At 34.2% G+C, this 115,343-nt stretch carries 92 protein-coding genes and 2 riboswitches (2 of these 94 running past the window's edge); of the genes, 55 read left to right on the top strand and 37 right to left on the bottom strand.

All coding sequences use genetic code 11. The annotated features are described in order from the left end of the window. The 5 genes from mrdA to purH form a co-directional block, all read right to left on the bottom strand. On the bottom strand, positions 1–918 hold the 5' portion of the coding sequence (mrdA, locus tag B0A64_RS01825) for a penicillin-binding protein 2 (RefSeq protein WP_089477824.1). 1,035 nt of this gene lie to the left of the window's left edge; only the first 918 of its 1,953 coding nucleotides appear in the window; the start codon lies at positions 916–918; its stop codon lies off the left edge, out of view. After that, the gene (locus tag B0A64_RS01830; protein WP_089477825.1) at positions 915–1,421 is read right to left on the bottom strand and encodes a rod shape-determining protein MreD; all 507 of its coding nucleotides are present in this window, start codon (positions 1,419–1,421) and stop codon (positions 915–917) included. The genes mrdA and B0A64_RS01830 overlap by 4 nt, the downstream gene beginning before the upstream one ends. After that, positions 1,414–2,238 (bottom strand): rod shape-determining protein MreC, encoded by an 825-nt coding sequence (gene mreC, locus B0A64_RS01835; protein WP_089477826.1) that lies wholly within the window; start codon positions 2,236–2,238, stop codon positions 1,414–1,416. The genes B0A64_RS01830 and mreC overlap by 8 nt, the downstream gene beginning before the upstream one ends. A gap of 107 nt (positions 2,239–2,345) precedes the next feature. After that, positions 2,346–3,374 (bottom strand): rod shape-determining protein, encoded by a 1,029-nt coding sequence (locus tag B0A64_RS01840; RefSeq protein WP_007804822.1) that lies wholly within the window; start codon positions 3,372–3,374, stop codon positions 2,346–2,348. Positions 3,375–3,428: 54 nt separating this feature from the next. Beyond that, entirely contained in the window at positions 3,429–4,955 is a 1,527-nt protein-coding gene (purH, locus tag B0A64_RS01845; protein WP_089477827.1) for a bifunctional phosphoribosylaminoimidazolecarboxamide formyltransferase/IMP cyclohydrolase, read from the bottom strand. A gap of 165 nt (positions 4,956–5,120) precedes the next feature. Here purH and B0A64_RS01850 point away from each other — a divergent pair, with 165 nt between their 5' ends. Continuing rightward, entirely contained in the window at positions 5,121–6,368 is a 1,248-nt protein-coding gene (locus B0A64_RS01850) for an ABC transporter permease (protein WP_089477828.1), read from the top strand. Between the two features lie 94 nt (positions 6,369–6,462). Further along, on the top strand, positions 6,463–7,509 hold the full coding sequence (locus B0A64_RS01855) for an NAD(P)-dependent alcohol dehydrogenase (protein WP_089477829.1): 1,047 nt from the start codon (positions 6,463–6,465) through the stop codon (positions 7,507–7,509). Between the two features lie 218 nt (positions 7,510–7,727). Here the strand turns inward: B0A64_RS01855 and B0A64_RS01860 are convergent, their stop codons facing one another. Beyond that, positions 7,728–8,129 (bottom strand): helix-turn-helix domain-containing protein, encoded by a 402-nt coding sequence (locus tag B0A64_RS01860; RefSeq protein ID WP_089477830.1) that lies wholly within the window; start codon positions 8,127–8,129, stop codon positions 7,728–7,730. Positions 8,130–8,333: 204 nt separating this feature from the next. Between B0A64_RS01860 and B0A64_RS25045 the strand changes: the two genes are divergently transcribed. Continuing rightward, complete coding sequence (locus tag B0A64_RS25045; RefSeq protein WP_165769739.1) at positions 8,334–8,471, top strand: hypothetical protein; 138 nt, start codon at positions 8,334–8,336, stop codon at positions 8,469–8,471. Positions 8,472–8,670: 199 nt separating this feature from the next. Here B0A64_RS25045 and accD read toward each other — a convergent pair whose 3' ends face one another. The 3 genes from accD to tamL all read right to left on the bottom strand — a co-directional run bounded on the left by accD (position 8,671) and on the right by tamL (position 13,335). Continuing rightward, positions 8,671–9,525 (bottom strand): acetyl-CoA carboxylase, carboxyltransferase subunit beta, encoded by an 855-nt coding sequence (accD, locus tag B0A64_RS01865; RefSeq protein ID WP_089477831.1) that lies wholly within the window; start codon positions 9,523–9,525, stop codon positions 8,671–8,673. 110 nt (positions 9,526–9,635) lie between these two features. After that, the gene (gene fbaA / locus B0A64_RS01870; protein ID WP_089477832.1) at positions 9,636–10,703 is read right to left on the bottom strand and encodes a class II fructose-bisphosphate aldolase; all 1,068 of its coding nucleotides are present in this window, start codon (positions 10,701–10,703) and stop codon (positions 9,636–9,638) included. A 58-nt stretch (positions 10,704–10,761) separates the two neighbouring features. Continuing rightward, the gene (tamL, locus tag B0A64_RS01875; protein WP_089477833.1) at positions 10,762–13,335 is read right to left on the bottom strand and encodes a translocation and assembly module lipoprotein TamL; all 2,574 of its coding nucleotides are present in this window, start codon (positions 13,333–13,335) and stop codon (positions 10,762–10,764) included. A gap of 37 nt (positions 13,336–13,372) precedes the next feature. On the opposite strand from tamL, the gene B0A64_RS01880 reads away from it, so the two are divergent. Next, positions 13,373–14,101, top strand: coding sequence for a TrmH family RNA methyltransferase (locus B0A64_RS01880; protein WP_089477834.1), 729 nt, complete (start codon positions 13,373–13,375; stop codon positions 14,099–14,101). 9 nt (positions 14,102–14,110) lie between these two features. On the opposite strand, the gene porT is transcribed toward B0A64_RS01880, so the two are convergent. The 4 genes from porT to B0A64_RS01900 all read right to left on the bottom strand — a co-directional run bounded on the left by porT (position 14,111) and on the right by B0A64_RS01900 (position 16,983). Further along, entirely contained in the window at positions 14,111–14,821 is a 711-nt protein-coding gene (porT, locus tag B0A64_RS01885) for a type IX secretion/gliding motility protein PorT/SprT (RefSeq protein WP_089477835.1), read from the bottom strand. 1 nt (position 14,822) lies between these two features. Continuing rightward, positions 14,823–15,554: a bifunctional demethylmenaquinone methyltransferase/2-methoxy-6-polyprenyl-1,4-benzoquinol methylase UbiE gene (gene ubiE, locus B0A64_RS01890; protein WP_089477836.1), complete on the bottom strand. Its 732-nt coding sequence runs from the start codon at positions 15,552–15,554 to the stop codon at positions 14,823–14,825. Positions 15,555–16,143: 589 nt separating this feature from the next. Next, positions 16,144–16,626, bottom strand: a complete 483-nt coding sequence (locus tag B0A64_RS01895; RefSeq protein ID WP_089477837.1) for a dihydrofolate reductase — start codon at positions 16,624–16,626, stop codon at positions 16,144–16,146. A 12-nt stretch (positions 16,627–16,638) separates the two neighbouring features. Beyond that, positions 16,639–16,983 carry a 2TM domain-containing protein gene (locus B0A64_RS01900; protein ID WP_089477838.1) on the bottom strand — a complete coding sequence of 115 codons (345 nt, stop codon included), beginning with the start codon at positions 16,981–16,983 and terminating at the stop codon, positions 16,639–16,641. 237 nt (positions 16,984–17,220) lie between these two features. On the opposite strand from B0A64_RS01900, the gene B0A64_RS01905 reads away from it, so the two are divergent. Continuing rightward, positions 17,221–17,517 (top strand): isoamylase early set domain-containing protein, encoded by a 297-nt coding sequence (locus B0A64_RS01905; protein ID WP_089477839.1) that lies wholly within the window; start codon positions 17,221–17,223, stop codon positions 17,515–17,517. A 38-nt stretch (positions 17,518–17,555) separates the two neighbouring features. Here the strand turns inward: B0A64_RS01905 and B0A64_RS01910 are convergent, their stop codons facing one another. From B0A64_RS01910 to B0A64_RS01925, 4 genes are all read right to left on the bottom strand, one after another. Further along, a complete protein-coding gene (locus tag B0A64_RS01910) occupies positions 17,556–18,407 on the bottom strand; it encodes a thymidylate synthase (protein ID WP_089477840.1) in 852 nt (283 codons plus the stop codon). Positions 18,408–18,492: 85 nt separating this feature from the next. Beyond that, positions 18,493–19,116: a bifunctional nuclease family protein gene (locus B0A64_RS01915; protein WP_089477841.1), complete on the bottom strand. Its 624-nt coding sequence runs from the start codon at positions 19,114–19,116 to the stop codon at positions 18,493–18,495. A 165-nt stretch (positions 19,117–19,281) separates the two neighbouring features. Further along, entirely contained in the window at positions 19,282–20,250 is a 969-nt protein-coding gene (locus tag B0A64_RS01920) for an electron transfer flavoprotein subunit alpha/FixB family protein (RefSeq protein ID WP_089477942.1), read from the bottom strand. A 107-nt stretch (positions 20,251–20,357) separates the two neighbouring features. Continuing rightward, positions 20,358–21,104 (bottom strand): electron transfer flavoprotein subunit beta/FixA family protein, encoded by a 747-nt coding sequence (locus B0A64_RS01925; RefSeq protein ID WP_089477842.1) that lies wholly within the window; start codon positions 21,102–21,104, stop codon positions 20,358–20,360. 491 nt (positions 21,105–21,595) lie between these two features. On the opposite strand from B0A64_RS01925, the gene B0A64_RS01930 reads away from it, so the two are divergent. The 5 genes from B0A64_RS01930 (at position 21,596) to B0A64_RS01950 (ending at position 29,772) form a co-directional block, all read left to right on the top strand. Next, complete coding sequence (locus B0A64_RS01930; protein ID WP_089477843.1) at positions 21,596–22,573, top strand: pyruvate dehydrogenase complex E1 component subunit beta; 978 nt, start codon at positions 21,596–21,598, stop codon at positions 22,571–22,573. A 67-nt stretch (positions 22,574–22,640) separates the two neighbouring features. Next, on the top strand, positions 22,641–25,142 hold the full coding sequence (locus B0A64_RS01935; RefSeq protein ID WP_089477844.1) for a DUF5686 and carboxypeptidase-like regulatory domain-containing protein: 2,502 nt from the start codon (positions 22,641–22,643) through the stop codon (positions 25,140–25,142). A 49-nt stretch (positions 25,143–25,191) separates the two neighbouring features. Next, entirely contained in the window at positions 25,192–26,244 is a 1,053-nt protein-coding gene (locus B0A64_RS01940) for an acyltransferase (protein ID WP_089477845.1), read from the top strand. A 333-nt stretch (positions 26,245–26,577) separates the two neighbouring features. Further along, complete coding sequence (locus tag B0A64_RS01945) at positions 26,578–27,108, top strand: inorganic diphosphatase (RefSeq protein ID WP_089477846.1); 531 nt, start codon at positions 26,578–26,580, stop codon at positions 27,106–27,108. A gap of 114 nt (positions 27,109–27,222) precedes the next feature. Continuing rightward, positions 27,223–29,772, top strand: coding sequence for a sodium-translocating pyrophosphatase (locus B0A64_RS01950; protein WP_089477847.1), 2,550 nt, complete (start codon positions 27,223–27,225; stop codon positions 29,770–29,772). Between the two features lie 112 nt (positions 29,773–29,884). Here the strand turns inward: B0A64_RS01950 and B0A64_RS01955 are convergent, their stop codons facing one another. Together B0A64_RS01955 and B0A64_RS01960 are read right to left on the bottom strand one after the other, a co-directional pair. Beyond that, positions 29,885–30,499, bottom strand: coding sequence for a deoxynucleoside kinase (locus B0A64_RS01955; protein WP_029271825.1), 615 nt, complete (start codon positions 30,497–30,499; stop codon positions 29,885–29,887). After that, positions 30,499–31,314 (bottom strand): hypothetical protein, encoded by an 816-nt coding sequence (locus tag B0A64_RS01960; RefSeq protein WP_089477848.1) that lies wholly within the window; start codon positions 31,312–31,314, stop codon positions 30,499–30,501. Before B0A64_RS01960 ends, B0A64_RS01955 begins: the two co-directional genes overlap by 1 nt. A gap of 222 nt (positions 31,315–31,536) precedes the next feature. Between B0A64_RS01960 and B0A64_RS01965 the strand changes: the two genes are divergently transcribed. From B0A64_RS01965 to B0A64_RS01975, 3 genes are all read left to right on the top strand, one after another. Beyond that, positions 31,537–32,442, top strand: coding sequence for a GLPGLI family protein (locus B0A64_RS01965; RefSeq protein WP_089477943.1), 906 nt, complete (start codon positions 31,537–31,539; stop codon positions 32,440–32,442). A 42-nt stretch (positions 32,443–32,484) separates the two neighbouring features. Further along, positions 32,485–35,172 carry a carboxypeptidase-like regulatory domain-containing protein gene (locus tag B0A64_RS01970; RefSeq protein WP_089477849.1) on the top strand — a complete coding sequence of 896 codons (2,688 nt, stop codon included), beginning with the start codon at positions 32,485–32,487 and terminating at the stop codon, positions 35,170–35,172. Between the two features lie 92 nt (positions 35,173–35,264). Beyond that, a complete protein-coding gene (locus B0A64_RS01975; protein WP_089477850.1) occupies positions 35,265–37,505 on the top strand; it encodes a hypothetical protein in 2,241 nt (746 codons plus the stop codon). 38 nt (positions 37,506–37,543) lie between these two features. On the opposite strand, the gene B0A64_RS01980 is transcribed toward B0A64_RS01975, so the two are convergent. Further along, a complete protein-coding gene (locus B0A64_RS01980; RefSeq protein WP_089477851.1) occupies positions 37,544–39,322 on the bottom strand; it encodes a DUF4153 domain-containing protein in 1,779 nt (592 codons plus the stop codon). 180 nt (positions 39,323–39,502) lie between these two features. Here B0A64_RS01980 and B0A64_RS01985 point away from each other — a divergent pair, with 180 nt between their 5' ends. Next, positions 39,503–40,969: a M28 family metallopeptidase gene (locus B0A64_RS01985; protein ID WP_089477852.1), complete on the top strand. Its 1,467-nt coding sequence runs from the start codon at positions 39,503–39,505 to the stop codon at positions 40,967–40,969. A 385-nt stretch (positions 40,970–41,354) separates the two neighbouring features. Here the strand turns inward: B0A64_RS01985 and metK are convergent, their stop codons facing one another. Next, positions 41,355–42,605, bottom strand: a complete 1,251-nt coding sequence (gene metK / locus B0A64_RS01990; protein ID WP_089477853.1) for a methionine adenosyltransferase — start codon at positions 42,603–42,605, stop codon at positions 41,355–41,357. A 529-nt stretch (positions 42,606–43,134) separates the two neighbouring features. Here metK and B0A64_RS01995 point away from each other — a divergent pair. The 11 genes from B0A64_RS01995 (at position 43,135) to B0A64_RS02045 (ending at position 56,865) form a co-directional block, all read left to right on the top strand. Then, the gene (locus tag B0A64_RS01995) at positions 43,135–45,981 is read left to right on the top strand and encodes a TonB-dependent receptor plug domain-containing protein (protein WP_089477854.1); all 2,847 of its coding nucleotides are present in this window, start codon (positions 43,135–43,137) and stop codon (positions 45,979–45,981) included. Between the two features lie 487 nt (positions 45,982–46,468). Then, positions 46,469–46,666 (top strand): hypothetical protein, encoded by a 198-nt coding sequence (locus B0A64_RS02000; protein WP_089477855.1) that lies wholly within the window; start codon positions 46,469–46,471, stop codon positions 46,664–46,666. 56 nt (positions 46,667–46,722) lie between these two features. Then, positions 46,723–48,027 (top strand): O-acetylhomoserine aminocarboxypropyltransferase/cysteine synthase family protein, encoded by a 1,305-nt coding sequence (locus tag B0A64_RS02005; RefSeq protein ID WP_089477856.1) that lies wholly within the window; start codon positions 46,723–46,725, stop codon positions 48,025–48,027. A gap of 156 nt (positions 48,028–48,183) precedes the next feature. Beyond that, positions 48,184–49,272, top strand: a complete 1,089-nt coding sequence (locus B0A64_RS02010; protein WP_089477857.1) for a homoserine dehydrogenase family protein — start codon at positions 48,184–48,186, stop codon at positions 49,270–49,272. 616 nt (positions 49,273–49,888) lie between these two features. Further along, positions 49,889–50,092 (top strand): hypothetical protein, encoded by a 204-nt coding sequence (locus B0A64_RS02015; protein WP_089477858.1) that lies wholly within the window; start codon positions 49,889–49,891, stop codon positions 50,090–50,092. A 188-nt stretch (positions 50,093–50,280) separates the two neighbouring features. Continuing rightward, a riboswitch (SAM riboswitch) is annotated at positions 50,281–50,389 on the top strand. A 78-nt stretch (positions 50,390–50,467) separates the two neighbouring features. Further along, positions 50,468–51,451, top strand: coding sequence for an alpha/beta fold hydrolase (locus tag B0A64_RS02020; RefSeq protein WP_244285324.1), 984 nt, complete (start codon positions 50,468–50,470; stop codon positions 51,449–51,451). Position 51,452: 1 nt separating this feature from the next. Continuing rightward, complete coding sequence (gene thrA, locus B0A64_RS02025; RefSeq protein ID WP_089477860.1) at positions 51,453–53,867, top strand: bifunctional aspartate kinase/homoserine dehydrogenase I; 2,415 nt, start codon at positions 51,453–51,455, stop codon at positions 53,865–53,867. A 71-nt stretch (positions 53,868–53,938) separates the two neighbouring features. Next, positions 53,939–54,364, top strand: coding sequence for an OsmC family protein (locus B0A64_RS02030; protein WP_089477861.1), 426 nt, complete (start codon positions 53,939–53,941; stop codon positions 54,362–54,364). Positions 54,365–54,501: 137 nt separating this feature from the next. Beyond that, on the top strand, positions 54,502–55,674 hold the full coding sequence (locus tag B0A64_RS02035; RefSeq protein ID WP_089477944.1) for a trans-sulfuration enzyme family protein: 1,173 nt from the start codon (positions 54,502–54,504) through the stop codon (positions 55,672–55,674). A 347-nt stretch (positions 55,675–56,021) separates the two neighbouring features. Further along, positions 56,022–56,312, top strand: a complete 291-nt coding sequence (locus tag B0A64_RS25470) for an RDD family protein (RefSeq protein ID WP_244285325.1) — start codon at positions 56,022–56,024, stop codon at positions 56,310–56,312. 142 nt (positions 56,313–56,454) lie between these two features. Then, positions 56,455–56,865 carry an RrF2 family transcriptional regulator gene (locus B0A64_RS02045; protein ID WP_089477862.1) on the top strand — a complete coding sequence of 137 codons (411 nt, stop codon included), beginning with the start codon at positions 56,455–56,457 and terminating at the stop codon, positions 56,863–56,865. A 72-nt stretch (positions 56,866–56,937) separates the two neighbouring features. On the opposite strand, the gene B0A64_RS02050 is transcribed toward B0A64_RS02045, so the two are convergent. Further along, positions 56,938–57,720, bottom strand: a complete 783-nt coding sequence (locus tag B0A64_RS02050) for a sulfite exporter TauE/SafE family protein (protein ID WP_089477863.1) — start codon at positions 57,718–57,720, stop codon at positions 56,938–56,940. 312 nt (positions 57,721–58,032) lie between these two features. Here B0A64_RS02050 and B0A64_RS02055 point away from each other — a divergent pair, with 312 nt between their 5' ends. The 18 genes from B0A64_RS02055 to B0A64_RS02140 all read left to right on the top strand — a co-directional run bounded on the left by B0A64_RS02055 (position 58,033) and on the right by B0A64_RS02140 (position 79,252). Then, positions 58,033–58,935 (top strand): sulfite exporter TauE/SafE family protein, encoded by a 903-nt coding sequence (locus B0A64_RS02055; RefSeq protein ID WP_089477864.1) that lies wholly within the window; start codon positions 58,033–58,035, stop codon positions 58,933–58,935. Between the two features lie 29 nt (positions 58,936–58,964). Then, complete coding sequence (locus B0A64_RS02060; protein ID WP_089477865.1) at positions 58,965–59,672, top strand: phosphoadenylyl-sulfate reductase; 708 nt, start codon at positions 58,965–58,967, stop codon at positions 59,670–59,672. A gap of 334 nt (positions 59,673–60,006) precedes the next feature. Then, complete coding sequence (gene cysD / locus B0A64_RS02065; protein WP_089477866.1) at positions 60,007–60,912, top strand: sulfate adenylyltransferase subunit CysD; 906 nt, start codon at positions 60,007–60,009, stop codon at positions 60,910–60,912. A gap of 146 nt (positions 60,913–61,058) precedes the next feature. Next, positions 61,059–62,303, top strand: a complete 1,245-nt coding sequence (locus B0A64_RS02070) for a sulfate adenylyltransferase subunit 1 (protein ID WP_089477867.1) — start codon at positions 61,059–61,061, stop codon at positions 62,301–62,303. Positions 62,304–62,385: 82 nt separating this feature from the next. Then, entirely contained in the window at positions 62,386–64,476 is a 2,091-nt protein-coding gene (locus B0A64_RS02075; RefSeq protein WP_089477868.1) for a nitrite/sulfite reductase, read from the top strand. Then, positions 64,469–65,245, top strand: coding sequence for a uroporphyrinogen-III C-methyltransferase (cobA, locus tag B0A64_RS02080; protein ID WP_089477869.1), 777 nt, complete (start codon positions 64,469–64,471; stop codon positions 65,243–65,245). Before B0A64_RS02075 ends, cobA begins: the two co-directional genes overlap by 8 nt. 192 nt (positions 65,246–65,437) lie before the next feature. Then, a complete protein-coding gene (locus B0A64_RS02085) occupies positions 65,438–66,019 on the top strand; it encodes a precorrin-2 dehydrogenase/sirohydrochlorin ferrochelatase family protein (RefSeq protein WP_089477870.1) in 582 nt (193 codons plus the stop codon). 213 nt (positions 66,020–66,232) lie between these two features. Then, positions 66,233–67,285: an NAD(P)/FAD-dependent oxidoreductase gene (locus tag B0A64_RS02090; RefSeq protein WP_089477871.1), complete on the top strand. Its 1,053-nt coding sequence runs from the start codon at positions 66,233–66,235 to the stop codon at positions 67,283–67,285. Positions 67,286–67,581: 296 nt separating this feature from the next. Further along, positions 67,582–67,740, top strand: a complete 159-nt coding sequence (locus B0A64_RS02095; RefSeq protein WP_244285326.1) for a hypothetical protein — start codon at positions 67,582–67,584, stop codon at positions 67,738–67,740. 108 nt (positions 67,741–67,848) lie between these two features. Then, positions 67,849–68,130 (top strand): TfoX/Sxy family protein, encoded by a 282-nt coding sequence (locus B0A64_RS02100; protein ID WP_244285327.1) that lies wholly within the window; start codon positions 67,849–67,851, stop codon positions 68,128–68,130. Positions 68,131–68,457: 327 nt separating this feature from the next. Beyond that, positions 68,458–68,571, top strand: a riboswitch (SAM riboswitch). Between the two features lie 368 nt (positions 68,572–68,939). After that, the gene (locus B0A64_RS02105; RefSeq protein WP_089477873.1) at positions 68,940–69,944 is read left to right on the top strand and encodes a homocysteine S-methyltransferase family protein; all 1,005 of its coding nucleotides are present in this window, start codon (positions 68,940–68,942) and stop codon (positions 69,942–69,944) included. Positions 69,945–70,050: 106 nt separating this feature from the next. After that, a complete protein-coding gene (locus tag B0A64_RS02110) occupies positions 70,051–71,211 on the top strand; it encodes a leucine-rich repeat domain-containing protein (RefSeq protein ID WP_089477874.1) in 1,161 nt (386 codons plus the stop codon). Between the two features lie 224 nt (positions 71,212–71,435). Continuing rightward, positions 71,436–74,153 (top strand): methionine synthase, encoded by a 2,718-nt coding sequence (metH, locus tag B0A64_RS02115; protein WP_262495523.1) that lies wholly within the window; start codon positions 71,436–71,438, stop codon positions 74,151–74,153. 3 nt (positions 74,154–74,156) lie between these two features. After that, a complete protein-coding gene (locus B0A64_RS02120; RefSeq protein WP_089477945.1) occupies positions 74,157–74,369 on the top strand; it encodes a four helix bundle protein in 213 nt (70 codons plus the stop codon). 62 nt (positions 74,370–74,431) lie between these two features. Continuing rightward, the gene (gene metF, locus B0A64_RS02125) at positions 74,432–75,388 is read left to right on the top strand and encodes a methylenetetrahydrofolate reductase [NAD(P)H] (RefSeq protein ID WP_089477876.1); all 957 of its coding nucleotides are present in this window, start codon (positions 74,432–74,434) and stop codon (positions 75,386–75,388) included. Between the two features lie 135 nt (positions 75,389–75,523). Beyond that, entirely contained in the window at positions 75,524–76,177 is a 654-nt protein-coding gene (locus tag B0A64_RS02130; protein WP_089477877.1) for a class I SAM-dependent methyltransferase, read from the top strand. A 335-nt stretch (positions 76,178–76,512) separates the two neighbouring features. Continuing rightward, entirely contained in the window at positions 76,513–77,736 is a 1,224-nt protein-coding gene (locus B0A64_RS02135; protein ID WP_089477878.1) for a dicarboxylate/amino acid:cation symporter, read from the top strand. 106 nt (positions 77,737–77,842) lie between these two features. Further along, positions 77,843–79,252, top strand: coding sequence for a pyridoxal phosphate-dependent decarboxylase family protein (locus B0A64_RS02140; protein ID WP_089477879.1), 1,410 nt, complete (start codon positions 77,843–77,845; stop codon positions 79,250–79,252). A 116-nt stretch (positions 79,253–79,368) separates the two neighbouring features. On the opposite strand, the gene B0A64_RS02145 is transcribed toward B0A64_RS02140, so the two are convergent. Beyond that, positions 79,369–81,492: an outer membrane beta-barrel family protein gene (locus tag B0A64_RS02145; RefSeq protein ID WP_089477880.1), complete on the bottom strand. Its 2,124-nt coding sequence runs from the start codon at positions 81,490–81,492 to the stop codon at positions 79,369–79,371. Between the two features lie 490 nt (positions 81,493–81,982). Continuing rightward, a complete protein-coding gene (gldA, locus tag B0A64_RS02150) occupies positions 81,983–82,879 on the bottom strand; it encodes a gliding motility-associated ABC transporter ATP-binding subunit GldA (protein ID WP_089477881.1) in 897 nt (298 codons plus the stop codon). Positions 82,880–83,024: 145 nt separating this feature from the next. On the opposite strand from gldA, the gene B0A64_RS02155 reads away from it, so the two are divergent. After that, positions 83,025–83,606: an outer membrane beta-barrel protein gene (locus B0A64_RS02155; RefSeq protein ID WP_089477882.1), complete on the top strand. Its 582-nt coding sequence runs from the start codon at positions 83,025–83,027 to the stop codon at positions 83,604–83,606. 105 nt (positions 83,607–83,711) lie between these two features. Here B0A64_RS02155 and B0A64_RS02160 read toward each other — a convergent pair whose 3' ends face one another. From B0A64_RS02160 to metE, 6 genes are all read right to left on the bottom strand, one after another. Further along, the gene (locus tag B0A64_RS02160) at positions 83,712–84,335 is read right to left on the bottom strand and encodes a hypothetical protein (RefSeq protein WP_089477883.1); all 624 of its coding nucleotides are present in this window, start codon (positions 84,333–84,335) and stop codon (positions 83,712–83,714) included. Between the two features lie 68 nt (positions 84,336–84,403). Next, positions 84,404–85,108 (bottom strand): toxin-antitoxin system YwqK family antitoxin, encoded by a 705-nt coding sequence (locus B0A64_RS02165; protein WP_089477884.1) that lies wholly within the window; start codon positions 85,106–85,108, stop codon positions 84,404–84,406. A gap of 112 nt (positions 85,109–85,220) precedes the next feature. Beyond that, positions 85,221–86,048, bottom strand: coding sequence for a toxin-antitoxin system YwqK family antitoxin (locus B0A64_RS02170; RefSeq protein ID WP_165769740.1), 828 nt, complete (start codon positions 86,046–86,048; stop codon positions 85,221–85,223). Then, entirely contained in the window at positions 85,987–86,715 is a 729-nt protein-coding gene (locus tag B0A64_RS02175; protein ID WP_089477886.1) for a hypothetical protein, read from the bottom strand. The genes B0A64_RS02170 and B0A64_RS02175 overlap by 62 nt, the downstream gene beginning before the upstream one ends. A gap of 159 nt (positions 86,716–86,874) precedes the next feature. Then, on the bottom strand, positions 86,875–87,279 hold the full coding sequence (locus tag B0A64_RS02180; protein WP_089477887.1) for a helix-turn-helix domain-containing protein: 405 nt from the start codon (positions 87,277–87,279) through the stop codon (positions 86,875–86,877). 480 nt (positions 87,280–87,759) lie between these two features. Then, on the bottom strand, positions 87,760–90,066 hold the full coding sequence (metE, locus tag B0A64_RS02185) for a 5-methyltetrahydropteroyltriglutamate--homocysteine S-methyltransferase (RefSeq protein WP_089477888.1): 2,307 nt from the start codon (positions 90,064–90,066) through the stop codon (positions 87,760–87,762). A 157-nt stretch (positions 90,067–90,223) separates the two neighbouring features. On the opposite strand from metE, the gene B0A64_RS02190 reads away from it, so the two are divergent. The 5 genes from B0A64_RS02190 (at position 90,224) to B0A64_RS02210 (ending at position 96,682) form a co-directional block, all read left to right on the top strand. Further along, the gene (locus B0A64_RS02190; protein ID WP_089477889.1) at positions 90,224–90,685 is read left to right on the top strand and encodes an Lrp/AsnC family transcriptional regulator; all 462 of its coding nucleotides are present in this window, start codon (positions 90,224–90,226) and stop codon (positions 90,683–90,685) included. 113 nt (positions 90,686–90,798) lie between these two features. After that, entirely contained in the window at positions 90,799–91,977 is a 1,179-nt protein-coding gene (locus B0A64_RS02195; protein ID WP_089477890.1) for an L-lactate MFS transporter, read from the top strand. 99 nt (positions 91,978–92,076) lie between these two features. Next, complete coding sequence (pflB, locus tag B0A64_RS02200; RefSeq protein WP_089477891.1) at positions 92,077–94,311, top strand: formate C-acetyltransferase; 2,235 nt, start codon at positions 92,077–92,079, stop codon at positions 94,309–94,311. 82 nt (positions 94,312–94,393) lie between these two features. Next, the gene (gene pflA / locus B0A64_RS02205; RefSeq protein WP_089477946.1) at positions 94,394–95,176 is read left to right on the top strand and encodes a pyruvate formate-lyase-activating protein; all 783 of its coding nucleotides are present in this window, start codon (positions 94,394–94,396) and stop codon (positions 95,174–95,176) included. Between the two features lie 159 nt (positions 95,177–95,335). Next, on the top strand, positions 95,336–96,682 hold the full coding sequence (locus tag B0A64_RS02210; RefSeq protein WP_089477892.1) for a deoxyguanosinetriphosphate triphosphohydrolase: 1,347 nt from the start codon (positions 95,336–95,338) through the stop codon (positions 96,680–96,682). Between the two features lie 91 nt (positions 96,683–96,773). Here the strand turns inward: B0A64_RS02210 and B0A64_RS02215 are convergent, their stop codons facing one another. Both B0A64_RS02215 and B0A64_RS02220 read right to left on the bottom strand, forming a co-directional pair. Continuing rightward, complete coding sequence (locus B0A64_RS02215) at positions 96,774–97,775, bottom strand: DUF3078 domain-containing protein (RefSeq protein ID WP_089477893.1); 1,002 nt, start codon at positions 97,773–97,775, stop codon at positions 96,774–96,776. 34 nt (positions 97,776–97,809) lie between these two features. Then, the gene (locus B0A64_RS02220; protein WP_089477894.1) at positions 97,810–99,597 is read right to left on the bottom strand and encodes a 1-deoxy-D-xylulose-5-phosphate synthase; all 1,788 of its coding nucleotides are present in this window, start codon (positions 99,595–99,597) and stop codon (positions 97,810–97,812) included. A 184-nt stretch (positions 99,598–99,781) separates the two neighbouring features. On the opposite strand from B0A64_RS02220, the gene B0A64_RS02225 reads away from it, so the two are divergent. Next, positions 99,782–100,882, top strand: a complete 1,101-nt coding sequence (locus tag B0A64_RS02225) for a Fic family protein (RefSeq protein ID WP_089477895.1) — start codon at positions 99,782–99,784, stop codon at positions 100,880–100,882. 92 nt (positions 100,883–100,974) lie between these two features. Continuing rightward, positions 100,975–101,418 carry a nucleoside deaminase gene (locus B0A64_RS02230; RefSeq protein WP_089477896.1) on the top strand — a complete coding sequence of 148 codons (444 nt, stop codon included), beginning with the start codon at positions 100,975–100,977 and terminating at the stop codon, positions 101,416–101,418. Between the two features lie 32 nt (positions 101,419–101,450). Here the strand turns inward: B0A64_RS02230 and B0A64_RS02235 are convergent, their stop codons facing one another. Next, positions 101,451–102,197 (bottom strand): zeta toxin family protein, encoded by a 747-nt coding sequence (locus B0A64_RS02235; protein ID WP_089477897.1) that lies wholly within the window; start codon positions 102,195–102,197, stop codon positions 101,451–101,453. Further along, positions 102,181–102,426 (bottom strand): hypothetical protein, encoded by a 246-nt coding sequence (locus B0A64_RS02240; RefSeq protein WP_089477898.1) that lies wholly within the window; start codon positions 102,424–102,426, stop codon positions 102,181–102,183. The genes B0A64_RS02235 and B0A64_RS02240 overlap by 17 nt, the downstream gene beginning before the upstream one ends. 223 nt (positions 102,427–102,649) lie before the next feature. Here B0A64_RS02240 and B0A64_RS02245 point away from each other — a divergent pair, with 223 nt between their 5' ends. Both B0A64_RS02245 and pbpC read left to right on the top strand, forming a co-directional pair. Then, on the top strand, positions 102,650–108,328 hold the full coding sequence (locus B0A64_RS02245; protein ID WP_089477899.1) for an alpha-2-macroglobulin family protein: 5,679 nt from the start codon (positions 102,650–102,652) through the stop codon (positions 108,326–108,328). 127 nt (positions 108,329–108,455) lie between these two features. Beyond that, entirely contained in the window at positions 108,456–110,831 is a 2,376-nt protein-coding gene (gene pbpC / locus B0A64_RS02250; protein WP_089477900.1) for a penicillin-binding protein 1C, read from the top strand. On the opposite strand, the gene B0A64_RS02255 is transcribed toward pbpC, so the two are convergent. The 3 genes from B0A64_RS02255 to B0A64_RS02265 form a co-directional block, all read right to left on the bottom strand. Next, positions 110,832–111,632, bottom strand: coding sequence for a hypothetical protein (locus B0A64_RS02255; RefSeq protein ID WP_089477901.1), 801 nt, complete (start codon positions 111,630–111,632; stop codon positions 110,832–110,834). A 202-nt stretch (positions 111,633–111,834) separates the two neighbouring features. Further along, the gene (locus B0A64_RS02260; RefSeq protein ID WP_089477902.1) at positions 111,835–113,379 is read right to left on the bottom strand and encodes an Rne/Rng family ribonuclease; all 1,545 of its coding nucleotides are present in this window, start codon (positions 113,377–113,379) and stop codon (positions 111,835–111,837) included. A 398-nt stretch (positions 113,380–113,777) separates the two neighbouring features. Further along, positions 113,778–114,068 (bottom strand): HU family DNA-binding protein, encoded by a 291-nt coding sequence (locus B0A64_RS02265; protein WP_007805026.1) that lies wholly within the window; start codon positions 114,066–114,068, stop codon positions 113,778–113,780. Positions 114,069–114,209: 141 nt separating this feature from the next. Here B0A64_RS02265 and mutY point away from each other — a divergent pair, with 141 nt between their 5' ends. After that, a complete protein-coding gene (mutY, locus tag B0A64_RS02270; RefSeq protein WP_089477903.1) occupies positions 114,210–115,256 on the top strand; it encodes an A/G-specific adenine glycosylase in 1,047 nt (348 codons plus the stop codon). Positions 115,257–115,300: 44 nt separating this feature from the next. Then, a protein-coding gene (locus B0A64_RS02275; protein ID WP_089477904.1) for a single-stranded DNA-binding protein crosses the window boundary here: on the top strand, positions 115,301–115,343 show its beginning. The gene runs 398 nt beyond the window's last position; 43 of the gene's 441 nt are visible here — the first part of the coding sequence; it begins with the start codon at positions 115,301–115,303; the stop codon falls past the right edge of the window.

A 115,343-nucleotide genomic window follows, 5' to 3' on the forward strand; every position in this document is an offset into this window, starting at 1 on the left:
CGGAGGATATTCTGCCAGAAGTCCTCTGTCGTATAAAGGTTTTGCAATCGAATCATGATATAGTAACGTGTAGTTTTTAGACCTTTGTCTTCCAACCAGAATGCCCGGATCATAAGATGGCGCAGTAACTAATGCCAGAATCTCACCGGATTTAGGTTCGATGGCAACAATTCCACCTCTCTTATTGATCATTAATTCCTCTCCGTATTTCTGAAGATCAGCATCAATGGTCAAATTAATATCTTCTCCTGCAACGGCAATAGTATCATATTTACCGTCTTTATAAGACCCAATTTCTCTGTTGTATTTGTCTTTCTGGATGTATTTTATACCTTTTATTCCGCGTAAAACCTCTTCGTAGCTTTCTTCAACTCCTTGGCGTCCTATTAAATCTCCGCTATTGTAATAAGGGTTTTTTGCAATTAATCGTTCGTTTACCTGAGTGATAAATCCAAATATATTTGCGCCATAATCTACTTCGTAATCACGAAGAGAACGTTTTTGAAAATAAAAACCTTCAAATTTTCTGATTTTTTCCTGAAATGCAGCAAACTCATTTTTATTCAATTGAGATAAAAATACCGAAGGAAGTCTCGGGCTGTATACTTTTGCTTTTGCAATTCTTCTGTTGTACTCTTCTCTGGTAATGTTCAAAAGTGTACAAAATTCACCAATATTAAGGTTTTCTTTGATTTCTCTTGGGATAACCATGATATCATAAGAAGCCTGATTAGACACTAATAATTTGCCATTTCGATCATAGATATAACCTCTTTCCGGATAGTCATACTGTTTCTTTATTGCGTTGTTTTCTGATTTTAATTTAAAAGAATCATCTACAATTTGCAAATAAAATACCCTCATCACCAGCAAAGATGCTGCAATGATAATTAAAGAGGGCAGCAGAACTTTTCTCATCGTTTATTGGGCTTAATAAGGTAAATTATTATAATTGAGGTGATTATTGTAAAGATAGAGCTAAATAAAGTTCGGAGTAAAATATCTCCAATAAATTTAAACTGAAAGGCTTCGAGCACAAATAGTACAATGTGATGCAGTACTACGGATACTAAAATAAAAGAAAATCGTTCCGGAGTTAAGGATTCATTTAACTTAATGGTTTGATATTCATAACTCAGTCCAAAAGAGAATTTAAAGATGTAAGGTCTGTAATAAGCCAGAATTACACAAGCTGTGGCGTGAATTCCTCCTGAATTACAAAACATATCCATTGTTAATCCAAGTAAAAAGCTAGAAAAAATAAGACTTGATCTATTACTGTTTACCGGATACAAAATAATGTATAAGATGTATGGGAAGGGACTTATGTACCCTAAAAAATTCATATTATTGAAAATAACAACCTGAATTGTTAGTAACATAATAAAACGAAAAATATTGACTAACAAAGCGCTATTCATTTTTTTCTTTGTTTTCTAAATTAATAAGTTCTTCTCTGTCCTTACTCTTAATAATATAAACGTGACCCAAATTTGTCATATCGTTAAATAGTTTAACATTTATAACATAATAACTGGTACCTGTTTTAATGTATATTTTGTCGACTGTACCAATATTAATTCCTTCTGGGAAAATTACAGATTGCCCACCGGTAACAATAGTGTCTCCTTTTCTAATCGAAGCAAGTCTAGGGACATCTTCAAGTTGCACAAATCCTGTGTTTTTTCCGTTCCAGGTTAAAGAACCAAAGTGATTTGATTTTTTTATTTTGGCATTAATCTGCGATTTCATGTTCAAAATACTGACAACAGTCGAGTATCTTGGAGATGTATCATCGATAACCCCAACAATTCCTAAACTATTTATAACACCCATGTCTGGTTTTACACCTTCATTTGTTCCTGAATTTAGTGTAATAAAGTTCTCATGTGAGTTGTATGAGTTGTGAATTACTTTTGAAACAATTATATCCGCAGGTTTTACACCTTTTACGCTATCGGCTAAAGGAAGTTTTGTGGTATCTTTTTTATTGAATAATAGACTTTTTAATCTTGCGTTTTCAAGTACAAGTTCGTCATTTTCGGTTCTTAAATTCAAATACTCGTTTACACGATTTATTTTCTCATAAACACCTCCGCTTAAAAAATTAGCAGAACTGATTATTTTACTTCTATGGTAGGAATGCGATTGAATTGTGAGAGCCAACGAAATACCTAAAAGCAGCAAAAACAGCAATCGATTACTGTTTCTTATAATGAAATTAAAAATTTGCTGCATTTCTTGTTTGGTTATTTTGTTTCAGGATATGCTTTTAAGTTTCAAATTTTATAAGAGTCAAATGATTTGAATCTGACTCTTATAAAAACATATTGATTGTTTTAATCTTATTTAATTAAGATGCTTTTGAATTTTGCAATGTTTTTAAGTGCCATTCCTGTTCCACGAACTACAGCTCTTAAAGGATCTTCGGCAATATAAACAGGTAAATCTGTTTTTTGCGAAATACGTTTATCAAGACCTCTTAACATAGATCCACCACCAGCTAAATAGATACCTGTATTGTAGATATCTGCAGCTAATTCAGGAGGAGTCTGAGATAATGTTTCCATTACTGCATCTTCAATACGCTGAATCGATTTGTCTAATGCTTTTGCGATCTCACGGTAAGAAACGTCAACTTGTTTTGGTTTACCCGTAAGTAAATCTCTACCTTGAACTGACATATCTTCCGGAGGGCCATCTAAATCTTCGATAGCAGCTCCAATTTGAATTTTTATTTTTTCAGCAGTACTCTCTCCCACAAAAAGGTTGTGTTGTGTACGCATGTAGTAAACAATATCATTTGTAAAAACGTCACCTGCAATTTTTACAGATTTGTCGCATACAATACCACCTAATGCAATAACGGCAATTTCTGTAGTACCACCTCCAATATCAACAATCATGTTTCCTTTTGGTTGCATGATATCAATACCAATACCAATCGCTGCTGCCATAGGCTCATGAATCAGGTAAACTTCTTTTCCGTTTACTCTTTCACAAGATTCTTTTACAGCTCTCATCTCCACTTCGGTAATACCAGACGGAATACATACTACCATCCTTAAGGCTGGAGTAAACATTCTTTTTTTCAATGCAGGAATACTTTTAATGAACATGTTGATCATTTTTTCAGAAGCATCAAAATCAGCAATTACACCATCTTTCAAAGGCCTTATGGTCTTGATGTTTTCATGCGTTTTACCTTGCATCATATTGGCTTCCTTACCAACAGCAATGATTTTGCCTGATATTCTATCACGTGCTACGATCGACGGACTATCAATAACAACTTTATCATTATGTATGATTAAAGTGTTTGCGGTACCAAGGTCTATCGCAATATCCTCGGTCATGAAATCAAAAAATCCCATAAGTTTTTTAGGGGTTTAAAATGTTATAAATTATTTTGAACAAAGTTAAACAAATTAATGTTTAAAATGACGTGTTCCTGTAAATACCATTGCAAGATTATTTTCGTTGCAATAATTTATGCTTAATTCGTCTTTTATTGAACCTCCTGGCTGAATAACAGCAGTTATTCCTGCTTTTTTAGCTAATTCGACACAATCCGGAAATGGGAAAAATGCATCGCTCGCCATAGAAGCGCCGGTTAAATCAAATCCAAAAGCTTTGGCTTTATCTACAGCTTGTACCAAAGCATCAACTCTTGATGTCTGGCCTGTGCCGGAAGAAATTAATGTTCCGTTTTTTGCAAAAACAATCGTATTTGATTTTGTATTTTTGCAAATTTTAGAAGCAAATATCAAGTCTTCTATTTCCTGAGCGGTTGGCTCAGTAACAGTAACGGTTTTTAAATGCTCTTTAGTATCTGTAATATTATTTCTGTCCTGAATTAACAAACCGTTAAGACATGTTCTCACTTGTCTCGATGGTAATTCAACTTCATTTTGAACTAATATAATTCTGTTTTTCTTTTCTTGCAAAACGGCAATTGCATCATCATCATAACTTGGTGCAATTACTACTTCGCAAAATAATTTATTGATTTCCTGAGCCGTAGCTAAATCAATTTTAGTATTTGCAATCAAAACACCACCAAACGCTGATGTTGGATCGCAAGCCAAAGCTGCTAAATAAGCCTCGCTAATTGTTTTTCTGGAAGCTAAACCACAAGCATTGTTATGTTTTAAAATTGCAAAAGTTGGTCCGTCAGTTTTAAACTCATTGATTAAGTTTACAGCCGCATCAACGTCTAATAAGTTATTGTAGGATAATTCTTTTCCATGAACTTTTTTGAAAATAGCATCAAAATCCCCAAAAAAGAAACCTTTTTGATGTGGGTTTTCGCCATATCTTAAAATCTGACCGTCTGCAATACTTTCTTTGTAGATGGTTTCGTCAGTATTAAAATAATTAAAAATAGCACCATCATAATGAGAGGAAACATGAAATGCCTTTGTAGCAAGCAATCTTCTGTTTTCAAGAGTTGTTGCTCCGTTTTGTTCCGTAATCAAATCAAGAAGCAAGCTGTATTCGTTTACCGAAGCTACAATTACAGTGTCTTTAAAGTTTTTTGCACCGGCACGGATCAATGAAATTCCGCCAATATCAATTTTTTCAATAATATCCTGCTCACTTGCACCAGAAGCAACAGTTTTTTCAAAAGGATACAAATCAACAATTACCAAATCGATCTGAGGGATGTCAAATTCCTTCATTTGTTGAACATCACCTTCGTTATCCTGACGGTTTAAGATTCCGCCAAAAATTTTAGGATGTAAAGTTTTTACCCTTCCACCAAGAATTTCAGGAAATGAAGTGATATCTTCAACCGGAACAACTGGAATTCCAAGGTTTTTAATAAAATCTTCTGTTCCGCCAGTCGAATAAAGAGTAACGTTTTGTTCGTGTAATTTTCTAACGATTGGCTCCAGACCATCTTTCGAAAAAACAGATATTAATGCTGATTGTATTGTTTTAGTTGTGCTCATTGTGTAGTTATGATTTTCAGACTGCAAAAGTAGTTTTTTTAAATATTATTTTAAAGGAAATTAATGTAACATTATGCTAAAAAAATCTACTGATGAGTAAGTTAACTTTTATTAGGTTTTTGATTTTAAATTATTGAATTTTACTTTAATGAAAAATACACATACATGCTTGTTTATCTAAGGTTATTAAAAGAAAGTTTTCGCTTTGCTATAAATGCTTTGCGAAATAATAAGTTACGAACTTTATTGTCTTTATTGGGGGTTACTATTGGTATTTTTTCGATTATTGCCGTATTGGCAGCAGTAGATTCATTAGATCGAAAAATTTCAAAAGATTTGAGTAGCTTAGATAAAAATACGATTTATTTAATGAAGTATTGTTTTGGGCCGTCTGAAATTCCGCAATGGAAAAGAGAGCAGTTCCCAAATGTAAAATATGACGAATACATAAGTTTAAAGAATTCTTTGAATAATACAGATCAGGTAGCCTATCAGCTTTTTGTAAAACATGAAACTTTAAAATACGATTCAAAAACCGTTGGGGATGTTAACATCGTGCCTTCTTCTAACGAAATGGTCGATATCGAAGGATTAACTTTTGATAAAGGAAGGTTTTATAATGAATCCGAATCAAATTCAGGAAGTGCTGTTATTGTTTTAGGATATGATATTGCCGAAGGTCTTTTTGGAACAAGCGATCCTGTTGGAAAAAATATTCGTTTATACGGACAGCGTTTTACTGTTATTGGTGTAATTACCAAACAAGGTGCCGGTTTTTTTGGAGACAGTAATGATACCTCGGTTTATTTGCCAACCAATTTTTTACGCCGTATGTATGGCGACAGCGATTCGATGACGCCGGTTATTGTTTTAAAACCCGTAAAAGGTGTAGATATGGACGCTTATAAAGCCGAAGTAGCTCAAAAACTAAGAGGAATTCGTGGAATGAAAGCAGGAGAAATGGATAATTTTTTCATCAATGTACTTTCAGGTTTTACAGATTTTGTCGATGGAATCTTAGGTAGTTTAAGGTTTGGAGGGATTTTTATAAGTTTCTTTTCTTTTCTGGTAGGCGGTTTTGGAGTTGCAAATATTATGTTTGTTTCCGTAAAAGAACGAACCAATTTAATTGGAATTCAGAAATCTTTAGGAGCAAAAAACCGATTCATATTGTTTCAGTTTTTGTTTGAAGCCGTTATACTTTGTTTAATTGGCGGAATAATTGGTTTGTTGATCGTTTGGTTAATGTCTCTTCTTTTGACTAATCTATTAGATTTTGAGTTTGTTTTAAGTTTTTGGAATGTCGTTATCGGAGCCGGATTATCAATTTTGGTTGGGGTAATTTCAGGAATTTTGCCGGCTATTTCAGCCTCAAAATTAGATCCTGTCGAAGCCATTAGAACCGGAATGTAAAAAAAGTATTACGTAATTAATGTCTTACAAAATAAATTTGCTTTACTATTGAATATTATCGTAATTTTAGTTGCTTAATTAAAAAAATGATAATATGATACCTGTAAAAGCTTATGCAGCCTATGATGCTGAAAATCCATTAAAACCTTACACGTTTGAAAGAAAAGAAGTTGGTGCTCATCAAGTTCAAATAGAAATTTTATACAGTGGTGTATGCCATTCTGATATCCATACCGCAAAAGGCGATTGGGGACCAGTAGATTATCCTTTAGTTCCCGGACATGAAATTGTAGGTCGAATTGTTGCCGTTGGTAGTGAAGTGTCTAAATTTAAAGTTGGAGAATTAGCCGGAGTAGGTTGTTTTGTTGATTCTTGTAGAGTGTGCCCAAGTTGTCAGTCAGGCGAGGAGCAGTTTTGCGACGAAGGAATGACAGGAACTTACAACAGTGTAGAAAGAGGAACTAACATCCCAACTCGTGGCGGATATTCGACCAGTATTATTGTCGATGAGAGTTATACACTTCATGTCTCTGAGAAATTGGATATAAAAGGAGTAGCGCCATTATTATGTGCCGGAATTACAACTTATTCTCCATTACGTTATCTAAAAGTGGGTAAAGGTCATAAAGTTGGCGTTTTAGGACTTGGTGGTTTAGGACACATGGCTGTAAAATTTGCAGTGTCGTTTGGTGCCGAAGTTACCATGCTGAGCCATTCGCCATCAAAAGAAGCTGATGCTAAAAAATTAGGAGCACACAAATTTGCACTTACATCAGACCCTGCTACAATGGAATCTCTGGCTAATAGTTTCGATTTTATCCTGAACACCGTTTCAGCAAAACACGATCATAATGCTTATTTGAATTTGTTGTCTACAAACGGAACCATGATTGTAGTAGGAGCTCCGCCAGCACCTGCAGAAATTCCTGTTTTTACCTTAATCATGAAAAGAAGAAGTATTATTGGTAGTTTGATTGGTGGGATAAAAGAAACTCAGGAAATGCTGGATTACTGTGCAGAGCATAATATTACATCAGATGTTGAAGTAATCGATATGTCGTACATTAATGAGGCTTACGATCGTATGAACAAAAGTGATGTAAAATATCGTTTTGTAATTGATATGGCTTCTTTAAAATAGTTTTTTAAGGTACAGAGGCTCAGAGTTGCAAAGGTTCAGAGTTTTTCTTATGTTGAATTGCCTCCAGCTTTAGCTGGAGACCTAAATTACAGATAAAGATTTAGGCTTTAGCCAAATAATTTTAGAGCATACTTTTTTTAAAATCTATTATATAAAAAAAATCCTGAGAAAATATTTCTCAGGATTTTTTTATTGAAATTAATATATCTTTTTAAGTCTTACTTTTCTTTTAGTAATTTTTCTAAATACTCCACTTTTTCTTTTTCTGCCTGGAGCATACGCTCATAAAGTTCAACCACTTTGTCTAATGGGTTGAAATTGCAATGACTCGGATTGAATATTCCGTTTGTGCCATTGCTAATGCTATTGTCATAAAAATTATTAAAATAACTGATCATATTTTCTTCCGTAAAGTTTTTTATAGCTTCAACACTTACTCCAAGCGCTTTTGCAACTTCTAAAAGCTTTTTATCATCAATTGTCTCGCTGTTCTCTATTGCAGATACAGTTTGTTGGGATATTCCTAAAGCGTCAGCCAGTGCTTCTTGCTTCATGTCTTTAAGTTCACGAATACGGCTAATTTTTCGCCCTATATGATTTGGTTTTGTTGCGGTGCTCATAATTCAAAGATATTTATAATGCTTTAAAGAAAATAGATTTTGGTAAAAAACAAGTAAATTTATGTTTGATACATTTTCTAATAGTTTACTTGGGTATAAAACTATTGTTTATTGTATTAGAAACAAAAATACAATTTTTCAGACAAGTATTAATCAGTTAGGATTGAAATTGCAAGCCAGGAAATATTCCGTAGGAATTAAATATTGGTAGCAACGGAATTTATTTATGTAAGAGTTGAGATTGAAATTGCAAGTCAGGAAAAATTCCGTAGGAATGCAATATTGGTAGCAACGGAATTTATTCCGTTGCGAGATACAACGACAAGTTCAAAAGTTCCGTAGGAACGGTATATATAGTGTTTTAATGATTCAATTTTGGTTTTATAAAAGGAGATGTAATGCTGTTCTCCTCTCACTTAATGTTATTTGAATTATAAATGTGGTTGTTTTTCTTATATTTCAGGACCAGACATATAGATATAAAAAAAATCTCACCTGCAATTAAGCTGATGAGATTTTATATGTTTAAGAAGTTTTAAAACTATCTAATTGTATTGTTTTGAATTAAATCAAGATACAAGTTAATTTTGTCTTTTAGTTCTTTTCTTGGCGTGATAAAGTCTAAGAAACCGTGCTCTAATAAGAACTCAGCAGTTTGAAAACCTTCCGGCAAATCTTTTCCTGTAGTGTCACGAACCACACGAGGACCCGCAAAACCAATCAAAGCACCTGGCTCAGAAATATTAATATCTCCTAACATGGCATATGATGCAGTTGTTCCTCCGGTAGTTGGATCTGTACATAAAGAAATGTACGGTAATCCAGCTTCTGCAAGTTGAGCAAGTTTTACAGATGTTTTAGCTAATTGCATTAATGAATAAGCCGCTTCCATCATACGGGCACCACCTGATTTAGAAATCATAACAAAAGGTAATTTGTTTTTGATTGCGTGATTAATACCTCTGGCGATTTTTTCTCCAACAACAGCTCCCATAGATCCACCAATAAAGGCAAAATCCATACAGCAAATTACAAGTTCTTTGCCTTTAGATTTTCCAACTCCCGTACGCACAGCGTCTTTTAGGTGAGTTTTCTCCATTACATCTTTCAATCTCTCAGCATATTTTTTTGTATCCACAAAATGCAAAGGATCTTTTGATGTCATGTTTTTGTCTAATTCAACAAACTCGTTATTGTCGAACAAAATTTCAAAATAGGTTGCGCTTCCAATTCTAACGTGAAAATCATCTTCCGGACTAACAAATAAGTTTCTGGCTAACTCGTCAGCATCAATAATTTTTCCGGTAGGAGATTTATACCACAATCCTTTCGGAACGTCCATTTTATCTTCAGTCGCAGTTGTAATCCCTTTTTCCTGTCTTTTAAACCAAGCCATTTTTTTTATTTTAGAATGTAGATTTTAAAGTTTAGATTTTTTAATCTGATTCAAAATTTAGATTCCAAGCTTTTTTAGAAGTCTGAAATCTAAAATCAAAAATCTAAAATTTAAAGTGTATTTACGTTATTCAAGTCTGCAAAAGCTTGCTCAAGTCTTGTATTGAATGTTACTTCGCTTTCACGTACCCATCTTCTTGGGTCATAATATTTTTTGTTAGGAACATCAGCACCTTCAGGGTTACCGATTTGAGATTTTAAATAGTCAATGTTTTTAACCATATAATCACGAATTCCTTCAGTATATGCAAATTGTAAATCAGTATCGATATTCATTTTGATAACTCCGTAGCTAATTCCTTCTCTAATTTCTTCAAGTGTAGAACCTGAACCTCCGTGAAAAACGAAATCTACCGGGTTATGTCCAGTGTTGAATTTGTTTTGTACGTAATCCTGAGAATTTTTTAAGATTTTTGGAGTCAATTTTACGTTTCCTGGTTTGTAAACGCCGTGAACGTTTCCAAAAGCAGCAGCAATTGTAAATTTAGGGCTTATTTTAGATAATTCTTCGTAAGCATAAGCTACTTCTTCTGGTTGTGTGTATAATTTTGAGCTATCTACATCAGAGTTGTCAACACCATCTTCTTCACCACCTGTAATACCAAGTTCGATTTCTAATGTCATTCCCATTTTGCTCATTCTGGCCAAATATTCTTTACAGATCTCGATGTTTTCTTCGATTGGCTCCTCAGACAAATCGATCATGTGAGAACTGAATAATGGTTTTCCTGTTTCTGCAAAATGTTTTTCAGAAGCATCTAATAAACCATCAATCCAAGGCAATAATTTTTTTGCACAGTGGTCAGTGTGTAAGATAACAGTTGCACCGTAAGCCTCTGCTAAAGCATGAATGTGTTTTGCTCCGGCGATTCCTCCAGCGATTGCTGATTTTTCTCCTGCATTAGACAATCCTTTTCCAGCGTTAAATTGTGCTCCTCCATTAGAAAATTGAATAATAACTGGCGCATTTAGTTTCGCTGCAGTTTCAAGAACTCCATTGATTGTGCTTGATCCCGTAACATTTACTGCTGGTAAAGCAAAACCTTTTTCTTTTGCATAATTAAAAATCTCCTGTACTTGATCTCCTGTAGCTACTCCCGGTTTAATATTGTGTGCCATTGTAATTTTTTTTAGTTGTTTTTAGTTTTTAGGTTGCAAAAATAAGAATTAATTAGCATTAGAAAGGATAATTTATTCCAAAATTTAAAACCGAGTGCCCAAAATTGTATTCTTTGAACCAACGATCTCCCTTGTCATGTGCTGGATTATAGGTCTTAAAGCCTAAATCTAATCGAATAACAAAAAAGCTTAAATCGTAACGTAAACCGAATCCTGATCCTAAAGCAATTTCAGCTAAATCGTTTAAGTTATTAAATCTTGCCTTTTCATCAGTAACATTATCGAGCACATTCCAGATATTTCCGGCATCTGCAAAGATAGCTCCTTTGACATCACCAAAGATTTTAAATCGAAATTCGGCACTCATTGCAATCTTCATGTTTGCCTCATTAAAATCGTTTGCCGCATTTGTGCTTCCCGGACCTAAAGCATAAGGTTGCCATGCGCGATTGTCGTTAGAACCTCCCGCATAATAACTTCGTGAAAACGGAATATAATCTGAATTCCCAAACGGAACTGCTATACCAAAAAAGCTTCTTACTGCCAATACTTTTTCTTTTCCAAAATCCCAGTGTTTGATATAATCAAATTCGGTTTTTATATATTCAGAATATTCTAAGTTGAAGATCTCATAATTCCCGTTTGCGTTCTCAGGCAGCTTTGCGATATTTGAAAAAGCGGTTAATAAAGTACCCGCAGATTCTATTTTTGTTTTAAATTGATAAAAAGTATTATCGGCAAGATCTTTTTTAGTGGTTTTGGTAAAAGTATAACTCGTTGCCAGGATAAAATCATTTTCAGTCAAACGAACTCTTCTTTCTTCAATACTTTGTACATTTTTATAGTCCGCATCTGTAGAAACTAAATCTGTTTGTCCTTTTAATACATCGTTCGTAAAGCCGGTCGTTCCTTTGGGTATAGTTAGGTTTTTTTCAATTTGTTCCGCTGGAGTTTCTCCCCAGTTGACAAGAGTAGTATTGTGGACCTTTCCTATATTATTTAACTGATTGTAAGAAGAGGTATAGACCTTAAAATAATTATCCGGATTTAAGTTTCGCACAAATTGTGCATTAAGCAGGTCTAGTTTTGCGGTATTACCACGCTTAGGAGACCAGGTGTAAGCAATTCCTCCGGTAAAATTTTCTTTATCCAAACCAATATTTGTTTGCTTAGAGAAACCTCCTGAAACACTTGTAGAAGGAATCATCCTTTTTGGGATAATTTTTTCAGTACCAAAAGGCAATAAGATCCTTGGAAAATTTAATTTCAAATCGACACCATATTCAGATACGTTAAAGAAATTATTATTAGGATTCGCCATATCTTTAGACGAACCAAGATTTAAACGGGTAGAAATTTCAAGAGTTTCGGCTCTGTTGAATACATTTCGGATCGTTTCAGAAATACTTGCTCCAATACCAAAATCCTGAATATTAGAATGTGTTACGTCAAAAGTGGCACCAAAACTATATTTTTTTCGGGGTGTTAAATAAACATTCGCAATTAGCGATTGTGCTGTTGAGTCGCGCTTGTCGACTTCGTATTGAATCGAAGGATAATTAAAAATTTTAAGATTGTTTAAATACCTTGATGAAAGCGTTGTTCTGGTGTCAGAAAAAGTGCTTCCCTTATTGATAAAGATCGCATCAGTAATAGCACGAGGCTTATATTTTAGCTTTTTATAACTGTATAAGTTAAAGTTGTTATAAGTAGTACTATCAGCAATTTTTGTTTTAGCATTTGCAGGCGAATAATCCGTGTAAATATTAACATCACTAATTTTGTACAACTTAAAAGGTTCTGTTCTGCTTGAATCTCTTTCCTGAATATTGTTATTGTTGACAATAAGCGTTACATCGGCTTTGTTCTTTTTACCAATTGTGTCAATATCAAAAGTAACATAAGTAGGTTGGAAAAAATAAGCACCGTGATTTCTGAAATAAGTAGTCAGACGGTTTTTTTCTTCTTCAAAATCAGCCGTTTTATATTGTTTGCCTGATTTTAAAAACGAAGGTTCATTGTTATTCTTATATAATGAATCCAAAGCCGGAGTCATGATATTAGTTTTAATAGAATCCAGCGTATAGGCTGGGCCGGTAGTAATTATGTAATTTATTTTAGCTTTTTTTCTGGCAACACTATCAATGCTGTAATCTGTAGCAACATTAAAATAACCACTGTTAAAATAATAAAATTTTAAACGTAGTAGCGATTTTTTTGTTTTTGCGGTATCGATAACAACAGGTGGTTCTCCCGTATTTTTAAGGAAGTCATTAAGGCCCTTGTTCAAAAAAGATTGTCCAAGGCGATCAACTTGTTTGGCTGATAATAGCTTAGATTGACGCTCATATAAACCAGGGTGTTTTTTAAATTTTGCCTGATAAGTAGAATCCGGATTTAAGTTGGCTAGATTGTATAAGTTTAGGCGTAAACGGTATCCTAACAAAGTACCATTTGGTTTTTGATACATTTGGTTTGAGGCAATTTCATCATTGGTTGCCTTGCCGTTTACAAGAATCGTATTTTTTACAAGAAGGTTTTTTCCATCTGGAACTCTTTTTACAGCGTTACAACCGCAAATAAATATTGCTATTAGAATAAATGCTGTTATTTTTGTGGAATTCTTTTTCAAGTGTTCTTAAATATTTAATTCAAAAGTACATTATTTTATGGTTAGTAAAAACCAAATAAAACTTATCTCAAGTTTACATCAAAAAAAGCAACGTTTTGCTAATCAATTATTTTTTGCCGAAGGAGTAAAAGTAATTCAAGAATTGTTGTTATCCAATTTTGAATTAGAGCATTTGTATACGACTCTAAATGATTTTGAAGAAGTTCAATCTTCCAAACGTACTCTTATTTATGAGCAGGAACTTAAAAAAATTAGTGCGTTATCAACTCCAAATACATGTTTTGCGGTTTTTAAAATCCCATCCGAAAATAAAATAATCAACTCAGGTTTGATTTTAGCTTTGGATGATATTCGTGATCCCGGAAATTTAGGAACGATTTTGCGTTTATGTGACTGGTTTGGTATCAAACAAATTATTTGCTCTAAAGAAACCGTCGATATTTATAATCCAAAAGTAGTTCAGGCAACAATGGGATCTATTGCAAGAGTAAATGTGAATTACGTTGATTTAAAAATGTTTATTGCAGAAACAAATCTTCCTGTTTTTGGGACTTTTATGGATGGCGAGAACATTTATCAATCAAATTTACCTCAAAGCGGAATCATTATTATGGGTAATGAAGCCAATGGTATTTCAGCAGAGATTGAAAAAATGGTAACAAGCCGCCTCACAATTCCCAGATTTGGAGAACTACAAAAAACAGAAAGTTTAAACGTAGCTACCGCAACAGCAATCATTCTTAGTGAATTTAAACGAAATAGTTAGGATTTTGTTTTAATGAAAAGTAAAATTAATTAAAATCGCTCTTGATTTCATAGAATCAATATTGTCTGTCCATGGGCTAGGTCCTTTTGAAGCATTGTCACGAATTAACTCATCAGTAATGCCAAACATTCCTCTGATAGAAGGAGAAAAAATGAAGTATTCAGAGAAAATATCAATCCCAAATCCTAGCTCATAAGCCGCTGTCCAGGGTTTTACCCTGAATTTGCCTTCAAAGTTATCGTCTTTAGATTTAGAATTACTGGATAAATTCAAAGTAGTAGACATTCCGCCTACTAAATAAGGGCGGATATTTCCGGTACGTAAAGAAGAGAATTTTAATAATAAAGGAAAGTGTATATAAGTACTGTTTACTTCTCTTAAAAAGTCTTTTTGCAAAGGCATATTCGAATAATAAAGATCGCGTTTCGAGTAATATAAACCTGGTTCGAAACGTAAATTAATATATTCCTGTAGTCTTAAATCTGCAACAACACCCACATTAAAACCTGTAGTTTTTTTAACCTGAATGTCAGGTCCGGGATTTTTGTAGTCAAATTTAAAATCAAAACTATTAAATCCAAGATAATATCCAAAATACAGACGCTGTTTTTGCCAGTTTTCAAGATTTATAATAGGATCTTTGCTAAACATGCTTTTAGCAAATTGCGAATATCCGTTTGTCGTTAAGACTAATAAAAGTAAGACTACAATTTTTTTCATACTATTTTTTAGATGCAGAATAAATGGTTGCAACACCAAAAGTTTGAGGCATGGCTACAACATCTATAAACCCAATTTTTCTTAAAATATTGTTCAGAGCTTCTCCATAAGGAAAAACAGCAGCAGATTCAGATAAATAACCGTAAGCAGAATTGTCTTTAGAAAACAATTTTCCGATGATTGGAAGTATGTTTTTACTATAAAATTTATAACCCTGTTTATAAGGTGTTTTATCAGGAACCGAAGTTTCAAGAATTACAAATACACCGTTTGGTTTTAAAACTCTTAAAATTTCGGCAAAGCCTTTTTCCAGATTTTCAAAATTTCTAACGCCAAAGCCTACTGTTATAGCATCGAAATAATTGTCTTCGAAAGGTATTTTTTCAGAATCTCCTAAGACTAAATCAATAACATGAGATAGTTTTTTTTCGTCAATTTTCTTTTTTCCAACTTCAAGCATTCCGGCAGAAATATCCAGACCAATTATTTTTTCGGCATTCGTTTGTGTCATCAGGATGGCTAAGTCGCCAGTTCCTGTTGCGATATCAAGAATAATTTTTGGTTTTTTATCCGAAACTATTTTTAATACTTTTTTTCGCCATTTAATGTCAATACCAAATGAAATTACACGATTTAAATTGTCGTAGTTTCCAGAGATGTTATCAAACATTTGGGCAACTTGCTCTTTTTTACCTAAAGAAGAGTCTTTATATGGGGTTATTTTTTCAGACATTTTTTTTATTTACGCAAATATAATACAATCTGACTTAACTGTAATTGAGTTTTTTAATTTGTAAATAATGTTTTGTGTGAAAGCTTCTATTTTCTGACAGCTATTTTATTGAGGTCTATCCCTGAAATCCGGTATCTAAAAAATATCCCCAGAAGTGGGTATTGTGGAGTGCGCATATTATGACCAACTTTGCTGAAGTTAAAAGATAAAATTTTAATGATTGATAGAATATAAAGACTCAATCAAATGAAGACTTTTTTTGCACTGGTAATTTCATTTGTTCTTGTAAGTAGTTTTGAAAGTATTGTTCTTGGGGCCAATACTCTTTTTTAAAGTGCGAAATACGTTCTTAGGATTAAATTTGTTTTTGGAAATTTTAATTTTCTTGCCTTTAATATCTTAGTGGTATTTGTTATTAAAGGCTCTTTTGAGATTCGGTCTCAATTAACATTAAATGTTATTCAGTTATTTCAAATGTTGTCATGACATTTGAGTTTTTTTACCAAAGCTATTGCTCGAATGAGTCAGATCTAAAAAAATCAATCGTTTTAAAAAACATCCTTCACAAGAGGATGTTTTTTTTTATCTTTTATTTTCGAATGTAGGTTTCGTAAGTATAATCGTAAAGATGTTTTTCGTCTTTAAAATTTTCTTCAGATTCTACAAGTTGCCAATCACTTTTGTTAATTACAGGAAAAAAAGCATCTGCTTCAAAAGTATGGTGAACTTTGGTTATTTCTATAATATCTGTAAAAGGTAAGCCCAGATTGTAAATTTCGCCACCGCCAATAATATACGAATCTTCATTTTCAGGACATGCTGCAATTGCTTTTTCGATACTGTCGACTACAATACAGCCTTCCGGATTATAATCTTTTTGACGTGTTATTACAACGTGAACCCTGTTAGGAAGTGGTTTTGGAAAACTTTCAAACGTTTTTCTTCCCATAATAATGTGATGACTTGTAGTAAGCGATTTAAACCTTTTAAAATCATTGGGTAAATGCCAAACTAATTCATTATCCTTCCCGAGCGCATTATTTTCGGCAACAGCCGCTATCATTATAATCATGGTATTCTAAAACTAAATTTTATTTTCGGTATCCTCATTTATTCTGGACTCTAATTGACTAATTCTTTTTTGTTGCAAAGCAACAAGTCTGTCAATTTGTTCTCTTTCCCATTTTTTATTCATGAATCTATCCGTGATATACACCTTTATAAAGTGCAGGATAAAGATAAAGAACCATATCGTGATTGCCCAAATACACCAGTTTTGATCTGTATTAGCGCCAAAACCGAAAAAACGATTAGCAATAAATAAAAATAAACTTCCTAATAGAAAAAGTACAAAATGAAAATATAGTATCTTTTTTTCTCTAAGTCTTCTTCGGGCGTATTCGTATTGTTCGTGCACTTCTTTTTCCATAAGATATAAATGAGGTCATAAAGTTAAAATTTATTTTGTAATCACCCTATTTAGATTGTAGAATATTTCTCCTACAATACACCGATAGTTTGAAATCCAAAATTTTAAGCGGATTTAATTATTGATATAATTAAAAAGATATTCGGTTTATGATATTATCATAAATCGGTTGTGAAGGTATCGAAAGTTTATGTGAATTTGTGTAATTTAGTGTATGAATCTAAAAACTAAATAGTTATGTCTTTAAAGAAACAATTTATTAAAACAAAACCGGTCGTTAAGGTTACTTTTTCTATAGATGCTAAAGAAGCAAGTTCTGCAGCAGTTGTAGGCGATTTTAACAACTGGAATATTGAAGAAGGAACCTTGAGTAAGTTAAAGAATGGCACTTTTAAAGCTACTTATGACTTAGTTAAAGATGCAATTTATGAGTTTAAATACGTAATTGACGGAAGTTATGTCAACGATCCTGAGGCGGATTCGTATAAATGGAATGATTTTGCAGGAAGCGAAAATAGTGTTTTAGTCGTATAAAAAAATCCGCTTAAATTTTAAGCGGATTTTTTTATACCTTATACTGCAACACTTCCTTTTATGCCGGCATGTGGTTCGTAATCTAAAAGAGTAAAATCATTATAGTCAAAATCAAAAATGTTTTTAATCTCAGGATTTAAAATCATTTTTGGTAATGGTTTAGGTTCACGGGTCAATTGCAATTCCAACTGCTCAAAATGATTGTTATAAATGTGCGCATCTCCAAAAGTATGAATAAAATCACCATATTCTAAATCGCAAACCTGAGCAATCATCATGGTCAATAATGCATAAGATGCAATATTAAAGGGAACTCCTAAAAAAATATCAGCACTTCGCTGGTACAATTGACAGGATAATTTTCCTTTAGTTTCTCCTTTTTCAGCATCAGGACTAGTTACGTAAAACTGAAAAAAAGCATGACAAGGAGGTAAAGCTGCTTTGTTATTGGCTACATTCTCTTCAAATGATTTTTTAGTATCCGGCAAAACCGAAGGGTTCCAGGCAGAAACCAGCATTCTTCGACTGTTTGGGTTTGTTTTTAGCTCTGTAATCAATTCAGACATCTGATCGATTTCTTCGCTATTCCAATTACGCCATTGATGTCCGTAAACAGGACCCAGATCGCCATTAGAATCTGCCCATGCATCCCAAATTTTTACCCCGTTTTCCTGAAGATATTTTATATTGGTATCTCCTTTTAAAAACCATAGTAATTCGTAAATTATAGATTTTAAGTGTAATTTTTTGGTTGTAACCATTGGGAAACCTTCACTTAAATCAAAACGCATTTGGTAACCAAAAACACTTTTAGTTCCCGTTCCTGTTCTATCGCCTTTTTGACAACCGTTTTCTAAAACATGTTGTACTAAATCTAAGTATTGTTTCATTGTTTGTTTATTTGTTTAATCGTGGACTTGTTTAACCGTTTGATCGATTTAACGAATAAGCGGTTTAACGATTAACCATTTTAATCTATCTCTTTGAGATTTCGTCTCTGATCTTAGCTGCTTTTTCATAATCTTCCTGAGAAACAGCCTGATCTAAAAGCTCATTTAGTTCTTGCAAACTATGTTTGGCATAAACATCACCGGATTGGTTGCTTTCTTCTTCCTGCCCAAAAGTTTCAGGGTTAGAAAGTACGTCATCAATTTCCTGAGAGCCCTGATCTGTTTCGGCGGTATTTGATTTTAAATAAATTCCCGCTTTGTCTAAAATATTTTTATAAGTAAAAATAGGAGCATTAAAACGCAGCGCCAATGCAATTGCATCAGAAGTTCTGGCATCGATAATTTCTTCGATTTTGTCTCTTTCGCAGATTAGACTTGAATAAAAAACACCGTCGACAAGTTTGTGAATGATAACTTGTTTTACAACAATGTCAAATCTTTCAGCGAAGTTTTTAAATAAATCGTGCGTTAATGGACGCGGAGGTTTTATTTCTTTTTCTAACGCAATAGCGATGGATTGGGCTTCAAAAGCGCCAATAACTATTGGTAATTTTCGTTCGCCATCAACTTCATTCAAAATTAAGGCATAAGCGCCATTTTGAGTTTGACTGTATGAAATTCCTTTTATGGATAATTTTACTAGACTCATATATGTGGGTAAAAAAGGGCAATTATTGCCTCATTTTAATACTTTTTTTGATTGGAAAATAAAGGTGCAATTTTAATCAAAAAATATGGAACAAAAAAGCTACCTAAAACAAAGATACGATTATCTTGTTTTTAGGTAGCTATATTTTTATAGAGAATTTTTAAATTAAGAATGTTGAGCTTTAAAAGCTTTCAGTTTCTCAATTAATTTAGGAACAATTTCAAAAGCATCTCCAACTACACCGTAGTCTGCTACTTTAAAGAAAGGAGCTTCAGGATCGTTATTAATCACTAATTTTACTTTTGAGGAGTTGATACCTGCAATATGCTGGATTGCGCCAGAAATTCCTATTGCAATATATAAATTTGTAGCAACCGGTTTACCTGTTTGTCCAACGTGCTCGCTGTGAGGTCTCCATCCTAAGTCAGAAACCGGTTTAGAGCATGCTGTTGCAGCGCCTAATACTGCGGCCAAATCTTCTACTAATCCCCAGTTTTCAGGACCTTTAAGTCCGCGTCCGCCAGAAACAACAACATCAGCATCAGCAATAGAAACCTTTCCGCTTACTTTTTCTACAGATTCTACTTTTACTCCAAAATCATTGTCTCCAATCGATGGGTTAAAATCTTCTGAAGTTGCAGCTCCTGCACTTTCAAAAATTCCGTAAGAGTTTTTTGCCAATCCAAGAACTTTTACATCTGTATTGATTTCTGTAATGTTGAACGCTTTGTTTGAGAACGCATTTCTTTTAACCTGAAAAGGAGAAGTGCTAATAGGTAATCCAACAACATTTGAAGCAAAACCGGCATTCAAAGCTACTGCAACTAATGATGAAAGGTAAATACTATCTGTAGTCGAAGAAAGTAAAACTACTTTTGTTCCTTCTTTTTCGGCAGCTTGTTTGATAACATCAGCATAAGCTTTAGCAGTAAAACCTGCTAATTTATCGTTGGTTACTTTTAGTACTTTATCAACTCCGTATTTAGATAATTCGCTTACATCGCCAATGTTTACGGTTAAAGCGGTTACGGTAGTTCCTAATGTTTCGGCTACTTTTTTAGCGTAAGAAGCTAATTCAAAAGCAACTTTTTTAAATTTTCCTTCTGCAGATTCTGCATATATTAATATTGACATAATAATTTTAGATTTTAGATTAACGATTTTAGATTTTTGAAATGAATCAAATGTTGATTTTAGATTTAGTATTGCAATCTGCAATCTAAAGTCTAAACTCTACAATCTTAAATAACTTTCGCTTCGTTATGTAATAAATTGATCAACTCATCTAAGTTATCAGCAGAAACTAATTTTACTGCAGATTTTGGAGCTGGTTTTTCAAATTTTACCGCTTTTGTATTTACAGGAGCGTCAACCGGCTCAAGAATAGTAAGCGCTTTTGTTCTTGCAGTCATGATTCCTCTCATGTTTGGGATACGAAGATCTTTTTCTTCAACAAGACCTTTTTGACCACCAATAATTAATGGCAAAGTAGTACTTACAGTTTCTTTTCCACCGTCGATTTCGCGAACAGCTTTTACATTGTTTCCATCGACAGTAATTGCACTACAAGAGTTTAAGAAGTTAGAACCTAAAATTCCTGCAATCATTCCCGGAACCATTCCTCCGTTATAATCAAGAGATTCTTTTCCTGCGATTACAAGATCGTAACCACCATTTTTAATTACTTCGGCAAGTTGTTTTGCAACAAAAAAACCATCAGTAGGATTCGCATTTACACGAATTGCTTCGTTTGCACCAATTGCCAGAGCTTTACGTAAAGTTGGTTCAGTATCAGGACCTCCAACATTTACTACAGTTACAGTAGCACCCTGTTGTTCCTGAAACCAAATTGCACGTGTCAAACCAAATTCGTCATTAGGATTAATTACATATTGTACACCATTGGTATCGAATTCTGAGTCACCATTGGAAAAGTTAATTTTTGAAGTAGTATCAGGCACGTGGCTGATGCAAACTAATATTTTCATAAGTATATATTTTATATTTATAATATGCTTTTACAAATTTAGAAATTAAAATCGGAATAATATACTATGCACGCATAATATTATTTAAAAACTATTACGATTTCGCAGATTATGAAATTTACAAGACATTTGGGGATAAACGAAAGAAGATAATGCATTCATTTAAGCTGATTCTTAGGAATTTTGCAAAGTGATATCCTTAGGAAACTGTTAAATGTTGAGGTAATTTATACTAGTTTTTGAATTGTTACGTTTTAGAGAAAGAATTTTATGGAATCAAAATTAAACAAAAATAGTTCAGTTTGTCCTGCGAGTGCTTTAGGAGCGAAATAAATATCATTATATCGATTTCGTAAATATCACAATAATTTTTAAAAAGTTAAAAGCGCAAAGCCGGAGGAAGTTCATGTGATTTTAAATTCAATTTATGCTTTTAAGTTATTTAAAATAATTATTTTTGCTCTTCAGAAAATTCAACATACAATATAAATATGAGAACAATACAATTTAGAGAGGCCATTTGCGAAGCGATGAGCGAAGAAATGCGTCACGATGAATCCATATATTTAATGGGCGAAGAAGTTGCAGAATACAACGGAGCATATAAAGCTTCAAAAGGAATGCTTGCTGAGTTTGGCGAAAAAAGAGTAATTGATACTCCAATTGCTGAGCTTGGTTTTACAGGAATTGCAGTAGGATCAGCTATGAACGGTTGTCGCCCTATTGTCGAGTACATGACATTCAACTTCTGTTTAGTAGGTATTGATCAAATTATAAATAATGCTGCTAAAATGCGTCAAATGACAGGAGGACAATTTAATGTGCCTATCGTTTTTCGTGGACCAACTGCTTCTGCAGGTCAATTAGGAGCAACTCACTCTCAGGCTCTAGAGAACTGGTTTGCAAATACTCCGGGTCTTAAAGTAGTTGTGCCATCAACTCCTTATGATGCAAAAGGACTTTTGAAAGCTGCTATTCGTGATAACGATCCTGTAATTTTTATGGAATCTGAGCAAATGTATGGTGACAAAGGCGAAGTGCCGGACGGAGAATATACAATTCCGTTAGGAGTTGCTGATGTAAAACGCGAAGGTACAGATGTAACGATTGTTTCTTTTGGTAAAATTATCAAAGAAGCTTTTATTGCTGCCGATGAGTTAGCTAAAGAAGGTATTTCTTGCGAAATTATCGATTTAAGAACCGTTCGTCCAATGGATAAAGACGCGATCTTAAAATCTGTTAAAAAAACAAATCGTTTAGTTATTTTAGAAGAAGCATGGCCATTTGCAAGTATTTCATCTGAAATCACATATATCGTACAAGAACAAGCTTTTGATTTTCTTGATGCGCCAATACAACGTATTACAACTGCAGATACACCTGCACCTTACTCTCCTGTTTTACTAAAAGACTGGTTGCCTAATGCAGCTGATGTAGTAAAAGCAGTAAAGAAAGTACTATACAAATAGTCAATAAAACAATACTTATAAAACTTCATCAGTCATATTAATTGATGAAGTTTTTTTTTGCCAGATTATGAAAAAGATAATTTTACTCAGCCTATTTTTTGTATTTGCATTTGCAAGTATTGCTACTGCACAAACTAAAGTGAGTGGAATCGTTTTGGATAAATCGAACCAGCCTGTTCCCTTTGCAAATGTTGTTTTTAAAGGATCAAATACAGGTATTGTTTCTAATGAAGACGGTCGTTTTTACCTGGAATCACCAACTACTTACACCGCTTTATTAATTACTTCGGCAGGATTTTCAGATAAAGAAGTGCCTTTGGATAAAGCTGTAAATTATGATTTTAAAATCGTTTTAAGCGAAGCCGAAGCACTTAATGAAGTCGTAATTTATACCGGAAAAACATCTAAAAAAAATAATCCGGCATTAGATATATTGAGAAAAATTTGGGAAAGAAAACGTAAAAACGGTTTGTACCAATTCAATCAATATCAAATGCAAAAGTACGAGAAAGTTGAGTTTGATATGAACACAATCGACAGTGCTTTTATGAAAAATAAACTCTTTAAAGGAATGGAGTTTGTTTTTGATCACGTTGATACATCTGAAGTTACCGGAAAAACCTATTTGCCAATTTTTATCAATGAATCTGTTTATGATGTTTACGGAGATAATAAATTAAAGAAAATAAAAGAAAACTTAAACGGAAGTAAAACATCAGGATTTAATGGCAATCAACAGATCTTGGCATTTGTAAAAGATCTTTATTCAGATTATAACATTTACGATAATCACCTTAAATTTTTTGATAAAAGTTTTACAAGTCCGCTTTCAAGAACCGGAATTGACGTTTATAATTATGTCCTCAAAGACAGTGCTTTTATCGACAAAAAATGGTGTTATAATATTGTCTTTTATCCAAGACGTAAAAATGAATTGACCTTTAAAGGAGATTTCTGGGTAAATGACACCACTTTTGCGATCAAGAAAATTAATATGGGCGTTACCAAAAGTGCCAATATTAACTGGGTAAAAGATATTTATATCGAACAGGAATTTGAGGTAGAAAACGATTCTGTCTTTCTATTGACCCGTGATTATATGATGTCTGATTTTGCTTTGAATAAAAAAGAAAAATCAAAAGGAGTTTATGGAAAAAGGACAACTTTATTCCGAAACCATAAATTCAATATTCCAAAACCCGAGAAATTTTATAAAGAAGAAGTCAATTTTATAGACAATGCAGTTTATGATCGACCAAATGATTTTTGGGAAGAAAACCGTTTTGAAAAATTAAATAAAGACGAAGCAGGAATCTACAAAATGCTGGATACGTTGCAAACCGTCAAGCGATTCAAGCAGCTTTACAGTCTCGTCTCTATTTTAGGAAGTGGTTATGTCGAGTTTAAAAACTTTGATTACGGACCTATTTTCTCCACATTTGGATATAATGAAGTCGAAGGATTAAGACTTAGAGTAGGCGGAAGAACCTATTTTGGGCCCAATGATCCGTGGCGTTTGCAAGCCTATACCGCTTATGGGTTTGATGATAATAAGTTCAAATACGGAGCTTCAGGAAAATGGATGGTTGACAAGAAAAACCGGGTTATTATTTCTGGAGGAAACAGGCGTGACATCGAACAAATTGGTGCCAGCTTAACCACAACAAATGATATTTTAGGACGAAGTTTTGCATCTTCGGCATTGTTTACAACCGGAAGCAACGGAAAATTGACGAACATCAATTTGAGCAATGTTTCTGTAGAAATGGAGCCAATCAAAAACTTTGTAGTTCAGGCGGGTATTTCGTACCGAACACTGGAATCTGCATCGCCAACCTTTAGTTTAGATTATTATACCACTTTGCCAACTACAGCAAATCCTGCCGGAGTTATTCAAAGTTCAGTAAAACAATTTGAAGCCAATGTTCAGTTTGAGTTAATGCCAAAACGTAAAACGATAGGTTTTGGAGTAGAACGAGACCTGGTTGACAGTCCGTTTAGTCATTTCTTTGTAAACTTTAGTTACGGACTTAAAGGCGTTTTGAACAGTGATTTTGCATACGAAAAAATACAATTATTCTACAAACAGCCTATTATAATTGGACCTTTAGGAAGATCAAATATTATCCTTGAAACCGGAAAAACCTTTGGTACAATTCCGTTAGGATTAATGAGCGTAATTCCGGGTAACCAGACTTATTTTACTATTGAGAATACCTTTAGCAACTTAAACTTTTACGAGTTTATTACAGATCAGTACACCACTTTGCAATGGAATCACGATTTTGGCGGTCGATTGTTTGCCAGAATCCCATTTATGCGAAAACTAAACTGGAGAGAATTTGTAGGTGTAAAAGGGGTTTACGGAACAATCTCGAACGCAAACAGAGCAATAAACGCATCAGATCAACCGTATACAGCACCAGAAAATGTGTATTGGGAATATAATGCCGGAATTGGAAATATCTTCAAGGTATTTCGAATCGATTTTTCCTGGAGAGGAAGTTATTTAAATACTCCCGATGCTAATAAATTTGCAGTAAAAGGATCTTTCGGGTTTTATTTCTAAACCCTTAAAATCGCTACATTCATGATTATAATTAAACAATTAGTATTTTATGAGTAGAAGCCAGGACGGTAATAAAATGATGTGGACAACTAATCTAAGGGTTGTAGCAACAGTTAGTGTGATTTTTTTGCATGTTGCCTCAGAAATTTTATATCAATATGGCTGTGTTTCTGATTTTGTATGGTGGACAGGAAATATTTACGATAGTTTAGTTCGGTTTTGTGTACCCGTTTTTGTGATGCTCACCGGAGTATTAATGCTAAGAAGGACCTATGAATTAGATGATTTCTTAAAAAAAAGATTTTCACGAATCGTACTTCCCTTTTTGTTTTGGAGTTTTGTTTATGCAATGTTTTCTTTAAATGATAACATTACCGCAGGTTACAAAATGTCTTTTTTAGAAATTCTGGATTGGATAATGAATTTATTCCTAAACGGAAGTTCCTATCATCTTTGGTATATTTATATGATTATCGGAATTTATCTTTTTATTCCAATAATCAGTAAGTGGGTTCAAAATGCCACCGAAAAAGAAATTCTGTATTTTATATCCATCTGGATTTTTACCCTGTTTATCAATCAGCCAATTTTATCTAATTTCAGGATTAATATTGATTTAATCTATTTTTCTGGATTTATAGGCTATGTAGTTTTAGGATATTATCTATCAATCAAGTCCTTTGCATATAGTAAAAGAACAATTAACAGCATTGCTATTCTTTTAATAATTACAGGAGTTGTAATTACCATATTTGGTACCTATTTTTTGTCGTATCGCAATCATAATTTTGACGAGTATTTTTATAATTACAACACCTTCAATGTCTTGATCGTTTCTATTGGAGTTTTTCTTCTTTTTAAGAATTTAGAAATTTCTAATCCAATAGTAACAAAAACGACAAGCTTTATTAGTACATACAGTTATGGAATATATCTTGTACACGTTTTGGTTTTGCGTTTCATGAAAACATTAAAAATAGATTATGACTTTGTAAATCCCATATTTGCAATTCCTCTCGCAACCCTAATTTGTTTATTTGTTTCTGCTTTTATTATATATGGTATAAATAAATTGCCTTACGGTAATTATATATCCGGATAATAGTCTAAAACAGGAAATTGAACCATAGATATTGTCTTCAGGAACCCAATTTGATTCCATTAGGAGATATTACAGACCTCATTGCGATCAAAGAATTCCTGAATATTCAGGCAAACACGAAATAGAAATTCAGGCACAACGCGGGAGTTCATGTCAATCTTATGCGACATATTTGCTTTGGCATTATTACTTAAACAGGAGAAACGGAAAAATTATATATTAACTGTCTGTTATTTAAAAGAAAAGTAGGTAGATTAATTGCGTTTTTTATTGTAAAAAAGGATTGTTTAGTTACTTTTGCAATCGAATTTATAGAAATAATAAAAAACGAAAATGACCGCAGACAAACTAACAACTTTCGATGTATTAATCGAAATACCACGTGGAAGTAGAAATAAATACGAGTACGATTTTGAAATTAAAAGAATGCGTTTTGACAGAATGTTATTCTCTTCGATGATGTACCCGGCAGATTACGGATTTATTCCTGAAACTCTGGCACTTGACGGAGATCCTCTTGATGTATTGGTTTTAGTAAACGAACCAACTTTTCCAGGATGTGTTATGGAAGTAAAACCAATTGGTGTTTTTCATATGGCAGACGATAAAGGACCAGATGAAAAAATTATTTGTGTACCGGTTTCTGATCCAATTTGGAATTCTTTGACTGATCTTTCTGATATGAACCCGCACTTAGTAAAAGAAATCGAGCATTTCTTTCAGGTTTACAAAGATCTTGAAAACAAAAAAGTAGATGTAGAAGGTTGGGGAGACGTAAACGAAGCATTTGAGATTATTGCAGAGTGCACGAAGCGTTTTAACGATATCGAAAACAAACCAGAGGGATTATTTAGTATTAAATAATTTTAACCCTATTCTATTATAAAAAAAGCAATATTCCCGTCAGGAGTATTGCTTTTTTGTTTAAATTCGTTTTAGTTAGTTTATTGAATATTAACCAATAACCATTAAAATATTATGAACGAATTTATGATTTACTTGCCAATTGTTATGGCAATTATAGGATTACTTTTCATGGGAATAAAAAGAACCTGGGTATTAAAACAAGATGCTGGGGATGGCAAGATGAAAGAGATTTCAGATCACATCTACGAAGGTGCCTTGGCATTTTTAAAAGCAGAATACCGATTACTGACTTTCTTTGTAATTGGAGCAAGTATAGTTTTGGCCGGAATTTCTTTTATTGTTCCTACTACACATATATTAATAGTGGTAGCGTTTATTTTTGGTGCCTTTTTCTCGGCTTTAGCTGGAAATATGGGAATGAAGATAGCTACTAAAACAAATGTTAGAACTACTCAGGCAGCTCGTACAAGTTTGCCTCAGGCCTTAAAAGTTTCTTTTGGCGGTGGTACCGTAATGGGTTTAGGCGTTGCGGGTTTAGCAGTTTTAGGACTAACAGGATTTTTTATTGTATTCTTTCAAATATTTATGCACGGAGTTTGGACTTCGTCTGAAGATATGACTAAAGTTTTAGAGACTTTAGCAGGGTTTTCTCTTGGAGCAGAGTCAATTGCTTTGTTTGCCAGAGTAGGTGGCGGAATTTATACGAAAGCTGCCGATGTTGGCGCTGATTTAGTAGGTAAAGTTGAAGCCGGAATTCCGGAAGATGACCCGCGTAATCCGGCTACAATTGCAGATAATGTAGGAGACAATGTTGGAGATGTTGCAGGTATGGGAGCCGATTTATTTGGTTCGTATGTAGCAACTGTTTTAGCAGCAATGGTTTTAGGAAATTACGTGATCAAAGATATGGGTGGAAACATTCAGGATATTTTTGGCGGAATTGGTCCAATTTTATTGCCAATGGCAATTGCCGGTTTCGGAATCTTGTTTTCGATTATTGGTACTACTCTTGTCAAAATATCCGATGATAATGCCAAAGAAGCACAAGTGCAAAAAGCATTGAATATAGGAAACTGGGTTTCGATTGTTTTAACCGCAATTGCCTGTTTCTTTTTAGTAAGATATATGTTGCCGGAAACCATGCAAATGAGCTTTTTTGGCGAAGGATCTAAAGATATATCATCAATGCGTGTTTTTTATGCAACATTAGTAGGTTTAATAGTGGGTGGGGCTATATCATCCGTTACAGAATATTATACCGGATTAGGTACAAAACCGGTAATGGCGATAGTGCAAAAATCATCGACAGGAGCAGGAACAAATGTTATTGCAGGTTTGGCAACAGGAATGATCTCTACGTTTCCAACCGTACTTTTGTTTGCAGCAGCAATCTGGATTTCTTATGCTCTGGCAGGATTTTACGGAGTTGCCTTGGCAGCATCTGCAATGATGGCTACAACCGCAATGCAATTAGCAATTGATGCTTTTGGACCCATTTCTGATAATGCAGGAGGAATTGCTGAAATGAGTGAATTGCCAAAAGAAGTTCGTACCAGAACAGATATTTTAGACTCAGTAGGAAATACTACAGCAGCAACCGGAAAAGGTTTTGCAATAGCCTCTGCAGCCTTAACCTCTTTGGCTTTATTTGCGGCTTATGTAACATTTACAGGAATCGACGGAATCAATATTTTTAAAGCACCTGTTTTAGCCATGTTATTTGTGGGCGGAATGATTCCGGTAGTTTTCTCGGCTCTTGCCATGAATTCTGTTGGAAAAGCTGCTATGGATATGGTTTATGAAGTACGCCGTCAGTTTAAGGAAATTCCGGGAATTATGGAAGGAACCGGAAAACCGGAATATGGCAAGTGTGTCGAAATTTCGACAAAAGCCGCCTTACGCGAAATGATGTTGCCAGGAATCCTTACCATAGGTTTTCCTATTGCAATTGTACTTTTAGGAAAATTAGTTTATGCAGATAACAATCAGTTAATTGCCGAAATGTTAGGAGGATATATGGCAGGAGTTACCGTTTCAGGAGTACTTTGGGCAGTTTTTCAAAACAATGCAGGAGGAGCCTGGGATAATGCTAAAAAATCTTTTGAAGCCGGAGTTTTAATCAATGGCGAAATGACATACAAAGGTTCAGATGCGCATAAAGCAGCCGTAACCGGTGACACCGTTGGAGATCCTTTTAAAGATACTTCAGGACCATCGATGAATATCCTGATAAAGTTAACCTGTTTAATAGGTCTGGTAATTGCCCCAATTTTAGGCGAAGGACATTCTGCATCAACAGTGACAGAAAAAGGTTCCTGTTGTGTAAAAATGGAGGTGCATACTGGCGGAGTTTCTAAATGTGGAGATCATTCAAAGCTTACTAAAGAAGAATGTATTAAAATGTGCAAAGAAAAAGGATGTACAGCCGAAGAAACAGCAAAATGCCTCGCTCATTATGATGCAAACGGAAAATATGTATACCAAAAAACAGATTGTTTTGATACTACTAAATACAGCAAAAACAGGCTTGAAGTAAATTTATCTACTGTTAACGGAGTTACAACAGGAACTGTAACCAAAACAGAAAACGGAAAAACAACAACCGAAGTTTATGAAGGTACAGAAGCAGAAGTAAAAGCAAAAATTGAAGCTGCCAAATAATTTAGAAATCTATCCTAACAGGTTTTCAAAACCTGTTAGGAAAATAACAAAAAATGCCTCTAAAATTTTTAGAGGCATTTTTTATTTGTTAAAATCTGTGCAATTGGTATTTCTAAAACAACCCATTGAGTTCAGCATCAATTCGATTAATGATGTTTCCCAGATCTTCAGGATTGTCAACAAAATTAATATTGTCAACATCGATAATTAATAATTTTCCTTTGGTATATGTTTGCACCCAGGCTTCATATCTTTCGTTCAGGCGGCTTAAATAATCGATCGAAATTGAGTTTTCGTACTCGCGACCACGTTTATGAATTTGTCCCACTAAATTTGGGATAGAACTTCTTAAATAAATCAATAAGTCAGGAGCTTTTACTAAAGATTCCATTAATTCAAAAAGAGAAGTATAATTTTCGAAATCACGGCTAGTCATTAATCCCATAGAATATAAATTGGGAGCAAAAATATAAGCATCTTCATAAATAGTACGATCCTGAATGATTTTTTTACCACTTTCACGAATTTGTAATACCTGACGGAAACGACTGTTCAGGAAATAAATCTGCAAATTAAACGACCAACGTTCCATTTGGTGGTAAAAATCATCTAAATAAGGATTATCAACTACATCTTCATAATGAGGTTCCCATTTAAAATGTTTGGCTAATAATTTAGTTAAAGTGGTTTTTCCTGCTCCTATATTTCCTGCTATTGCTATGTGCATTACGGTGTTACGATTTTATAATTGGTGATTTCTTTAGCTGTAAAAATAGATAAAATTTGGTCTTTGTAGCAGAATTTGTCAAACGAATTTTCTAAAATTTCAATTTGGGATAATGCATTCGAATTTGTACTTGCAATGTCTTTAAAATACAACAAATTAGCCTTACTAAAAATATATTGATGGTTGTTAATAATCTCGATCGAATCAAAATCAGATACTTTTCCTAGAGCAGTTACTTTTCCGAAAATATCGCAGGAAAACCAATTGTTTTTTTTGTCAATCCAGTAAAAAGAATTGAAATCGGTTTGGTAATACTTTATCGTTTCTATAAATGGAGTAGAAACCGTTTTGTATTCATTTTTTAAATAATCAAAAAGTCCAATTTGTTGGTTCAGAGTATTGTAAATCCAGAGTTGATTTTGTGTTGACATTCCAATTGCCGAAACTACGATTGGAGTATTATTTAAAGAGAAATTAATCTCGCTGATTTTATTGAGTTGATTGTCTAATAAAATGGCAACATTAAAATCTTCATAAAACAACACGATTTTAAGCGGGTTTTGTAAATCGACTTTGGTAATGTTTCCCAGTGAAACATTTTTATATTCAAATATTTCTTTGCCTTTGATTTTGCTAAAAACGTTATTTTTAATCTGATACGAATATCCAAAGGAATCATAACCTAAAAAAGAATCAGCATCGATTTTGAAAGAAGTAGTCAAGGTTGCTTTTGTTTTTGCACTTTGCGGAAAAACAGCCGAAAAGGAGCATGCCACAAAAAGAAAATTTAAAAAAAGATGTGCCGTTTTGCTCATGATAGTACGTTTCGAAAGAGCCAAATTACAAAAAACTACACTAGAAAAAGCTTAAATAGCAGAGATTTAGTCTTTAGAACCGGTTTGTTGTAATAGTCTAAGTAATAGTTGATTTTGTCTATATCTTATAGGTATTGATATATTTAACTTTCTGTATTTTAAAATAAACAATACATTTGATTGTAAGTTTTATTGAATTCGATCAATTTTAAAGAAAACACAATGAAAAAAGTACTCTATTATATGTCTTTAATGCTAGTATTTACTCAAATGCAGGCTCAAAAAGATTTTCAGGGAATGGCTGTTTATGAGTCAAAAACGCAAGCACCAAAATTTGAAGGGATGCGGGGTAATCGTGATATCACGCCCGAAATGCAAAAAGACATGGAAGAACGCATGAAGAAAATGCTGGAAAAAACTTTTATTCTAAATTTTGATAAGTCAGCATCTATTTATAAAGAAGAGGAGAAATTGGAATCTCCTGGACAACAAGGCGGCGGAATGCGTATCATGATGAACTCATTTATGGGCGGTGGCGGAACGTTTTATAAAGATGTAAAAACCAAATCGTATACGGTAGATAAAGAATTCATGGGAAAAGAATTTCTTGTTGTAGACTCTTTGCCAAAGCTAAATTGGAAAATGGAAGCAGAGACCAAACAAATTGGCGGGTATACTTGCTATAAAGCGACAGCAGTAAAAGAAGCCAGTAAAACTGATTTTAGAAATTTCAGACCAAAAAATCCAGAGGATAAAAAAACCGAAGAGAAAAAAGAAGAAGTGAAGAAAACCTCGGGAGAAACGAAAACCAACTTTGAAGATAATTTCGAAATTCCAAAAGAAGTAACCATAACCGCTTGGTACTCGCCAGAGATTCCGGTTAATCAGGGTCCGGAAAATTATTGGGGATTACCGGGTTTAATTTTAGAAATAAATGACGGAAGAACAACAATATTATGTTCTAAAATTGTTTTGAATGCCAAAGATAAAATCGAAATAAAACCCTCTAAAAAAGGAAAAGTAATTTCGCAGAAAGATTATGATGATACAGTAATTAAAAAAATGGAGGAATTTAGAGATATGAACCGTGGTCGTGCCGGCGGTCCGCCTCCAATGATGGGAAGATAAAATCTTTTAACCTTAAAATTATTTATTCTAATCATTTTTTTAATGAACAAGATACTTTTTATACTCGCCTTACTCTTTACTTCTATAAGTTTTTCGCAAAGTATTCGCTTTGATGGTTTTATTCAGGATGATCAAAAAAATCCGTTAGAAATGGCAAATATCATGGCGGTAAACACGGCTACAAAAGCAATGGATTCATACGGAATTACGAATGATAAAGGAAAGTTTCAGCTAACATTAAAGCCTAACACGTCTTATTCGATCAAAGTAAGTTATCTGGGCATGAAATCGAAAGAAATTGCAATTGCAACGCAAAACGCAAATATCGTCCAGAACATTGTTATGGATGATGCCGGAATCGAACTCGAAGGCGTTGAGATTGTTCGCGAAATGCCGGTTTCTATAAAAGGCGATACGATTGTTTATAATGCTGATTCGTTTAAATCCGGAACAGAAAAAAAACTCGAAGATGTATTAAAAAAATTGCCGGGAGTTGAGGTAAACGCTGATGGAGAAATTGAAGTCGAAGGTAAAAAAGTTAGTAAATTAATGGTCGAAGGCAAAGATTTTTTTGACGGAGATACCAAATTAGGAGTTAAAAATATTCCTGCCGATGCCATTGATAAAATTCAGGTTCTAAGAAATTATAATGAAGTAGGAGCCTTAAAAGGTTTAGAGAATGATCAGGATAATGTAGCCATGAATATTAAACTAAAAGAAGGTAAAAAGAACTTTTGGTTTGGAGACATGACTGCCGGAACCGGAGTAGGAGAACTCGATAGTAGGTATATTATAAACCCAAAATTGTTTTATTACAGCCCTAAATACAGCATCAATTTGATTACCAATTTTAATAATATTGGCGAATTGCCGCTTACAGCACAAGATTATTTTAAGTTCACAGGCGGATTTAAAAATATGATGAAAAAGGGCGGAAGCAGTTTTAATGTTTCATCAAATGACTTAGGGATTTCGATCTTAAGAAACAATCGTGCGAAAGAAATTGAGACGAAATTTGGAGCGACGAATTTTGCTTATTCCATTACGAAAAAATGGAATATAAGCGGTTTTGGAATCTTATCGACCTCAAAAACAGATCTTGAGACCAAATCGCAAACGACTATTTTGGATTCCGGAGATCAACAAAAAAAAGACGAATTGACCCATCAAAAAAATAATCTGGGGCTTTTTAAACTGAGTTCCAGTTACAAACCAAATGATAAATTTCAGTTTGATTATGATATACTGACCAAGATTTCCAAACAAAATGAAGATACAGATTTGCTAAGAGAATCGATTGTGAACAATACGTCGTCTTTAGAAACAATTTTGACCAATAAAAAACAAGATCCAACCTCTATAAATCAAAATTTGAGTTTGTACTATACGCAAAGCGACAAGAATATTTTTGCCTTTGAAATGCAGCATTTGTATCAGGATGAAAACCCGTTTTACAACGCCAATTTGCGTACACAACCGTTCAATTTTTCAGGGTATATTTCAGGACAGGATAGAAATGATCTGAATCAGGATCGCTATGTAAAAACCAATAAGCTAGATGCTAAATTAGATTACTATTATATGGTGACGCCCAAAAGTAACATCAATATTACGCTTGGAAACACGTTTTCGTATCAGGATTTTAGTTCCCATATTTTTCAGATTTTAGACAACGGAGATAAAAATGATTTAAACAGTGCCGAAAATAACAATCTGGTAAACTACAATTTTAATGATGTGTTTCTGGGATTTCATTATAAAATTCTAGCCGGTAAATTTACTTTAACTCCCGGAGTAAGTGTGCATTCGTACACAATGAAAAACACACAATCAGGGACAGATTATTCGCAGAATTTCATGAAAGTGTTGCCTGATTTTTTTGCGTTATATCAAATCAAAAAATCAGAAACCCTGACGTATAATTTCTCTTTGTCAAATGATTTTACAGATATCAATCAATTGGCTTCAGGTTATGTTTTATCAGATTATAGCAGTTTGTTTCGAGGAAATCGTTTCCTGGAGAATGCTACTTCACAAGTTCATACCTTGCGTTATTTTAAATACAATATGTTTAATTTTGAGAATATCTTTGCCAATGCAACCTACACTAAAAAGGTAGATGCGATAAAAACAAAAGCCGATTTTACCGGAATTAACCAATCGTCTACACCTTACAATTCTAATTTGGCTGATGAAACTTTTAGCGGACTGGGAAATTATGGGCGATCTTTTCTAAAAAATTATAAAGCATCTGTAAATGCAAGTTTCAATTGGTCGAAATTCAATAATATTCAGAATAATGTATTGGCAACAACCGAAAGTTTTAGTCAAAGTTATACCGTAAAAGCTTCAACAAACTACAAAAACTTCCCTAACCTCGAGTTTGGCTATAATGCGCTCATTAACAAATATAGTGGTTCAACGTATTATACAGACAAACCTTTTGCCAGATTGGATTATTATTTTCTAAACAGCTTTTCGTTTGTGTCTGAGTATGAATTTTACCATTATTACAATGGCGATAAAACAGTCAATAACGAGTATGATTTTTTGAGTGCCAGTTTAATTTATCAAAAAAAAGAAAGTAAGTGGGAGTACAAAATAGCTGCAACCAACTTATTAAATACTAAATATCTCAATGACGACAGCTTCTCGCAGTTTTCTACAAGAGTTTCGCAATACACTGTACAGCCCCGTTACATCATCTTTACGATGAAATATAATTTATAGTAATTTAATTACAATACTTAACGTTTTTGATATTTGTTTTCGATAAGAAAGAAATATCTTTGTTCTCAATAGTAACAACTAAAATTTTAAGCATGCGTAATTTTATATGGAGTTTCTTAGCGTTCTTTTGTTTAATATCTGTTTCTTTTTCTCAAACAAAAAACATTGAAAAAGGGTCTTATTTGTCTACCAACAAAGGGCAGAAAATCAAATTAAATTTATTAGAAGATAATAAATACGAATTGGTTTTTTATTCCGGTAATTATGAGATTAAAGGCGATTCATTATTATTTGCCTCAAATGCCAAAGCAGAAAGTGCTTTTGATCTTGCTTTTAAAAATGATAAAAAAGCAAAGAAAATAAAAGTAAAATTCTCAGATGCCGTTTACTATTATTCTTTCTATGTAGGTACACAAACGGGTACCGGCGATGTTCAGTATCAAAGATTGTCAGATATTAGAGAAAAAGTAAATCCTGAAGATGATAAAACAGACGTAGATTTTGAAATTGATCGTGCAGATTATTTGTACTTAGTTTATGAAGAATATGGAGGAAAAAGCACGGTCTCTAAATTTGCTTTGCCAAAAGATGTTTCAGAAGTTGCCATTAAATACCAGCCGGAAGTTTTAGGAGATTTGAAAATTACAGGTTTTTTTAATCAGAAAACAAACGAGTTGATGATTTCTGAACAATCAGGAAAAGATCCGTTAGTTTTTCGAAATGCCAAAGATACTCAGCCAGAGAAAATATCAAAAGTTGTTTCTTTAGAAAACAAGACAATCACAAATTTTACTTATCCCGGAAAGGAACCTCTTGTAAGTGATGATTTTGGGACAGATGTTGCCGAAGATTCAACTGTTGTAGTTGCAGATTCTTTTGCGTCCAAAAAAGTTGATTTTAGATTAAAAGTAGAAAATAGTTTAAAAAGTGCTCTTGCAGCAACAGGAGCTACTAAAACCAAATTTCTGGTAATGGCAGTTGATAGTAAAAATGCCGCAGCAAAAGCTGATTTTGATGCCTTTATTAAAGATCAGGAAACTCAGGTTGGTTACAATATGTACGATGTATACAATCCTGAATTTGATTTGTTTAATTATTATCTGGCTACAGCCGATGATAAAAAATGGTTAAAAACAAACAAAATTACAGACACACCCGGTCTTATTGTTTTAAATAATAGTGGAGTAGTTCTGGCTATTGCAAAATCTAACTTAACAGAAAAACAATATCAATTTAGTTATTATGACGGGTTTTATAAAAAGCTGCAAAGAACAGAAGGCTTGATGACTTTTAGTAAAACAATCCAGAATAAAAAAGCAACAGATGCAGCTTTAATTACAGCTTTTAATAAAGTTGCTGTTCTTGAAATACCGTATGATTATGATACTGATTATACAACATCTGATGAAAACCCTACTGAGTTTAAGTTTGTAAACAGCACTGTTGATAAAAAAGAAATTACCTTAACCTGGAAAAAGCTAATCGAAGCACATCAAAAAGATACAAAACCAAACCTATATTTGGTAGAAACAATTTTAAAAGAAATTAAAAATCAAGGGTTTTCGAAACAGTTTTTTAAAGAAGATAAAGTTCTAAACGACACTGATTTTCTTGCAATAGATTATTTGATAAAACACTATGATGCTATCGATGCAGAGCGTGCCGCTTTTACTGCCAAAGAAGGCGAAACGCATATAATAGGAACTTTAAATACAGAGATTTCAGCAGCTTTGCAGCAAAACAAATATGTTGCAGAAAATGATATTGCCGCAGAAAAAAATCAAGACAAAACGATTTCAGTTTATAGAAAAATAATAGCCGCCGGAAAAGGAAATTTTGAATGTTACCAGAACTATTTTGCTTATTTGGGAGAGGTAGAAGACAAAGACGGCTCTAATACAAGTTATTTAAAAGAGTTTAGTACTTATTTTAATGCTAATCTGTCGACTGATAAAGGAAGTGTGATCGAGAAATTAGACACTATGTTTACCGCATTAGACCCTGGTTCTGATTATGCTTATAACGGATGGAATTCGTTTAAAGAATATCACTCAAACTTATACAATTCGGCTGCATGGACAGTGGTTTCAAAACCCGGTAATACCGGATTTTTAAAACCAGCTATTGCCTGGTCAGAATATAGTTTGATAGTGACCAAAAACAATCCTTATTATTTAGATACCCTGGCACAGTTGTATTATAAAGACGGACAAAAGCAAAAAGCAATTGAAACCCAAACATTGTCTGTAAAATATTTAACTGCAGATGTAGCAGAAGAAACTGCAACAGAGATTCGAGAAACATTAAGTAAAATGCAAAACGGAACGTACTAAAAACAAAAAGCCTTTGAAATATTTCAAAGGCTTTTTTGTTAGTTTTTAATTTTTACCAGTACTTTCAGATTATAGCTGTTTAATACTCTTTTGTTATTTTTTATCTTGCCGTTTGCACTAAGATAAGTAATCTGGATTTTATATTTTGGAGTTTCTACTTCCTGGGTTATTTTTTTATTTGAGTTATAGTTTCCTTCAAAATTAGATTGTTTGTTCACGAAATCATTAATTGGTATGGGAATATTATCTTGATTGATACGCAGATTTAGACCATAATTTGCAGATGTAGATTGAATAGAATAGCTTTTATTGTCAATTTTTATACAATCAGTACATTCAAAAACATCATCATAAGAGGAGAGGTTAAATGACACATCGTATCCGTGAATGTTCTCTACTGTATTTTGTCTGTTTTCATAATAATAGTAATAGAAGTCGTCTTTATTTTTTTCTTCCTTTTCATACGAAGATTTATATTCGTAACCCAAAGCTTCCATAATTTCGTAATCGGTGGGAGATTTATGTTTTTTAAGAAGCGCTTCTAATTTTGTTTTGGCGTACGGCACCATAATTTCTATCCCATAATTATCCTCTAAAAAAGAAACAATACTACTCAAATCCTTTTCCTGCTCAAAAGTTACTTTTTTAGGATTTGATTGTTGCATATACTTTTCAAATCGGTATAACTGACTGTTTTTGGAGATCGAATTGGCACCTTGCGGACCAACAATAGAAAGTAGTCCGGCGAGACACATGCTTATTGGAATGAACTTTATTTTAGGCTGTTTCTGAATCAAAAAATAAACCACAACAAGCGAGAGCCATATTGATAATAACAACACATAATAGCGTTCATGTGTAAATCCGTAAAGATTGATTCGGTATATAATAGCCCAAAAAAGTAATCCAAGCAGCGGAATTAATAGAAAATAAAACCAACGACTAAAAGTTCGCATCCATAAATTGCCGGTTTCAGTTGCAATTGGGTGAACCAATAAAAAAGAGAGAATTCCAAAGATGGCAAATACCAGAACCAGATACGAAACCCATCCAACAGGAAGCGAAAGTGTGATAAGAATTTTAGCCTCATAACAAATTAAAATGACCAGATATAGACTTATTAAAGGGAGTAAAACATATTGTGTAAAGTTTTTAAGCCCTTTAGGATATTTTAGAACCAATGGATTCTCACTACTATTAGTTTCAGGAACTCCGTTTAAAAAGAAAATAGTATTAAAGAGTCCTGCAATTACATAAAAAACGTGAAAATAAATATGGTCATAAAATTCGACCTTGAACAATTTGTCAACAGCTAAAATGGCTAAGGCTAAGCCGCAATAAAGTACAATACTATACAATCCGGCAGTTAAGATTCTAAGAAAAAGCTGCTTGTTAAATTCCCAAAATTCATCCTGATTATACCTTCTGGGCAAAAATCCGGCAAACGAAACCAATAAATGCAACGCAATGTTAAGGACAATGAATTGTTGTATTTCTACTTCGGTAATATATTTATGGAAATTAAAAACAAAGAGAACCATAAAACCGCCAAGTAGTATGCTGGTAAAAAAACGGATAATATTGCTTTTTTTTGAAGCTAAAAAAAATAAACTCACAGAAAGAAACAAAACCAAACACAAAGAACAACTCAATAGTGCTTTTTCATAAAGTTCTTTGTTTGGATCGTTGTATTCTTTTTCATTAAGTACAATAGCTATTATAGTTCCTGAAAGGGAAATTATCGTTTCCAGAGGGAATCGTAGAATCGTTTTTAGTGTTGCGTTCAGAACGTTTTGTAAAGAAGGAAGTCTGCTCATTTTTTAATCAGTTATTTTGTACTAAGGAAAGTAAATTGTAAGAGATAACCAAATAAAAGTAATAATGACGAAAAAATGATGTCTGCATTTTATTGAATTTACATTTTAGTAATGTTTCAAATCAAAACAGGCGATTTTTTCTCTATAAATTACTAAGTTTGGAATACTAAATTAAAACGTATGAAAAATAAAATGATCCTCGTTTTGATTGCTTATGGAGGAGTAGTTTTTTCGCAGGCAATTAAAAAACCTCTAGTTTCAGCAATTACAGATAAAGACCTTAAAACAGATATGTACCAGATGGCTGGTGATCATTTTAATGGTCGCGAAGCAGGAACTCTGGACGAACTAAAAGTATCAATGTGGTTGGCAAACAAAGCAAAAGAAGCAGGAATGTTACCAGCAGGTGATGATGGAACTTATTTCCAGTTTTTTGATATATACAGACATCAGGTAACTCCAAATACAAAATTTAAAATTGGACAAAAAGAATATAAATTGTGGAAAGATGTTCTGGTAGCCGAAACCACAAATATTAAAGTTGACGCACCCTTAGTATATTTAGGAGCAGCCACAAAAGAAGAAATTGAAAAAGCAGACGTAAAAGGAAAAGCAGTTGTTTTATTAGCATCTAAAGAAGGAATTGCAGATGATATTTCGCTTTTTGACAGACGTTATCCTGGTCTTGTTCGAAACAAATATTATGATCTTGTTGTTAAAAAAGGAGCAACAGCACTTATTATGGTTGCAGATAAACTGGCAGAAGAAAGCTGGTCTCAGGTAGAACCACAAATGACAAGAGGTATTTATGGTATTGAAGGTTTTCGCGATAAAATTGGTGCTACAATGCCTGTTTTTTGGGTACACAACGATCAGTTAGAATATTTAAAAACAACTAAAGATCTTTTATCTACCGAAGTAGTTTCTGAATCATACAAATATCCTTCGGTAAATGTAGTTGGAACAATCGAAGGAACAGATGCTAAATTAAAAAACGAATATGTTCTTTTTAGCGGGCATCAGGACCACGATGGTGTAAGACAAAAATACGGACAGGATTCTATTTATAATGGAGCCGATGATAATGCAAGTACTTGTGTAGCGATGTTAGCTATTGCAAGAGCGTATAAAAAGCAACCGGGAAAAAGAACGTCTCTTTTCGTGTTTCACGGTTCAGAAGAGCGTGGTTTGCTAGGTTCAAGATGGTATGCCGCGCACCCAACGGTTCCGGAGGCAGGTATTATTGCGGTATTAAATGGGGACATGATTGGTAGAAATAATGTAAATCAGGCAGCTCTTTTAGGTTCTAGTTCTCCTCACGAAAACTCTTCAGATTTAGTAGCGATTGCGAAAAAAGCAAATGACGAAGGACCTAAATTCGATTTAGATAAACTTTGGGACAGACCGGAGCATCCGGAGTATTTTTACTTCCGTTCAGACCATTTGCCTTATGCTAAAAGAGGAATTCCATCTGTTTTTTATACCAGCGTTTTGCACAGTCAATACCACACACCAATGGATGAATCAGAAAACATTGATTTTGTAAAATTGCACAAAATGACCGAGTGGATCTATCGTACAGGCTGGATTTTATCTAACGATGCAGGTCGCCCGAAAACATTACCAAATGTACAATTAGAGCGATAGAAGTTTTTTTTTAGATAAAATCTGTTTTATTGCATTGAAATTAAGACGCGGACAAAAACAGATTTAAATAATTTCAACAATGTTGAATTTGCTAAAATAAAAATGGCTGTCTAAATAAATAGACAGCCATTTTTGTATGTAATTAATTTGAATTGCAATCCAAATTAAAAATTGCTAAGCTCAAACAAATCAAAATAATAAAATCCGTTTTTATCCGCGTCTTTACGAAGTAAATCCGTTTCATCTGCGTTGAATTGAAGCATAGATTTAATTTTGCTAAAAAATAAAAGAGGCTATCTAAAGCAATAGATAGCCTCTTTTTTATGTTTAAGAGTAACTAGTCGTCGAAAAACCGAAGAATCTAAGTTAGTCTGGTAATCTAAATTTACAAGCCAAACTCAGCTTTTACTTTGTCTACGAAATCAAGTTTCTCCCAGGTAAACAATTCAACAGTAACTGTTTTTACATTTCCGCCCGGAGCCGAAAAAGTTTTAGTTACCACCTCTGGTTTACGTCCCATGTGTCCGTAAGCAGCAGTTTCGCTATAAATAGGATTTCTTAATTTTAAACGTTGCTCAATAAAGTAAGGACGCATGTCAAAAATAGCTTCTACTTTTTTAGCGATTTCACCGTTGGTCAAGTTTACTTTAGAAGTTCCGTAAGTATCAATGAAAATTCCCATTGGTTGCGCAACTCCAATTGCATAAGAAACTTGTACTAAAATCTCGTCTGCAACACCAGCTGCTACTAAGTTTTTAGCGATATGACGTGTAGCATAAGCCGCACTTCTGTCTACTTTACTTGGATCTTTTCCTGAGAATGCACCACCACCGTGAGCACCTTTACCACCGTAAGTATCAACAATGATTTTTCTTCCCGTTAAACCAGTATCTCCGTGAGGTCCTCCAATAACGAATTTTCCTGTTGGGTTAATATGGTAGTTAATTTTATCATTGAATAAATGCGCGTGAGTTGGATTTTTTGCAATGATTCTGGGAATCAGGATTTCGATAATGTCTTTTTTGATTTTAGCCAACATAGTAGCTTCTTCATCAAAATCATCATGTTGGGTCGAGATTACAATCGCATCAATACGAGTTGGTTTGTTATCGTCGCTATACTCTAAAGTTACCTGCGATTTTGCATCAGGACGTAAATAAGTGATTTCCTTATTTTCGCGTCTTAAAATTGCTAATTCTTGTAATAAGCTATGAGATAAATCAAGTGCCAATGGCATGTAGTTTTCAGTTTCGTTAGTTGCATAACCAAACATCATTCCCTGGTCTCCCGCACCTTGCTCTTCTGGCTTAGCTCTGTCAACTCCCTGATTAATATCTGCTGATTGCTCATGAATTGCCGAAAGAATCCCACAAGAATTTGCTTCGAACATATACTCACTTTTTGTATATCCAATTTTACGGATTACTTCGCGCGCAATTTGTTGAACATCAAGATAAGTGTTCGATTTTACTTCACCTGCTAAAATTACCTGACCAGTTGTAACAAGAGTTTCACAAGCTACTTTTGAGTCAGCATCAAATGCCAGAAAGTTATCAATTAAAGCATCCGAAATTTGATCTGCAACTTTGTCTGGATGCCCTTCACTAACAGATTCTGACGTAAATAAATAAGCCATAATAATTTATTAAATTAACATTAAGCGAGGAAAAGTAATTGCTGAAAGTGCTAAAGGAGGTATCCTGCTTTAGCATTTTTTACTACCGAAATCTGTCTTTCAGTATTCATAACGAATCATTTCATTATGAAGAGGTTGCAATCAGTTCAAATTTTTCCTCTGTATTCGGGTGCAAAGGTATAAAACCATTTTGATTTGCAAATTAAAGTTCAACTTTTTTTATTTTTATAAGTAGAAATTTAACATAAGCATATTAAATTGATAGGGTAATAGAAATTATTTCGGTTTTTGTTTGGTCGATTAAAAAATAGTTTGCAAATTTGCCTCATCAAAATAATAGAAAAGATGAAATTAACAGTTTGCAGTATGTCTTGTAAGATGCCGGAGCCTTCCGCAGAGACACTATTGTAGATTTTTTTCAAAAATATATATAGAACCTCTGCTAACCGCAGGGGTTTTTTTATTTTAAAAAGAAACCAAATTGCAGATCACTTTTCAAACCAAAATAATAATAAATCAGAAGAAAGAAATGAAAAAAAATGTAGTATTAGCATTAGGTCTTTTAACATTTTCCGGAATCTATGCTCAGGATAATAAAAAAGAGCAGGATACTTTAAAGAACAATGAACTATCAGAAATAACGATAGTAGGATCCAGAAGTAAAAACCGGGTAAAAACTGATGTTCCTGTTCCGGTAGATGTTTTTAACATCTCAGAAATTACAAAAGGATCACCACAAACCAGTGTTACTCAGATTTTAAATTATGTTGCACCCTCTTTTACCAGTAATGCGACCTCTACCGCAGATGCAACAGATCACGTCGATCCGGCACAATTAAGAGGGTTAGGCCCTGATCAGGTTTTGATATTAGTAAATGGTAAACGAAGACATTCAAGTGCCTTGGTAAATATTAACGGATCACCCGGAAGAGGTTCTGTAGGAACAGATCTAAATGCAATACCATCATTTGCAATCGAAAGAATCGAAGTATTACGAGATGGTGCAGCAGCTCAGTACGGCTCAGATGCAATTGCAGGAGTTATCAATATTGTATTAAAAAAGAATGCCAATTTTATTTCAGGAGGGATTCAATACGGGACCAATTTATCATCAGGATCCAATAACTTTAAAGGAGGAGCCGATGGTCAAAATTTACAAGTAGATTTAAACTACGGAACATCGTTAGGCAAAGCAGGAAGCTTCCTGAATGTTACCGGAAGTGCCGTAACCAGACAAGCAACAAGTAGAGCAGGAATTAGAAACAATGCTATCTTTAATGCTTATAATGCTGTCGAAAACAGAGCTGCTCAAAATGGAGTGGCTATCAATTCCTTGTTTAGTAATATTAATACAACGCCAAATTCTGCGCAAATCCTTACTTCATTAAAGCAATATGCACCACAAGTAAGTTATTTTACGCCAGCACAACAAACGGCAATTTCATCGGCAACAACACTTACTCAAATGCAAACCGCTTTGAATTTTGATGTAACCAATAATGAGATTGCCTATAGAGGTCAGGAAAGAAGTGATTATAATATGAGTGTTGGTCAGTCAGAGTTGGCTTCAGGGCAGCTTTATTATAATGCAAAATATCCTCTTACCGAAACTACAGCTGTGTACTCTTTTGGTGGAGTATCTTATAGAAACGGAAAATCGTATGCTTTTAACAGGCTTCCAAATGGTTCCGGAACTTTTACGCAAGTGTATCAAAATGGATTTTTGCCGGAAATAGAATCGGATATTTTAGATGCTTCATCAGCTGTTGGAGTTACAACAGAATTATTTGGTTTTGATACTGATCTAAGTACAAACCTGGGAACAAACTCTTTTAAATATGATGTAAACAATACCATTAATGCAACTCTGGGAACCAATTCGGCTTCCAATTTTGATGCCGGTAAAGTTTCGTTTTTGCAAAGTACAACCAATTTAGATTTAAGCAAAAAGCTTGATGTGCTGGAAGGATTAAACGTTGCTTTTGGTGGAGAATTTAGATATGAAAATTATCAGATCAAACAAGGAGAAGAAGCATCTTATGGATTATATGATACAAACGGAAATTTAGTTTCCGGAATTCTGCCAAGCAATTCGCCTTTGATCGTAACAGACTTTTTTGGAAACAAACGCGGAGCAGGAGCACAGGGTTTTTCTGGATTTCAACCCGCAGATGCTAAAGAAAAAGACAGAAAAAGTGGTGCAGCTTATGTTGATTTAGAATTAAATGCCACTAAAAACTGGCTTTTAAACGGAGCTGCTCGTTATGAGAATTATTCAGATTTTGGCAGCACAGTGATCTTTAAACTGGCATCTCTTTTAAAACTGAATGACAATATCAATTGGAGAATTTCTGGGCAAACAGGTTTTAGAGCGCCATCATTACAACAAAAATATTTTGAGGCAAGTTCTACTCAATTTATAAACGGTTCACCTTATCAGGTAGGTTATTTTACAAACGATTCGCAAGCGGCTAAAAGCATTGGGGTTGAAAATTTGAAACCGGAAAAATCTAAAAGTATCAGTACAGGATTTACATTCAAAATTCCTGCAGCCAATATTACCATTGCAACAGATGCTTATTTTACAAGAATCGACGACAGAGTAGTCTTAACAGGACAATATGCAAGACCAACAGATGCGCAGATAAGCGGTGCAACCTCAAACGAACAAAGAGATGCTTTGACTTTGTTTCAACAAGCATTTGATCTAAAAGGAGTAGAAAGAGCTTCGTTCTGGACAAACGGAATCAACTCAGAAACGAAAGGGATAGATGTTGTAATTTCTCAAAAATATGATGTGATTGCAGATTTTACCATCAGAAATGATTTTGCATTAAGTTATAATACAACCAAAAGAGTAGGTGACTTAAATGTTCCTCAATCTATTATTAATGCAGGTGGAGATGCTTATAAATATTCATTTTTTCCGGAATCAAGCAGAATTTATTTAGAAGAAGCAATTCCAAAATTGAAAGCGAATTTAATGACAACTTTCAATATCAAAAAACTGGACATTTATTTAAGAAACAGTTATTTTGGACAAGTTACTGATCCGGGTGCGACAGATGTAAATTTAGACGGATCATCCTCTGTTTATGAACATCCTGTATATCGTGCAAAATTGGTTACCGATTTATCTTTTGGATATCAAATTAACGAAAAATTCAGATTTACACTTGGGTTTAATAATATAGGAGATGTATATCCGGACAGAAACAATCCATCAACTCCGGCGTTTACCAATACAACGCCAACATTGTCTCCTGCACCAAGCACAGATCTAACCAATGCAAATCAGTTTGCTTATTCAAGAGCAGTTTCACAATTTGGATTGAACGGAAGATTTGGTTTTGCCAGATTAAGTTTTAAATTCTAAAATAAAATATTAGCCACAGATTATAGGGATCGAACGGATTTTGCACCGATTTTTTTAATCCTTTTAATCCCTATAATCTGTGGCTAACTTTTTTAATCAACTGCAAAGCAAATAAAATAAATCTGTGTAAATCTGCTCAATAAGTTTAATCCGTGGGTAAATTTTTTAAAGAGAAATACCAGCATTTACGGAGCTTCCAAAAATATTAATGTTAAATGTTATTTTTTGATTTGGTAGTTCTAAAAATAGTTCTATATTTACTCTATCAAATTAGTCGAGTTTAAAAAAGCGATTAGTTTTAAATAAAATGAAAATGAAAACAGTAGCGAAAAATATGATTATATGTTGTGAGATGATGCAAATGTGCATCCCAATTCGTTATAGCCAAAAGTGAAAGAGTAAATCTTTGTTATAGTTAGAACTATAAGCCCTTTTGGTCGCCATCCGAAAGGGCTTTTTTTATTTCAACACTTTTTAATTCCAAATTATGAAAACACTAAATTCAATCGCAGTAGAATATTTATTGAGAAACGATTCTCAAAATACTACTAATAATAAGTCCGAAGACATAGCAAAAGAAGTTATAAGACTAAATGCAGAACAGGCTGTAATAAGAAGTCAAAAATCATTATTGCTTTTAATGTATAATCTTGAAGAAGAAGGAGAAGATTTTTTTATACAATAAAGATCAATTTCAATAACAATATATATAGTATTAACAATACCTAAAAAACTAAGATCATGAGCACACAAAAATTCGCAACAAACGCACTACACGCAGGACACGATGTTACTAAAAATGCAGGAACAAGAGCAGTGCCAATTTATCAAACATCATCATACGTATTTAACGATTCAGATCATGCTGCTAATTTATTTGGTCTTGCCGAAGCAGGATTTATCTACACCCGTTTAAATAACCCAACGAATGATGTTCTGGAACAACGTCTTGCAGCACTCGAAGGTGGGATTGGAGCTGTTGTTACAGCATCCGGAGCCTCTGCAATTTCGACAACATTGCTGACTTTGCTAAAAGCGGGCGACCATATTGTGGCTTCGAATAGTTTATACGGAGGAACTTATAATTTGCTTAATGTAACTTTGCCTCGTTTAGGAATCACGACAACATTTGTAGATCCTTCTAAACCTGAGAATTTTACCAAAGCAGCCAAAGAAAATACAAGAGCTTTTTTTGTAGAATCATTAGGGAATCCAAAATTAGATGTATTGGACTTAAAAGCAATTTCGGCGGAAGCCAAAAACTTCAAAGTACCTTTTATAGTAGACAACACTGTTGCGACACCTTATTTATTGAACCCAATTAAGTACGGAGCAGATATTGTGATTCACTCACTGACAAAATATATTTCAGGTAACGGAACTTCGTTAGGAGGTGTTATTATAGATGCAGGAAATTTTGACTGGTCAAACGGAAAATTTCCGGAGTTTACAGAACCATCCGCGGGATATCATGGCTTGGTATATCATGAAGCTTTAGGAAATGCTGCTTTTATTGCAAAAGCAAGAATCGAAGGTTTACGTGATTTTGGTGCCGCTTTGAGTCCGTTTAATGCTTTTCAAATCATTCAGGGATTAGAGACATTACCAATCCGAATCCAGAAGCATAGCGAAAATGCTTTGGCTTTAGCCTCTTGGTTAGAGAAACAAGATGAGGTTGTCTGGGTAAATTATCCAGGATTAAAAACCAATAAATATTATGACTTAGCACAGGAATATTTACCAAAAGGACAAAGTGGAGTAATTACTTTTGGACTAAAAGGTGGTTTTGAAGCAGCTAAAAAAGTAGTCGATCAAACGAAATTGTTCTCGCTTTTGGCCAATATTGGGGATACCAAATCATTGATTATTCATCCCGCAAGTACAACACACCAACAATTGTCTGATGCTGACCAACTGGAAACAGGAGTTTCAAAAGATTTAGTACGACTTTCTGTTGGACTTGAAGATATCGAAGATTTAATAGCTGATTTGCAAACCGTTTTCGCAAATGTTACCCAATCGCAATACAGCGTTAATAAAAATTAGGTTTTTTTGTTTTTTGTTTGAAAAATTGCCTTTAGTAGCGTGAGTTCTGCTAGAGGTGATTTTTTATAATAAAGAAATTAATATATATGTAGAGGCGCACAGCAGTGCGTCTAAAATATTTTAAGGTTTAATTAACCCCCAATAAATTAAAAAATTATGTCAAAGCTTAAAATAAATATCATCCTTTTTGGAATTGGAAATATCGGAAGTACTTTGATTAATCAAATTATCGAAAGTCAGGAGTTTTTTCTGGAAAGTAAAAATGTCGATTTTCATTTCCCGATAATCACAAACTCTACAGTTGCCTTTTTCGAGAAAGAAGGCGTTGGATATGCCTGGGAAACCAATTTTCTTGAATTGGCAGTTCCGTTTAAAGTGCAGGATATTATTGAATTTGCCAAAGAAAACGAATTTGAAAATCTAATTGCAGTTGATGCAACGGCAAGTGATGAGTTAATTCATCATTATAATACCCTGATCGAGAACGGCTTTAATATTGTAGCGGTAAATAAAAAAGCCAATACCTTGCCAATTGATTTGTATAAAGAGATTAGATCAAATCTTAAAAAGTACGACAAAGAATTTTTGTATGAAACATCCGTCGACACAGGTTTTCCCGTTTTGCAAACCTTAAGAGATTTGTATTACTCGGGCGAAAAGATCACGAAGATACGAGGTGTTTTTTCAGATAACCTGAGTTATGTGTTTAATAGGTTTGCCAGTGAAGAAACGACCTTTTCGTCTCTTCTAAAAGATGCAAGCTTGCTTGGTTTAATGCGTTCGACCTTCAAAGAGGATTTATCCGGAAATGATACCGCAAGAAAATTACTGATTCTGACCAGAGAAATTGGAAAGGATTTTGAATTGTCAGATATAAAAATTCATCCTCTTATTACCGAACAGCATTTAGAACCCAACGGAATACTTAATAAGGATGCAGTCGACAGATCGTTTAAAATTGCAAAAATTACCCAGTCAGACAATCATGTATTAAGATATGTTGGAGAGTTTGATGTACAGAAAAACACCTTAGAAGTCAAATTAGTTTCAGAGCCTGTTACATCAGCGATTGGACAATTGAAAGGATCAGATACAATTTTCGAAATCTACACACAATCTTACGCAGATGTTCCAATAGCAATTCAAAGTGCTTCGGCATGCAAGCAAGCCATTTCAAGAGGGATAATAACTGACATTTTGAAAGTTGCTGAAAAAATTAAAAATAAAGAAGCAGTTTGGTCGTAAGTGGTTTCCAATAGTAGTTAGTTGTTCTTTGATATATTGAAACAGGAAAGTTTATTGTGTTATTTTTTGTAGGTTTTTACATCTAATAAATAAAAAATAATTTTTGTAAGATGTTTTTTAACGTTTAAATGCTGTTTTTTAACGTTTTTTAAGATTAATTTGTTGATTCTCACTTGTATAATTGAAAAAATATTCGCACATTTGTAACACCTCAAAAGCTACAAATAAAATAACTTAACTATTCTGATAATAGTTATGTCGATCGGGACAAAAGTTGAATAACTTTAATTCTTATTGATTTTTAAAAGAAGAGAAAGTTAAAATATTTCAATAGTTTCGAGAAGCTAATAAAAACAAACAAATGCAAGAATTTTTTAAAATAGCAAGCAAATCAAAGATGAATAAATCCCTACAGATGAACAAGATGTTTATGTCTAATGTCGCACGTATTTGTGTACGCGTCTGTTGATACTAAAAGTATATATAAGTTGTAAAAAACTTAAACCCTTTTGGTATTCAAACCCAAAAGGGTTTTTTTATTCCATTTGGTTGCCATAACAAAAAATTAAACAAAGAATAATAGTATAAAACACAAACTAACATAAACTTAAATATCATGAGCAAATTAAACTACATAACAAAAACTTTTTCTACATTGAAAAACTTGAGAGCTAAAAGAAACAATGCACCGCCACCAACAAACGAATTGGTACATCCCAGATTTGGGATTGCAGAGGCTGATAAAATAGCAGAGAAAAAAGAGCCAAACTCATTATTGTTTTTGATGTATTCAAAAGAAAATGAAACACTTTTTATCTAAATCAAAAAGTATCATAAAATAGGGTAATACCTGCTTAAATTTACTGAGCAAATAGTTCGGTAATTTTTTGCGTACAATAGTTTTTGTTTGAATTATGTTTAAGAAATCGAGGAATCAGTTTCGATAAAATTTGTTTGTTTAAGAAATTAGTAGTTAATTTGCATCTTTAAGTTCAAAAACGTATTGAAATGTTATAAAGAAAGGACGAGGGATTAGACCCGATGAATCCTTAGCAACCCTTCGTTAAATCGAAGAAGGTGCTGCATTCTACCACGCCCAAACGTGGAAAGATAACAACAAGAATTTTTCTAGTTTCACTCTAGTACTTTCTTTCTAATATTTCCACATACAAATCAAAATTAAAAAGATTTGAAATTGGAAAATATACCAAGTCCCATTATAATTCAGGATTTCATCACAGAAAGTGGTGCATCATATCCATTATTGCCATTAAGTTTTACACTTTTTGGTTTACCATTGCACAGTGCGCCTGTAGTGCTGGTTAATCACGCTTTAACCGGAAACGCTCAGGTAACAGGTGAAAATGGTTGGTGGAATGATTTAATTGGCGACGAAAAAACAATCGATACCAACAAATATACCGTATTAGCATTCGACGTTCCGGGAAATGGGAATCATTCGTTTATAATCGAAAACTATCAGGATTTTACAACAAGAGATATTGCCAGAATTTTTATAAAAGGTTTAGCGGCTTTAAATATCGCACAAGTACACACCATTATTGGTGGGTCTGTGGGCGGAGGAATTGCATGGGAAATTCTTGCATTAGAACCCAACATTACTCAAAACCTGATACCAATTGCAACCGACTGGAAATCTACAGACTGGATGATTGCAAATTGTTATTTACAAGAGCAAATCCTGAACAATTCTTCAAAACCTATCGAAGATGCCAGAATTCATGCCATGTTGTGCTATCGCTCTCCTGAATCATTCAAAGAAAAATTTCGAAGAACAACCAATAACGACCTGCTGATTTTTAATATAGAAAGCTGGTTGGCACATCACGGTCAAAAATTACAAAAGAGATACCAATTGTCATCGTATAAATTGATGAACCAATTGCTCAAAACCATAGATATTACCAGAAATAGTGACGATTTCGAAACTTTATTGTCCAGAACAAATGCCGCGATTCACATTATCGGAATCAACTCAGACTTGTTTTTTACGCCAAAAGAAAATCGCGAAACTTTTCAGGAATTAAAGAAGTTTAAAGACAATGTTTTTTACAGCGAAATAGATTCGGTTCACGGACATGACGCTTTTTTAATAGAGTACAAACAATTAGATCATTTACTTGCCGATATTTTTAAGGCAGAAACAATAGAAAAATAAAATGAAAATATTAAAATTTGGAGGCAAATCATTATCAAACGGAGAAGGACTTAACAAAGTAGTTTCAATCATTTCTGATAAAGTAAATCAAGGAGAACAAATTGCCGTTGTCGTTTCGGCTCGCGGAAAGGCAACAGACGAATTAGAATATATTTTGAAACTTGCTGCTAAAAATGGCAATTACAAACCATTATTTGAGAATTTTAAAACCTATCAGATTTCAGATTATCCACAAGTAGATTTATCCGAAGAATTTAATATTTTAGAAAAACTATTTGAAGGAGTTAGCTTAATTGGAGATTACAGCAACAAAATCAAAGATCAGATTTTATCTAAAGGCGAATTGCTTTCGGCTAAATTATTAACAGCAATTTTAAAAGAAAAAGGAGTTCCGGCTAATTTTGTTGATTCCAGAGAATTACTAAAAACCGACTCTAAATTTGGTGATGCACAACCATTAGAACAACTTTCTAAGAAAAATGTCATCAATTATTTTAAAGAGCATAATGGTGTAACCGTTAATATCGTAACCGGTTTTATTGGTTCAAACAATAATAACGATACGACAACTTTAGGTCGAAACGGGAGTAACTATACAGCATCGTTAATTGCTAATTATCTAAATGCCGAAGAGTTACAAAACTTCACGCATGTTGACGGAATTTATACCGCAAATCCGGATTTAGTAGCCGATGCCAAAAAAATTGAATTTTTATCTTTTAATGAAGCAAATGAATTGGCGAATTTTGGAGCAACAATTCTGCACGCCAAAACGATAATTCCTTTATTAGAAAAAAATATCCCGCTTCGTATTTTAAATACTTTCAATCACGAAAACCGCGGAACTTTAATCACTTCAGATTCGGCTAAAGAAGGAATCAAAACCCTTTCGGTTTTAGAAAACGTATCACTGGTTAATCTTGAAGGACGCGGATTACTAGGGAAAGCGGGTGTAGATGCCCGAATTTTTAAAGTAATGGGCGATCATAATATCAGTGTAAGTATCATTTCGCAAGGTTCATCAGAAAGAGGCATTGGCCTTGTTGTAGCAACAGAAAAAGCAACAACTGCAATGGTCGAATTAGAGAAAGAATTCGAAAACGACTTTTATTCTAAAGATGTAAACCAAATAACGGTTACAGATAATGTTTCGGTAATTTCGATTATTGGTCAGGATCTAAGTACTTTTCATAAGCCTTATACCGCTTTAATCAAAAATAAAATAGTTCCAATATTGTTTAACAACACCGTTACGGGCAAGAATGTGAGTTTGGTGGTTAAAAAAGCAGAACTAAACAAAGCCTTAAATGTAATTCACGGAGAGATTTTTGGAGTTTCTAAAAAAATCAATATTGCTATTTTTGGTCATGGATTAGTAGGCGGAACATTAATCAATCAAATCTTAGAATCGGCTGCCGCGATCGAAAAGCGTAAAGACATTAAACTAAATGTGTTTGCGATTGCAAATTCTAAGAAATTGCTTTTAAATAAAAATGGCGTAACTGCTGACTGGAAAAACGACATCCAAAAAGATGGGCTTGAATATACAATCAATGATGTAATTGCTTATGCCAACCAACACCATCTGGAGAACTTAATTGCGATTGATAATACAGCAAGTGCCACTTTTGTAGAAAATTATATCACGCTGGCAGAGAGTAGTTTTGATTTGATTTCTTCAAATAAAGTGGCCAATACATTAAGTTATGGTTTCTATAAAGAACTAAGAAAAGCTTTGGCAGATAATCAGAAAAATTATTTGTATGAAACCAATGTTGGTGCCGGTTTACCATTAATTGATACCATAAAATTGTTACACCTTTCAGGTGAAAATATCACGAAAATAAAAGGAGTTTTCTCAGGAACATTAAGTTATTTATTCAATAATTTCTCTGCAAAAGATGCTCCGTTTAGTCAGATATTGCAAGAAGCAATTGATAATGGATACACAGAACCGGACCCGCGTGAGGATTTATGCGGAAATGATGTGGGAAGAAAATTATTGATTCTGGCAAGAGAATTGGATCTGCAAAATGAGTTTGAAGAAATCTCAATTCAGAACCTGATTCCGGAACATTTACGCGAAGGCAATGTTTCTGATTTCCTGACAAAATTAAAAGAATTTGACCCAATTTATGAGAAAATAAAAGCAGATCAAAAGCCAAATCATGTATTAAGATACATTGGCGAATTGTCTGGAGATTTGCAAAATGACAAAGGAATTCTCGAAGTAAAATTGGTATCAGTTCCGTCAGACACAGCTCTGGGCGGATTAAAAGGATCAGATTCTTTCTTCGAAATTTATACAGAATCTTACGGAGATCGTCCAATTGTAATCCAGGGAGCCGGTGCAGGTTCTGCCGTAACAGCAAGAGGCGTTTTTGGGGATATCCTGAGATTATCTGATAAAGGGTAAAACGATTTTAGATTTTAGTGTGCAGATTTTAGAATTATGTACTCAGCAAAAAAAAACAAAAAACAAATAACATGAAAGTAACCTTAAACAGAGTAAACGACGCGTTTCATTTTAAACTCAAAAATGAACGTGGTCATGTAGTTGATGTTGATAGCAGAGCCGAGTTTGGCGGAAGCGATTTGGGTGCAAGTCCAATGGAGTTAGTATTAATGGGAGTTGCAGGATGCAGTGCCATTGATATGATTTCGATATTAAAGAAACAACGTCAGGAAATAACGGCATTTAATGCTGAGGTCGAAGGAGAACGCGTACAAATTGGAGAAGCAAAACCTTTTAAAGAAATCAATGTAGTTTTTTATTTAGAAGGAGATATCAACCCGGAAAAGGCACATCGTGCTGCACAACTTTCTTTCGAGAAATATTGTTCAGTAGCCAAAACGGTTGAACCAACTGCTACAATTAAATATAAAGTTGTCCTGAACAACGAAGCATTATAAATTAGAAAATTAGTCAATTAGATAATGCTCAGATCGAGTATAAATGAAATTGACTCGTTTTATTTTAGATCTTAAGTTTTGTTTTTTGCTTAACGCAAAACTTGAAACCTGAAACAAAAAAAAACAAAAAACACACAATGAACGAACAAGAATTTGGCTTTGAAACTCTGGCCATAAGAACACAATTAGAAAGAACACAATATCTCGAGCATTCGGTGCCACTATACTTATCGTCAAGCTTTGTATTTGAAGATGCAGAAGATATGAGAGCTTCTTTTACAGAAGAAAAAGAAAGAAATATTTACAGCCGTTTCAGCAATCCAAACACAACTGAATTTGTAGATAAAATTTGTAAAATGGAAGGTGCAGAGGCAGGTTATGCTTTTGCAACCGGAATGGCAGCAGTATATTCAACATTTGCAGCTTTATTAAATGCAGGTGATCACATTGTTTCGGCAAGCAGCGTTTTTGGTTCAACTCATGCATTGTTTGTAACTTATTTTCCAAAATGGAATATTGAGACATCCTATTTTGAGATCAATAAACCGGAAACGATTGAAGCGTTAATAAAACCAAACACAAAAATATTATACGCAGAGTCACCTACAAATCCGGGTGTCGATGTAATTGATTTGCAATTGTTAGGAGATATTGCCAAAAAACACAATCTGATATTAATAATAGACAACTGTTTTGCAACACCTTATATCCAGCAACCTTTAAAATTTGGAGCCCATTTAGTTGTGCATTCTGCAACGAAATTAATCGACGGTCAGGGACGTGTTTTAGGCGGAGTTACCGTTGGTAGCGAAGATCTAATCAGACAGATTTACCTGTTTTCAAGAAATACAGGTCCGGCTTTGTCGCCGTTTAATGCCTGGGTTTTATCAAAAAGTTTAGAAACTCTGGCAATTCGTGTCGAAAAACATTGCGAAAATGCCTTAAAAGTAGCTGAGTTTTTAGAAGCACATCCAAATGTAAACAGCATAAAATATCCTTTCCTGAAATCGCATCCGCAATACGAAATTGCCAAAAAGCAAATGAAATTAGGAGGTAATATTATTGCATTTGAAATCAAAGGCGGGATAGAAGCAGGGAGAAAATTTTTAGATAAAATAAAACTTTGTTCACTATCAGCTAATATTGGCGATACAAGATCAATTGTAACACATCCGGCTTCAACAACACACAGCAAATTGTCTGAAGAAGATCAATTGGCAGTTGGTATTACACAAGGTTTAGTGCGTGTTTCTGTAGGTTTAGAAACCGTAGCAGATATTATTGCTGATCTAAAACAAGCGCTTTCTTAAGTAATTTTAGATTTCTGATTTTAGATATTAGATTATACTATAAATGGCGATTTTTGACTGTAAATTTATTATAGTTAAAAGTCGTCATCTTCTTTTATAACATCTGTTGTACTAAAAGTATATTTTTGTTTTTAAATAATTTAAATACATGAAGAATCCTATTTATATTATAGATAAAAGAGTGTGGGCTTCAGATAGAAGACGTTTTATAAGTTGTATTTTGGATTTCTTTTTTGTCTTTGTTTCAATATTTGCTTTTAGTTTTGTTGTTTTGATGGTAGGAAATATTTTCAATTTGGGATAAAATTATTATTAATTATACCTATTCAGTTTTATTCGTTTTTTTAATGCTTAATTATTTAGTTATGGAATGGTTTTTTGGAAGATCATTTGGGAAATTAATGACTGGTACAATTGTAGTTGACAAAAATGGAATAAAACCAGGCTTTGATGTTATTTTTATAAGAACTCTTTGTCGTTTGATTCCTTTTGATCCGCTATCATTTTTAGGTAAGTCAGGAAGATTGTGGCATGATTCTCTTTCTAATACCTATGTTGTTAACAAAAAAGTATTAGACGAGAATGTGAAAATGTTTCATGAATTCAATTTAATAGGTATTAAAGAAGAAATAAATTAAACTATACTAATCTAGTAGAACTTACTTATTGATTGTGTTAGTATTCTCGTCCAAAAAGCCTATTTTTGTTGCAGAAAAATATGTAGTTTGTTATTTTAGATGAAAATCTGAAATCTACATTCTGCAATCTAAAATTTATATAGTGCTTTCAAAGAAAACAAAATACGGAATTAAAGCCTTGACTTATTTGGCCAGAAGAGAAAATAATGATCCTGTACAAATTGCCGAAATTGCGAAAAGCGAACATATTTCGATAAAATTCTTAGAAAGCATATTGTTGTTGCTTAGAAACTCCGGGTTTTTGGGTGCTAAAAAAGGAAAAGGAGGAGGTTATTATCTTATAAAAGATCCTAAAGATATTAGCATGGCAAAAGTGTATAGAATTCTTGAAGGTCCAATTGCGTTATTGCCTTGTGCAAGTCATAACTTTTATGAAAGATGCGATGATTGCGATGATGAAACAACCTGTGCAGCAAGACGTTTAATGATGGAAGTGAGAGACAATACACTTAAAATTCTTGAAAGTAACTCCTTGGCAGATATTGCATTTTAAACTATATAAGTTCATTTAATTCAGCTATACCACAAAGTCTAAAATAAACTTATCTGGTAAAAAAAAACTGTTTTAAAAAATCAGTTTATATCCGGCTAAAAAAAGCATAACTGCAATAGCATTTCTAAGCCATGAATCAGGCACTTTTCCGCTTAACATACTTCCTATAAAAATTCCGGGAAGTGATCCCATTAATAATTGTCCCAGTAAAAGTAAATCTAAATTTCCCATCGAAGCATGACCAATTCCGGCAACAAGAGTTAGCGGAACAGCATGAGCAATCTCCGTTCCTACCAAACGTGGTGTTGGCAAAAGTGGGTATAGAAAAAACAGAGTAACTGTGCCTAAAGCACCAGCACCTATAGATGTTAGTGTTACTGTTGCACCTAATAAAACCCCAATTCCAATAGTTAGCATATTTTGAGTATGACTCTCACTATGAAAACGGTCACCTGCATGTTTTTGAGAAAGTACTAATAGTTTCTTTTTAAATAAAATGGCAATAGAGGTAAAAAGTAATGCCCAGCCTAAACTGTATTTTATTACCGCATTTATAGTTGTAATATCTGTTTTGATGCTATTTAAGATCCATAAAGTTACTAAAGCTGCCGGAACACTGCCAAGAGTAAGCCAGCCCGTGATTGACCAGTTGATATTGCCTTTTTTATGATGTACAAATACGCCCCCCATTTTGGTAAAAGCAGCATATAATAAATCTGTGCCAACTGCTGTTGTGGGCGGAATACCAAACCACAATAAAATAGGCGTCATTAACGAACCGCCTCCTACACCCGTTAACCCAACAACAAACCCAACAACCAAACCTGCAATTACAAGACCTATTTGAAAATCCATGAATAAAAATTTGAAGTAAAAATAACAACAATTTTATAATTATCCTATGGATATGGTAGACTTTAAAATGCTATATTTGTAAATGGATATCTTTAATTATTTATTATATTGTAATACAGTACAATACGATTTTTTGATTAACGAGCCAATTTGTTATATTATTTAAAATAACGGTTTGCTTAACCAAAAGAGAATTAGAGTTGTAAAAAAATTAAATAATGTTTTGATATTTAGAAATAAGTACTAATTTTGCATAGTAATCTATTAACCCGATAGGGTAATAGATTTAAAGCTCAAAACCAGCCGTAGCGTATGGAAAAAGAATTGAAAATAAATAGTTATGATTTTAGGTCTGATGCATCAATAAAAGAAAAATTATGGGTTGTGATACCTGTTGTTTTGTTAGTAGGTTTATTATCTACATTGATATACAACCACTATGCTGAGTTTTCAGTAGATGGATTAGTTAATGGATTTAATGAGGAGTTTTTAGCATTTTTTGCTATTGGAGTTTTTGCTCAATTAGTAGACGGAACATTAGGAATGGGTTACGGAGCAACATCAACTTCATTTTTATTGGCTTACGGAGTTCCACCAGTTGTAAGTAGTACTGCGGTTCACGTTTCTGAAATGTTTACAACGGGAGCATCGGCACTTTCTCATCATCGTTTTGGAAACATCAATAAAAAACTCGTAAAACATTTGCTGGTTCCAGGCGTTTTAGGTTCAATAACAGGAGCTTATTTATTGTCAGATGTAATCAATGGCGACATTATTAAGCCTTTTATTGCAGTTTACATGATCATTTTGGCAGCTATTATTATCAAAAAAGCATTGTCTAAAACTATTGTAAAAAAGAAAACGACAAAATTAGGATATTTAGCCACTTTTGGAGGTTTTATGGATTCAGTTGGCGGTGGCGGCTGGGGTCCAATTGTAACATCAACATTATTAGGAAGAGGGAGAAATCCAAGATATACAATTGGTTCTGTTAATGCAGCCGAGTTTGCGATTTCATTTGCGAGCGGAATCACTTTTATGCTTTTTGGAGGAATTCATGGTTGGCAGGTGATTATAGGGTTGATTTTAGGAGGAGTAATTGCAGCACCATTAGCAGCTTATCTGGTTAATAAAATTAAAAGAAAACCAATGATGGTAGCGGTTGGAATATTAATTATACTATTGAGTTTAAAAACATTGTCTAAATTATTGTAATACGTTTTTTAGAGGGAAAGAAAGAGAATATGAGTGCGACTATACAATCATTATTAGATAAAACAAAAGATTTTTCGCTGGATGAAACCTTGGTTTTTTTAGCAAATGAATATCCCGGAAAAGTAATTTTTTCGACTTCTTTTGGTCAGGAAGATCAGGTAATCACAGATTTTATTGCAAAAAGCAATACTGATATTACCGTTTTTACCTTAGATACCGGAAGATTATTTCAGGAGACTTACGATGTTTTTCATAAAACATTAAAAAAATATAAAAAACCTATCGAAGTTTATTTTCCGGAAGCAACAGCAGTAGAAAATTTACTAAAACAAAAAGGACCAAACAGCTTCTATGATTCGGTAGAAAACAGAAAAGAGTGTTGTTTTATTCGTAAAGTAGTTCCGCTACGAAAAGCTTTAGCAGGAAACTCAGTTTGGATAACGGGTTTAAGAGCAGAACAATCTGAGAATAGAAACGACTTACAATTGTTTGAATATGATGGAGGATTCGAAATTATAAAGTTCAACCCCTTATTAAAATGGACTTTAGAAGAAGTTGAAACCTATTTATCAGAAAACAATGTTCCCCAAAATGCCTTACACAAACAAGGCTTCGTAAGCATAGGTTGCGCACCATGTACAAGAGCAATTTTTCCTGGTGAAGATATCAGAGCCGGAAGATGGTGGTGGGAATCAAGTCATAAAGAGTGTGGTTTGCATAGTGCGAAGAAAGAGTAGAGAAGAAAGAGAATAGAATAAAGAATATAGATTCAAGACAATAGATAAAGTTCCGGAGGAACGATTTATATTGTAGCGTCGGGTTTCAACCCGATGGACGAGGAGGAACGATTTATATTGTAGCGCCGGATTTTAATCCGGGGGAGGTTGAAGATTGTAATGTGAAATTTCAACCCGATGGAGATTGATGATGGCAAAGTCGTGAAACAACGAATTGAAATCCGTTGAAAAAATAAAAACAAAAAACACAGAATAACGATAGTCTTACAGGTTTTAGATTAAACTCACAGCGATCTAAAACTAAAAAACTGTCAGGCATTAAACAAAATATCAAATGAGTTCAAGTTCAGTATTAAAAACAAACGCTTTAGAGAGTGAAGCGATATACATTTTCAGAGAAGTAATTTCACAATTTGACAAACCTGTTTTACTTTTTTCTGGAGGAAAAGACTCTATAACATTAGTGCGTTTGGCACAAAAAGCATTTTTTCCTGCTAAAATTCCGTTTCCTTTATTGCATGTTGATACAGGACATAACTTTCCTGAAACTATTGCTTTTAGAGATAAATTGGTAGAAGAGTTAGGATTAGAACTAATTGTTCGTAATGTTCAGGATGCTATCGATGAAGGAAAAGTAGTGGAAGAAACAGGAAAATACTCCAGTAGAAATAGTTTGCAGACGACAACACTTTTAGATGCAATCGAAGAATTTAAGTTTGATGCTTGTATTGGTGGTGCACGTCGTGATGAAGAAAAAGCAAGAGCCAAGGAACGTATTTTTTCAGTACGTGATGATTTCGGACAATGGGACGAAAAAAATCAACGCCCTGAGTTATTTGATATTTTAAACGGAAAAATAGAAAATGGTCAAAACGTTCGCGTTTTCCCAATTTCGAACTGGACAGAATTAGATGTGTGGAGTTATATCGAAAAAGAGCACATCGAAATTCCATCGATCTATTTTTCGCATAAAAGAAAAGTTTTTTTGAGAGACGGTTTAATCTGGTCACATTCTCCTTATGTGTATCAGGAAGAAGACGAACAAATCGAAGAAAGAATTGTTCGTTTCAGAACCGTTGGGGATATGAGTTGTACGGCTGCTGTTGAATCTTATGCTGCAACAATTAAAGAAGTGGTAGGAGAAATTAGAGAATCAACTATTTCTGAAAGAGGTGCCAGAATCGATGACAAACGTTCTGAAGCTGCAATGGAAAAGAGAAAACAACAAGGATACTTTTAAGTTGTTGGTTGATAGTTTTTAGTTAATAGCTGAAAACTTCAATAAATACAACAATAACATAAAAGAGCAGATTTAATATTTTGATGGTTTTAGTTGATGTTTTAGAAAGCCAACAACCATAAACCAACAACCAACAACAAAAAAGAATGGAAGTTTTAAAAATAGCAACAGCAGGAAGTGTAGATGACGGAAAAAGTACTTTGATTGGAAGATTATTGTATGATACAAAATCATTGACGACCGATAAGATTGAAGCAATCGAAAAAAGCAGTAAACAAAAAGGATACGATTATCTGGATTTTTCGTTAGCAACAGATGGTTTGGTAGCAGAGAGAGAACAGGGGATTACGATTGATGTTGCGCATATTTATTTTTCGACTGCAAAAAAAAGTTACATAATTGCTGATACTCCCGGTCACGTAGAATATACGAGAAACATGGTTACAGGAGCGTCGACTTCTCAGGTTTCTATCATTTTAATCGATGCCAGAAAAGGAGTTATTGAGCAAACCTACCGTCACTTTTTTATCAATAATTTACTGAGAGTAAAAGAGGTAATTGTTGCGATTAACAAAATGGATTTAGTCGATTATTCAGAAGAAGTTTTCAATAAGATCAAAGCCGATTTTCAGGCTCTAAATGCTAAAAGTACTTTCAAGGAACAAAACGTAAGTTACATTCCGCTAAGCGCGATCAACGGTGGAAACGTAGTAGATCAGTCAAAAGATATGCCTTGGTACGACGGTCAAACCGTTCTGGAGCATCTGGAAGGATTAGATTCTGAAGATGTTTTTGAAACAGGCAAAGCACGTTTTCCGGTTCAGACCGTAATTCGTCCAAAAACAGAAGAATACCATGATTTTAGAGGGTATGCGGGGAAACTGTACGGAAACTCCATTAAAGTAGGAGATGCTGTAACTGTTTTACCTTCTCTAACAGAATCAAAAGTATCCAAAATTCATTTTTTCGATAAACAATATGATGAAGCTGTTGCAGGTTCTTCGATTACGATCGAATTAGAAAATGATATCAATGTTACAAGAGGCGATATGATTGTAAAATCATCAGAACTTCCAAAAATTGAAAAAGAAATCAGTACAACCGTTTGCTGGATGGACAGTAAAAAACTCGTTGCAGGTACAAAATATATTGTACAACACAACACAAACGCTGTTTTGGCGAAAGTAGAAAGTATCAAAAATACCATCTCAACAGATTATTCAGGAACAAAAGAAGCGTCGCAATTAGCGATAAACGAAATAGGAGAAGTAAGCATCAAGTTAAGTAAACCATTATATTTTGATGCCTACAACGATAATAAGTCAAACGGAGCCTTTATCTTAATTGATACAGCAACCAATACCACAGCGGGAGTAGGATTCATTCGCTAGTTGATCGTTGATGGTTTTTAGTTGATAGTTATTCTGCCAACAAACCAACAACCAACAACTGACAACCAACAACTAAAGAAATATGGAAAGTTTTAGAACAGAAATAGAAAATCCGATTGTTCAGAAAGAGATCATCGATTTAGAAAAAAAGATTCATTTATTTCGTGGAGGAAAAATTGATGATGAGCGTTTTCGTAGTCTTCGTTTGGCACGCGGAATTTACGGACAACGTCAGGAAGGCGTTCAAATGATTCGTATCAAATTGCCTTATGGCAAAGTGACCAGTGAACAATTGGTCCGAATTACAAAAGTTTCTGATGAATATTCTACCGGACGTTTGCACATTACAACACGTCAGGACATTCAGATTCACTATGTAAGTCTGGACAGAACACCTGAACTTTGGGCAAATTTAGCAAAAGACGACGTTACCTTGCGTGAAGCTTGCGGTAACACCGTTAGAAATATTACCGGAAGCGAATTGGCTGGAGTAGATGTAAACGAACCATTTGATGTTTCGCCTTATGCACATGCTTTATTTCAATACTTACTAAGAAACCCAATCTGTCAGGAGATGGGACGTAAATTCAAAATTTCGTTCTCTTCTTCAGACGAAGATACTGCTTTGAGTTATTTACACGATTTAGGCTTTATCCCTAAAATTGTTGATGGCGTTCGTGGTTTCAAAATCATGTTAGGCGGAGGTCTGGGATCTCAGCCGGCACATGCCGAATTGCTTACCGAATTTGTTCCGGCAAATGAAATCATTCCAACAGCAGAAGGGGTAATTCGTATTTTTGACCGATATGGAGAACGTGCTAAAAGAATGAAAGCACGTATGAAATTTTTAATCAAAGAAATGGGAAGAGATGTTTTTCTTGATTTGGTTGAAAAAGAGAAAAAAGCAATCGCTTTTGAAACTTACGAAATCGACACAACAGCTTTTGACGGACCAATTCCGGAGCCATTATTAACAGCACCAGCCGTTACTATAGAAGATACCGCAGCGTATGAAGCTTGGAAAAAATCGAATGTAATTGCACAAAAACAAACAGGTTATTATGCTATTGGGATCAAAGTTTTATTAGGCGATTTTTATACCGATAAAGCCAGATTATTAGCCGATTTAATAAAAAATTACGCCGCAAACGAGTTACGTTTTTCATTGCGTCAAAATATTGTAATACGTCACGTAAAAGAAGAAAACTTACCTTTCTTTTATCAGGAATTAGCCAAGCTGGACTTTGTTCATTTAGGGTATAATTCTACAGCAGATATTACGGCATGTCCCGGTACAGATACTTGCAACTTGGGGATTGCAAGTAGTACCGGAATTGCAGAAGAACTTGAAAAAGTGCTAAATGCAGAATATCCGAAATATCTAAACAATCACGAGATCGAAATCAAAATTAGTGGTTGTATGAATGCCTGCGGGCAACACAATATGTCGGCAATTGGTTTTCAGGGAATGTCTATCAATTCAGGAAAACTGGTAGCTCCGGCTTTGCAGGTCTTGTTGGGCGGAGGAAAATTAGGCAATGGATCAGGACGTTTTGCAGATAAAGTAATCAAAATTCCAAGCCGTAGAGGGCCGGATGCATTACGTACGATCTTAAATGACTTTGATGCCAATGCAAACGGAGAAAAATTTCTGAATTATTATGATCTGAAAGGAGAGAAATATTTCTATGAAATTTTAAAACCTTTCGCAGACGTAACCAATTTAACCGAAGCTGATTTTGTAGATTGGGGTAATGCCGATAACTATGTAAAAGCAGTTGGAGTAGGAGAATGTGCCGGAGTAGTCATCGATTTAGTCGCTACGTTATTACTGGAAGCCAAAGACAAATTGACTTTTGCACAAGAATCATTCGACGAGAATAAATGGTCAGATGCGATTTATCATGCTTATGCAGGATTTGTAAATGGTGCAAAAGCTTTATTGCTTTCAGAAAATGAAAAAACAAATAATCACGCTGGAATTGTAGACCTATTTGATACTGTTTTTATAGCAACTTCGAAGATAGAATTGCCAACAACATTTAGAGAATTAGTGTACCAAATCAATCAAAATGAACCATCAGAAACATTTGCAAAAGCATATATTCAGCAAGGAATTTCATTTTTTGATACTATAGAAAAATACAGAGCTCAAGAATTGGCAAATGCATAAAATAATAAAACCCAAAGTAACTTTAGTTGGCGCAGGGCCCGGAGATCCTGATTTGCTTACGCTAAAAGCCGTAAAAGCACTAGCTGAAGCAAATGTGGTTTTGTACGATGCCTTGGCCAATGACGAAATATTAGCACACGCGCCTAAAAATGCCATCAAAATTTTTGTTGGAAAAAAGATAGGAAATCACGCCTATACGCAAGATCAAATCAATCAGTTGATTGTTGATAATGCTTTAACATACGGAAACGTAGTACGTTTAAAAGGTGGAGATCCGTTTATTTTTGGGCGTGGAAGCGAAGAAATAGAATTTGTAGAAAGTTTCGGAATCGAAACGTTTGTAATTCCCGGAATCTCTTCAGTTGTTGCTGTTCCTGCAAGTCAGGGAATTTCGATAACTAAAAGAGGCGTTTCAGAAAGTTTTTGGGCGATTACCGGAACAACTTCAGACAGAAAACTGTCTTCAGATGTAGCTTTGGCTGCACAATCTTCTGCAACAGTTGTTATTTTGATGGGAATGCACAAATTACCTCAAATTATAGATTTATTTCAAAAAGAAGAGAAAGGAAATTTACCCGTTGCAATCATTCAAAACGGTACAACAGCCAATGAAAAAGTAGGTGTTGGGACAGTAGATTCGATTTTAGAAATTGTAGAGCAAAAAAAACTGGGATCACCCGCAATTATCGTTCTTGGTGAGGTTGTTCGTGAAAGCAATAAATTAAAAGGATTTTATGAAGAATTCCTTTCAAAAGAAATCGCAAGATAAAGTTTCGGAGGAACGACAAATTTTGTAGCGTTGGGTTTTAACCCGATGTACGGATAGAGATGTACGGATAGAATTGAGATAATTTAGGATTCCAACCCGATGTACGTATAGAATAAAACATATAAAAATCAGATTTTTAACCTGAATAGAATAAAAAATCATCTAATTTTGATTGGATGAAATTAAATTATAATGGAACAAAATGAATTATACCCAATATTCCTAAAACTACACAATCTAAATGTTCTGATTGTTGGCGGAGGAAACGTTGGGTTAGAAAAACTCTCTTTTTTATTAAAGTCGAGTCCCAATGCAAATGTTGAGGTTGTAGCACCAAATTTCCATTTAGAAATAAAGGTTTTGGCAGAGAATCACCCTTCGGTTACATTAACAACATCGAAGTTCAAAAAGAAAATGCTCAAAAAACGTCACATGGTAATCGCCTGTACAGATGATTTAGAAGTCAATAAAAAGGTATACGATTTATCCCGAAAACGTTATTTGATTTGCAATATTGCCGATACACCGGATTTATGTGATTATTATTTAGGTGGAATCGTAACGAAAGGGAATGTAAAAATTGCCATTTCGACCAACGGAAAATCACCAACAACAGCCAAAAGGCTACGGGAATTTTTTGAAGAGGTAATTCCGGAGGATATCAATCAAATGGTTGAAAACCTCAATGAATACAGGAAGACATTGAAAGGCAATTTTGAAGACAAGGTTAAAAAGATGAACGAGATTACCGCTTCATTAAAAAATAGAGAATAATAAAAGAGTTCCGGAGGAACGACAAATTTTGTAGCGTCGGGTTTTAACCCGATGATTCCGGAAGGACGAATTATATTATAACGTCGTCCCGATAGCTATCGGGATTAACCCGATGAAAAATTTCGCAAGGAAATCAATGATAAAAATCATTTGACATTAGAATAAATTATTCGTTTCTTTGTATTATTAAGAATGATTATAAACAACAACATAATGATTAAAACAGATATACTTATAATTGGAGCAGGGCCAACAGGTTTATTTGCCGTTTTTGAGGCAGGTTTATTAAAATTAAAATGCCATATTTTAGATGCTTTACCACAAGCAGGGGGGCAACTTTCAGAATTGTACCCTAAAAAACCTATTTATGATATTCCTGGTTTTCCGGAAGTTTTAGCAGGAGATTTAATTGATAACTTACAAGAACAAATTAAACAATTTGAACCAGGTTATACATTAGGAGAACGTGCAGAGACAATCGAAAAACAAGAAGACGGAAGTTTTATTGTAACCTCAAATAAAGGAACTAAATTTCACGCGCCGGTTATTGCTATTGCTGGAGGTTTAGGAAGTTTTGAGCCTCGTAAGCCACTTATTGAAGATATCGATTTTTATGAAGATAAAGGAGTAAAATACTTTATTAAAAATCCTGAAAAATTCAGAGATAAAAGAGTTGTAATTGCCGGTGGAGGAGATTCAGCTTTAGACTGGAGTATCTTCTTAGCAAATGTAGCTTCAGAAGTAACATTAATTCACCGTAGAAACGAATTTAGAGGAGCTCTAGATTCTGTAGAAAAAGTACAGGAATTAAAAACAGCCGGAAAAATTAAATTAATTACTCCTGCAGAAGTAATTGGAATCAATGGTGCTGAGCATGTTGAATCATTAGATATCGAAGAAAACGGAGCACACCGTAAAATCGAAACAGATTTCTTTATTCCTCTTTTTGGATTAACTCCAAAATTAGGACCAATTGCAGATTGGGGATTAGATATAGAGAAAAATGCCATTAAAGTAAACAATGCATTAGATTATCAAACTAATATTCCGGGAATCTTCGCCATTGGAGACGTTAATACTTATCCGGGTAAATTAAAATTGATTCTTTGCGGATTCCACGAAGCGACTTTAATGTGTCAGGCAGCATATCAAATCATCAATCCAGGTAAAAAATATGTGTTGAAATATACAACAGTTTCAGGAGTAGACGGTTTTGACGGAACTCGTAAAGAAGCTCCAAAAGCGGTTGTTAAGGCGATTCTCTAAGAGTCTAAATTTCTAAGGGACTATCCCGATAGCTATCGGGACTAAGATTTTATATAGAAGCTCAAACTTTTAAAGTTTGGGCTTTTTAAGTCTTAAGATAATCCCAGAGGGATGAAATATTTATAGAATTAACGATATTTGTTGGAGAGAAACCCCATCGGGGGTGACATATAAATAATTAACATAAAAAATTAAGATATCGCTCCGCTGGAGCTTTTTTCGAATGCTGTTTTTGGGGCTATAAATATTATGCTCCTCTGGAGCTTAGAAAAAAAAATAATATTGAAAAAATAGATATGCAAGATTGGTTTGAAAATTTATCAAAAGAAGAAAAAGAGGAAATTGAAATAGGACTTAAACAAGTAGAGAATAACGAATTTACAGATCATGAAGAAGTGATGGAAATATTCGCAAAATATAAACAAACTATTAAGATTCTAAACTTAGTACCTTAGCAACTCAGAACCTCAGAACCTTTAAAAAAAAATGGCTTTCGACGAAAATAATGCACAAAGAATCCGAACATTTTTACAACATAAAGATGCCGATTTTTCGAAAAGAAAATGTTTGGCGGGCTTGTTTTTATGGTAGATAATAAATTGTGTTGCGGAACTCGTCTTGACAAACAAATTGGAGAAAATCTTCTGTTATGCAGAATCCATGATAAAGCGTATGCAACCGCAATAGAAAGAGACGATGTATTGCCAATGCCAAATGCAGAAAAACCAATGAAAAACTACATTTTTGTTACAGAAAATGGTTGGCAAAAAAGTCAGGATTTAGCATTTTGGATACAACTTTGTTTAGATTTTAATCCGTTTGCAAAATCCAGTAAGAAGAAATAATTAAGAATTTAAATTAAATAAATTTAATCCCATCGGGATGTTATATTTATAGAATTGATAATTGGTCATGAACATAACCCCATCGGGGTGACATATTCGATATTACGGTAATTACGATATCGCTCCGCTGGAGCTTTCTTCGAATGATATTTCTTTTTGCTATAAATATTATGCTCCGCTGGAGCTTTAATAAAAAAAAAGATGTAAAAAATCCTAAACTTAGAACCTCAGTCCCGATAGCTATCGGGATAGTTCTTAGAAACTTAAAAAAACACTTGCAATTGTTCAGGTTATGTCTTTACTTTGCACTGTTCTTAAAATTACTGAAAGTTATCACGAAAGGCGGAGGGAAAGACCCAATGAAACCTTAGCAACCCTTTATCATAAAGAAGGTGCTACATTCTACTTTGTACTAATCATAGTATCTAAGATAGATAACACAAATACATAAAAAGTATTTCTCAAAACTCTTCCTGACAACTTACAATATAATTTTACCGAATTCACTTTGGTATCATGAGCGAATCATTGACGCATTTTTGCCGTCAATCGTTCCCGCTTTCGCCTATATCTCTCGATTTCATTGCGAGGATAGCGGCTCAAACGAAGTTCACTGAACTCCTATGAAAATAGAAATTAAGTGAAGTAATCGGGGCTAATGAGCCAACAATAGTGAATTTTTGGAATTAATGTGAATCAAAATAACGTATCCTAACAGGTTTTTGAAACCTGTTAGGTATATAATTAGAAACTAAATAAAACTTAGCAACTTAGAGCCTTAGCGTCTTAGTAGCTAAAAGACAAAAGCTATGGCAATAACAATTCAGGAAGCAATAAAAAAAAATATCCTAATCCTTGACGGAGCAATGGGAACCATGTTGCAGCGCTATAATTTCTCCGAAGAAGATTTTCGAGGAGAGCGTTTCAAAGATTTCCCGCATCCATTAAAAGGAAACAACGATTTACTATCCATAACACAACCACAGGCAATCCGCGATGTCCACGCCGCTTATTACGAAGCCGGCGCAGACATCGTAGAGACTAACACTTTTTCAGGAACCACAATTGGTATGGCCGATTACTTTCTGGAAGATTTGGTTTACGAACTAAACTACGAATCGGCTAAACTTGCCCGAGAAGTAGCCGATGAATTTACAGCCAAAAATCCGGACAAACCACGTTTTGTTGCAGGTTCAATAGGACCAACAAACCGTACGGCGAGTATGTCGCCAGATGTAAACGATCCGGGATACAGAGCCGTAACGTTTGATGATTTGCGCATTGCCTACAAACAACAAGTAGAAGCGCTAATGGATGGAGGTTGTGATTTGCTTTTGGTAGAAACCATCTTTGATACTTTAAACGCAAAAGCAGCGCTTTTTGCGATTGAAGAAGTAAAAGACGAACGTAATCTTGATATCCCGATCATGGTTTCAGGAACTATTACAGATGCTTCAGGAAGAACACTTTCCGGGCAAACTGTCGAAGCATTCCTGATTTCAGTTTCGCATATTCCGTTATTGAGTGTAGGGTTTAACTGTGCTCTTGGAGCTGATTTGTTGAAACCGTACTTGAAAACATTATCACAGCACACAAGTTTTAATGTTTCGGCACATCCCAATGCAGGATTGCCAAACGCATTCGGACAATACGATGAAACACCGGAACAAACTCAGGCATTCATCAAAGAATATTTAGATGATAATTTAATTAATATAATTGGTGGCTGTTGCGGAACAACTCCGGATCATATTAGATTAATTGCTGAGGTGGCGAAGGGTTATAAGCCGAGAGTTCCTTCCGTGGTAATGTAAATATAAACGAGAAAAGATTGTTGTAAATTTTTGTTGGTACTTAGGGGGAATTTGGATTTATTTCACTCACAATTACAATGAAAAATAAAATACTAACTATTACACTATGAATACTAAAAGTTACTTTGTTGGATGGTTAACTTGTTTAAGTTTGATTTTTTTAAGTTGTTCCAATTCTGATGATGATTCTAAGAACATCAATTCTGATAAAAATTGCACTCAAACAGTAAATATTCCAGATGCAAACTTTAAAGCTAAATTATTATCTGCTACCGCAGACTTAAATAATGTTGTGGCTTCCAATTTAGAAGGTTTTGTAACTAAAATTGATGCTAATAATGATGGGATTATTCAAGTTTGTGAAGCCGAAAACATTAGTGAACTGACTGTTGATAATTCAAATATTAGTTCATTGGAAGGCTTGCTTGCCTTTCGAAATCTTAAATACTTATCTTTTAGAAGCAATAAGGTTAAAGTTTTAGATGTTTCAAGTCTAAAAAAACTACATACAGTATATTGTGAATATAATAATATCACTAATATAAATGTACAAGGTTTGACCAACTTAAAATTTCTTTGGTGTAGTCAAAATGAATTAACTTCCTTAAATTTAAGTTCATTGCCGTCACTTGAATCTGTGTATTTTGAATCAAATAAAATTAGCAGTTTCAACATTGAAAACTCAAATAAAATTAGTGATCTAAGAGGTTCAAATAATTTATTAACGACTTTAACAATTGGACCTTTAAAAAATTTGAGTTACTTATATATATCTTATAATTTATTGACGTCTTTGGATGCTAACAATTTAAAAAATTTAAGTTCGTTGCATTGTTCTAATAATAAGATGACCTTTTTGAATGTTTCAAATTGTATTAGTTTAATGGATATTTATTGTGATAACAATGTTTTATCAGATTTAAAATTAAGTAATTGTAGTAAGTTGAATTTTATCAGAGGCTACAATAATAAGTTAACCACAATCGATTTAAATGGTTTGACAGCATTAAAAAATTTAGATATATCCAATAATCTTTTATTTAGTTTTGATGCACGTTATTGCCCTCAACTTGATTATTTAGATATTTATAATATGGCAAATTTACAATCCATGGTGTTAAAAAACGGAAGTAATTTGAACAATTACTATTTTGGAAATAATCCTAAACTTACCTCTATCTGTTGTGATGTTTCTGAATTGGCTGAAGTTCAAAATCAAGTTAATTTTTGGGGATATAACTGTACTATTAGTACTAATTGTTTTTAAAATTATAAGAGCTAGTTAATATAAATACTTGGTTAGTGTTTGCAAAGAGAGTATTGCTTTAAAAAAAAGAGATATATAATATATAAATATTGCTTTGTTTCTCGCAATGCCAAATTGTAACACAAAACCGCGTGAGGGATAGAAGTGGTTAGCCCACAGCCTGACTTCGTTCCTCGCAAAGACAAGCAAGACGTTGAAATAAAAGTTCCAGAGGAACGAAACATATTGTAGCAATGGAATTTATTCCGTTGAAAATTGAAAAAAAAATGGCAGAAAACAGAAGAGACCTTGTATTAGCAGGATTAGAACCGTTGATTATCACGCCTACCAGTGTTTTTGTAAACATTGGCGAGCGTACGAATGTTACGGGTTCAAGAAAATTCCTTCGCTTAATCAAGGAAGAGAAGTATGACGAGGCACTTGATATTGCAAGACAACAGGTAGAAGGAGGAGCGCAAATCATCGATATTAATATGGATGAGGGAATGCTTGATGGAGTTCAGGCAATGACTAAATTTTTGAATTTAATTGCATCAGAACCGGATATTTCGAGAGTACCAATTATGATTGATAGCTCGAAATGGGAAATCATTGAAGCGGGTTTAAAAGTAGTACAAGGAAAAAGTGTTGTAAACTCGATTTCGCTAAAAGAAGGAGAAGAAGCCTTTATTCATCATGCCAAATTAATCAAACGATACGGAGCTGCGGCTATTATTATGGCTTTTGACGAAGTAGGTCAGGCGGATAATTTTGAACGAAGAGTCGAAATCTGTCAGCGTTCGTATGATATTTTGGTTGATAAAGTTGGTTTTCCGCCACAGGATATCATTTTCGATTTAAATATTTTTCCCGTTGCAACCGGAATGGAAGAACATCGCCTGAATGCTTTGGACTTTTTTAGAGGTACAAAATGGGTTCGTGATAACTTGCCACATGCACATATTAGCGGAGGAGTAAGTAACGTGTCGTTCTCTTTTAGAGGAAATGATCACGTTCGTGAAGCGATGCACTCGGTATTTTTATACCACGCAATTCAAAACGGAATGACGATGGGAATCGTAAATCCGGAAATGCTTTCAATCTATGATGATATCCCTAAAGATTTATTAGAACACGTTGAAGATGTAATCTTAAACAGACGTGACGACGCGACAGAACGTTTATTAGATTTTGCTGAGAACGTAAAAGGCGAAGTAAAAAGTGATGAAAAAGCGATTCAGGAATGGCGTTTAGGAACGGTTCAGGAACGTATTACGCATTCATTGGTAAAAGGAGTTGATGCTTTTATCGAAATAGATGTAGAAGAAGCCCGTCTTGCCGCTGTAAAACCTATCGAAGTTATCGAAATCAATTTGATGACGGGAATGAATGTGGTTGGAGATTTGTTTGGAAGCGGAAAAATGTTTTTGCCTCAGGTTGTAAAATCGGCACGTGTAATGAAAAAAGCCGTAGCCTACTTGTTGCCTTATATCGAAGCAAGTAAACAAGCTGGAGACAAACAAGGAAACGGAAAAATATTGATGGCAACGGTAAAAGGTGACGTTCACGATATTGGTAAAAACATCGTTTCGGTAGTTTTAGCCTGTAACAATTATGAGATTGTAGATCTTGGGGTTATGGTGCCTCCGGAAAAAATTATTGCCGCTGCGATAGAACACAACGTTGATATCATTGGCTTAAGCGGATTGATCACCCCTTCGCTTGACGAAATGGTTTATCTGGCAAAAGAATTAGATAAGCAGGGAATTAAAATCCCGATTATGATTGGTGGTGCAACCACTTCACGTGCGCATACGGCCGTAAAAATCGCACCACAATATAGAGAAACTGTAATTCACGTAAACGATGCTTCAAGAGCTGTTACTGTTGCAGGAAACCTTTTAGATCATAACCGAAAAATATATGCAAGCGATATTCGTGCCGATTATGATGCATTTAGAGAAACGTTTTTAAATCGTTCGAGAGATAAAAACTTCCTGACAATCGAGCAAGCGCGTAAAAATAAATTACAATTGGATTGGGCAGAATATACGCCTACGAAGCCAAAAGTAATTGGAAAACAAATCGTTGAGGTAGAACTGGATGTTTTGGTTCCGTATATTGACTGGACACCATTTTTTAGAACCTGGGAATTGTTCGGGAAATATCCGGCAATCCTGACAGATGAGGTTGTGGGAGTAGAAGCAACTTCTCTTTTTGCAGATGCTCAGGCAATGCTGAAAGTGATTCTGGCAGAGAAAAAATTATCAGCAAAAGGAATTTACGGTATTTTCCCCGCAAACCAGATTGATGATGATGATATCGAATTGCGTGATGAAAACGGAAAAGTTCTGGAGAAATTCTTAACGCTTCGTCAGCAATCGCAGAAAACAAAAGGAGCACCAAACATCGCTTTGTCTGATTTTATATTGCCAAAAGACTCTGGAATTACAGATTATATAGGAGCATTTTGCGTAACAACAGGTTTTGGGGTTGATGAATGGGCAGCCGAATTTGAAAAAGATTTGGACGATTATAATTCCATTATGGTAAAAGCATTAGCGGATCGTTTTGCTGAGGCTTTTGCCGAATATCTTCACGAAAAAGTACGTCAGGAATTCTGGGGTTATGATGCCGAAGAATCCCTTTCGACAGAAGATTTGATCGAAGAAAATTACAAAGGGATTCGTCCTGCGCCAGGTTATCCCGCTTGTCCGGATCACTTAGAGAAACCAACAATCTGGAAACTCCTGAATGTAGCAGACGAAATTGGAGTAACTCTGACGGAAAGTATGGCAATGTGGCCGGCGTCATCTGTTTCAGGATATTATTTTGGAAATCCGAAAAGTAAATACTTCGGACTTGGAAAAATAAAAGAAGATCAGGTAGTCGATTACGCCAAACGCCGAAACGTTCCTACAGATTATGCAATGAAATGGTTAAACCCTAATATAGCAGATTAAGATATTGCTGAAGGTTGTGGACGCCAAACATCAAAAGATACAATACATTTTCTTCATATTTCGAGAGGATCATTATATGAATTAGAAACACAATATTATTTAGCATTTGACCAAAAATACATAGATGAAAATAATTTCAATATTGCTTTTGAACAGATTCAGACTTGCAAAAAGCTGTTGAATAGGTTTATTAACTATTATAAAAAATTAATATAGTTGACGGTTGCTATTTTCACCTGCAAAATCAACCATCAACCAAAAACTATCAACTATAAAGAATGAAAGTAACACAACATATAGAAAACGCCAAAGGAAAAACATTATTCTCATTTGAAATTATTCCGCCTCAAAAGGGGAAAAGCATTCAGGAATTATACGATAATATTGATCCGTTGATGGAGTTTAATCCGCCATTTATTGATGTAACAACTTCTCGTGAGGAGTATATTTATATTGATAAAGGCAATGGGCTTTTAGACAAGAAACTAACACGCATGCGTCCGGGAACGCTTGGAATTTGCGCTTCTATAAAACATAAATACAACGTAGATACTGTTCCTCACGTACTTTGTGGCGGGTTTACAAAAGAAGAAACGGAATATCTTTTGGTAGATTGTAACTATCTTGGTATCGACAATGTGATGGCTTTACGTGGTGATGCCATGAAAGACGAACAATATTTCATGCCAAAAGCAGGAGGAAACGATTATGCTATTGATCTGGTAAAACAAATTAGTTTATTGAATCAGGGAAAATACCTTCATGAAGTAATGGATGCTGATAACAGAGCTAACTTTTGCATTGGAGTTGCAGGTTATCCGGAGAAACATTTAGAATCTCCATCACTGCAATCAGACTTAAAAAGACTGAAAGAAAAAGTAGATGCCGGAGCAGATTATGTAGTAACACAAATGTTTTTTGACAATGCAAAATATTTCAAGTTTGTAGAAAAGGCGAGAGAAATGGGAATCACAATTCCTATTATTCCAGGAATTAAACCTATTGCAGTTCAGAGACATTTACAGGTTTTACCACAGATTTTTCGTATCGATTTGCCGGAAGATTTAATTCATGCCGTAGATTCATGCCAAAATAATGCAGAAATAAGACAAGTGGGTATCGAATGGGCAATTCAGCAATCGTTGGAATTAAAAGCAGCCGGAGTTCCTGTTTTGCATTATTACTCTATGGGGAAATCAGAGAATATTCGCCAGATAGCGAGCCATCTTTTTTAATGTCATTGCGAGGAACGAAGCAATCTGATGTTGCTTATCTTTTGTACTTTTGTTAGTGCGGTTGCTTGGTTCCTCACAATGACAAACAATGCTTGGAATTTGGATTTTTAAATTTGGAATTTAACTTTTACCATTATGAAACAAGAAGAATTACAAGCAATAGCTTCTCAGTTAAAGCATCCTAAAGGAGAAAAAGGAATCGAAATGGCAAATATGATGAATGAAACCAACATCAATATGACGCACCATTCAATTCAAAATCTACATATAGCATCCGGAAATATAATTTTGGAATTAGGTCATGGAAATGCGGGGCATTTAGAATTTATATTCGAACAAGCTGAAAACCTGAAATACTACGGACTCGAAATGTCTGAATTAATGTTTCAGGAAGCACGCCAGATCAACAGAAATTATGTTTCTCAAAAAGAAGCTTTCTTTTCTATTTATGACGGTAATACAATTCCGTTTCAAGAGGCTTCTTTCGATAAAATATTTACCGTAAATACGCTTTATTTCTGGCAGGAACCTGAAAAATTGCTTTTAGAAATTTACAGAGTTTTAAAACCCAAAGGAATTTTGTGTATCACTTTTGCCGAAGAAAGTTTTATGAAGCAACTTCCTTTTACCCAATTTGATTTTGAACTTTACAGTACTGAAAAGGCCAACAAACTAATTGAAAAAACGCCTTTCAAAATCATAAATGCACCAACCCAAACAGAGAAAGTAAAAAGTAAAACAGGCGAGTTGGTAGACAGAGCTTTTACTACTTTGGTGTTGGAGAAATAATGATTAATGCGAATTAATGACCTAAACCGTTTATTTTGTACCGTTAAGGACTAAATGTCGGTAGAAATTATGAATTAAAAGGGATCTGGCGTGCCGTAGGTACGCAACAAACCGATATCTATTGCGTACCTGCGGCACGCCAACACATTTCGAATTTACGGTCTGTAATATTTAATGTCTAACGGCACATTTTAACTGTTGATTCGCTAGATTAGAAAAGCATTCGAAATCATTTTAATTCCTGGCATAAAAAAATAATTTTACTACTCTTTTTTTGATTACTTTAATTGATTTTTATTTCAGGTTTCTATTCAGGATTGTAATACTTTAAATATATGGAGGTTAAAAAAATCAATTTTCTCAAGAGTTACAGCAGTATCCTTTTACTTCTTGGCGGAATCACAATTGGCAGTATTCTGGGATTAGTTTTTAAGGAAAAAGTTGAGGTGATAAAACCTCTAGGAGATATATTTCTGAACTTATTGTTTACAGCAATTATTCCGCTTATTTTTTTTACTATCGCTTCGTCAATTGCAAATTTAGAAAGAACCGAAAAGCTGGGTAAATTGTTTCTTATAATGATTGCTGTTTTTTTAGGAACAGTTTTAATTTCGGCAATTGTAATGATTATTGCAGTTTATCTTTTTCCAATTCATCAAAATATTATAATTTCTAAAGTTCCATTGGAAAACATTCAATCCGGAAGCATAGGCGAGCAAATAGCCCAATTGCTTACTGTAAATGATTTCTTTGAGTTATTGTCGCGTAAAAGTATGTTGGCATTAATTATATTTTCTTTTTTAATAGGTTTTGCAAGCTTGCAATCCGAAGAAAAAGGAACTGCTTTCAGGAGTTTTCTGGATTCAGGAAACGAAGTCATGAAACAACTTTTAGGTATGATTATGAAATTGGCTCCAATAGGTTTAGGGGCATATTTTGCCTATCAGGTTGGAGTTTTCGGCCCACAATTATTTGGAATTTATGCCAAACCATTGGGGGTTTATTATGGTGCTTGTGTACTTTATTTTTTCATATTTTTTAGTTTATATGCTTTTGTCGCCGGAGGAAAAAGGGCTTTTAAAGTTTTTTGGAGTAACAATATTACACCGGCTTTAACCGCAGTTGGGACTTGTAGCAGTATTGCAACAATTCCGGCAAACCTTGACGCTGCCGAAAAAATGGGAATACCTAAACACGTCCGTAATTTAGTTATTCCGTTAGGAGCTCCATTACATAAAGACGGTTCAAGTATGTCCTCTATCTTAAAAATAACCTTTCTTTTTGCCATGTTTGGAAAAGATTTTACCTCACTATCAACAATTTTACTTGCATTAGGGATTACAGTAATTGTTTCGATTGTCGAAGGCGGAATCCCAAACGGAGGTTATATAGGAGAAGTTCTTGCCATTACAGTTTATGGTTTACCAATGGAGCAAGCCTTGCCCGTAGCCATGATTTTAGGAACCCTTGTTGACCCAATTGCAACTTTATTGAATGCCAACGGCGATGTGATTTCTTCTATGATGGTCTCGCGTTTCTCCGAAAAAACCAAGTGGTAGAATAACCTCACTAATAAATAAAAATCAGTATTAATTTGCTTAATCAGTATAATCTGTGAGCTGTTTTTACAGCAGCACTTAGCTGTAGCATTCAAATATATAAATAATGAATTCAGTACTTCAGAACGATCTTAACGATCTCGAAAATATACTTAATCAGACCAAACAACACGGATTAAGTTTTTTGAATAATCTCGAAAATATTCCAACTTCAAATAAAAACAGAATTGATCCCACACGGGTTTTAAACGAATTAGGTTTAGGATCATTGGCTGCTTTAGAGGAGTTTAAAGAACGATTAGCGCCGCTGATGGTTGCTTCGCCGGGACCAAGATATTTAGGATTTGTAACCGGAGGCTCAACTCCGGCTTCGATTGCAGGCGATTGGCTGGCATCAGTTTATGATCAAAATACGCAAGCGATAAAAACTCAGGGAGGTGTTTCGGCTTTAATTGAGTTTGAAACAATCAATCTGTTATTACAATTGTTGAACTTGCCGGAATCTTTTTCAGGTGGTTTTGTAACCGGTGCAACCATGTCTAATTTTACGTGTCTGGGAGTTGCAAGACAATGGTTTGGAGCACAATCAGGAAAAGACTTTGCAAAAAACGGAATTTCGGAAACAATCAATATTCTGACTGCCACACCACATTCTTCGTCGATAAAAACAATAGCGATGTTAGGAATTGGAAGTAATAATTACACCACAATCAAAACGATAGAAGGCAATCGTGAAGCAATTGATATCGCTGATCTGGAAAAGAATATCCAGCATCTAAACGGGAAACCTTTTATCTTAATTTCAAGTGCGGGAACCGTAAATACAGCAGATTTTGATGATTTTGAAGCTATTTCAAAACTAAAAGAAAAGTACAAATTCTGGTGGCATATCGATGCTGCTTTTGGTGGTTTTGCTGCTGTTTCAGAAAAGTTCAAACATCTTACAGACGGTTGGGAAGGTGCTGATAGTATTACAATCGATTGTCATAAATGGCTCAATGTACCTTATGAAAGTGCTTTTTATTTAATTAAAAAAGAGCATATAAATCATCAGGTAGATACTTTTCAAAATTCGAATGCACCTTATCTCGGTAATGCATTAGAGAATTTTAATTACCTGAATGTATTACCGGAAAACTCGCGTCGTTTGCGCGCATTGCCGGTTTGGTTTTCGTTAGTAGCCTACGGAAAAGAAGGCTATCAGGATATTGTAGAAAATAGTGCAGCACTAGCATTGCATTTTGCGAATGCGCTCATTGAAGATGATAATTTTGAACTTCTGGCACCAATTCGTCTCAATAATGTTTGTTTTACTTTAAAAGGAGATCACAATCAGGAAAACGTAAGTCAGTTTTTGACGGAGCTAAATGACAGGGGAAAAGTATTTATGACGCCTACATTTTATGAAGGCCGTAAAGGAATCAGAGCTTCTTTTGTAAATTGGAGAACAACGGAAAATGACGTTAAAATAATTGTCAAAGAATTAAAAGAAACGATCTCAGATCTCGATTTATAATAGTCGTTTTATTATCATTACTGCGCATTAAAAAAAAGAAAGAGCCTGCTAACTACAGACAGGCTCTGTTCTATCAAAAAAAAAACAAAAACAAGGGAAACTAAAGATTCAAAATATTAGATTCTATATGTAAAGGCTATTGTTGCAATTTTGTTGTCAAGATCATATCTTTTATTGATACTTGTTTGGGCTATAACCGAGTTGATGTGAAAATTATTAGTGTTGAAAATATCAGTAATATTAAATTTGATATTGCCTTTGTTAGAAAGGACCTGTTTAGAAATTCCGATACTGAAATCAAAAAAAGCAGCTCTCTCATAAATACCAAGATTCGATTTTGATTGATATTGTGCATTTGCTTCGGCTTTCCAGCTTTTTGTTATCGTAAAGGAATTTTGCACGCTTAAATTCAACGTGACAATCGGGTCGATTTTATCGGTATTGACTGTATTGCCCATAAATTTATTTTCGAAAATATTAAAAAGCGTATTTACAGACCACCATTTATAAATTTCGGTTGTATGGGTAATATTAGCACCATAATTATAGGATTTGTCTACATTGATTTGCGAGGTTACAGTAGTATTATTGGCAGGATTATAGACATAAACCTCTGTAAAAACATCTTTGGTTTTACTACAATATAGCGAAGCCATAAAAGCACTTTTCCAGGCATATCCAATTTCTGCTGAATGAGTGATTTCAGGAACCAAATTTGGATTTCCTTGCGAATAGTTAAAAGAATCATCATAAAAACGGAATGGGTTTAAATCAAACTGGCTTGGTCTGTTGATTCTTTTGCTGTAAGAAGCATGTAGCGAATGATTGCTGTTCAATTCATATTTCATAGAAACACTTGGAAACCATTTTAGATAATCGTCTTTATGTGCTTGATTTAAGGTTTTCTGTAAAATGTTTATCGCAGTATATTCAGAGCGTAAACCACCCTGAATGTTCAGGTTTTCTATTTGATATTTATAGTTGGCATAAGCCGCATAAATTTGTTCCTTGTACTCAAAATGATTGGTCGAATTAAGATCAACGATCCATTGGTTATTTTCATTGTACTCATACACTGATGGATTATCATTGTTTTTAATGCTGGCTTTAAATCCCCATTCGATCGATTGTTTTTCTTTTAGAGGAATGGTAAAATCAACTTTTCCGGTAAATACCTTTAATTGCGACGGAATAAAACCGCGTCGGTCATTAATGCTGGCTGGACTGGAAGGATCTGTGTTTTTTGCACTCTGAAACTGATTTGATCTGAATTTTGATGTTTCGTATTCAAAATCAAAAGACATATTTTGTCCTTCGGTATTAAATTTATGTACTCCGGAAAAAGCAACCGTATAATCGTTCCATTTTTCTTTACTGTCATTGTAGGTCGATGCATCAAATTGTATTTGGTCTAAGGCATTGCGCAACGTGTTTGTACCGTTTGCAATGTTCTCATAACGTCCCAGTTTTGCATCAAGATATACCTCAAGATTGGTTTTAGGAGAAACCTCATAAGTGGTTCCAATCTTAAAATTGTTCGAAGTAAGCGGTTCGTCAGTTGTCGAAGTTTGATGATTTGTAGTCAAAATTTGTCCACGTGTAGCATCAGTATATTGATTTTGGTCAAATTTTTTGTGCTCTTCCTCACCTCTAAACGTGTAACTGTAGTTTCCGTAAACACCAATTTTCTCTTTATTATAACTCAAATTTACACCAGAATTAGTTCTGTTTTTACGGCCTCTGCCATAATTTGTAAAAACCGTTCCTTTAAGTCCGCCTGTATTTGGTTTCTTTAAAACAATATTAATAATTCCGGCTTTTCCTGTCGCATCATATTTAGACGAAGGATTTGTAATGACTTCTATTTGTTTAATATTTGATGAGGTTGTCGATTTTAAATAATTGGCTAATTCCTTTTGCGAAAGCTGCGTTAATTTGCCATTTATCATTACGCCCACACCTTGCTGCCCGCGAATTGATAACTCTCCATCTTGCGATACGACAACACCTGGAGCGCGGGATAAAACATCCAATGCTGTACCACCTTCAGAAACAATACTGTTTTCGACGTTAAAAATCAATCGGTCAGATTTTTGAGTATATAAAACCTTCTTTTTTGTAATCACAATTTCATCCAGAACATTTATAGACGTTTCGACAATGCTGTCCGTTTCTTTTTCTGTTTGTGAATATCCATAGACCGAAAATGCGAGCATAATAGAGGTTATAAAATTCTTCATGATTTTTGGATTGTTTTTTTGGGAATGAGTTTTAATCTAATTTGTAAAGAAGATATTCGTGACTTGCTTGTTTTAAAAGCGCTTTTTTATTTTAAAACGATCTGTTCTAGTTTATCAATAAGAGTCTCTCGAAAATGCAAAAGGCGATTGAGCAGTCTGGAAAATAGAATTTTGATAAGGTTGAAGGCAAACAACATTTGTATCGTTTTTGAGTTTCAGTTTTCAAATATAACACTATTTATATCAAGTCTAAATAAAAATAGTTAAAATTTGTAATCAAATAGGATAACAAATTGATAATTAGTCCTTCGCAATTTGTTCATTATCCGGAAATTTTAAAGCAAAAAGGGAACTTTGCAATAAGTGCTTCTAAAAAAAAGATTTTATCGCATAAAAAATGGCGGGATAATAGCGTTAAGTAAAAAAAGCCAATTTGTTTTAGAGAACAAATTGGCTTTTTATCGGTAAAGTGAGGCTGTAAAGGGAGAACTTATTTGGTAATTTCTCTAAAAACAGCTTCGAGGTTTTTATTTTTCTGATTGAGTTGTAATGTTTTTAAGCCATTTTCGTTGGCAAAATCAAAAATAGCCGGACGCATATCTTTTTCTGCAACAAAAGTTAGCTCCCAGGTCATATCATGAATGTTTTTATAAGAGGTAATATTTTCGAGCTTTGCTAAAAGTTGTTCTTCGATCTGATAATCAAATTCGACTTCGATTACTTGTTCTGTATCGGCAGAGATTAATTTGTCCAGTTTTTTGTCGGCAACAATTTGTCCTTTGTCAATAATAATGACACGATCACAAATGGCTTCTACTTCCTGCATAATGTGCGTCGATAAAAATACCGTTTTATCTTTGCCTACATTTTTAATAACATTACGTATTTCCATTAACTGGTTAGGATCTAGTCCTGTAGTAGGTTCGTCCAGAATAATAACATCAGGATTATGCAGTAAAGCATTGGCGAGACCCACACGCTGGCGATATCCTTTAGACAGTTGTCCTATTTTTTTATGACTTTCAGGTGTCAGTCCTGTCAGTTGAATAACTTCTTCGATTCGTGATTTTTCGATTTTATAAACATCGGCATTAAAAGCCAAATACTCACGAACATACAAATCCAAATACAACGGATTATGCTCCGGTAAGTATCCAATAGAACGTTGAACTGCTTTTGTGTTTGTCATGACATCGTGACCATTTACAACGGCTGAGCCACTATCTGCCAATAAATATGTGGTCAAAATTTTCATTAAAGTAGATTTTCCTGCGCCGTTTGGACCAAGAAATCCAACAATTTCTCCTTTTTCTATAGAGAATGAAATTGAATTTAGTGCTTTTTGAGTTCCGTAACTTTTTGATATGTTGTTTACTTCTATCGACATGACTATTTATTTGCTACAAAAGTAAACAGAAATAAGCTCGATTACTACATTTTTATCTTTTAAAGAAATCATAAAAAAATCACAAAGCCCAACAGCTACGGCATCGTTATTGTTAAAGGAGTATTAATTAAAAAAATAATTTATAATGAAAAAAATTTTACTTATTCTGGCTTTAGCTATGTTTAGCTTTGCAAATGCACAAAAAGGATCAATCTTAGTTGGTGGTAACATCGGGTTTACTTCTGAGAAATCAGAATATCAATTTGGTGAAGCAAAAACAAATTCTTTTAGCTTTTCTCCTAAAGTTGGTTACCAATTTACTGACAACTGGACTGTTGGGGGTGAATTTACAGTAGCTTCATCTAATGATGACAACGGAGCTAGAGAAATTAAAGATAACAACTTCAAATTAGGAGCATTCGTTCGTTATTCTATGCCATTAAGCCAAACTTTCTCTATTTTTGCTGATATGGGTGCTGGTTTTCAAAATGCTAAAACAAAACAATACGGTCCTGGAAATGCTTTCGCAAAATCTAAAGCAGATGGTATGTATGTAGGTGTTACTCCAGCTCTTTTTATCAACATGAAAAAAGGTTTTGGTCTTAACTTTAGTATTGGTGGTTTAGGATATGAGACACTTAGTTATGATAACAACGGTGCTGATTACAGTAAATTCTACTTCAATTTTGGACAAACATTTAACATTGGAATTTCTAAAAATTTCTAATCTTAAATTATATATTCAATTTCAGAAAGCATCAGCCCCGGCTGATGCTTTTTTTGTTTTTAGTATAAACAGTTCTTCTGAAAAGCTGTAGGATCTGATTTTTGATTAATGAACCTCAACCTCAAAAATTTCTGTATAAGTAATAGAAGTTTTTTCTTTATCATTAAATTCATAATTAAGAACTGCTTCGATAGTATTAATTCCCTTTTTGGTTAATACTTCTTTTACATCAATACCTATCTTAGACGTTTTTTTTACTATTCGTTTTACTTTTGTGTCATCTACGTCTGTATTTTCAATCTTAAAATTACGTTTAGCATTAGGTACATTGGCTATTAAGTAGTGATATTTTAAGGTGTCTCCAACTTTAAGATATTGCTTGACATCTTGTTTAAGTCGCCTTTTTCTTGATATTTGATTTTGATATGTTTCGATTAACGGATACCCTTTAAAATTTTCTACATTTCCCTTTTCATCAAAAAGAACAGTAAAAGCTTGTATACCTAAATCATCGTATGATGTATAGCGCATAATTTTTCCGGATGGAAAATTTTCAATCTTTTCTTCAATGCCTTCATTTTTAATAACAGATTCAAACACTTCTTTTTTTTGTTTTACATCAGAAGAATATTCTTTTGATGTATAAACTTTTTCATCCTTAAAATAAAAAACCACGGCTATCAAGCCAAGTATGACAGTGGACAATATAATTATATATTTATTTTTCATAATTTCATTTTTTTTTTGTGGAGAACTATAAATGTCTCTATTAGTTGATACTGATTATGCAATATTGATTAATGAACCTGAATCTTAAAAGAAGTCGCATCATTAATAACTGTTTTTTCTTTATCGTCAAATTCATATTTAACGGTTGCTATTATTGTATTAATTCCTTTTGTTGTTAATACTTCTTCTATATCAAAACTTATTTGAGATGTTTTTTTTAATGTTGATTTAACTTTTGTATAATCTGAATCCATATTTTTTATCCTAATGTCGCGTTTGGCATTTGGGATATACGCTATTAAATATTGATGTTTTAATGTGTCTCCTACTTTAAGATATTGATTTATTTTTGTTTTAGATTTTTCTTTGTTTGCAATTTTAGATTGATAAACTTCCATTATTGGATAGCCTTTATAGTTTTCTACATTTCCTTTTTCATCAAAATCAATGATAAAAGCTGAGATGCCTAAATCATCATAAATCATGTATCTCATATCCTTGCCATTTGGATGATAATAAAAACTTTCTTCTAAGATTTTACTGGTCTTTCTATAATGTACTGATTCGATAGTACCGTTATCATAGTAAAAAATACTTTCACCTTTTATCTGTCCATTAACAAAATTACCTTCATAGGTTTTATTTCCTTTTTCATTATAATTAATAAATTTTCCGTGAAAAATTGTATCCCCATCTTTTATTATATATTCTAGTGTTGTAGTCTCTTTTGTTTCGGCATCATATTCTTTTAAAACATGTACTTTTCCATACATAAAATAAAAAAACCGAATACCCAACTAAGTACTATAATAGTTAATAGTACTATTATTTTGTGTTTTCTATTCATTGTTATAAATCGTTTCGTTTTTTGTCCTGGCCTTTAGGTTAATGAACCTCAACCTTAAAAGAAATGGTATCATTAATAACTGTTTTTTCTTTATCGTTAAATTCATATTTAACAACAGCTCTGATCTTATTAATTCCTTTTCTTATTAATACTTCTTTTACTTCAAGACCAGTTTGAGACGTTTTTTTGAATGTTCGTTTAACTTTTGTGTTATCCACATTTAAGTTTTCTATTTTAAGGCTACGTTTGGCATTTGGGATATTTGCTATTATATATTGCTGTTTTAATGTATCTCCTATTTTAAGGTATTGCTCAATTTTTGTTTTAAATCTTTTTTTGTTTACAATTCTATATTGATATGTTTCCATTACTGGATAACCTTCATAATTAACAATATTTCCTTCTTTATCAAAACGAGAAATAAAAGCTGACAAGCCAAAATAGTCATATAATGTGTATTGCATTACCTTTCCTGATGGATGATTTTCTATAATTTCCTCCAGAATTTTACTGCTTTTCCGATAAAATATCGATTCTATTATACCATTGTCAAAATAATAAATGCTTTTTCCGTTTGGTTCTCCATTCACAAAATTCCCTTCAGCTATTTTGTTTCCTTCTCTATTGTAACGAACAAATTTGCCATTTAGAAGAGTATCTCCATTTTTAATGACGTATTCATATTCTGAAGCTTTTTTTCTGTTTGGATAATACTCATGTAAAACATATATTTTTTCAGTCCTAGACCAGAGGTAGAGCACTACAATTCCTAATAGTATTGCAAAAAATAAAATTGTCAATATTTTATTTTTTTTTGTCATTGTGTATTTTAACCTCTGTTCTAATTTCTTTTCCACTTTTGTCATACCAAGTTGTTCTTATATTTTTATTAGATTTAGTACTATTTGCATTATTTTCTTTGGCTTTTTGTTTGTCTAAAGTTTCTTTCATAGCCTTCCCACCATCTACACCATTATCAACTGCGTTTGTAAAATCATCAACTTTGTTTTCTTGTGTTGGTTTTCCTCCGTTTGTTCCTTTTCCTTTTGGGGTAGGGTTTTTTATTTCGAATGCAAATATCATAAGGAGGGCTTCAAGTGCACCTCCAAAATCAATCCAGGTTACATTTCTTCCGCCTTTGGGCAATGCGCCGGGGTTTTGATAGTTTCCTGCGTCAGACATTGCAATTCCGTCACTAAAAAAGGAGGGTTTCTTTTTATTAAAATCGTAAAGAACTTCTCCGTTATAGGTTATTAGTCTGGTTTCTCCATCTAATAATATTCGGCTATTATTAGCAAAAGTTTTGCCCCAGGTATGTCCTAAATTAGAATAATTGCAAATCTCAGCCTTTCCGTCAAGCCACTTTATTTCTCCTGTTATTTTATTTCTGTACCAATCAAATGGGGTTCGCCCATAGCAATCTGCCAAGCGCAATAAATCATTGTTGTAAGCGGCATAAGAGGAGTACTGTCCGAGATCTCCTTTTGTCTTAAAATTATCAAAAATGTCGAAGTTATCAAAGTTATTATACATAATAAACAGTGTATCAATGTAAGTTATTACTTATTTTAATAACAATGATACATATAAATTATCTTACTTAAAAGACAACTTAGAACATTAACATAATTGTTTAAACCAAAAAAGAGACTCGAAAGTCTCTTTTTTGGTTTAATATATATCTTATAATAGTTATTTTGTTTTTACGATATTTTCTAAAAATTCGACTTTTTCTTTTTCAGCCTGAACCAAACGTTCGTATAATTTTTTGTTTTCTTCGTAAGCTTCTATTAATTTGTCCAAAGGATTGAATGTGCAATGATTATTAAAAGTACCAGCACTATTATCAGTAAAAGTATTAAAATAATTAATCATATTTTCTTCCGAAAAGTTTTCAATAGCTTCTACCGTAACTCCCAATACTTTTGCAATTTCTACAAGTTTTTTAGTATCAACTTCTTCGCTTCCTTCAAGTCCTGAAATAGATTGCTGGCTTACACCAATAGCTTCTGCAAGCGCTTCTTGTTTCATACCTCGAAGTTCTCTGATGCGGCTAATATTTCTGCCAATGTGTTTTGGTTTTGTTGCTGTACTCATAATTCAAAGATATTTAAAAATTCTGAAAAATTTTTCTGTTTAGGTAAAATACAATCTGCACTTGTGCCATACAATTTTCGATAGTTCGCAAGCACGCAATTTATTGCTTAATTTTGGCCTGCCTGCAAAAGTACGATTTTTCGCATGCGGTAAAATAAAGAACCTGGGATTATTAGGAGCTTGGTTCTATTGTTGCAAATAAGCTAGAGATAGGTGTTTAAGAAAACTAAAATTTATGATGTAGCCCCGATAGAACTGGAAATCCTTTTGTTTGCGCCCCGGCGGATACAAAAGATTGTAAGGGATAGCGGGACAAAAGGTGTTTTGAAACGGAGTTTTTATGCTTCAAAAAAAAAACGAAACTTATAAACACCAACACAAGTGAAGTCGAAACTAATTCATAACTACAAGAACTTCGACCTCACGAGTTGGCATAAAAAACAAAAATGTATGTAATAAAAACTATAAACTTACAGAGTTTTAGATAGTTGCTCTCATTTCCTGAGCGGCAGCAACCATCTCGATTAATGCTTTTTTGGTTTCGTCCCAATGGCGAGTTTTTAAGCCACAATCGGGATTTACCCACAATTGATCTACGGGAATTACGGCCGAAGCTTTTTCGAGCAAACGAACCATTTCGGCACTTGATGGCACACGTGGCGAGTGAATATCGTAAACACCGGGACCAATTTCGTTTGGATATTTAAAGTTGGCAAAAGCGTCTAAAAGCTCCATTTGCGAACGCGAACATTCGATCGTGATAACATCTGCATCCATATCTGCAATGTTCTGGATAATGTCGTTAAACTCGCTGTAACACATGTGTGTATGAATTTGTGTGTCGTCGTTTACACCACTTGCCGAAATTCGGAATGCTTTTACGGCCCAATCCAGGTAGTTTGCCCATTCTTCTTTTCTTAGAGGCAATCCTTCGCGAATCGCAGGTTCGTCGATCTGAATGATTTTGATTCCGGCTTTTTCAAGATCTACGACTTCGTCACGAATTGCCAAAGCAATTTGCGTACAAGTTTCAGAACGGGGCTGATCGTTACGAACAAACGACCATTGCAAGATCGTTACAGGGCCGGTAAGCATACCTTTTACCCATTTTTGGGTCAATGATTGGGCATATTTAGACCATTTTACGGCCATTGGGTTTGGTCTCGAAACATCGCCATAAATAACCGGAGGTTTCACGCAACGGCTACCATAACTTTGTACCCAGCCATTTTTTGTAAAGGTAAAACCGGACAATTGCTCCCCAAAATATTCGACCATATCGTTGCGTTCGAATTCTCCGTGAACCAATACATCAATTCCGGTTTCTTCCTGAAAACGAATTGTAGCTTCGGTTTCTTTCTCGATCAATTCGTTGTATTGCTCGGTAGTCAATTCTCCTTTTTTAAATTTTGCTCTCCAGCTTCTCACTTCGGCTGTTTGAGGAAAAGATCCAATTGTGGTGGTTGGGAACAAAGGAAGATTCAAGGCTTCGATTTGTCTTTTTCGTCGTGTCGCAAAAGTACTTTTACGTTGATCATCTGTAGCTGTAATGGCAGCAACACGTGCTTTTACGGCATTATTATGAATTAATTCTGAAGTTTTACGATTGTCATTTGCAATTTTGTTTCTTTCGTAACCAACAGAGTTTTGTGCTATAGTTTCGTTAGAAGCCAATTGTTTTAATACGAAAACCTCATTGATTTTTTGTTTGGCAAAAGCAAGCCATTGTTTAATTTCCGGAGTCAGTGTTTCATCATTTGTTTCTAAGTCTAAATCGCATGGACTATGAATCAAGGAACAGGATGGCGCTACCAGAATTCGGTTTTCTCCCAAAGCATCGGTTGCTTTTTTGATTAAAGCCAAAGAATTTGAGTAATCATTTTTCCAGATATTTCTACCATCGACAACTCCCAGAGAAAGATTTACGTTGGCGGCCAATTTTCCTGATTCTAAAATATCATCTAATTGCGACGGGCAACGCACTAAATCTAAATGAAAAGTATCGACCGGTAATGCCAATGCGGTTTCAAGATTTTCGCCAAAACAATCAAAATAATTCGCCAGAACAATTTTAATATCAGGGAAACGTTTGTTGATCTCATTATACACTTTCGTGAAAGTATTGCGCTCTTTGTCTGTTAAGTTGAGCGCTAAAAAAGGCTCGTCTAACTGAATGTACTGTACTTTTTGGGCCTGTAGTTTCTCGAATATCTCGAAGTAAACAGGAAGTAGTTTATCGATAAGATCAATGCGGTGAAAACCTTCTTCTTTTTCTTTTCCTAAAAGTAAATAAGAAACAGGTCCAATTAGAACCGGTTTTGTGGCAATTTTTGCCGCATTTGCTTCCTTAAACTCGGTGATTATTTTTTCAGAAAACAAATCGAATTTTTGATTCTTTGTAAATTCAGGAACAATATAATGGTAGTTGGTGTCGAACCATTTTGTCATTTCCATTGCCACAACATCCTGACCGTTTTTTTGAGCTCCTCTTGCCATTGCAAAATACAAGTCGATAGACGAGTTTGTTTTGGCAAATTCGTGGTATCGTTCCGGAATTGCCCCTACAGTGAGCGTTAAGTCAAGTACCTGATCGTAAAATGAAAAATCATTAGACGGAATCAAATCTATCCCGGCTTCTGATTGTAAATGCCAGTTTTTGAGACGAATGTCTTTTCCGGTTTCAATAAGTTCGGTAACCGAAATTTTTCCTGCCCAATACAATTCGCAGGCTTTTTTTAATTCTCTGTTGCTACCAATTCTTGGATAACCTAAATTATTTGTTTTCATTTTTGCTTCAGTGTTTTTTACTGAACAAATTTATTGTTTTAGGTTTTATAACTTATATTTGACTGTTATTTAAGTAAATAGTGTTTATAAACGAATGTTTTGAAGATTATATTACTGATAAAAGCTTTTAAAAAGAACTTTAGCCGTAAAAAACACTATGGAAAATCTCGACAAAACCGATTTACTGATTTTGAAATACCTGCAAGAGAACTCAAATATCAACACAAAAGACCTTGCAAGTAAATTATTTCTGACCGTTACGCCCGTTTACGAGCGTATAAAAAGATTAGAAAGAGACGGCTATATTACAAAATATGTGGCGTTGCTGGACAAGAAAAAAATGAATCGCGGTATGATTGTTTTTTGCAATGTTCGCTTAAAAGAACATGCAAAAAATGTGGGGAGCAATTTTGTAAAAGATATTGTTGCACTTCCAGAAATTATAGAATGTTATAATATTGCAGGCGATTATGATTTTATGCTTAAAATTCTTGTTCAGGATATGGCTAGTTATCAGGATTTTGTAATGAACAAATTGTCTACAATCGAAAACATCGGGAATACAAACAGTATTTTTGTAATGGGAGAGATTAAACACAGTACAGCGCTGGAGTTTTAAAAAAATCGTCTTATTATATAACAATACCGGGGATTTTAAAACACGATAAAAATCACCTTTTTTGTAAGTTTAGGCTTTTACATTTGTAAGATACATACTAATTGTATCTACTTATGATAAAGAAAAATAAATGGGTAGTTGCAGCGGCAGGAATGTTGTTGCAATTATCAATAGGCTCTATTTATGCTTACAGTGTCTGGATAAATCCCATTTATGCACTAAACGGCTGGGATGGCAACCAGCTGAAACTTTCCTTTAGTTTAGCCATTTGTTTCCTGGGTCTTACAGCTGCTTTTATGCAAAAGTTTGTTCGCAAAACAGGACCCAAAAAAGCGGGATTGCTTGCAGCCTTATTTTTTGGTATTGGATTAATAGGCAGCGGATTTGCCATTGCTGCAAAATCATTGCCGCTATTTTATTTATGCTACGGTGTTATAAGCGGTATAGGTTTGGGATTTGGATACATTACACCCATTTGGGTTGTTGTAAAATGGTTTCCTGAAAAACCGGGTTTCGCGGGCGGACTCGTCATTATGTCCTTTGCCTTAGGATCTGTAATTGCCTCACGGCTTATTTTGCCATTGGTAGACTTATTTGGTGTTTCAGGTACTTTTTATTGGTTAGGGAGTGCTTATTTTATACTAATGACTTTAGCATCATTATGCTTGTGGCTTCCTGTTGCTGATCCTCAGATAGAAAATTCGGTAACGAACAGTTCTATACCTTTAAGAGAGTTATTAAAGGATGTTCGCTTTTACAGCCTTTGGCTCATGTTGTTCTTAAACACGACTTGTGGTATTGCATTAATCTCGATTGCAGCACCAATGGCAAAAGAAATTATTCATATTACAGATCGGCAAGCCATTAATTTTGTTGCATTCATTGGTTTTTTTAACGGATTTGGAAGATTGTTTTGGTCCAGCATCTCTGATAAAATTGGTCGATGGTCAACCTTCTTCTTATTTTTTGCAATTGGAGCCTGTTGTTTTCTGGTTTTAAGTCAGACCAATAATCCGCTTTTATTTCAAATACTGATTTTTATTATTATCAGCTGTTATGGAGGAGCGTTTGCCACTATGCCCGCTTTTGTCAAAGATATTTATGGGTCAGGCAAAATGAGTGCCCCTTTTGGTTTTATACTAATAGCGTGGTCTGTAGCTGCTTTTGTTGGTCCCGGATTGCTTTCGCTTACAAGCGATTATACCGTAATATTTTATTTGTTTGCAGCACTATTAAGTGGTACTGCCATCATGTGCTTATTGGTGAAATCTAAACTTACTTACGGAAAATAAATTTATTTTATAAATAATCCCCTTGCTGATTATTATCATGTTTTTGTATGAAAAAAGTGATGAAATTTACTTGTATAAATACATTAAAATTAATTAGTTATGAAAGTAAGTGTCGAAAAAATGGTCTTTACACCCGGCAAATGGGGATCCTCAGTAAATGTTCAGGACTTTGTAATAAAGAATATTACGCCCTATGAAGGCAATTCGTCTTTTTTATCCGGACCATCGCTAAAAACTACAAACTTGTGGAATATTTGTAAGGAAGCTTTATTAAAAGAACGAGCAAATAACGGATGTTTGGCAGTAGATGTAGAAACTATTTCAACAATAAATGCATTCAAACCAGGCTATATTAATAAAGAAGATGAAGTGATTGTAGGTTTGCAAACAGATCAGTTACTCAAGAGAGCCATGAAACCCTTTGGAGGGATCAAACTGGTTGAATCTGCTGTAAACGAAAGAGGATTGAAAGTATCAGATCGTGTGATAGATATTTTTAATTATGCTAAAAATCATAACGAGAAAGTTTTTGATGCTTATGATAAAGAAATAAGAGATTATCGTTCTAAACATATATTAACCGGTTTACCGGATAACTATGCGCGCGGACGAATCATTGGCGATTTCCGTCGTCTGGCTTTATACGGTATCGATCAGCTTATTAAGTTCAAAAAAGAAGATCATAATAAGGTATCCGGTGCAATGACAGAACACAAAGTTCGCTTGCGTGAAGAAATTTCGGCTCAAATAAGCGCATTACAAGATATGCTTAAAATGGCAGCAGATTATGGATTTGATATTTCGCATCCGGCACAAAATGCAAAAGAAGCAGTACAATGGGTATATTTTGCTTATCTAGCCGCTGTAAAAGAACAAGATGGAGCAGCAATGTCATTAGGCAACGTATCGTCTTTTCTGGATATTTATTTGCACAGAGATCTTGAAGAAGGATTAATCTCAGAATTTGAAGCACAAGAATTAGTCGATCAATTTGTGATGAAGTTGCGAATGGTGCGCCATTTAAGACCCGGTGCTTATGATGAAATATTTGGTGGAGACCCAACCTGGGTAACAGAATGTATAGGAGGAATGTTTAATGACGGCAGAACAAAAGTTACCAAAACATCTTTTAGATTTTTACAGACCTTATATAATTTGGGAGCCTCTCCAGAGCCCAATCTAACCGTTTTATGGTCAGAAGATCTTCCTGACGGATTTAAAAATTTCTGTGCACAAGTTTCGATTGATACCTCTTCGATTCAATATGAAAATGATGATTTAATGAGAACTACAAGAGGATCTGATGATTACGGAATTGCTTGTTGTGTTTCTCATCAGGAAATTGGTAAATCGATTCAGCATTTTGGCGCACGTGCCAATCTGCCTAAAGCATTATTAATAGCACTAAACGGAGGAAGAGAAGAACGTGGCGGAGTGTTGATCATGAAAGATATTCCAAAAATAGAAGATGAGATATTAGACTATAATGTAGTAAGTAATGTCTTTAAACGTACACTGAAAGAACTGGCGCGAGTATATGCCAAGTCAATGTATGTAATTCATTATATGCATGACAAGTACTATTATGAAAGAGCACAAATGGCAATGATCGACTCTGATCCACATGTTGATATTGCTTACGGAGCAGCAGGAATTTCGATAATTGCAGATTCATTATCAGCCATAAAATATGCCAAAGTAAAACCAATACGAGATGAAAACGGGCTTACGGTAGATTTTAAGATAGAAGGCGATTATCCTAAGTTTGGTAATGATGATGACAGGGTAGATGCCATTGCACAGGAAATTACTTCTTTCTTTATCAAAGAACTAAGAAAACATGAAGCTTATAAAAGTGCTACACCAACACTTTCATTGTTAACCATTACGTCTAATGTAATGTACGGAACCAATACCGGTGCTACTCCTGACGGACGTAAAGATGGTGAGTCTTTTGCACCAGGCGCAAACCCAATGCATGGACGTGATTCCAGCGGAGCAATTGCGTCATTAAATTCTGTTGCAAAACTGGATTACAAGGATGCACAAGACGGTATCTCGAATACATTCTCGATGGTTCCAAAATCATTAGGAGATACAAAAGAAGAGCAAGTAACCAATTTGGTAAATGTTCTGGATGGTTATTTTGAACAAATGGCACATCACTTAAATGTAAATGTACTAAATCGCGAAACCCTTCAAGATGCTTATAATCATCCTGAAAATCATCCGCAATTGACTATAAGAGTTTCGGGTTATGCCGTTAATTTTGTGAGATTATCAAGAGCGCATCAGCTGGAAGTTATAGCGCGTACTTTTCATGAAGCCATGTAAAATAAGCTAAATGCAAAGTTATAATAGGCTGGCTATCTTAGCCAGCCTATTTTTATTTATTCAAAAAATCATTCAACAAACTATGTATTTTCAATTACAAGATATTGAAGCCACCAAACTAAACCTTGATGACCCCGACCATTTAAGAATACACTCTCTGGAAACATTTGGTACCCATGACGGGCCGGGAATTAGGATGGTAGTGTTTGTACAAGGATGCCAGTTTAGATGTTTATACTGCCAGAATCCCGATACACTTGATGTCAGGGGAGGATCGTTGGTCGAAATAGAAGAATTGGTAAAAAGAGCCGTTCGTCAAAAAAGTTATTTTGGTACAACTGGGGGAGTTACAGTTTCCGGTGGCGAACCATTGCTTCAAAGAAATAAATTAATTCATTTTTTTAAGCTACTTCATGCACAGGGAATCAACACGTGTCTGGACAGCAACGGAAGATTAAACAATCATCAGGCTCAGGAACTTTTTGATAATACTGATATATTATTGTTGGATGTAAAACACATCAACGACAAGATACACCATAAACTAACCGGTTTGACCAACAAAAACACGCTGGATGTTGCCGCTTACAGAGAATCGACCGGAAAGCCCATGTGGCTCAGGTATGTACTAGTTCCGGGTTGGACAGATCAACCGGAGTATCTCGAAGAGTGGGGACAACATTTTGCGCATTACAAAACGGTCGAGCGGGTAGAAATTATTCCTTTTCACCAACTGGGAGCTCAAAAATGGGAATTGCTTAATATGCCGTATCTACTAAAAGATACCCCTCCGCCAACAGCAGAAAGTAAATCTGAGGCATTGGCTATTTTTAAAAAATATTTTAAAAATGTAATCCTCAAATAAACAGTGTGTTTTAAAATAATAATGGGAATGTACCAATATTTATCTTTTAATTTATAAAGGGATAGTCTGTTTTGTTTGAATGAAATCCTAAAATAAAATGTATTTTTGACGTTTTAGACCATCACTCTGAAATCGTTAATCTACAATCTAAAATTAAAAATGAACTGGGAACAACTTTTATCACTCAAACGCCAAGGCGATACTAGCAAAAGATTACGTGTAGAACAAGATGATACCCGACTAGGTTTTGAGGTTGATTATGATAGAATTATTTTTTCGGCTGCATTTAGATCCTTACAGGATAAAACACAGGTTATTCCGCTTTCAAAAACAGATTTTGTGCACACCAGACTAACGCATAGTTTAGAAGTCTCAGTGGTGGGACGTTCTCTGGGACGTTTGGTTGGGAAAAAAATCATAGAAAAATATCCTCATTTAAAAGAAGTTCACGGTTATCACATGAATGATTTTGGTGCTATTGTAGCAGCAGCGTCTTTGGCACACGATATTGGGAATCCGCCTTTTGGGCATTCTGGCGAAAAAGCAATTGGAGAGTATTTCTCTATTGGTAAAGGAGTAAAATATAAAGACCAATTGACAGCCAAACAATGGCAGGATTTAATTGATTTTGAAGGAAACGCAAACGGATTTTCAGTTCTTACGGCAAGTCGCCCGGGAATCGAGGGCGGACTTCGAATTTCGTACGCTACTTTAGGTGCTTTTATGAAATATCCAAAAGAGAGCTTACCCAAAAAACCAACCAATGATATTGCCGATAAAAAATATGGTTTCTTTCAGACAGATAAATCTTTTTTTGAAGAAGTAGCTAAGGATATGGGAATGATTGCCAATAAATCTGGAGATGATATTGGTTTTGAAAGACATCCTTTGGCCTATCTGGTTGAAGCCGCAGATGATATTTGCTACACCATTATTGACTTCGAAGATGGTATAAATTTAGGTTTAGTCTCTGAAGATTATGCCTTAGAATATTTAATAAAACTCGTAAAAGACAATATTGGAGTTGCCAAATACAAGACCTTAACGACAAAAGAAGATCGAATTAGTTATTTGCGCGCTTTGGCAATTGGAACATTAATCAATGATGCCGTAAATGTTTTTGTTGAAAATGAAGAAGCTATTCTTACCGGAAAATTTCCTTTTGCATTAACCGACAAAAGTAAATACAAAGCACAGATGAATGATATTATCAATTTAAGCGTTGATAAAATCTACCAAAGCCGTGAGGTTATCGAGAAAGAAATTGTGGGTTATGAAATCATTCAGACTTTATTGGATAAATTTATAACAGCTTTTAATAATAAATATGACGGAATTGCTTCGAACTACGATAAATTGATTCTGAAAATGTTACCGGAAAAACATCAATTAGAGAAAGATAATTTATACGAGCGTTTGCTCCATATTTGCCATTATGTTTCGCTTTTGACAGACGGAAATGCGTTAGAATTATTTGAAACAATAAACGGAAGAAAAAAGAATTAAGTCAATCTCACATTCACCCAAAAAAAGACCCCATAAAAACATTATTTTTATGGGGTCTTTTTTATGCTCTCAATAGAGGAGAGATAATTTATTATTGAAAAGCATATACCAGACCCACGCCTAATACCTGTCTTAGCTGGGCTCTTGGGCCATTGTTGACCTGAGATGTTGATCCTGTAACCGGGTCTACGACATCTATTTTGGTTTTGATATCATCATCATAAACCAAATGAATACCAATATTTGCTTTTACATAAGCATTTACGACAAGATCTAATCGTGTGTCATAATCAACGTCGACATTTCCAAACTTATTCAGATAATCGGTATATAAACTTAATCTGTTTTCGTAAAAAATATTTTTGTAGATCTCACTTTTCATGTATGCGGTTAACAAAATACCAAATTCTGCCTTTACTTTCTGTCCGTTTTCAATTAGAATTTGCGAATTAGGATCAAGAGGATCAGGAGCATAAATGGCTTTTTTAACACCAAAAGATCCCTGATTGGCTAAAGTCTGATCTAAAACCAAAGTTGTTTTTAAGGTAATAGGAGAGAAGTAAAATGTTCTGTTTTTCTTTTTGTCTGAGTTTTCAGCTCCAGCTCCCAAAAATACGTACGCCGGTGCAAAAGGTTTAGAGATCGCGATATCTCTGTTAGGATAATTATAACCGTCTGTAAATTGAGTATTGAAATTAAATTTAGCCGAGTAATACCAATTCGATAATGTGTCTTTTCTGAATCCGTAAGTTGAATTCATCATAAGAGCGTCATCTGTTTTTCTAAGTTCAGTACCGTCTTGTTTGTTTAAACCATATTTTACAATAAGTTCATTGACCCATTTATGATTTCCTTTGATATAAGTTCTGTTAAATTCGCCTTTAAACAATCCGGAAATTGAACTTGTTCCCCCAGCACTCCAATTCACAAAAGCAATTTCAGAAATGTCAAATCCCAATTGATTTTTCTTAGTCCAGTTAGAAGGTGGCGGAGGTAATTCGTTTGGGGCTAAAGTGGTTTGTATAATTTGAGCAAAGTTATGTGATGTACACAAAAGCAGTAGGAGCAAAAGGGTAGAACGCAATAATTTCATTATGAATTTAGTTTTTTTTGGTAGTGCAAAATAATTATTTTGTATCGTTTGAAAAAAGATTTACCAAACTTTTAACGTCTATATTGCACAATTGTTGTAATTGAGTTACTGTTCCGTGCTCAATAAACATGTCCGGAATGCCCAAAACTACAACCTTATTTTTAAAATTATTTAATGCCGCAAACTCTAGAATAGCACTTCCAAAACCACCATTTATGGCTCCGTCTTCGATAGTAATTATCTTACTGTAAGCAGAGAAAATATCAGTTAATGCATTGTTATCCAGTGGCTTGATAAAAGGAAAGTCATAATGAGCAATAGTCTCCGGATTCTTTGCTTCCCTAAGGGCTAAAATCACATTATTTCCAATCGTTCCGGTAGACAAAACGGCTGTTTTTGTACCTTCTTTTAAGCAGTTGGCTACCCCAATTTTAATTTTTTCATAATGTCCGAAATTTTCTACTTCCCAATTTGGCAGAACGCCCCGACCTCTTGGATATCGAATTGCAATAGGACTATTTAAGCCCAATTGAGCCGTATATAAAATGTTTTGCAAGGCAATTTCGTTGATTGGCGCATAAAGAATTAGGTTAGGAATTACTCTTAAATAAGCAATATCAAACACACCATGATGAGTTGCGCCATCTTCGCCAACCAAACCGGCTCTGTCCAGACAAAAAATAACGGGTAAGTTTTGTAGTGCCACATCATGAATTACCTGATCGTAGGCACGCTGTAGGAAAGTCGAATATATAGTGCAATATACAATCATACCTTGCGTTGCCATTCCGGCAGCAAGCGTTACGGCATGCTGCTCTGCAATACCAACATCAAAAGCACGTTCCGGAATTTCGTCCATCATAAATTTCAGAGAACTCCCTGATGGCATCGCGGGTGTGATTCCGATAATTTTTTTGTTTTTTCTGGCTAAATCTAAAATGGTTAAACCAAAAACATCCTGAAATTTAGGAGGTAAATTTTCTTCCGATTTTAAAATAATTTCTCCTGTTGAAGCATCGAATTTTCCGGGCGCATGGTATTTTACCTGATTTTCTTCTGCTTGCTGTAAACCTTTGCCTTTTGTAGTTACAATATGAAGAAATTTGGGACCTTTTATATTTTTTAATCTGTTTAATTCTTTGATTAAAGTAGGAAGATCGTGACCGTCAATTGGTCCCGAATAATCAAAATTCAAAGACTTGATCATATTATTTTTCTTTGGATTTTTTCCTTCTTTTACTGCAGTAAGATATTTTTTAAGAGCGCCAACACTAGGGTCAATCCCAATAGCATTATCGTTGAGAATAACCAGTAAGTTGGCATCTGTTACGCCAGCATGATTCAAGCCCTCAAAAGCCATTCCGGATGCTATCGATGCATCACCAATAACCGCAATATGTTGTTTGTCGAAATCGCCTTTTAGCTTAGAAGCAATTGCCATTCCCAAAGCAGCAGAAATAGAAGTCGATGAATGCCCTACACCAAAAGTATCGTAAACACTTTCGGTTCTTTTAGGAAATCCCGAAATCCCGTCAATTTGCCTGTTGGTATGAAAAATTTCTCTCCTTTCGGTCAGAATTTTATGTCCGTAAGCCTGATGGCCAACATCCCAAACCAATAAATCTTCGGGAGTATTAAAGACATAATGCAAAGCAATCGTCAATTCGATTACACCTAAACTAGATCCTAAATGTCCTTCTTTTACAGAAATCACATCGATAATAAAATCACGTAATTCTTGTGCAACCTGTGGGAGTTGCGCTTCAGGAATTAAGCGTAAATCGGCCGGATTATTGATGTTTGAAAGTAAGTTGCTTTTCATTGTAAGGTAAAAAGCAAATTTACGGTTTTAAATTTAAATTTTGGTTTTAGAATGTTTAACCTATATTGATTTAGGAACTTTAAACGCTGTAAAATCGTTCATAATTGATAAATGAGGCGATTAAAAATGCTAATCACCTCAAAAAAGCAGTATATTTGAGGTGATTAATAGCATTAAATACCTCATGAAGTACAATTGGCAATTACCAAACTGGGCAAATTTTGTATATGATGATACTGTAATAGATTCATTATGTATTGATTTTGCATTTGAAACAGGTGAGGTAAAAGGTCTTGTTGATTCTTTATCATCTGAAATTCAGCAGGAAACTATTTTACAATTTATGATTTCAGAAGCTATTAAAACTTCTGAAATCGAAGGTGAATTTTTTAGCAGGCAAGATATAATGTCTTCCATTAAGAAGAATTTAGGTATTGGTGATGCTTTTAGTCAAATTAGAGATAAAAATGCTCAGGGAATTGGAAAGTTGATGGTAATGGTTCGTACTTCTTATGCCGAAAAACTGACTGAAATTAAGATAAACCAGTGGCATTCTATTCTTATGGAATATTCGAAACGTATTAATCCGGGAGAGTATCGAACAGGAAATGAGCCCATGCAAATTGTGTCAGGTGCGTATGATAAAGAAATAGTTCATTTTGAAGCTCCACCATCCAATCAGGTTCCGGTTGAAATGAAAAGATTCCTTAAATGGTATAATGATTTTGAAATAAAAGCAACCGATATTAAAAAAGCATTAATTAAAACCTCGATTTCGCATTTGTATTTTGAGAGTATTCATCCTTTTGAAGACGGAAATGGCAGGATTGGCAGAGCTATTGCAGAAAAATGTCTTTCGGAATCTTTAAATCGTCCGGTTTTAATGAGTATTTCGAGTACTATAGAACAAAATAAAAAAAAGTATTACCAATCTTTGAAAGAGGTACAACGAACACTTGAAATTACAGATTGGATCTTTTATTTTTCCAGCTTGATTTTAGAGTCTCAAAAAAATGCAAAACAAACGGTGCTTTTTACATTAAACAAAAGTAGATTTATAGATCAGTTTAAAAATGAAATGAATGAAAGACAGATAAAAGCTGTCTTGAAAATGTTCGAGAACGGTGTTTCTTCTTTTGAGGGCGGAATGACCACAACAAAATATATTTTTATTACTAAAACGTCAAGAGCAACAGCAACAAGAGATTTGCAGGATTTGACAGAAAAGACCATACTGAAACCAAAAGGCGAAGGTCGAAACAGATCTTATGATTTGAACTTTTGAGCTAAAGAAAATCTTTAAGAACGAATATTTTTATTGCTGCTTTTTAAGTTGTAAGTCAGGAAAAATTATTTCAAAATTGTACTTTTGCAATTATGATAAATCCTTTTACCGACGAATATTTCATGAAAAAAGCTTTGCAGGAAGCTGAAATGGCTTTTGATAAAGGCGAAATTCCTGTAGGAGCTATAATTGTTGTTGCTGACAAAGTAATTGCCAGAAGTCATAATTTAACGGAGTTATTAAATGATGTTACGGCTCATGCCGAAATGCAGGCAATAACCGCTGCTGCAAACTTTCTGGGCGGAAAATATTTGAAAGATTGTACTTTGTATGTTACTCTTGAGCCTTGCCAGATGTGTGCGGGAGCTTTGTATTGGAGTCAGATTTCTAAAATCGTTTTTGGGGCACGCGATGAACAACGCGGTTTTATGACCATGGGGACAAAGTTGCATCCCAAAACGACTGTAGTTTCCGGCATTATGGCGAATGAAGCCGCAGATTTAATGAAACGTTTTTTTGTTGAAAGACGAAAATAAAATTAATGAGTTTACTTAAGTTTTCTACTTTTTTAAAATTCAAATTTATTATAAACATATTTTTCAAACCATTGAGGAATTGATACAGTATGAAACTTGAATGCAGTTCCTTGATAAATTTCAGCTAATAATTCATAATTATTTCCTGAATTGTCAAAAATATAAGCTCTGTGTACAAGTCTAATAGCATCACTTAAATTATCAAGAGTTTTAAAATAACGCTTTTTTATTTTTTCTTCATTAACATCATGTCCGTCTTTTAAAACTCTGTTTTTTACTCTCTCAATGTTTTTCTCAAAATCATCAGTACATATAAAATAAAGATATGTCCTGTAGCCTAATTTGTTAGCCTGAATGATTTCGTCTAATTTGTGACGATCGCTCATTACAGTTTCATAAGTAAAATCTTTTTTTTCTGAAAGCAAAGAATATCTTATAAATGAAGCTGCAAAAGCAGCTTCATAACTGTTGGTGTTTACTAGATTGTTAACAATGAAATTATCTTTTACCCTTATATCAATTGTATAGTTCTCACTTATGGCTTTTTTAATAAGTGAAATACTGGAAGGTAATTTTTTAAAACCCTCTAAATTTGATGTGTCAATTTTTAAATTAAAATCTGTTAAATCAACAAAACCAATTGTTTGTAGCTGCTTCTCAATTAAATCTGCATTAACAAAAATTCCGGAAATATATTTTTTGCTAATAGCATCATAAAGAGAACTTTTTCCGGAACCATTTGGACCTGCATATATGCGTGCTCTATTTGGACTTGGCATACAGAATTGTTCCTTTTTTAATGTTTAAAGGTTTTCTGGGAGCAATTGGTTTTACGAAAACAACATTTCCATTTCCCTCTTGTCTGTAAACTTTGTCTCCTTTTGTAAACGTAAAAGATAGTCCTAAAATTTTATTTTCACGAATAGCTTTTTGAGCCGCTTTTTTACCAGCAGCAATAAGGCTTGAAGTTTCTTTAACGCCTCTGAAAATTATTTTTTTGCTTTCCATTATTAAAAAATTATATTATACAAATATATGATTTTTAAGGCATTTCCCCTTCTAAATATCCAAATTAAAATAATTTCAAATACCGAATTTTCCTCTTAAAACATTGAGAAAAATACTTTATATTTACTACAATAATTGGCATATCACTTGTTATGCCTTTTAACTGTAAAAAGTTAAAACGTTCTGTAGATTTTAATTTGTAACCTTATAACTCTAAATAAAAGTGAAAGCAAAAGGATTAGTTCTCGTGTTTTGTGTGTTTTTTATTTTTCAATCTTGCGGTAGAAAATCAGCTGCCGATTTTAATTCCGATTTTTCATTATTTAAAGAGTATATCGTCAGTTTTACGGGAGGAATCGTCTCTTCGGAATCTGACATTCGGGTAGTTTTGGCTTTCGATAAAAAAGACTGGAAAGTCAATCAGGTTTTAGACAGCGATTTGTTAAACATTTCGCCAAGTGTAGACGGAAAAGTGGTAGCGCTCTCCAGCAATACACTTGCTTTTATTCCTGAAAAAAAGTTAAAACCGGGAACAGAATATCAGGTTACTTTAAACCTGGATAAACTTATTGCAATTCCGAAAGAGAAAGAAGCAGTACTTTCGAAATTCAACTTTACGGTAAAAACAATCAAGCAGGATTTTACTATAAATACGAACGATATTCAGTCGTATAGTAAAGAATACCAATATTTAAATTGTGTTTTAAAAACAGCTGATAATATTGATATTGAAACAGCTATAAAATTAGTTTCGGCCAATCAAAAAGGCAATAATCTTAAAATTAAATTCGAAAAGAAATCCGGTTCCGGTAAAGAATTTAATTTTATAATTGACAGTATTCAGCGTTATTCTGAGGCAACAAATCTTGAAATAGCGTATGACGGCAGTGATTTTGATATTGACCAGAAAGGACAATTAGATTATCCTATTTCGAGCATTAACGAATTTAAGATTCTAAAAGTAGACGTTCCCGAAGGAAGCAATCAGTCCGTTCTAATCAACTTTTCAGAACCATTAGAAAAAGGGCAGGATTTTAAGGGATTGGTTTCGATTCAGAACACGAATAATTTAAAATTTTCGACACAGGGAAATGTGCTTAAAGTTTATTTTAGTAATGAAAAGGCAGTCAAAAAAGAAATTCCTGTTCCGGTTGTTGTAGAAGAACCGGTAGCTGTTGCAACGGATTCTACAGTGGTTGTAGTTGACTCTGCGGCTGTAGCAGTAGATTCTGCCTCAAGTGAGGTAGTCGAAGTTGTTGAGGACGAAACACCGGAACCGGTTATAACCGGCGAACTGTTATTAGAAGTTTTTCAGGGAATCGAAAGTCAGTACGGAAAAAAAATGGACTCGAATTATACCGAGAAAATTACTTTTGACCAAATAAAACCAAGTGTCCGCTTTATTAAAAATGGAACTATTCTGCCAAGTTCAAATAATTTAAAATTGAATTTCGAAGCTGTAAACTTAAGTGCTGTAGACGTAAAAGTGTATAAGATTTACAAAAATAATATTCTGCAATTTCTTCAGTATAACGAATTAAACGGAAGTCAGAATCTTAAAAAAGTAGCACAACCTATTGCAAAAACGACCCTCAAGCTTAATGAAAGCGGCTTAATAACCCCAAGTAAATGGAATACGTTTGCCCTGGATTTATCTAAGATAATTACGCCGGAACCGGGAGCGATTTATAGAGTAGAATTTGTGTATAAAAAGAAATATTCTTTGTATAAATGCGAAACGGCCGAAACAGATGAGAACGATCAAGATGACGAAGAGGTAGACGAGAATGATGTCAACTACAGTGGAAACGCTTACGATGATTATGGAGATTATGAAGATTATGACTGGAGAGAAAGAGAAAATCCTTGTACAAACTCGTATTACTATAATGCCAAAATAGGAACAAATATTTTAGCGACAGATTTAGGTGTTATTGCCAAAAGAGGAGAGAACAAATCGTACCTGTTTGCTGTAAATAATATCGTTACGACAGAACCGATTTCAAACGCAAGAGTTGATTTGTACACTTTTCAGCAGCAAAAAATAACTACAGGAACAACAAGTAGTGAAGGAATTGCATCCTTTCAGCTGGATAAATTTGCCTATTTTGCTATTGTTACATTAGGAGATCAGTCGACTTATGTAAAACTCGACGATGGGCTTTCTTTGTCTGTTAGTAATTTTGATGTTGCCGGTGAGACTTTACAAAAAGGATTAAAAGGCTTTATTTACGGAGAACGTGGCGTTTGGCGTCCCGGAGATAATTTGTATTTGTCGTTTATCCTTAATGATGCATCAAATAAATTGCCAAAATCACATCCTATAAAATTCAGACTGAATGACCCTAATGGCAAAACAACGTATCAGACGATTCAGAAAACGAACGAGTTAAATCATTATTCTTTTGTGGTTCCAACAAGTGCAGAGGCACCAACAGGAAATTGGGAAGCCATGATAAGTGTTGGTGGTGCTAAGTTTTATAAAAGTATCAAAATTGAAACCATCAAGCCAAATCGTTTAAAAATAAAGAATAATTTCTCGAGAAAAACACTTTCGTCGTCTTATCCCAACACGAGTAATCTTGAAGTTACATGGCTTCACGGAGCAATTGCGAAAAACCTGAATGTAGAAATGCAGGCTAAATTTTCGCAACAAACGACTACTTTCAAAGGATATGAGAAATTTGCTTTTGATGATTTAGTGCGTAAATTCAGCACAGAAGAAATTAATATTTTCTCCGGAAAATTAAATGAAAACGGAAAAGCTTCTGTAAATATCGAACCCAAATTACAAGGTCAGGCACCGGGAATGCTTCGTGCCTCATTTATTACAAAAGTATATGAAGAAGGAGGAGATTTTAGCACAGATGTTATCTCGACCACTTATTCGCCTTATAAAACTTATGTAGGGATAAAATCTCCAGAACCAAACAAATACGGAATGCTGGAAACCAGAACCAATAATCGTTTTGATATTGTTACCGTTGATGAAAACGGAAGGCCAAAAGCAGTAAGAAATCTGGAGGTAAAAGTATTTAAAGTAGATTGGCGTTGGTGGTGGGATGCTTCGAGTGATAATTTATCAAATTATAATTCATCAGATGCAACTACTTCATACAAAACATACGTAGTTAATACCGATTCGAGCGGAAAAGGAAGTATTCAGTTATCGTTGACTGATGAAGAATGGGGACGCTATTTAATTCGTGTTTCTGATGGAACAGATGGTCATGCAACTGCATTAACCGTAAATATCGATTGGCCAATTTGGTCCGGAAAAACTCGTAACAGAGATGCTTCTACAGCCAATATGTTAGTATTTTCGACCGATAAGAAAAATTATGCAGTGGGCGAAAAAGCACAGATATCTTTTCCTTCCAGTGAAGGTGGCCGCGCTTTGATATCTATAGAAAATGGTTCAAAAGTAGTGCAGACACTTTGGGCAAAAACAAAACAAGGAGAAACCAAAGTAGAAATTCCTATTACAGCTGCAATGGCTCCAAATGTGTATTTTAATATAACATTACTACAACCACATGCTTCAACCAAAAACGATTCGCCTATTCGTATGTATGGTATTGTGCCAATTGAAGTTGTAGATAAAAACACGATATTGGCGCCTACACTTTCAATGCCGGATGTTCTAAAACCGGAGCAGACATTTACTGTAAAAGTAGGAGAGAAAACAGGCAAAGAAATGACGTATACCATTGCAGTGGTAGATGAAGGTTTACTGGATCTAACCCGTTTTAAAACCCCAAATGCATGGGATAGTTTTTATGTTCGTGAAGCTTTGGGCGTAAAAACCTGGGATATTTATGATGATGTAATTGGAGCTTATGGCGGAAAAATAAATCAGATTTTCAGTATTGGTGGAGATCAGGATTTAGGTGGCGGAAAAGCTAAAAAAGCCAATCGTTTTAAACCTGTAGTATTGTATTACGGACCGTTTAAATTAGAAAAAGGACAAACAAAAACACATCAGTTAAAATTGCCTAAATATATAGGTTCAGTTCGAACAATGGTAGTTGCCGGTGATGCAAATACAAGTGCTTACGGAAGTGTCGAAAAAGCAACTCCGGTTCGTAGCCCTTTGATGGTTCTGGCTTCGTTGCCAAGAAAGATTTCGCCTTCAGAAAAAGTAACACTTCCGGTAACGGTTTTTGCAACTGAAAATAAGATTAAAAACGTTTCTATTCAAATCAAAACAAGCGCCGGACTAAAGGTTGTGGGGAGCGCAACGCAAAGATTGAGTTTTGCACAGCCTGACGAAAAAATGGCATATTTTAATCTGGTAGTTGGTTCTGCAACCGGAATTGCAAAAGTTCAGGTTATTGCGACATCAGGAAGTGAGAAATCAGTTTATGATGTAGAGATCGATATGACCAATCCTAATCCCGTAACAAGTACCTATACGGATATTATTTTACCACCAAACAGTACCAAGACAATTTCATGGCAAACCTTTGGAGTATCCGGAACAAACAAAGCAAGACTGGAAGTTTCGTCTATGCCAACCATTAATTTAAATGGCAGGTTGCAATTTCTTATTCAATACCCGCATGGATGTGTAGAGCAAACCACTTCGTCTGTTTTTCCACAGTTGTTTTTGAATGATGTTGTCGATTTAGATGCAACACGAAAAGGACTGATCCAAAAAAATATTACGGCAGGAATTACCAGATTAGGAAGTTTTCAATTGTCAAACGGAGGATTGTCATACTGGCAAGGAAACACAATCGCTGATGATTGGGGAACTTCATACGCAGGACATTTCCTGATCGAGGCAGAGAAAAAAGGATATGTTTTGCCTATTAATTTCAAATCAAAATGGATTTCGTATCAACAAAAAGAGGCAAAACAGTGGCGTTTTGAACCTAAATACGGCAACGATCTGGCGCAGGCTTATAGATTGTATACATTGGCTTTGGCCGGTAATGCAGATTTATCATCCATGAACAGATTGAGGGAAACAAAAGGAATTTCGAACGAAAGTAATCTGCGTTTGGCAGCAGCCTATGTTCTTGCAGGTCAGAAATCAGCAGGACAAAATTTACTATTGCGTACGAGTATTGATGCTGAATCCAGCGATTACAACTATTACTATTATGGTTCAGGTACAAGAAACAGAGCAATGGCCTTAGAAACAATGTTGCTCTTGGGACAAAAACAAAAGGCATTTACAATGGCATCAAAACTAGCCAAAGAAATGTCAAACAACGAGTGGATGAGTACGCAAACGACTGCTTATTGTTTGTATGCTATGTCTAAATTTGCCGTGAGCAATGGTCCTAAAGGAATTAATATCCAGTTTAGTAAAAACGGAAAAGGAGAAACAATAAGCACTCAAAAAACAATTGCAGACAGAAGTCTGGTGGTTCAGACAGGTGCAAATAGTGTTGTTTTGAAAAATATTAAAAACAATACAATTTATGTTCGTGTTTTAAATACCGGAATATTGCCAATTGGACAAGAAAATGTGATTGAGAGTGATGTTTCGGCTGCTATTGTCTTCAAAAATAGAAAAGGAGGAACTATAAATGTTTCGAAAATAAGCCAGGGAACCGAGTTTATTGCTGAGGTTACCATTAAAAACCAAAGAAACGAAAGTGTTCAAAATGTCGCCCTATCACAAATTCTACCTTCGGGATTTGAAATTGTAAACACTCGTTTTACGGATTATGGTGATGCCACAAATAATATAGCCGATTATATTGACATTCGTGACGACAGGACCAATTTCTATTTTGGAATGAAAGCGAGAGAAACTAAAGTCTTTAGAATCTTACTAAATGCATCTTATTTAGGTAATTATTATTTGCCTGGATTGCAATGCGAAGCAATGTATGATAATACATTTCTTGCCAGAACAAAAGGATTCTGGGTTGAGGTGGTGAAATAAAGTTTTTTAGCCACAGATTACACAGATTAGCACAGATTTTAAAATCTTTTTTAATCCTTTAATCTGTGGCAAAAATTTTTGCGAACTTAGCGAATAACTTAGCGCCTTTGCGGTAAAATAATCAGCATTGAAAAATAAATTAATAGCGTTCTCACAACGCATTATAAATTGGATAAAAAATAATAAAATAAAATCAGCAATTGCATTTCTGCTCTTGCTGATTTATTATTTCTCTATACCCCGAACTTTGTTTAAGGAACCATATTCTACCGTTATTGAGAGTAAAGAAGGAGAATTATTAGGTGCTAAAATTGCTCGTGACGGACAATGGCGTTTTCCGGAACAAGACAGCGTTCCGGAGAAATTTAAAAAGTGTATTGTTTACTTTGAAGATGAATATTTTTATAAACATCCCGGTTTTAATCCTGTTGCAATGGTAAATGCTATCAAGCAAAACAGGAAAGCCGGAAAAGTAGTGAGAGGTGGCAGTACATTGACACAACAAGTAATTCGCTTATCCAGAAAAGGAAAAGAAAGAACGTACTTTGAGAAATTTATCGAAATTATTCTGGCAACACGATTAGAATTAGGGTATTCTAAAAATAGAATTCTGGAGTTGTATGCAGCTCATGCCCCTTTTGGAGGAAATGTTGTAGGGCTTGAAATGGCTTCGTGGCGTTATTTTGGAGTACAATCCAATCAACTATCCTGGGCAGAGAGTGCTACACTGGCAGTTTTGCCTAATGCTCCCAGTTTAATTTATCCGGGTAAAAATCAGATAAAATTGCGCAATAAACGCAATAGGCTTTTATTAAAACTTCATCAGGAAAAAATCATTGATCAGCAAACCTACGAACTCGCTATTGAAGAGCCATTGCCTCAAAAACCGTATGATCTGCCTCAGATTGCACCTCACTTATTACAACGTGTAGCTAAAGATCAGGAAGGAACCCGTATAAAAACGACTCTTGACTATGCTTTGCAGAACAGGGTGAATCAAATTGCCAGATACTATTACAATCAATACAAGCAAAATGAGGTAAATAATTTAGCGATTTTGGTCATTGATGTTTCGAATCGCAATGTGATGAGTTATGTGGGCAATGCTCCAACAGATAAAGACCATCAGAAAGATGTTGATATTATAGATGCACCAAGAAGTACAGGAAGCATTTTGAAGCCTCTGTTATATGCCGGAATGTTAGATGATGGCGAGTTATTGCCAAACACTTTAGTAGCAGATATCCCAACGCAAATTGCAGGTTATACCCCTCAAAATTTTAATTTAACTTTTGACGGAGCTGTTCCTGCACATCGGGCTTTGTCGAGATCGCTCAATATTCCGGCGGTTTTGATGTTGCAGGATTTTGGCGTGAATAAATTTTATGAAGAATTGCAAAAATTCAAATTAAGAGATATCAATAAAACACCGGATCATTATGGATTATCGCTCATTTTGGGTGGTGCCGAAAGTAACTTATGGGATTTGTGCAGAACGTATGCGGGATTGTCGTCAACAGTAAATTATTACACAAAAAATCAAGGCAAATACAGGACTAAAGAATTTACAGAGCTAAATTATAAGAACGATTTTGAGCCTGATTTTGGTTCAGAAACAGATCAGAAGAACATAATAGGTGCCGGATCGATTTGGTTAACGTATAACGCAATGGAAGAAGTAAACAGGCCGGAAGGAGATGAAGCCTGGAAGTTTTATGACAGCTCGCTGAAAATTGCCTGGAAAACCGGAACCAGTTTTGGGAACAGAGATGCGTGGGCAATAGGAACAAACTCGAAATATGTAGTAGGAATTTGGGTAGGGAATGCTACGGGAGAAGGAAGGCCAACGCTGACAGGAGTTACAAGCGCTGCACCCATTTTGTTTGATGTTTTTAATTTATTACCACGACAAAGATGGTTTCAGACTCCTTATAAAGATCTGGATCAAGTCGAGGTTTGCCGTTTAAGTGGGTATTTGGCAAAAGAGGGTTGTCCTCAAATAAAGCAGTGGGTTCCTAAAAAAGGAAAGTCGACTGTAGTTTGTCCATATCATAAAACGATTCATTTAGATAAAGCCGAAAAATTTCAGGTCAATAGCAGTTGCGAGAGTATTGATAATATAATAACTAAAAATTGGTTTGTTTTGCCTCCGGTAATGGCATGGTATTATAAAAGTCAACACATTGAGTATTTGCCTTTGCCACCGTTTAAAGAAGGTTGTCAGGGAACTCAAACCACCACTATGGATTTTATTTACCCAAAAACAAATAGTAAAATATACTTAACAAAGAATTTTAACAGCGAAGTTCAGCCTGTGATCCTTAAAGTAGCCTATTCTGAAAGAGATAAAGAATTGTTTTGGTATGTTGATAATGTTTATAAAGCGACTACAAAAACATTTCATGAATTGCCCATTACGCCAACTTCAGGAATACATTATATCACGGTTGTAGATGCTTTTGGGAATGAAATTAGAAGAAAAATTGAAATTGTAAGGGAATAGTCACAACATTTTTAAATGACCGTAAACATCTTTATTATTGGTAAATCTGAAGACAATTCCGAAAGTAAAACCTTTAATTACCGGAGGTTTTTCTCTGTTAAATGATGTTGAGTAACCAAAACCTAAATCTATCATATTCAAAAATGTAAGGCCAGCGAGAGCGTATGCATTTTTATCTGAACCACCGGCTTTTATAAAAACAGATTTCTGAATGTTATAAGATAAATGCAAATCGGGTAAACCATAATATTTGCCATCATAACTGGTGATCCCATATCCTAATCCCAGAAAGAGTTTGTTTTCGTCTTTGCAGGCTAAGCAAATCTCTAATCCGCCGGTAAATTGACTTTTTGTTGCAATAGAATATCCTAAATAAAGGATTGGCCACTCGGGTATTTTAAATCCCCGCTTATTGTAGTTTGGGTTGTAGTTAAAGTCTCGAATATCAGATTTGTTGTTGTTTTCATCGTACCATTTTGCTTTTCCAACCAAATATTCGCCTTCTTTATCTTTCGAATATCCTTCAAATTGCAGTTTGTTGCTTTTTAAATAATAATCCTTAATGACATATAGTGAGTCAATATTTTTTATTTTGTAACCTATTGCTTTTTTTGTTCCTGTTTTTAGGGGATTTATTCTATAATAAACAGCAGATTCTTTAATGGTGATTTTCCAATTCTGATCAAAATAAATGGTGTCATTTTGAGCAGAGACATTAAATAGAAATAAAATAAAGAGTAAAAAGCTATATTGTGTTTTGCTTTTCTTTAGAAATGAATGAGAACTTTTTGATTGCAACATTTTTATTAAATCAATTTTTATTTATCAAATGTAAGAAAAGTATTTTAGGAAAAAGACAGAAGTGAATGGGGATAGCTGGAAATTGCTCTAAAATAAAATTATTCGCCACGAATTACACAAATTAATTCGTGTTGATATGTGCAATTCGTGGCAAAAAAAAGCACAAAAAAACCGCCAATCTTTCGAGAGGCGGTTTTAATTTTTATTCTGAAATAACATTTCCTTTTTTATCGTAGAAATGATATTCTAAGTACGTGTAAGCGTCACGAGGTATGATTTTCACCCATTTCTTATATTCAAAAAACCATTTTGAACGTAATGATGGAAAACCTTTGCTGAGGTATGCAGCCACAAAAGGATGTACATTAAGCACAACGCCATTGTGGATTTTTAAAATTCTTTCCAGATCAGATTTGATTTTATCAATGATTAAAATTGGCGCTTCAATTTCGCCATGTTCATTGTTTGGATCTTCTTCTCTGGTTTTAATATTAACTTCTGGTCTTACGCGTTGTCTGGTAATCTGAACTAAACCAAATTTACTAGGCGGTAAGATTTTATGCTTTGCTTTATCGTCGCTCATTTCTTCTCGCAAGAAGTCGAACAAAACTTTCCTATTTTCAGGATTAGACATATCGATAAAATCAACAACGATTATTCCGCCCATATCACGCAAACGAAGTTGTCTGGCAATTTCAGCGGCAGCAATCATATTTACTTCCATGGCGGTATCTTCCTGATTCGTCGCTTTATTCGAACGGTTTCCGCTGTTTACGTCTATAACGTGAAGAGCTTCAGTGTGTTCGATGATAAGATAAGCGCCTTTGCTCATAGAAACCGTTCTTCCAAATGAAGTTTTGATTTGTCTTTCTATATTGTATTTCTCGAAAATTGGAGTGTCATTTGATTGATAAAACTTAACAATCGATTGTTTTGAAGGTGCAATTTCTTGCAGATATTCCTTCGTTTGATGGTACAACTCTTCGTCATCTATCTGGATACCACTAAAGGTATCGTTGAATACATCTCTTAATATTGAAGAAGCTCTGTTGAGCTCTCCTAATACTTTTGAAGGATGATGAGCAGTTGGTAATTTTTTACACATTGCAGTCCATCTGCCAAGCAGGTTCTGCAAATCTTTTTCTAATTCGGCTACGTTTTTGCCTTCGGCTACTGTGCGAACAATAACACCAAATCCTTTTGGTTTGATAGATAATACAAGTTTTTTTAGACGATCCTTTTCCTTTTTGTCTTCTATTTTTTGAGAAATAGAAACGCGGTCAGAAAACGGAACGAGAACAATAAATCTTCCTGCCAATGAAAGCTCAGCGCTTATCCTTGGACCTTTGGTAGATATAGGTTCTTTTACAACTTGTACTAAAACAGATTGATTGGCACTTAAAATATCAGTAATGATGCCATCTTTGTCAATCTCTTTTTCAAACTGAAAGGTTTTTAGGGAGAAATCTTTTATTTTACCTGCGCTTACAAGTTTTATGAATTTCAGCTGAGAAGCTAAGTTAGGTCCTAAATCGTGATAATGTAAAAAGGCATCTTTTTCGAAGCCTACATTTACAAAAGCAGCATTAAGTCCAGCAACGGGTTTTCGTATTTTGGCAATAAAAATATCACCAACCTGAAAGTTGCTTTTCTCTTCTTCTTTGTGTAATTCAATTAGTTTTCCATCTTTTAATAAGGCAAAATCTACGGCTTCAGAACTAGATCTAATGATTAATTCTTTATTCACACTGTAAATTTTTATCTGTTTTTTCAGAAAATAGAATATAGAGACAAGAGTATAGATTTACAAAAAAATCTAGAATCTGAAATCTAAAATCTAAAATCTTATCTACAGATGGATTAAACAATATTTTTTTTAACAGGTATTGAACCCGGGGAAAAGAAGATTAGTAGAAAATAGAGCATAGAAAATAGACTTTGTCTATATTCTTTTTTCTTTTCTCTCTTCAGTCTTTTTTTCAATTTCAATGAACGTTTAAAAAGAAAAAAGTAGTTTAAAACTACTTTTTCTTTTTGTGACGGTTAGCTCTCGCTCTTTTTTTACGTTTGTGAGTAGCTACCTTATGTCTCTTTCTTTTCTTACCACTTGGCATATCGTGTCGATTTTATGATTAATTAATAGTATTATTTTGCTTCGTTATTCGTTTTTACTCCTTCTACAAAAACTTTTGCAGGTTTAAACGCAGGAATGTTGTGTGCTGGAATCTTGATAGTGGTGTTTTTAGAAATGTTTCTACCTGTTTTTTCAGCTCTTGTTTTTACAATAAAACTTCCAAAACCTCTTAAGTAAACATTGTCTCCAGTTTCTAGTGAAGTTTTCACTTCTTCCATAAAAGTTTCTACTGTTGCTTGAACATCTCCTTTTTCAAGACCTAGTTTCTCTGAAATTTTCGCTACGATATCTGCTTTCGTCATTTTCTTTCCTATTTTATTTTTATAAATGGTGTACTATTTTTTTGAGTTTGCAAATATAGGAATTAAAAAAATAATTAATCAAGCTAATTCGTTAAATTTTAATTACATAAACATTTACTTTTGTATTCTAAGTATTTTTCAATGAATTTTCCTAACATATTGATCAAATGGTATTTACAAAACAAACGTGATTTACCATGGCGAAAAACGACCAATCCTTACCATATTTGGCTCTCAGAAATTATGTTACAACAGACTCGGGTTGCGCAGGGAACACCCTATTTTTTTGCTTTTACAAAGGAATTTCCTACCGTTTTTGATTTGGCAAATGCCTCAGAAGAGCAGGTTTTGAAACTTTGGCAGGGATTAGGGTATTATTCTCGTGCCCGAAATTTGCATAAAACGGCTCAATATGTCGCAAATGAGTTAAACGGAATCTTTCCGGAGACTTATGCAGCGTTGTTAAAACTAAAAGGTGTTGGCGAATATACCGCAGCAGCAATTGCCTCTTTTTCTTATAATGAAGCCGTTCCTGTTGTTGATGGAAATGTATTTAGAGTGCTTTCGCGTTATTTTGATATCGAATCTGATATTACTGTACCTGTAACTAAAAAAGAATTTACAGCTCTGGCACAGGAATTAATGCCGCAAGATAATCCTGCTATTTTTAATCAGGCCATTATGGAGTTTGGTGCTTTGCAATGTGTACCTAAAAGCCCGGATTGTTCTGTTTGTGTTTTTAATGATAGTTGTGCGGCCCTTCAAAAAAAGAAAGTAGCGTTCCTGCCTGTAAAGTCTAAAAAGATTAAAGTGACCAATCGCTTCTTTAATTATTTAATTTTAGAAGATATTTTAGGAAACACGCTAATTCAAAAAAGAACCAGTAAAGGGATTTGGCACAATCTCTATGAGTTTCCTCTTTTTGAAACTACAGAAGTTATAGGCTTTGATGTGGTTGCAAAAGCAGTTGAAAATGATATTTTTTCATCTTATACTATATTAAGTATAGAAGAGTTTAATGAAGCGACCGTAATTCACAAACTTTCGCACCAACACCTTCACATTCAGTTTTGGAAAGTAAAAATCATGGAAATTATTGAGAACGGATTGACTATCAACAACTTGAAAACTTTTCCTTTTCCTGTTGTAATTTACAATTTTATTGAAAAGCAGGAAAATAATTGCTAAAATAATGTATCTTTGAGATTAATACCACCAAAAAAACATCAATTATGAACGGAACTTTAAACAAAGTTATGTTAATTGGCCACCTGG

The organism is Flavobacterium araucananum, from assembly GCF_002222055.1.
GTDB lineage: Bacteria > Bacteroidota > Bacteroidia > Flavobacteriales > Flavobacteriaceae > Flavobacterium > Flavobacterium araucananum.

Bases quoted from the DNA above. Each gene is read 5' to 3' on its own strand.
- B0A64_RS02095 (WP_244285326.1), top strand. From the start codon at position 67,582: ATGCAAGATTGGTTTGAAAATTTATCAAAAGAAGAAAAAGAGGAAATT.
- porT (WP_089477835.1), bottom strand. From the start codon at position 14,821: ATGAAAAAAATTGTAGTCTTACTTTTATTAGTCTTAACGACAAACGGA.
- B0A64_RS01940 (WP_089477845.1), top strand. From the start codon at position 25,192: ATGAGTAGAAGCCAGGACGGTAATAAAATGATGTGGACAACTAATCTA.
- B0A64_RS02090 (WP_089477871.1), top strand. From the start codon at position 66,233: ATGATTAAAACAGATATACTTATAATTGGAGCAGGGCCAACAGGTTTA.
- B0A64_RS02050 (WP_089477863.1), bottom strand. From the start codon at position 57,720: ATGGATTTTCAAATAGGTCTTGTAATTGCAGGTTTGGTTGTTGGGTTT.
- B0A64_RS02255 (WP_089477901.1), bottom strand. From the start codon at position 111,632: ATGTTGCAATCAAAAAGTTCTCATTCATTTCTAAAGAAAAGCAAAACA.
- B0A64_RS01880 (WP_089477834.1), top strand. From the start codon at position 13,373: ATGGTTAGTAAAAACCAAATAAAACTTATCTCAAGTTTACATCAAAAA.
- B0A64_RS02075 (WP_089477868.1), top strand. From the start codon at position 62,386: ATGGAAAGTTTTAGAACAGAAATAGAAAATCCGATTGTTCAGAAAGAG.
- B0A64_RS02100 (WP_244285327.1), top strand. From the start codon at position 67,849: ATGTTTGGCGGGCTTGTTTTTATGGTAGATAATAAATTGTGTTGCGGA.
- metK (WP_089477853.1), bottom strand. From the start codon at position 42,605: ATGGCTTATTTATTTACGTCAGAATCTGTTAGTGAAGGGCATCCAGAC.
- B0A64_RS02210 (WP_089477892.1), top strand. From the start codon at position 95,336: ATGAACTGGGAACAACTTTTATCACTCAAACGCCAAGGCGATACTAGC.
- pflA (WP_089477946.1), top strand. From the start codon at position 94,394: ATGTATTTTCAATTACAAGATATTGAAGCCACCAAACTAAACCTTGAT.
- B0A64_RS02230 (WP_089477896.1), top strand. From the start codon at position 100,975: ATGATAAATCCTTTTACCGACGAATATTTCATGAAAAAAGCTTTGCAG.
- B0A64_RS02175 (WP_089477886.1), bottom strand. From the start codon at position 86,715: ATGTATAATAACTTTGATAACTTCGACATTTTTGATAATTTTAAGACA.
- B0A64_RS01985 (WP_089477852.1), top strand. From the start codon at position 39,503: ATGAAAAATAAAATGATCCTCGTTTTGATTGCTTATGGAGGAGTAGTT.
- B0A64_RS02190 (WP_089477889.1), top strand. From the start codon at position 90,224: ATGGAAAATCTCGACAAAACCGATTTACTGATTTTGAAATACCTGCAA.
- B0A64_RS02215 (WP_089477893.1), bottom strand. From the start codon at position 97,775: ATGAAATTATTGCGTTCTACCCTTTTGCTCCTACTGCTTTTGTGTACA.
- B0A64_RS02235 (WP_089477897.1), bottom strand. From the start codon at position 102,197: ATGCCAAGTCCAAATAGAGCACGCATATATGCAGGTCCAAATGGTTCC.
- B0A64_RS02110 (WP_089477874.1), top strand. From the start codon at position 70,051: ATGAATACTAAAAGTTACTTTGTTGGATGGTTAACTTGTTTAAGTTTG.
- B0A64_RS02165 (WP_089477884.1), bottom strand. From the start codon at position 85,108: ATGTATGGAAAAGTACATGTTTTAAAAGAATATGATGCCGAAACAAAA.
- ubiE (WP_089477836.1), bottom strand. From the start codon at position 15,554: ATGTCTGAAAAAATAACCCCATATAAAGACTCTTCTTTAGGTAAAAAA.
- cysD (WP_089477866.1), top strand. From the start codon at position 60,007: ATGAGTTCAAGTTCAGTATTAAAAACAAACGCTTTAGAGAGTGAAGCG.
- B0A64_RS02060 (WP_089477865.1), top strand. From the start codon at position 58,965: ATGAGTGCGACTATACAATCATTATTAGATAAAACAAAAGATTTTTCG.
- B0A64_RS01995 (WP_089477854.1), top strand. From the start codon at position 43,135: ATGAAAAAAAATGTAGTATTAGCATTAGGTCTTTTAACATTTTCCGGA.
- B0A64_RS01950 (WP_089477847.1), top strand. From the start codon at position 27,223: ATGAACGAATTTATGATTTACTTGCCAATTGTTATGGCAATTATAGGA.
- B0A64_RS02180 (WP_089477887.1), bottom strand. From the start codon at position 87,279: ATGAGTACAGCAACAAAACCAAAACACATTGGCAGAAATATTAGCCGC.
- B0A64_RS02030 (WP_089477861.1), top strand. From the start codon at position 53,939: ATGAAAGTAACCTTAAACAGAGTAAACGACGCGTTTCATTTTAAACTC.
- B0A64_RS01945 (WP_089477846.1), top strand. From the start codon at position 26,578: ATGACCGCAGACAAACTAACAACTTTCGATGTATTAATCGAAATACCA.
- B0A64_RS02195 (WP_089477890.1), top strand. From the start codon at position 90,799: ATGATAAAGAAAAATAAATGGGTAGTTGCAGCGGCAGGAATGTTGTTG.
- B0A64_RS02145 (WP_089477880.1), bottom strand. From the start codon at position 81,492: ATGAAGAATTTTATAACCTCTATTATGCTCGCATTTTCGGTCTATGGA.
- metF (WP_089477876.1), top strand. From the start codon at position 74,432: ATGAAAGTAACACAACATATAGAAAACGCCAAAGGAAAAACATTATTC.
- B0A64_RS02135 (WP_089477878.1), top strand. From the start codon at position 76,513: ATGGAGGTTAAAAAAATCAATTTTCTCAAGAGTTACAGCAGTATCCTT.
- thrA (WP_089477860.1), top strand. From the start codon at position 51,453: ATGAAAATATTAAAATTTGGAGGCAAATCATTATCAAACGGAGAAGGA.
- B0A64_RS01955 (WP_029271825.1), bottom strand. From the start codon at position 30,499: ATGCACATAGCAATAGCAGGAAATATAGGAGCAGGAAAAACCACTTTA.
- B0A64_RS02160 (WP_089477883.1), bottom strand. From the start codon at position 84,335: ATGAAAAATAAATATATAATTATATTGTCCACTGTCATACTTGGCTTG.
- B0A64_RS01905 (WP_089477839.1), top strand. From the start codon at position 17,221: ATGTCTTTAAAGAAACAATTTATTAAAACAAAACCGGTCGTTAAGGTT.
- mreC (WP_089477826.1), bottom strand. From the start codon at position 2,238: ATGCAGCAAATTTTTAATTTCATTATAAGAAACAGTAATCGATTGCTG.
- B0A64_RS02105 (WP_089477873.1), top strand. From the start codon at position 68,940: ATGGCAATAACAATTCAGGAAGCAATAAAAAAAAATATCCTAATCCTT.
- fbaA (WP_089477832.1), bottom strand. From the start codon at position 10,703: ATGGCACACAATATTAAACCGGGAGTAGCTACAGGAGATCAAGTACAG.
- B0A64_RS01855 (WP_089477829.1), top strand. From the start codon at position 6,463: ATGATACCTGTAAAAGCTTATGCAGCCTATGATGCTGAAAATCCATTA.
- B0A64_RS02130 (WP_089477877.1), top strand. From the start codon at position 75,524: ATGAAACAAGAAGAATTACAAGCAATAGCTTCTCAGTTAAAGCATCCT.
- B0A64_RS02010 (WP_089477857.1), top strand. From the start codon at position 48,184: ATGTCAAAGCTTAAAATAAATATCATCCTTTTTGGAATTGGAAATATC.
- B0A64_RS02240 (WP_089477898.1), bottom strand. From the start codon at position 102,426: ATGGAAAGCAAAAAAATAATTTTCAGAGGCGTTAAAGAAACTTCAAGC.
- purH (WP_089477827.1), bottom strand. From the start codon at position 4,955: ATGAGCACAACTAAAACAATACAATCAGCATTAATATCTGTTTTTTCG.
- B0A64_RS02035 (WP_089477944.1), top strand. From the start codon at position 54,502: ATGAACGAACAAGAATTTGGCTTTGAAACTCTGGCCATAAGAACACAA.
- B0A64_RS02000 (WP_089477855.1), top strand. From the start codon at position 46,469: ATGAAAACACTAAATTCAATCGCAGTAGAATATTTATTGAGAAACGAT.
- cobA (WP_089477869.1), top strand. From the start codon at position 64,469: ATGCATAAAATAATAAAACCCAAAGTAACTTTAGTTGGCGCAGGGCCC.
- B0A64_RS02055 (WP_089477864.1), top strand. From the start codon at position 58,033: ATGGAAAAAGAATTGAAAATAAATAGTTATGATTTTAGGTCTGATGCA.
- B0A64_RS02170 (WP_165769740.1), bottom strand. From the start codon at position 86,048: ATGACAAAAGTGGAAAAGAAATTAGAACAGAGGTTAAAATACACAATG.
- B0A64_RS01830 (WP_089477825.1), bottom strand. From the start codon at position 1,421: ATGAATAGCGCTTTGTTAGTCAATATTTTTCGTTTTATTATGTTACTA.
- B0A64_RS01915 (WP_089477841.1), bottom strand. From the start codon at position 19,116: ATGAGTCTAGTAAAATTATCCATAAAAGGAATTTCATACAGTCAAACT.
- B0A64_RS02015 (WP_089477858.1), top strand. From the start codon at position 49,889: ATGAGCAAATTAAACTACATAACAAAAACTTTTTCTACATTGAAAAAC.
- mutY (WP_089477903.1), top strand. From the start codon at position 114,210: ATGAATTTTCCTAACATATTGATCAAATGGTATTTACAAAACAAACGT.
- B0A64_RS01975 (WP_089477850.1), top strand. From the start codon at position 35,265: ATGCGTAATTTTATATGGAGTTTCTTAGCGTTCTTTTGTTTAATATCT.
- B0A64_RS01925 (WP_089477842.1), bottom strand. From the start codon at position 21,104: ATGAAAATATTAGTTTGCATCAGCCACGTGCCTGATACTACTTCAAAA.
- B0A64_RS01960 (WP_089477848.1), bottom strand. From the start codon at position 31,314: ATGAGCAAAACGGCACATCTTTTTTTAAATTTTCTTTTTGTGGCATGC.
- B0A64_RS01965 (WP_089477943.1), top strand. From the start codon at position 31,537: ATGAAAAAAGTACTCTATTATATGTCTTTAATGCTAGTATTTACTCAA.
- gldA (WP_089477881.1), bottom strand. From the start codon at position 82,879: ATGTCGATAGAAGTAAACAACATATCAAAAAGTTACGGAACTCAAAAA.
- B0A64_RS02085 (WP_089477870.1), top strand. From the start codon at position 65,438: ATGGAACAAAATGAATTATACCCAATATTCCTAAAACTACACAATCTA.
- accD (WP_089477831.1), bottom strand. From the start codon at position 9,525: ATGGCTTGGTTTAAAAGACAGGAAAAAGGGATTACAACTGCGACTGAA.
- B0A64_RS01930 (WP_089477843.1), top strand. From the start codon at position 21,596: ATGAGAACAATACAATTTAGAGAGGCCATTTGCGAAGCGATGAGCGAA.
- B0A64_RS01850 (WP_089477828.1), top strand. From the start codon at position 5,121: ATGCTTGTTTATCTAAGGTTATTAAAAGAAAGTTTTCGCTTTGCTATA.
- B0A64_RS01910 (WP_089477840.1), bottom strand. From the start codon at position 18,407: ATGAAACAATACTTAGATTTAGTACAACATGTTTTAGAAAACGGTTGT.
- B0A64_RS01980 (WP_089477851.1), bottom strand. From the start codon at position 39,322: ATGAGCAGACTTCCTTCTTTACAAAACGTTCTGAACGCAACACTAAAA.
- B0A64_RS01840 (WP_007804822.1), bottom strand. From the start codon at position 3,374: ATGGGATTTTTTGATTTCATGACCGAGGATATTGCGATAGACCTTGGT.
- B0A64_RS01860 (WP_089477830.1), bottom strand. From the start codon at position 8,129: ATGAGCACCGCAACAAAACCAAATCATATAGGGCGAAAAATTAGCCGT.
- B0A64_RS01970 (WP_089477849.1), top strand. From the start codon at position 32,485: ATGAACAAGATACTTTTTATACTCGCCTTACTCTTTACTTCTATAAGT.
- B0A64_RS25470 (WP_244285325.1), top strand. From the start codon at position 56,022: ATGCTTAATTATTTAGTTATGGAATGGTTTTTTGGAAGATCATTTGGG.
- B0A64_RS01895 (WP_089477837.1), bottom strand. From the start codon at position 16,626: ATGATTATAATGATAGCGGCTGTTGCCGAAAATAATGCGCTCGGGAAG.
- B0A64_RS02155 (WP_089477882.1), top strand. From the start codon at position 83,025: ATGAAAAAAATTTTACTTATTCTGGCTTTAGCTATGTTTAGCTTTGCA.
- B0A64_RS02220 (WP_089477894.1), bottom strand. From the start codon at position 99,597: ATGAAAAGCAACTTACTTTCAAACATCAATAATCCGGCCGATTTACGC.
- B0A64_RS01935 (WP_089477844.1), top strand. From the start codon at position 22,641: ATGAAAAAGATAATTTTACTCAGCCTATTTTTTGTATTTGCATTTGCA.
- B0A64_RS02005 (WP_089477856.1), top strand. From the start codon at position 46,723: ATGAGCACACAAAAATTCGCAACAAACGCACTACACGCAGGACACGAT.
- B0A64_RS02225 (WP_089477895.1), top strand. From the start codon at position 99,782: ATGAAGTACAATTGGCAATTACCAAACTGGGCAAATTTTGTATATGAT.
- B0A64_RS01920 (WP_089477942.1), bottom strand. From the start codon at position 20,250: ATGTCAATATTAATATATGCAGAATCTGCAGAAGGAAAATTTAAAAAA.
- pflB (WP_089477891.1), top strand. From the start codon at position 92,077: ATGAAAGTAAGTGTCGAAAAAATGGTCTTTACACCCGGCAAATGGGGA.
- B0A64_RS02140 (WP_089477879.1), top strand. From the start codon at position 77,843: ATGAATTCAGTACTTCAGAACGATCTTAACGATCTCGAAAATATACTT.
- metE (WP_089477888.1), bottom strand. From the start codon at position 90,066: ATGAAAACAAATAATTTAGGTTATCCAAGAATTGGTAGCAACAGAGAA.
- B0A64_RS02070 (WP_089477867.1), top strand. From the start codon at position 61,059: ATGGAAGTTTTAAAAATAGCAACAGCAGGAAGTGTAGATGACGGAAAA.
- B0A64_RS01900 (WP_089477838.1), bottom strand. From the start codon at position 16,983: ATGGAAAAAGAAGTGCACGAACAATACGAATACGCCCGAAGAAGACTT.
- B0A64_RS02265 (WP_007805026.1), bottom strand. From the start codon at position 114,068: ATGACGAAAGCAGATATCGTAGCGAAAATTTCAGAGAAACTAGGTCTT.